Raw genomic sequence first — 114,107 nt, 5'->3', positions numbered from 1 at the left:
CATTCGGGAGCTCACGTACCGTTGCTCCAATTGTTGAGATGGGTTCTTCCCCTGGCGTTCACGCTCGCGTGGGAAACCGCCGCGCAGGCCCAGCCGGTCCCGGGGACACGCGTAGAGCGTCGGCGCTCAGTGACCATCGGCCAGCGCGCCCGCCGAACCGCTGGCGGGCCTCGCGCAGGGAATGGGCGAAGGGCCGCACGTCCCGGGCGAGCTCCACCAGGGCCTCCTCGCATTCATCGTCGTCCAGCTCCACGGGGGGCCTGGTGTCATCCTCCGTGAACGGCGTGTGGACCCTGGTAGGCCCATCCCCTGTGTCCAGACGTACGAACCGGGTTGTCGAGCAGCCCGTGACGGCAAGCGCCAGCGACAGCCAGATGACCGCATGCGCTCTCATCCTCGTCCTCCGGTTGAAGAGCCTGACGAGACGAGCTGAAGCGCTTCGAGGTGCGCGCCGAGCGGCCAAGCGGCCGGTGTGATCCACCGCCGCGTCCGTCCAGGGCGCACGCCTGTCCACCGCTGGACGCGGGCTCCGCGTGGGCGGGGACAGGCGGACAGACGGGGCTCGCCAGTCGCGTCCACGCTGCCCACTTTCCGTTGCGGGCAACGGGACGGCGAGGAGGTCGATGGTGAGCAACGCGCACGGGGAGTTGTCCCTGGCCCCGCCAGCTGGCGCTGTGGGAGCAGCGGCGCCGCAGCGGGTCCTGAAGCGGTGGATGGTGGTGGGGCTTCGGCCCGTCTTCGCGCTGGCGGGTGTGGGCACACTGGCGTTGCTGGTCCACAAGGCCGGGCCCCGCGAGCTGGGCGCCGTGTTGTCCAGCGCGGCGCCCTGGCTGCCGTGGGTGGTGCTGCTGGAGCTAGGGCGGCAGTGCATGGACGGGCTGGCCACGCGGCGTGCCTATGGCCCGGGAGCGGGGCGCGTGCCCTGGCGCGTCCTGGCCCGCGCGCAGCTCATCGGTACCGCGGTGTCCAGCATGGCCCCGGCGGGCCGCGCCGCGGCGGAGGCCACCAAGGCGGCCCTGCTGAGTCCCTACATGGGCGGCGGAACCGCCACCGCGGCGGCGGCGACCTCGCAGGCGGCGTCCCTGGCGGCGGGCGGCTTCATCTCGTTCCCCTGCGCCCTGGCGTCCTACCTGCTGACGGGCATGTCCCTCTTCACCATGCTCATGCTGGCGCATGGCGTGTTGCTGGTGCTGCTGTCGGTGGGCGTGCGCGCGTGCATGCGCGCGAAGCGGCCCGGTGCGTGGCTGGTGTGCCGCTTCAGCCGCTGGGCGCTCCATGCGGAGCAGTTCAAGGCCTCGGCGCGGTGTGGCTCGTTGCTGCCGTGGTCGCCCATGCTGGCGTTCCTGTGCAGCCGGCTGTTCCAGGTGGCGCAGTACGGCGTGCTGACCTACGCGGTGGGCATCGACACCTCCCTGGTGCAGGCGTTCTTCGCCCAGGGCCTCTACCTGTGCGCGCTGGCGGTGGGCTCGCTGGTGCCGGGGCAGGTGGGCGTGAGTGACGGCGCCTTCGCGCTGGCGGCGGGCGTGCTGGACACCACGGCCGCGCGCGCCATGTCGGTGGCGCTGCTGGGGCACCTGGTGCAGCTGCTGTTCGTGCTGGTGGGGGCGCTCATCCCACTGGTGTGGCGGATTCGGGCGCCGCTGCCCGTCGCACCCGCACCGGCGTGCCGCTGAAGGCGGCGTTGCCGCAGAGCGCGTCCACGGCCTGTGCGTCCGTGAGGTCGTTGTGGCTGGCGCCCGCGTGGGCGGTGGCCACGGCGAGCCGGGTGCCCTGGCGGCCATGGCCGTAACCGTGGGGCAGGCTCACCACGCCGGGCATCACCTCGTCCGTCACGTGGATGGGCACCGTCACCGTGCCCACGCGTGAAATGACGGTGGCCTCCATGCCGTCGGCGAGCGCCCGCCGGGCCGCGTCCTCCGGATGCATCATCAACGTGCAGCGCGGCTTGCCCTTCAGCAGGCCCGGCACGTTGTGCATCCAGGAGTTGTTGTCGCGCAGGTGACGCCGGCCGATGAGCAGCAGCTCGCCGCTGTGCTGCTCGGGGACGGTGTGCTGGGGGAAGGCTGCTTGTAGGCGTCGCATGTCCGCCACCAGCAGCTCCGGCGCCAGGTGGATGCGGCGGTTCTTCGTCTGGAGACGCCGGGGCAGGCAGGACTGGAGCGGCCCCAGGTCGATGCCGTGGGGCGACTGGCGCAGCTTCTCCAGGGTGAGGCCGTGCTTCGCCGGGTGGACGCGCGCGCCGTAGGGTCCCAGCCGCAGGCCCAGGTCCAGCACCCGCTCCGGACCCAGGCGGGACAGGGCCTGGTACTTGAGCGTGGCGCGCACGGAGGGGCGGCCCTTGCGCAGCGTCAGCAGCCGGTGCTGGAGGGCGAGCAGAATCTGCCAGTCCTGGCGGCTGCCCGGCCCGGGCTCGAAGAGAGCGGGCGAGTACTTCGCGGTGTTGCGCACCGCCAGCGCGTGGAAGGCGATGTCGTAGTGGCTGCGCTCCAGCGGTGACACCGGCGGGAGGATGAGGTGCGCGTGGCGCGTCGTCTCGTTGAGGTATGGGTCGATGCTCACCATGAAGTCCAATCCCGCGAGCGCCTGTTCCATCCGAGCGCCATCAGGCGTGGACAGCGCGGGGTTGCCCGCGACGGTGAGCAGCGCGCGGACGCGGCCTGGGCCCGGCGTGAGCATCTCCTCCGCCATCGCCGCCGTGGGCAACTCCCCCGCGAACTCCGGAAGCCCGCGCACGCGGCTCTTCCAGCGGCCGAAGCCGCCGCGGCCCATGGCCAGGGCCCGTGGACCTCCGACGACGTCGAACGCGGGCAGGGTGAACATGGTGCCGCCGCGCCGGTCCAGGTTGCCGCTCACCACGTTGAGCACGGTGATGAGCCATTGGCAGAGCGCGCCGAAGGCCTGGGTGGACACCCCCATGCGGCCGTAACACACGGCGGCTCGCGCGGAGAGGAACTCCCGGGCGATGCGGCGCAGGGTGTGCGCGGGCACGCCCGTGTGCGGGGCGACCTTCTCCGGAGGAAAGTCCCGGGCCAGCGCGCACACGGTCTCCAGGCCATCGGTGAAGGCATCCAGCGGTCCCAGGCGTGGCGCGTGCTCCACCACCGCCACGTGCAGCAGGGCGAGCAGCGCGAGCGCATCGGTGCCCGGCCGGATGAAGACGTGCGTGTCGGCGATGAGCGCCGTCTCCGTGCGGCGCGGGTCCATGACGACGATGCGGCCGCCGCGCTGCTGGATGGCTCGCAGGCGGGCGCGCACGTCGGGCGCCGTCATCAGGCTGCCATTGGACGCCAGGGGATTGGCGCCCAGCACGAGCATGTAGCCGGTGTGGTCGATGTCGGGAATCGGCACCATCAGCTGGTGGCCGAACATGAGGTAGGCGGTGAACTGGTGCGGCAGCTGGTCCACGGACGTCGCGGAGAAGCGGTTGCGCGAGCGCAGCGTGCGTATCAGCTCCGGGGCGAACAGCATGTTGCCCAGGTTGTGGACGTTCGGGTTGCCCAGGTACGAGCCCACCGCGTCACGGCCGTGCTCCCGCTGGATGGCATACAGGCGGCGCGCGGTCTCATCCAGCGCGTCGTCCCAGGAGACGGACTCCCAACCGCTGGCGGTGCGGCGCATGGGGCTTCGCAGCCGGTCCGGGTCCTGGTGCAGGTCCTCCAGCGCCAGGGCCTTGGGACAGACGTGGCCCCGGCTGAAGGGGTCCTCCGCGTCACCCCGGATGGAGGTGATGCGTCCGGCGTCCAGCTCGATGCGCAGGCCGCACATGGCCTCGCACAGGTTGCAGGTGCGGAAGTGGACCTGGGGACCCGGGGCGGCGCTCATTCGCGGAACTGTAGCGCGCGGCGGAGGGCCGTCCGCCCGGCGGCGCGGGTCGCGCTTCCATCCGTCTGGGTTCAGACGATGGGCTTCCTGGCGGACTGCACGATTTCAGCGGCACACGTGCGAGAGGCCCGTGAAAGGATGCCGTCCCAGGAGGGCAGCACATGCACCGCGTGTATCCGTTCGTCGTCTCCCTGGGGCTCTCGCTCGCGCCGCTGGCCGCCCATGCCACGGCGCCGGCTGCGCCCGCGCCCGAGGTGAAGGCGCCGACCATCCAGTTCAAGCAGGTGAACGCCCGCGTGGGGTACCAGGAGGAATTGGACAACGCCGTGGACATGCGGCTGGCGCTCGACCTGCGCGCTTCGGACATGGACAAGCCGATGTCGGTGGCGATGTCGGTGACCTCGTCCAGCCGCCACACGGTGACGGTGCTGGCCGCGAAGGGGAAGGTCATCTCCAAGGTGAAGATGGCGTTCGGCGACGTGGGCGAGGTGGCCGAGGAGCAGGGCAAGGTCCAGCGCAAGGCGAGCCCCATCAGCCGGAAGACGTACCTGGCGGAGTGGAAGAAGGACCGCGTGGTCATCACGAACGCGGCGGGCAAGCCGGTGCCCAAGGAGGAAGCAGACGAGGTGGCGAAGCACCTGCCGGAGCTCGGCAAGCCCGACCGGATGGAGGCCGCCTTTCCGAAGAATCCGCTGGCGGTGGGCGCTACCCTGGATGGCTTCTCCGATGCGTTCGCGAAGCAAATCGTGGACGAGCAGGGCGATAACACCCGTGTCACCCAGGCTCGCGCACGGTTGGTCGAAGTGCGTCAGGACCCGCGCGGCGCCGTAGGCATCTTCGACGTGGCGATGACGGTGTTACGCCAGGAAATCAATGCGCCGTTCCTGTTGACCATTCCGCTGCAAGGGCAGATGTCCGTCCTCGCGGAGGGCATCCAGTTGCTGGAGCTCACCTTGTCCGGGCCGGTGAAGGTGGAGCTGACCGACGACGCCGTCGAGCAGGGCTTCGAGGCGCGCGGCGAGGGCGCGATGCGGCTGCGGCTCACGGGCCGGAAGGCTGACGCCGCGCGTTAGGCGGATGGCCCGGCAGGTCGTCCGCTGTGCGCGAAGGCGCGGAGGCGTGACAGACGGCTGACAGAGTTTTGGGAGGCTGCGCGGTTAGAGGGTTCTGAATGTACCTGCACGCGCTCGGCCACTTCCATCCTCCCAACCTTCTGACCAACGCCTTCTTCGAGGAGCTGGGGCTGGAGACCAGCGATGCGTGGATTGTGGACCGCGTGGGCATCCGCACGCGGCACACGGTGTTGCCGCTGGACTACCTGCGGGAGACGCGCAACCGCGACGTGCGCGCGGCGCAGGAGGCGGCGCTCTTCAGCAACGCGGAGACGGGACGCCGCGCGGCGCTGATGGCGCTGGAGCGCGCGGGGCTGAAGCCGTCCGACATCGGGCTGGTGGTGGCGGGCGGATGCAGTCCCGACGAATGCATTCCCGCCGAGTCCAACCGGGTGGCGCAGCTGCTGAACATCCAAGCGCCGGCGGTGGACCTGCAGAGCGCTTGCTCGTCCTTCTGCATGCAGCTGCACTTCCTGGCGGGCATGCGGCCGGAGCGGCTGCCGGACTACGTGCTGGTGGTCAACATGGACAACTCCACGCGTGTGGTGGACTACACGGACCGCTCCAGCGCGGTGCTGTGGGGAGACGGCGCGTCCGCGGCCATCCTGTCGCCGCGCGTGCCGGGGCGCTGGCAGCTCACGGAGACGCTGCTGGCCGGAGACCCCTCGGGCGCGGACAAGGTGCGCGTGCCGCGCATGGGGCACTTCACCCAGAACGGCGGCGAGGTGCAGAAGTTCGCCATCCGCCGCGCGGGGGAGACGTTCCAGGCCCTGCGAACGCGCTTCATGGCGCGTCACCCGGACCAGGGCGCGGGGGCCGTCTCCTTCATCGGGCACCAGGCCAACCTGCGCATGCTGGAGGCCGTGCAGCGGCGGTGTGAGGTGCCGGACGCGCGGCACTTCTTCAACGTGCACACCCGGGGGAACACCGGCGCCGCCGGCGCGCCTGGCGTCCTGAGCGAGCATTGGGATGACCCCGCCGTGGGAGACGCGGTGGTGCTGAGCGTCGTGGGCAGCGGCCTGACGTGGGCCGGGGCCCTGCTGGAGCGCACCCCGGCGCGGTGAGCCGCTGAGCAGCATTCCCCCTCCGCGGACCGGGGCCGTCTGAGGTGTGTGTCATTGCCTCCTGGTATTCGTTGAAGACCAGGGGGGAGTCATGACCGGTCCGCGGTTCCGCCAGCTTGTCTGGCTTGGGGTGTTCGCTGCTTCTTTGTTGGGCTGTGGCACGGCGGTCAGGTCTTCCATGCAGCAGGCATGGGACCACGCGGAAGTGGAGTGCTTCGAGCCACGGGAGGACCAATGTGTCTCCCTGCTGTGCCTGGGCGAGGCCTGCGGCTTCTATCGTTGTGAGGACCTGCCCGGTGACGTGGCGCTGGCGCGCTTCCCGCCCGCACGTCCACCCGCGGCCGCGGCGACTCCCGGCAGAGGGCCTCGCAGGAACTGGGGCGGGGGGCAGCACCTGCCACGCGGCGCCGTCATGGTCTTCCCGAACTGGAGCGGCGCTCCAGCGCGAGTCGTACCGCCTTCACATCAGCTGACGCCTGGGCGCTGGGAGAAGCACCACATCTTCCCGCAGGCCCGGGACCTGGCGGAGTGGTTCGAGGGGAAGGGCATCAAGATCCACGACTACACCCTGCCGATTCCTCGCGACCTTCACCAACGGATTCACGGGGGTGGCGCTCGCGGTGGAGCGTGGAACCAGGCGTGGCGTGAGTTCCGCCTTCGCAACGAGGAGTCCACGCCCGAGGAGGTCTTCAGGCACGCCGGGGAACTCATCTACCGATTCCAGCTCCTGGGCGGACCACTGCGGCCCTACTATTCTCGTCCAGGAACGTGAGGACGCATGCCCCGTTACTTCTGGCTGCAAGAGGACCGGGTTGCGACTGCCCGTCATCACGGGGACTTCAACGCCGCGCACAGGTGGCGCTTGCCGGGTCTGGCGAAGTGCCCGGGTTGCGGCGCGACCTGGAGTTCCTCCGGGCACATGTACCCCTCCGTGGACTTGTCCGGGCTGCCTGAGCAGGACCTGTTCCTCAAGGCTCGGTCAGCGCCCTTCGCCGAGTTCGCGCGGCTTCGCGAGCAGGTGCGGCCATTGGCGCCACCGGCGGCGACGTTGCCTCCTGGGACGCGGTTCGGGCCACTGGTGGGCACGGCGCAGGGGGACCTGGGGCCTCTGAGCTGGCAGGGGAGCTACTTGCTGTTGCTGCGCCGGGACACGTTGGAGCAGCTCCAGGCGGAAGGCGTGCGCGGGCTCATGGGGGTTCGAGCGGAGCTGCGGTTCCGACAGAAGCACCCACCGGAGATGTTGGAACTCCAGCTCGAACCGGGCGGTCTGCTGCACCCGCAGTGTCTTCCTCCAGACCTCCCGCTGGCGTGCGCGACCTGTGGCCGGCGTGGGCTTCAGTTGCCAGACGAGCCCCTCCTCGAAGGCGCCACTCTCCCCAGGGACCGTGACGTGTTCCGCCTGGGCAACTACGCGACGGTGCTTGTGGGGACCGAGCGTTTCATGGAGGCGGTGCGCCGGCTGAGGCTGGAAGGCATCCACTTCCAGGAACTCTCCACCCGCTGAAGCGTCGCGGTTGATCGCCCGACGTTGAGCCTCCAGGACCTGTCGCCGTCCACTGCCGTACAGCGGTGCCCTTCCGGGCGTTGGCGGTGCCCGGGAGCGTGTGCAGCGTATGTCCTGTCGGATTCAGTGGGGTCTGGGGTCGGGGGTCGGGCGCATGCGTACTCAAGCGTGGGGTGGGAATCTGCGGTGCCTCGTGGCGGGCATGCTGCTCGTCGCGGGCTCCGCGCAGGCGGGACAGAAGCAGGTCGGCGGCGTGCACATGCCGGTGTCGTTGAACCTCAAGGGGCGCACCGTCGAACTCGCCCACATGGAGCTGCACAAGCAACTCTTCTTCAAGGTCTACGTCTGGAGCCTCTACATGGAGGACCGGCCACGCTCCACGCACGAGGCCATCAACTCCAACTCCGTGAAGCGGCTCCACTTCCACTTCCTGCGCAACATCTCCCGGGACCAGCTCGTGGGCAGCTTCCGGGACGGGTTGGAGCACAGCCCCGCCCTGCGTCGGGGGCCGCTGGCGAACCACCTGAGCATCATGCTCGCGTCGCTGAAGGACGTGCAGAAGGGCGAGGACCTCGTCATCACCTACACCCCAGGCGTCGGGCTCGAAGTCGGAGGAGATGCTTCCGGCGGCGTCTTCATCCCCGGCAAGCACTTCGCGGACGCACTCTTCTCCGTCTGGCTCGACTCTCATCCTATTTTTCCGCGCTGACTGACACACGGGGCTGTCCGTCAGCCGCTCATTCGTTTCAGCTCAAAATATGTGCGAGGTTCTTCCTGACCCGGAGCACCACCAGCGATAGGCTGGCGCTTCATTCAAAGGTGTCAGGAGGACACGTACATATGCGGAAACCGCTGGTTCTGGCTGCACTCGTCGCGCTCTCCACCACGGGCTGCGTTTCGCAGGGGAAGTTCGACGCCAAGGCGCTCGAGGCGGAGAACTTCGCCAAGGGCCTCAACGACGAGAAGGGTGCTCGCGAGGCCGCCGAAGCCAAGGTGAAGGCGCTGGAGGAGAAGATCGCCGAGCTGGAGCAGGAGCGGGAGGCGCTGAACACCCGCCTGGGCACCGCTGAGTCCCGCCTCACCGCGGGCGCCGCGGAGCGCCGCGCGCTGGAGGAGAAGAACTCCCAGCTGGCCGCCCTCAACGACGAGCTGGCGCGCAACACGAAGAAGCTGGCCCAGGCGAAGGAGGAGCTGGAGAAGCGCAGCTCCGAGTACGAGAACCTGGCCCAGAGCCTCAAGCAGGAGATTTCCGACGGCAAGATTCAGCTGTCCGAGCTCAAGGGCAAGATGACCGTCCAGCTCAAGGACAAGATTCTCTTCGCCTCCGGCTCCGCCCGGGTCGGCAAGGAAGGCGAGGAGGCGCTGAAGAAGATCGCCGACGCGCTCAAGACGGTGCAGGGGAAGATCATCCGCGTGGAAGGCCACACGGACGACGTCCCGACCGGCGGCGGTCAGTTCCCGTCCAACTGGGAGCTGAGCCTGGCGCGCGCCATGGCGGTGGTCCGTTCACTCCAGAACGCTGGCGTGGACCCGACGTTCCTCTCCGCTGCGGGCTATGGGCAGTACCAGCCCATCGCGGCCAACGATTCGGCGGAGAATCGCAGTCTGAACCGCCGCATCGAAATCGTGCTCGCGCCGAAGTAGGCGCCGCACTAGGAGGGGCGCGGGAGTCCCGCGCCCCTCATGAAAATCCTTCTCGCCGTCCTCTGCCTCCTCGCCGCCACTGGCGCCGCCGCTCAGCAGGACGCGGGCGTCACGGATGCCGACGCCGGCGCGCCCCAGGGCGTGCTGACGAAGCCCCCCGCGCTGATGCGCCAGGTGGAGGCAATCTATCCACCGGAAGCCGCTGCCCAGCAGCTCGAGGGCACGGTGGTGATGTGGGTCGACATCTCGGAGACGGGCGCCGTCTCCAACGTCGAGGTGTCCCAGCCCGCTGGCCACGGCTTCGACGAGGCCGCCGTGGAGGCGGTCCGCCAGTTCCAGTTCGAGCCCGCCGAGGTGGACGGTGTCCCCGCGCCGGTGCGCATCGAATACGCCTACCAGTTTGTCTTCCGTCCACCGCCACCGCCTGAGGGGGAGGACGCCGCCGCCGTGGAGCCCGAGGCTCCCGTGAACTTCAGCGGCCGGGCGCTGGAGCGGGGCACGCGGGACGCGCTCCTGGGCGCGGAGGTGGTGCTGCCCGCGCTGGAGCGCTCCACCGTCACCGACGAGGAGGGCCGCTTCTCCTTCCGCGGCATCCCGCTGGGCACGTATGAGGTGCTGGTGGTGCAGAGCGGCTACGAGCGCTTCCGCACCGAGGAGACCTTCACGGAAGGCCAGGAGACGCGCGCCACGTACTACGTGCGCAAGCGCATCTTCGGCGCGTTCGAGACGGTGGTGCGCAGCGAGCGCGAGCGCAAGGAGGTGACGCAGACGACGCTCCAACTGGCCGAGGTGCAGCGCGTCCCCGGCACCCAGGGCGACACGCTGAAGGTGGTGCAGAACCTGCCCGGCGTGGCGCGCCCCGCCTTCAATGGTGGCCAGCTCGTCATCCGCGGCACGGGCCCGCAGGAGTCCGGCGTCTTCCTCGACGGCCAGCGGATTCCGCTGCTCTACCACTTCGGCGGTCTCACCTCCGTCTACAACTCGGAGCTGCTGGAGGCGGTGGACTACCTGCCCGGCAACTTCTCCGCGTACTACGGAGACATCACCGGCGGCGTCATCAACGTGCGCAGCCGCGAGCCGCGCACGGACCGGCTCCACGCCACCGTGGGCGTCAGCCTCATCGAATCCAACGCGGTGGTGGAGGGGCCCATCACCGACACGCTGAGCTTCGCGGTGGCGGGACGCCGTTCGTACATCGACCTGGTGCTGGGCCTGGTGCCACAGGGCGACAACGGCCCCAGCCTCCAGGTGGCGCCGCGTTACTACGACGCGCAGCTCAAGCTGGTGTGGAAGCCGAAGTCGCGCCACACCTTCACGCTGCAGGGGCTCACCTCCAGAGACAGGCTGGGGCTCGTCTTCGACCGGCCGGCGGATGACGACCCCACCGTCACCGGTGGGCTGAACGTCACCACCGGCTTCAACCAGCTGCGCCTGCGGCACCAGTACCGCGCGGACGCGCTCACCCTGGACACGCACGGCCTGGTGGGCAACACGCTGGTCCAGTTCGGCATCGGCGACCGTGGCCTGCGCATCGCCTCCACGGACCTGAACCTGCGCTCCACCGTGGAGTACGCCTTCGGGGAGGCGCTCACGCTGGCGGGCGGCATCGACGTGGTGAGCAACTTCGCCCGTGTCACCGCGCGCATCCAGGGCCTCTCCCGCGAGGGGGAGCCGCCCACGCCCACCGTCACCGATGACGTGCTCACCGCGGACGGCGACTTCCTCCAGTACTTCCCCTCCACCTGGGTGGAGGTGCGCTGGCGCCCCGTGCCGCGCCTGCTGCTGGTGCCGGGCCTGCGCGCGGAGAGCTACGTCTTCACCGACCAGACCCAGGCCCGCCGCACCTTCAACCCGCGTCTGGCGGTCCGCTACGGCCTGACGGACACGCTGACGCTCAAGGGCGGCGCGGGCGTCTATCACGGGCCACCCGTGCAGGACGAGCCGAGCGTGGCCTTCGGCAACCCGGACCTGCGCGCGAAGCGGTCGCTCCAGTACAGCGTGGGCGCGGAGTGGCAGGCGCGGCCGGAGTGGTTCGTGGGCGGCGAGGTCTTCTACAACGACCTGGACGGACTCATCGTCCGCTCCAACGCCACGGTGGTGCGCAACGGCCAGCGGGTGCCCGAGCGGTTGAGCAACGGCGGCGTGGGGCGCATCTACGGCCTGGAGGTGCTGGTGCGCCGCGCGTTGACGGACCGGCTCTTCGGCTGGGTCTCCTACACGCTCAGCCGCAGCGAGCGCCAGGACGCGCCGGGCGTGGGCTGGCGCCTCTTCGACAATGACCAGACGCACGTGCTGACAGCGATTGCGTCCTACAAGCTGCCGGCGGGCTGGGAGGTGGGTGCGCGCATGCGCTTCGCTTCGGGCAATCCCACGACGCCGGTGGTGGGCTCGGTGCGCGACGACGGGTCGGACGTCTTCATCCCGCTCTACGCGGCGGTGAACTCGCGCCGGCTGCCGTCCTTCAACCAGTTGGACATCCGCGTGGACAAGAACTTCGCCTTCGAGAAGTGGGCGCTCAACGTCTACCTGGACCTCACGAACGCCTACAACAACCCGGCGGTGGAAGGCATCGCCTACAACTACAACTACACCCAAAGCGCTTACTTCGAAGGACTGCCCATCCTTCCCATCATCGGCGCCCGGGGGAGCTTCTGAGCATGCGTTCCATCCTCCCCGCGCTCGTGGTGTGGCTGCTCGCCGGCTGCGGGCCCGACTTCGAGCTTCAGAGCGAAATCCGGCGCGTGCGCGTGCTGGCCATCCAGGCGGAGCCCGCCGAACTGGTGGTGGACCCGGACGCCTCCACGCTGCCCGGCCCCATGACGTTCAACGCGCTGGCGGTGACGCCGGACGCGCGCCCCGTCACCGTGCGCTACGCGCTGTGCCGCTTCACTGGCAATCCCTATGACGGGCGGTGCCCGGGGGATGACAGCGTGCCGTTGCCGGACGGCGAGCTGTCGCTGTCGGACCCGAACGTGCAGGCGGTGTTGCTGGAGGCACTGGCCGCGGGCAATCCGGGGGGCGGTGGAACGCTGGACCCCGAGGACCCGGCGCTGCGCGAGGCGCTGGCTCGGGGCATCCCGCTCTTCATCGGTTACGAGGCCACGGACGGCAGCGGCACACCGGAAGGCACGGAGCGCGGCGTGCGCCGGGTGACGTTGCGGGCCACCACCACGCCCAACCAGAACCCGGTGGTGTCGGACGTCCTGTGGGACGGCGCGCCGCTCACCGGCCCGCTGCCCGTGTCGCGCGAGGTGACCTTCACGCCGGTGCTGGCCGAGGGCAGCGTCGAAATCGAAGAGACGGATGAAGGCCCGCGCACCGAGCAGGTCTTCTTCAGCTGGTTCGCCACCGGCGACGGCGAGGTGAAGGAGTTCCGCTCCCAGGAGCCCGTGGAAGGCCGGCCGGGTGACCCGACGTCGGCGTACGACACCCCCGCCACGCCCCAGCGCGTCACCTTCTGGGTGGTGGCGCGGGATGGGCGGGGCGGGGTGGGGTGGCTCAGCCGCACCGTGGACGTGGGCCCGTAGGCCCCGCCCTGGGCGTCCGGCTCAGACGGACAGGTGCGCCGCCGCGCGCCCGAGCCCTTCGGCCACGGAGGTGAAGGCATCCGCGGTGCGCACGCGCCCCTCGCCGAAGCGGCGCATGTAGAGCTGGCGCACCGCGGGAATCTGTGACGAGCCGCCGGTGAGGAACACCGCGTCGATGTCCTTCGCCTCCGCGTGCTTCTCCAGCAGGCCCGCGGTGCACGCGTCGAGTTCGTCCAGCAGCGGCTGGCTGAAGGTGTCGAACTCCTCGCGGGTGATGGGTTCGTGGAGGGTGATGCGGGCCTCCTCGAAGTCCACCGTGGCCGTGTCTTCCTGGGACAGGCGCACCTTGGCCGCTTCAATGGCGCGGAACAGGCGGTAGCCCAGGTTGTCCATGACGAGGTCGTACAGGGCCTGGATTTCGGCCTTGCGGTCGCTCGTGTTGAGCATGGTCTCCAGCAGCTCCTGGGTCGACTTCTCCCGGATGAAGGACATCTCGTGCCAGGTGAGCAGCTTGGCCATGATGTGCTGGGGAATGGGCAGCCGCTTGTCGCTGAAACCGCGCACCTGGTAGGTGGAGCCGGCGCCGAAGCGGGGCAGCAGCTTGTGGCGCATGATTTCCGCGTCGAAGCGGTCACCACCGATGCGCACGCCCGTGGAGCCCACCACGTCCTGGCGGCGGTCCGGGTTGTCGCGGCGGCTGGGGCCCAGGCGCATCAGCGTGAGGTCGGTGGTGCCGGCGCCGAAGTCCGCCACCAGCACGAGCTCGTCGCGCGTGAGCTGCGCCTCATAGGCGAGCGCCGCGGCGATGGGCTCGATGAGGAACTGGACGTGCTGGAAGCCCGCGAGCTCGGCGGCGCGCAGCAGGCGCTGCTGGGCCAGGGCATCCGCCTCCGGGTCCGGCGTGAAGACGGCGGGCCGGCCGAGCACGACGGCTTCGGGCGCGCCACCCATGGAGCTCGCGGCGGCGTCCCGCACGCGGCGCAGCAGCACGGCCACCAGCTCCTCGATGGTGTAGGTGCGCCCCTTCACCTGGGTGGCGCGGAAGGAGTTGGAGTGGAGGAAGGACTTCACGGACTGGATGAAGCGTCCGGTGTTGTCCTCCAGGTAGCGCTGGATGGCGTCGGCGCCGGCGTAGATGTCCTGCTCGTCGTCCGGGAAGAAGAGGACGGAGCGGAAGAGACGGGCCTCCGCAGTATGGGGTTGCAGGGACAGCACCGTGCCGTCAGGCAGGGCCGCGGCGGTGTTGCTGGTTCCGAAATCGAGTCCGCACGCACGCATGGGGGGCGCCCCTTACCGTTAAACCCCATCCATGGGTAGCGCTTCGTGCACCCGCCCGTGGGAGGAGGGCGGCCAGGAGGGCGGACGCCCGGATTGGATGCGGGTTGGCGCGAGGACGCCGCTCGCCATCTTTCTCCTCGAACGTGCATGACGACGGGAGGCTTCCAAATGAGATTTCGCGCGGGGTGGTTGTTGGCGGGCGCCGCGGCGCTGACGCTGGGGACGGCGTGTGAAGAACGCGACCGGGGGACCCAAGGGCAGGCAAGCGGGCAGTCCACGGTGAACGACCAGGTGGCGCAGGCCCAGCAGCGCTCGGAGAACGCTTTTGACTCGGCTCGCAAGGCCCAGGAGCAGGCGAGCAGCCAGCAGAAACAAGCCGCCGACGCCCAGCAAGAGCTTCAGAACAAGCAGCGGGAGTACCAGGAGGCCCAGGCCAAGGCGCAGTCGGCCTCGCAGCAGGCTCAGCAGACCCAGCAGCGCGCCCAGCAGCAGACGCAGCAGGCCCAGCAGGAGGCCCAGCAGGCTCAGCAGGAGGCGCAGCAGGCCCAGCGACAGCAGAGCGACGCGCTGGCGCAGCAGAACCAGCAGGCTCGTCAGCAGTCCGAGCAGCTTCGCCAGCAGACGCAGCAGCCAGTCGCCGCGGCGTCCTCTCCCCAGGCGCAGCAGCAGCAGGGCGCCCAGACCCAGCAGGGCTCGGAGCAGCAAATCGTCGGTGAGGTGCTGCGCGCCAATGATGACGAGCTGCTGCTCAGCTCACAGGGCGAGCCGCAGCTGCGCCTGCAGGTGTCACCGCAGACGCAGGTCATGGTGGACGGGCGCCAGGCCAGCGCTGGGGAAATCCAGGAGGGCAGTCAGGTCCGGGCCTCCTACCGGACCGACGAGCAGAGCGGAGAGCCCCAGGCGGTGCGCATCGAGGCGACCTCCCAGGTCCAGCCCACGGCGCCGGCTGCGCCGGAGAGTGGCCAGTCCACCCCGGGCTCCCAGCAGCCCACGCAGTAGGCGACAGGGTCCGTCCTTCCCCCACGGTGAAGGGCGGACGCTCGGGGTGTGTGAAGCGGCCGCGGCATCGTCGATCAGACCGCACTCACGCTTTGCCCAGTTGAGCAGGTGCGTGTGTCGTGCTCTAGGCATGCGCATCATGCGCACGGAGAATTGGCTTCCCCTCATCGGCCTGTTGCTCGTCATCCCCTTCCACACCGTGGAGGCCCGGCCCGTCCGCGCGGAAGCGCAGCTCTGGTACACGGTGTCGGCGCAGGGGGGCATCGGGGAACACCTCCTCTATTACCTGGAAGCCCAGCCGCGCTTCGGCAAGGACGACGCCCGCGGCATCCTCCGCTCGGCGGGAGGCGTACGGTTGGCCCAGGACATGTCGCTGTGGCTGGGGCAGGGCTGGTTTCCATCGTGGCGCTGGGAGGGCGACCCGGCCTTGCGTCAGGGCGAAAGCCGGCTCTTCCAGCAGTTCCTCTACACGCCGAGGTTCGGCCAGGTCCGGGGCACGCTCCGCGCCCGTCTGGAGCAGCGCTTCCTGCCCGGCACGACGGAGGTCTCCCACCGGGGCCGCGTCATGCTGCGCGGTGCGCACCCCGTGGCCGCGGAGGGGCGGCTGTCGTTGATTGTCTGGGATGAGGTCTTCTACCACCTCAGCTCGGTGGCGAATGGCCCCAGCGCCGGCTTCGACATGAACCGCGTGTTCGTTGGTGCGGGCTGGAAGTACGGGGACCACTCCTCCGTGGAGGTGGGCTACCTCAACGTCTTCACGCGCAGGCCCTATGCGGAGACCGAGCAGCTCATCCATACGCTCTCCGTCGCCATGCCCTTCAATTTCATGTAACGGAATGCGCGATAAATGATGAGACAGACTGTCCGGGCCCTGGGGGCCCGCAGGAGCCGCAGTGCAGTGAGGCTCGGCGGCTGACAGGGACTCAGGTCAACATGCGGCGCAAGCGCTTGGGAATCTCTTCCGTGCGCCACCGCTGGACCTCGCGGGCAATCTCCGCCGCGCGTTTCGTTCGCTCCTCCCGGACCAGGGGGAGCAGGGCCCGCGCGGACTTGCGCTCGCGCGGCGCCGACTCCGCGGCCAGCCGCTCGAACAGCTCCAGGCGCACGTCGGCGTCGTGCAGCTCGCCCAGGCCGTCCTGGAGCGGCACGAGCACCTCCAGCAGCGCGTCCAGGGTGCGGCGGAAGGCAGGCTGGAAGATCTCCAGCTCGTAGCGCAGCCGCTTCAGCTCCTTGCGCAGCTCGTGGGCGGACGCCGCGTCGGCCGCGTCCACGTACGTGTCGATTCGCTTCTGCACGCGCTTGAGGCGTTGGCGCAGCGCGTCCCGGACGCGGCGGCCGGCGAAGCGGTGCCCGTCATCGAGCCCGTCCAGCTTGCGCAAGAGTCGCGGCACCGTCCTGTCCACCCAGCGCTCCAGCTCCGTGTGCAGACGCGTCTCATGCGTCTCCAACTCGGACAGCCGCTTCTTGCGCAGGGTCAGGATGCCGGCGCGCACCTGGGGCTTCTTGCTCGCCTTCTGGGCCACGCTCTCCAGCCACGCGGCCTGGACGTGCACGTCCCGAACGCCCCCCAGCGCGTCCTGGATGCGCTTCACGTCGCGCTCCAGCTTCTTCATGCCGCCCAGGGAGCGGAACACCTTGAGGGCGGCGCGAAGCCGCCGGGTGGCCACGCGCATGTCATGGACGGACTCGTCATCCACGGCGTCCTGAAAGCCGGCCTCCGGTTTGCGGACGTCCGCGAGCCGGCCCGCGAGGATGCGGCGCGCGGCGTCTCCCAGGCGGCTGTCGGGCCCGAGCCCTCGGATGGGCGTGGGTTGGGCCATCTATTCCTCCGTGCGTGCGTGTTGGCGGAGCATCCGCTCGGCACCCTCTGGCCCCTCCCAGCCCAGGATGCGCGCGTCCTTGTTTTCGAAGCGCACGGCGGCGAGGAAGAAGTGCTCCAACTCCTCTCGCTCGCGCTGTGGCAGTTGCTGATAGTCCGTCAGGTGTCCGGCGCGGGACGGGGTGATGGGAACGGCGAGGATGCGGTCATTGCGCTCGCGTCCGCCGTCGCCCGTGTTCTGCTCCACCTGGAGCACGCCGAGCGCACGGCAGGGCAGCACCACGCCGGGAAAGCTCGCGTCGTCCCAGTACACCATCGCATCCAGCGGGTCCCCATCCGGCCCCTGGGTGGAGGGGATGAAGCCCCAGTCGAAGGGATAGCTCAGGCCCCTGGGAAGCGGCCGTGAGAGGCTGAAGGCCTTGAGCGCCGTGTCGTACTTGAGCTTCAGCGTGGAGCCTCGGGGAGACTCGACGATGACGTGAAAGGCGCCTTGTTTCCCTCGCAGGGGCAACCGGGTGAGGTCCGTCACCATAGACAGCAAAGGTTGCGCCTGCCGCGTGTTCCGGCAACCGTGGCCGGGCGGAATCTTCGCTTCTTCAACCTTGGCCCGTGGCGCGGCCTCAGGAGCTGCAGCTCACCGCCAGGTGCCGGCCCCAGGCGGGAGGCGCCGCCGCGTAGGGCTCCGCGTCGGGGTGTTCGGCGAACGGGTCCGACAGCACGCCGAGCAGCCGGTCCACGAGCGAGAAGTCCCCGGCCTCCGCGCGGGAGATGGCCTCCTGCGCCACCCAGTTGCGCAGCACGTACTTGGGGTTCACCCGCGTCATGCGCGCGTGGCGCTCTGCGTCCACGCTGCCCTCGGCGGCCAGCCGCGCCCGGTAGCGCCCGGCCCAGGCATCGAAGCCCTCGGGGGCGGAGAACATGTCACGGGCTGGACGTGTGTCCGCGCCGTCCACCGAGGCGAAGTGGCCCAGCGCGCGGAAGAAGCGCGTGTAGTCCACGTGGGCTTCGGCCATGCGGGCGAACAGGTCGCTCACCAGCTCGCGGTCCTCGTCGCGCGTCTCCCGCAGGCCCAGCTTCGCGCGCATCCGGTCCATGAAGTGCGCGTTGTAGGTGGGCTGGTAGGTGGCCAGCGCCGCGCGGGCCTCATCCTTCGAGATGAGGGTGAGCAGCGCTTCGCCCAGACACGCGAGGTTCCACAGGCCGATGCGCGGCTGCTGGTCGAAGGCGTACCGGCCCCGGTCGTCGGAGTGATTGCAGATGAAGCCCGGCTCGAAGTCGTCCAGGAAGCCGAAGGGCCCGTAGTCCAGCGTGAGGCCCAGGATGGACATGTTGTCCGTGTTCATCACCCCGTGCGCGAAGCCCACCGCCTGCCACTGCGCAATCAGCCGTGCCGTGCGCGCCACCACCTCCGTGTAGAAGCGCGGGTAGCGGCCTTCCTGGCCCGCGAGGTGGGGGAAGTGCTCGGTGATGACGTGGTCGGCCAGCGTGGCCACGTGCTCGGTCTGCTCGGTGTAGTGGAAGAACTCGAAGGTGCCGAAGCGCACGTGCGAGGGCGCCATGCGCACCAGCATGGCGCCTGTCTCCACCGCCTCGCGGTACACCGGGGCCTGGCTGCCGAGGATGCCCAGGCCCCGCGTGGTGGGGATGCCCAGGCCGTGCATGGCCTCGCCGCACAGGTATTCGCGGATGGTGGAGCGCAGCACCGCGCGTCCGTCACCCCCGCGCGAGAAGGGCGTGGGGCCGCCGCCCTTGAGGTGCAAGTCCCACTTCGCCCCGGCGGCGTCGCGGACCTCGCCCAGCAGCAGGGCGCGGCCGTCGCCCAGCCGGGGCACGTACACGCCGAACTGGTGCCCCGCGTACACCATGGCGAAGGGCTCCATCCCCGGCAGGGGCTTTGCGCCTCCCATCGCCGCGACGAACTCCGGCCGCTGCGCCTCCTCGGGCGTCAGGTCCAGGAGCTTCAAGGCGGCGGGGTTGACGCTCACCAGCTTCGCGTCTGGAAAGGGACTGGGGTGGACGCGCGCGCCGAACCCAGCGGGCAGGCGGGCATAGGTGTTGTCGAAGCGGAGCTGTTCGAGCGTGGCCATGACGGGGGAGAACACATGGAAGCGCGGCGGCCATCCAGCCACCGCGCTTCCGGGAAGCTGCGTGGGACTACTTGAGCTGGGGGACCTTCATGCCGCGCTCCACGGCGGGCCGGCTGCCCACGCGGTGGAGCCACTGCACGACGTTGCTGCTCCCCCGGAACAGCTCGGGGAAGTACGCGCGGGTGCCGGCCACCCAGGGATACAGCGCGATGTCCGCGATGGAGTAGCGGCCCGCGACGTAATCCCCGGAGCCCAGCTTCCCGTCGAGCACGCCGACGAGCCGCCGGGACTCGGCGTGATAGCGCTCGATGCCGTAGGGGACCTTCTTGGGGGCGAAGCGGGCGAAGTGGTTGAGCTGGCCGAACATGGGGCCCACGCCGCCCATCTGGAACATCAGCCACTCCATCACTTCCGCCCGGCCTCGCTGGTTGGAGGGCAGCAGCTGGCCCGTCTTCTCCGCCAGGTAGATGAGGATGGCGCCGGACTCGAAGACCTTGAGCGGACGGTGGTCCTGCGTCGCGTGGTCGACGATGGCCGGAATCTTGTTGTTGGGGTTGATGTCCAGGAACTCGGGCTTGAACTGCTCGCCCTTGGTGATGTCCACCACGTGCGTCTTGTACTGGAGGCCCAGCTCCTCCAGGGCGATGGATACCTTCTGCCCGTTGGGCGTCGCGAACGTGTAGAGGTCGATCATCCCTTGACTCCCGTGAGCTGCTCGCTCACCTGCCAGAGCCGCTCCGCGAGCGCGTCGTTCCGCGCGGCGGAGGACGGCTTCTTCGGACGGCATTTGTAGAAGTACTGCCCGGACACTGCCTCCACTTCGGGCGAGGACGCCAGATACACGGACGTCCGCGCTCCCTTCTCCGCCGAAATCATGAACGCCGCGCCCAACTTGACGAGGTGGCGGAAGAAGCCCTGGGTGTTGTGACCGAAGCCCGTGCGCACCACGCCGGGGTGCAGGGCGTTGGTCGTCACCTGCGTCCCCTCCAGCCGCTTCGCCAGCGCGCGGGTGAACAGGATGTTGGCCAGCTTCGACGTGCCGTACACGCGGAAGCCGATGAAGCCGCGCTCGCTCTGCAGGTCATCGAAGTCGAGCTTGCCCGCGGCGTGGGCATCGGACGAGACGTTGATGATGCGGGCCGGGCCGGTGGCCTTCATCACGTCCAGCAGCAGGTTCGTCAGGAGGAAGGGCGCGAAGTGGTTGGTGGCCATGGTGGCCTCCAGCCCGTCCTCCGTCACCTGCCGCCGGTCGATGATGAGCCCCGCGTTGTTGAGCAGCACGTCCAGGCGCGGGTAGCGGGAACGGAAGGTCTGCGCCAGCTCCCGCACGGACTTCAGGGAGGTGAGGTCGGCGCGGAGCCAGTCCACCTGGGCGCTGGGGGCGGCCTCCTTCACGGCGGCCACGGCCGCCTCGGTGCGGCCCGCGTCCCGGCCCACCAGCACCACCGTGGCGCCCATGCGCGCGAGCGCCTTGGCGGCCTCCAGGCCGATGCCGCCGGTGGCCCCGGTGATGAGGCACACCTTCCCATCCATGCGCGTCTGTGAAGTCAAAAAGGCGTCCTCCGTCGCGAAAGGACGCCTTCTATACGCTGGAGCCCGCCCGCGCGCTTGCTCTTGAGCAGGCGCGCGGGGGCCTTCCGGTGGTCAACGCTCCGTTCAGGCGTTGGAGGGGCTGGCGGTGGTGTCCTGGGGCCGGACGTCCCCCCCGCGGCGCGCCCCCGCGCGGGGCTCGCCGTGCAGGTGGCTCTCCAGGAACCACAGGTCCAGTTCGACCTCGCCCAGCGTCTGGGTGAGCAGGTCGGAGGTGACGGGGTCGTTCAGCTCGTCGGACCGGTGGATGCCGTTGCGGATGCTGGCCCCGTAGCGGGCGAAGCGGTCCACCAGGGCCTTGAGGTGGTCGTCACCGTCCACGGCCTTCAGGTCGTATTCGGGCAGCTCGCTGTTCTTGGCCGCCAGCCGGATGGTGCCCTCGGCGTAGCCGCCCAGTGTGCCCGCGCGCTCGGCGAACTCGTCGGCCTGCTTGCGGACGTGCTTGGCCAGGTCGTCGAACAGCTCATGGCGGCTGTAGAAGTGCCGGCCGCGGATGTTCCAGTGCGCTTGCTTGATTTGCCAATGCAGGTCGATGGCGTCGGCCAGCAGGGTGTTGAGGGAATCGATGAGCTCCTCACGTGCGTCGGTGGGGAGATTCACATGGCTTGGGAAGTTCATGGTGCGCGGTTCCTCCAGAAGGTCATTCCAAGGTGGGGATTCCTTCCGGGATTGCCAGCCCACGCGTGACGCCTGGGGGGCAGGCGGCCGGGCTCACGGTCGGTATGATGGGCGGACCATGCTTGCTCTCGACCTCGTGGAACGGCTGCGTCAGGTATCTCCCAGCGCGGCGAATGCGCTGCTGACGGTGGCGGTGAAGAACATCATCCCGCTGTCCTCGGTGATGGGCGTCCGGGTGGAGGACGCATCGGATGCCCGGGCCCAGGTGTCCGTGCCGCTGAAGCGGCGCACGCGCAACCACGTGGGCAGCGTGTACCTGGGCGTGCAGGTGACGGTGATGGAACTGACGATGGGCGTGTGGCTCTTCCGCCGCTTCCCGCCGGGCCGCTACCTGGCGCTGGTAAACGAGCTCCAGGTGTCCTTCCACGCGAAGGCCAAGGGCGGCGTGCGCGCCATCTGTGAGCCGTCTCCCGAAACGTTCAATAGCCTGGACGCCGCGCTCCAGAAGAAGGGAGACAAGGCCCGCGAGTGGATTCCCGTTCGCCTGGAGGACTTCGAGGGCACGCACATCGCGGATGCCCGCTTCCTGGCGGTGTTGAAGAAGGCGTGAGGGCATGGGGCGGCTGAGTTGTGATGAAAGGGGGCAAGGATGCTTACTGAGCAGGCCCCCTGCCTTTGGCGTGACGTGTCGCGCGGGACACGTTCAGAACGAAAGCCCATATTCATGCATTCAAACTGCGAGGGCGCCAAATACGTCGTCATTCGAATGAGAAGTGTTGATACTTGGAACACGACCTTGCTCTGAAAATGAGGCTTGAGCGGAGGTCGGCTGAGTTTGCCCGCTCGCCCGAGTTAGGGAGCGCGAAGCGCGGGAGTCCCACTGGACCAATCAAGATTGATTCCGCACAAAGATCTCGCACGGCGGAGGCACGGAAAAGAAGGTAGGGTGTTCTGTAGGGCTCTAGAGGGGTCGCCTGCAACCACCTCAGCCCAGCAAGGGGGCAAAGGGCGTAGGGCAGCCGCAGTCGCTCAAGCTTCTAAGTGGCCGAAATTAGGGCCCTTGCCTCGCAGGAACGGTCGAGACTTGATTTTGGACCGAGTCCAAATTAGAAATTGGGTGTGAACTCACGCCCAGTTCCACCGCGCTATCCACTCGGCCAAGTTCGGGAGCTCGTGCTGGCGGGGAACTTTCGACCCGACCGTAAGCGGTGCGAGGAGACGATCATTCCGATTGTCGGAGACTACTCGAAAGCCCGCGAGTTGATCCGACGCGGTTTGCTGGAACTTAGGGAGTCGGATTTCGCCCACACCGAAACGCTACGGGACGGTTTTGAGTATGACGCCTATGGACTTCTGGTATCCAGCGGATTGGCGAGGGCTACGGGACTCAGGCATCGCAAAACTTGGTATGTGAAGTTGATGATTCGCGTGGAGGATGGCGGCCAGCTTGTGTTTTGTGTTTCGTTTCATCGTCTCCAAAGTGACCTTGAGCGAAATGGCGGTGTGCTCAAGCCCTGCTGGTAGGAGATGGCAATGAAGAGCTTCAAGTGTGTTGAGTGCGGTCGTGGAATGGTGGTGCCACTGGCGAAGCCCGGACGCCGTATGGCCTTCAAGCATATTCCGGATCTTGAGGTTCCAGCGGATCTGGAGCTTCCAACGTGTACAGCGTGTGGGACTGAGTGGCTCGATGAGGACTCCACAAGGGCGCTCGATATGGCACTTGCGCGTGTGTATCGCATGGAACTCTCAAAAAAGGCGAACGCTGCGTTGCGGAGGCTCAAGACCGCGAAGTTCCGGCAGTGGGATTTGGAGCCCCTCTTGGGGCTTTCCCCGGGCTATCTGTCAAAAGTGAAGGCGGGAAAGGATATAAGCCCAACACTGACGGCAGCATTGGTGTTGCTGGCCGAGGAGCCGACGCGGGTCGACGAGCTACGAAACAACTGGCGGTGCGTTCCGGAGCAGACTTTTCGTATTCGCAGCGAAAGCTCCTTCCATCTTGAACTCCCGAAAGGCCCTAGCGAATGTAGCTATAGAGCATCGCTCTGGAGCCTTTTGAATGAACTCGACACAGACTGTCGACCATTTGAGAGCATGAGGCTGAGTTTCGAGCCAGAACCGGAGCCAGTTCGCGCTGCGACAAATGCTTTGACTCTTGAGGCGACCGCATGAATGGGACTCAGCGAGAAACCCTTGCAAGAATGGCTGCGGCGTTCTCCCTGAAAGAACTGCGGCAAACTCACCTTGAGGCGGGGGCTGGATGGCCTTCAGGTGATGGGGAGCCGGAGGCGGAGGTTGAGCAGGATTTGAACATTGTTGTTCAGACCGCTAGGCAGCCATCATCTCCAAAATCAGAGTTCGCTTCGATCTTTCGATTCGACTTCGCGGTGCGCTCGCGAGTCGATCCGCAGGCCGTCTTTGTGCGCGTGAAGTACCATGTAATCGCTGTTTATTCAATGGTGGACGGCGCAGACTTCACGGATGACGAGATTCAGCTCTATAGTCAGACAAATGGCATGGTTCATGTTTGGCCGTATTTGCGGGCGTTTATTCAAAGTTCCTGCGCTCAGCTTGGAATTCCGGTTGTGACGTTGCCGCCATTTCGGATTGGTCAGACTCTTGATAAACCGTGGCAGCGACAAGCTGCGTCCAAGGAAATGTAGTGCTTCTCATACAGGGCTATCCGTCGATAACGTCCGGGCGCTCGAGGCCGGAGGGTCGGTGTGCCATCCGCTTCGGTCTCTTGGTTCAGGTTGATGCCATATAGTAGCGACGCGGGGAGCGGGATGTGGACGCAGAGCGTGCGCTACTCTCCTCGTCATGGGGACGGAGGGACTCCATGCCTCCATACGCCAGGGTGACGGCGGGTAGAAGGGTGAACAGGGCGAGGAATCGGTGCCGCATGGGGCTCATGCTAGTCCAGGGTTTGCCTGCCTTTTGAGGAGTCCGGATTGGCGTGCAAGTTGTAGAGGGCGCCTGCGCGCACCGGGCAGGAGTCATCGCAGGACATCCCGCTTGCACATGGCTTCACTGTGGTGACGCGTCGAGGCAAGCTGGCTGCCGTGTCGCGGCGCGCCCAACTGATTCTCATGCTCCTGGTGTCGGGGCTCCTGCATGCAGCGCTCTTCGCGGCGCTGTCGGAGAGCCCGTCCGATGCCGACCGGAGCCGGCGCGTGCCTCCCCGCATCGTGGAGATGGACGTCGTCTACAAGGCCCCTACGCCTCCACCTGCGCCCCCGGAGCCGCGCGGCGCCCCTCCACCTGAGGAGCGCCCGCGGCCGCCCACGAAGAAGGAAGACCCACCGAGGCACGCTGAGCGTCCGCGCGCCACTGCGACGCAGGACTCGGACACTCCTTTGCAGCAGGAGTCCTCCGCGCGGGCCGAGCCACTTCCCTCCGATGTCGCCCCAGCGGGGCCCAGCGAGCCGCCAGCCCTGGCTCAGGACATTCCGCGCGACGTCTCGCAGCCACAGCCGCGTCCCAGCCTGGAGCCACAAGAACTGCTGGGAGGCGGCCTGCTGCGCAGCGGCCCGCCTTCGACGGGGCGGACGCTCCGCCCTGGTGAGGCTCCTGACCCGAAGGCGCTGGCGGCCCGGCAGGCCGAGGAGGCCCGCGAACGGGTGGATGGCTGGGCCCAGGACGCCGCCGCGACGGCGCGCGCGTCGGGCGGCGCCACGCATCCCTACTTCGCGAAGTTGCGGGAAGGCTTCGCGAAGCAGTTGGTGAACCCGCCACCTCCAGACCTGAAGGTGTTGGGCTCACGAATGAAGCGCGAACAGGTGGATGCCATCGCGCGCTTCGGAAAGACAGGCAGTTCCATCGCCGCCGAGCCCCGGGACCACCGGTTGGAGCAGCGCAATCGCATGCAAGCGGCCGTCGAGGCCGGGCGCGCGGCCAACATGTACATGGTGGATGTCACCACGCCGGTGCTCGCGCTCGCGGCCATCGTCGAGGTCTGGCAGGCGCGCGACGGGAAGCTGCTCGACCTCAAGGTGATTGAAGGCTCCGGCGACCCGAAGTTCGACTCCTGGGCCGTGTCCCAGCTCCGGGATGCGCTCGCCAGCGCGGAGGCGCCGAAGCCCGGAGGCGGCCTGGGCATTCGTGATGACGGCATGCGCAGCCGATGGCGGCTGGAGGAATACCTTGGGAATCCGCGCGTGCAGATTCACCTGATGGGCGTCTACTGACCCTGCCGGATGTGGAGGTCTTCGCGGTCGTCACGACCCCGTGAAGACAGGGCGCTCGTCCTCCAGCAGGAAGTCGACGATGCTCTTCCACGTCGACTCGAACTGGGGCCTGCGGAAGCCGGAGCCGGAGATGAGCCAATCCACGTGCGGCGGTTGGTGCGCGGGCTGGTCGAAGTGGCCAATCGCATCCAGGTGGTCCGCGCGCACCGCGGCCAGCACCCGGCCATACACCTGCGAGCGCGTGGGGACGATGCCGTCACACGCCGTGGGCCCAGGCATCGCGCCATAGGCCTGCACCAGCGCCGCCGTCTGCGCGGGCGTGTGCAGCGGCAGCGCCGTGAGTGGCATCCGCTGCGTCTGCCCGTACGTCAGCGCGTAGATGGTGTGCGTGAGCTGCGCGTAGGGGTCCAGCCCCGCCGCCATGCGCGTGCGCAGCGACGGCGGGCGCGCCTGCGTCACCACCGAGCCATACCGCACGCCGGGCCGGTCCAGCGTGCTGGCGTTGAACAGGTCGATGCCCTCCGGCGTGAGCTGCGGAATCAGCGAGGTGTCGTTGCCCACGTCGCTGAGGAATTTCGACACCGCGTCACGGCGCTCCGAGGAGAAGTCCCCCAGGAGCTGGTCATAGAGCTGGTCCAGCAGCGTGGGCTTCCATCCGAGCTGGTCATCCGCCCGCGCGAGCAGGTGTCCGAAGCGGAACACCACGCGCAGCGGCAGCCTGCCGAAGCGCAGCACGTAGACGGTGAAGAGCGACAGCAGCTTGAGGATGCGCTGCCCGAACAGGCCCATGAAGAACGTGGCCAGCGGCGTGCCCGCGTGCGGCGTGGACACGGACGTCACGGTGCGCACGCGCCTGGCGAAGGACTCCAGGTCCATGCCCTCCGCCACCTGCGCGCCGGGGCTGACGAACAGGCGCGAGTCCAACCCGCCCGTCGAGTGGCCGATGAGGTGGATGGGGCCATCGTCTCCGGACGCCGTCTCCTGCACGGCCTTGAGCAGGTCCGCGGTGCGCGTGCGGATGGAGGCCGTGGGGTGGGAGAGGACGATGATGACCTCCGCCTCCACCTGCCTGCGGGCCAGCTCGTCCTTCAGATAGTCCAGGGCGTGGCCGAAGTAGATGAGCTCGCCCAGGTTGATGAAGCCGAAGAAACCGGGGACGAGGTAGACGCGATGCTTGCCTGGCATTGCCTCCACCATATCTGACGCGGCGCATGATACCCGTGGGGAATGCATCCTCCGCTCGGGGGTTGACGCGCGCCGGCCGTCAAGTCGAGAACCGGCAACCCCCACTCCCAGTCATGACAGAAGGACGCCCGCACGTGGATCGCAGACTGCTCGCACTCGGCCTGCTCCTGTCCCTCCCCGCCTCGGCGGACGAGGGAATGTGGACCTACGACGCCTTTCCCTCCGACACGGTGAACAAGGCCTACGGCTTCACGCCCACGCAGGCGTGGCTGGACCACGTCCGGCTCGGCTCGGTGCGACTGGCCGGCGGCTGCTCCGCCAGCTTCGTGTCGCCAGAGGGCCTGGTGATGACCAATCACCACTGCATCCGCGGCTGCATCGAGGACCTGTCCTCGCCGAAGAAGGACCTGCTGGCCAAGGGCTTCTACGCCTCGAGCGCCGCGCAGGAGCTGCGCTGCCCGAAGGTGGAGGCCAACCAGCTGGTGGAGATGACGGACGTCACCGCGCGGATGAACGCGGCGACGAAGGGCCTCACTGGCGCGGCCTTCAACACCGCGTTGAAGAAGGAGACGGCCGCGGTGGAGGCCGCCTGCGCCACGTCCGGAGACGTGCGTTGTGACGTGGTGACGCTCTACAACGGCGGCAAGTATCACCTGTACAAGTACCGTCGCTTCCAGGACGTGCGGCTCGTCTTCGCGCCCGAGTTCTCCATGGCCGCCTTTGGCGGTGACCCGGACAACTTCAACTTCCCGCGCTTCGGCTTCGACGCGGCCTTCCTGCGCGTGTGGCAGGACAATGCGCCCGCGAAGAGCCCGCACTTCCTGCCGTGGGCGAAGCAGGGCGCGAAGGAGGGTGACCTCGTCTTCGTCTCCGGCCACCCGGGTGGCACCGAGCGCAAGGCGACCGTCGCCGAGCTGGAGTTCCAGCGCGACGTCAACCTGCCGTACACGCTGCTCCAGCTCGCCGAGCTGCGCGGCATGCTGCGCGAGTACGCTGGGGGTTCGGCGGAGCGCTACCGCACCACGCGCTCCATGCTACGCGGCGTGGAGAACGGGCTGAAGGCGCTGCGCGGGCGGCACCAGGCGCTGGCGGACCCGGCGCTGCTGGCCGGCAAGCGTCAGGACGAAGCGGCGCTGCGCCAGAAGGTGGACGCCAACGCGCAGGTGAAGGCCGCCACCGACGGCGCGTGGGACGAAATCACCCAGGCGCTGGACGCGTACCGCCGCATGCTGCCCGACTACCGCATGAAGGAGGCCGGGGACGCCTATCCCTCCGAGCTCTTCCGCATGGCCCGGCACCTGGTGCGCGTGGCCGAGGAGAAGGAGCGGCCCAACGCGGAGCGGCTGCGCGAGTACACCCAGTCCCAGCTCCCCACGCTGGAGCAGCAGCTCCTGCGCGACGCGCCGGTGACGCCCGAGCTGGACCAGGCGCTGCTGACCTTCGGCCTCACCCGCGTGCGCGAGACGCTGGGCGCGGATGACCCCTTCGTCCAGTCGGTGCTCGGACGCGAGGCGCCCGCCGACCTGGCGCGCGCCCTGGTGCGTGGCACGAAGCTGCGGGACGTGAAGGTGCGCGCCGCGCTGCTCAAGGGCGGCAAGGCGGCGGTGGAGGCCTCCAAGGACCCGATGATTCTCTTCGCGCGCAAGGTGGACGCGGAGGCCCGCGCGGCGCGCAAGCGCTACGAGGACACCGTGGAGGCGGTGCTCAAGCGCAATGGCGAGCGCATCGCCAAGGCGCACCTCGCGGTGTACGGCACCTCCGGTTATCCGGACGCCACCTTCACCCTCCGCCTCAACGCCGGGCAGGTGAAGGGCTGGGATGAGAATGGCCGCCCCGTGGCCGCGCTCACCACCTTTGGCGGCGCGTATGAGCGCCACACTGGCAAGGAGCCGTACAAGCTCCCGGACACCTGGCTGAAGGCGCGTGGCAAGGTGCCGCCCCAGACGCCATTCGACGTGGCCACCACCAACGACATCATCGGCGGCAACTCCGGCTCGCCCCTGGTGGACCGCGACGGGCGCGTGGTGGGGCTCATCTTCGATGGGAACCTGCACTCGCTGGGCGGCCGCTATGCCTACGTCCCTGAGACGAACCGCGCGGTCGCCGTGCACGGAGAGGGCATCCTGGCGGGGCTGGAGCACGTCTACGGGGCCAGGCGCGTGGTAGACGAGCTGCGCACCGCCAGCGACGCCGCCGTCGTGCCCGCGAAGTAGTCGCGGTTCTCAAGACCTGAGAGGTCTTGTGGATTGGATTTGGGCTTTCTGAACGCCTTGGCCGCAGTGGCCAAGGCATGTCAGAGGGAGCAGGATAGAATCCGGTTCAAAGCTGAAAACCGGTTACTCATGGCTCCCTCCCAACCCAATGACATTCCCCTCGGCACGGTCCTGAGGGAGACCTATGAGATTGCAGGCGTCCTCGGCCGAGGCGGCATGGGGACCGTCTTCCTGGCCAACCACCTGCGGCTGCGCGGGCGGCAGGTGGCCATCAAGGTGCTGCGCCACGATGCGGGCATGGGGGCCGAGGCCTTCGTGCGCTTCCGGCGCGAGGCGGAGATTGCCTCGAAGCTGGGGCACCCCAACATCGTCGAGGTGCTCGACTTCGACAGCCTCGAGGATGGCTCGCCCTACATGGTGATGGAGTGCCTGCGCGGCATGCCGCTGTCGCGCAGGCTGCGCAAGGGCCCGATGACGCTGGAGGAGGTGTTCTCCTGCGCGCGGCAGATGGGCTCGGCGCTCCAGGCCGCGCACCGCGCGGGCATCGTCCACCGCGACCTCAAGCCCGGCAACGTGTTCCTCGTGCCCACCGAGGTGGGCGGCGTGATGATGGAGCACGTGAAGTTGCTCGACTTCGGCATCTCCAAGGTCATCGACTCGCAGAGCGTGCACACGCAGGGCGGCATCCTCCTGGGCACGCCGCAGTACATGGCGCCCGAGCAGGCCACCGGGAAGAACGGCGAGGTGGACCCGCGCACGGACATCTTCGCCTTCGGGTGCCTCGTCTACGAGATGCTGGCGCGCCGGCTTCCGTTCCGGGACAACGGCAACCTTCCGGAGCTCATCTACCGCATCGTCTATGATCCGCCGGAGCCCCTGGAGGCGCTGGTGCCGGACCTGCCGGACCACGTCATCGCGGCGGTGGAGAAGTCGTTGGAGAAGCGCCCGGAGGACCGCTTCCCGGACGTGGCCAGCTTCATCTTCGCGCTGACGGGGCGCGCGCTGCAGACGATGGGCGAGGTGCCGATGCTCACACCGCTGAGCACGCCGCAGCTCGCGGTGGGGCTGGCTCCGGAGTCGAAGCCGGAGACGGTGCCCGGCAGGCGCTCGGGACGCGGGGTGGAGGACGAGGACGTCGACGTGAATCCTCCGGACGCGAACCCGCCCTTCCGGGAGTCGGAGACGGTCAGCCTGTCCGCGCCGGTGCCCGCGGTGGCCCCGTCCCACGACGCCGCGACCATCGCCGAGGCGATGCCCTTGCCGGAGATGGAGGCGCCTCCGCCTCGGCCTGTCGTGGCGCCCGCGGACGTCGTGCCCGCCCCCATCGCCCGTTCACCCGTGGGGAGGCCGCCCTCCGCGGCGCCTCCAGGGCCGAGCGCCCGGAAGCCGACGCCTCGGGACGGGGCTGTGGCTGGGTCCCAGGTGCCAGACGGAGGCGTGGCGGCGTCCCGGGGGCCCGAGCGGACGCATGGGGAACCCCCTCCAGAGAAACCCCTCGCGCCTGCTCCGTTGCCGCGCCGCGCTGACGCTCCACCCGTACGTCCGCCAGCAGGGGGCGCGCAGGCCGGTGCCGCGTCACCGAAGGTGGTCCCCGCGCCCATCGCGCGGGCGCCCGTGGCAGGGGGCCCCTCCGCGCCGGTCGCTGCCCGGAATGGGCCGCCCTCGCCAGACGCGGGCGCGGTGGGGTCGACCGTGTTGCTGCGCTCGAAGACGGGCGTGGCCCAGTCCGCCTCCCCAGGCGTGCTCGCCGCCCAGCCGAAGCGGAAGCTGACTCCGCTCACGGTGGCGATGATGGTGGCGCTCGTCGCCGCCGTGGCCTTCGCCGTGTGGCCACGGCCGGATCCACGCGTGGAGGCGTCCCGAAAGCACGCCGCGCCCGCTGCTGGCGCGGAGTAGCGTCCGCCTGACGTGGAGGCGTCAGGCGCGATGACCGAGAGGGCCTCGAGCTCGAGGCCGCGCTCGGGCTGAGTCCAGCACGTGCCGCGCCCGGGCGACCAGCCGAGCCTCCTGGCCAGCAGGATGGCCTCGCGAGCGTCACCTGGCAGGACCGCGGGGCCGTGCCCTGTCAGGACTCGGACCGAACCCGACCTGCTGAGTTCGAGGCCCGACACGCCCGGACAGGACGCAACAGGGCGTTGGTGCGGCGCGTCAGGGAATACGTATCCTGATGAGGACTGACACGTCGGTTCATGTCATGTCCAACACCGAGCGTATGCGGGCACAGGGAGGGCAAGGGGCCCTCGGGGGGAGCCTGTCATCGCCGGTGGACCCACCGTGTGCGGCCGCGTCCCCCCGGGGCGGACGGCCGTCCAGGGCCCGGTTCCAGCCGAGAGGGGGGCTCGGCTGGGACCGGGGGCCCTGTGTGATGTAGCATCGCTGACAGTGCCGGGGGGAAAGGGGAGATGCGCGATGGTGGTGGAGGCTCCAGAACCCGGGAAACTATCGGCGATTCTCTTCACGGGCATTGAAGGCCCTGATGGGCTCTCATGGCGTGACGAATCGCTCCAGAACGACATGCGGGATGAGCATGCGCTGCTCGTTCGTGAGTTGTTGCCGCGCCATGGAGGGCGCGAGGTGAAGCGGCTGGAGGACGGCTTCCTCCTGGAGTTCGAGGGCGGCCCCTCGGCGGTGGACTTCGGTCTGGAATTGCAGCGCGTCCTGGACGCCCGCAACGGAGACGCATCCGCCGAGCGCCGGGTCATCTTGCGCGTGGGGGTCCACCTGGGCATGGTGGTGCACCGCGACGGTGACGTGTTTGGAGAAGGCGTCAACCTGGCCGCGCGCATCGAGGCGCTGGCCCGTCCCGGCACGCTCTATGTCAGCGAGACGGTGGCGCGTCAGGTGGAAGGCCGCCTGGCTTCACCGCCGGTTCGCCTGGGCCGTGGCGAGATGAAGAACATCCGGTTGCCCGTGGCCGTCTACCGCATCGACCCGCCCGAGCACCGCCGCCGGATGCCGCTGCTGTCGCGCATGCGCTCCTTCTGGGGGCGCCGGAGCGCGGCGAACTGACGCGCACAAGCGCGGGCGGGCCTGGGCGAGCGGCGTTATAGAGGCCGCCCCATGCCCCAGCTCACACTCGTCGTCGGTTCGAAGAACTACTCATCCTGGTCCCTGCGGCCCTACCTCGCGCTGGCCCACACGGGACAGCCCTTCCAGGAGGTGGTGATTCCGCTGGCTGTTCCAGACACGGAGGACCGGATTGCCCGGTACTCCCCCAGCAAGCGCGTGCCGGTGCTCCAGCACGGCGACCTGACCATCTGGGACTCGCTGGCCATCTGTGAGTACCTGGCGGAGGCCTTCCCCCAGGCCCAGCTGTGGCCCCAGGACATGGCGGCTCGCGCGGTGGCCCGCGCGGTCACCGCGGAGATGCACTCCGGCTTCGGCGCGCTCCGGCAGCACATGAACATGAACCTGCGCGCGCGCAGCCCGGGCAAGGGCCGTGCGCCCGGTGTGGCGGAGGACATCGCCCGCGTCCAGGCCCTCTGGAATGACTGTCGCGGGCGCTTCGGCCAGGGCGGGCCCTTCCTCTTCGGCCGCTTCTCCATCGCGGACGCCTTCTACGCGCCCGTCGTCACCCGCTTCGTCACCTATGACGTGGCGCTGGACGCGGTGAGCGCGGCCTACCGCGACGCCGTGCTCGCGCTGCCCGCGCTCCAGAAGTGGACCGAGGAAGGGCGGAGCGAGCCCAGCATCCCGAAGTACGACTGAGCCTTCCTCCCAGCGCGCTACTTGCTCGCGGGGGCCGGCGTCACCTCTTCGACCCGGGTGGCGCCGTCCTTGTCCACCGCGAGCTTCAGGTGGGGCGTGCCCTTCGCATCATGCAGGACGATGCTCGCCACGCCCTCCTCCACGCCGATGACGATGCGCTCCTTCCAGTCGTGCCGGAAGGTGATGTTGGGCTTGCCCTGGATGAGCCCCATGCACATCGCCTCGTAGCCTTCCTCGCTGTCGAAGCAGAGGGCGTTGATGCCGATGCTGTCGAGCATCCCGAGCCCGCCGACCTCCTGCCCGGACGCATTCATGAACTGGATGCCGTAGGCCTTCACCGCGCGCTTGAGGCCCTTGGGGTCGGGCATGGGCGCCGCGATGCGGATGCGCGCCTGTCCGTGCTCGTCGACGATGTTCAGCTCACGCACGGACAGCGACGCGGCAGCGGGGGCGGTGTTCACGCTGGTGCACGCGCCGAACAGACCCAGGGCGCAGCAAGCCGCCCACATCGACCGCCGGGGGAGAAGGGAAGGGGACATCACGAGCAGACCTTTCGGAGAACGTCGAGGAGAGGACGCCACCGTAGGGAGCCCGCACACCGCCAGGGCCATGGCGGTGCGGTCATTTCGTCACGCTTGGGTCATGGCCGTCAGCTCAACGCGCCGTCGCGCACGCGCACGAACAACGCGTCATAGCGGCCTTCCGCGTAGAGTTGCACCAGCTCCGGGTAGCGGCCCTGGCGCAGCTCGCGCAGGTACGCGTACTTCGTGGCGTGGTAGCCCGCCACCGCCCATGCCAGGCGGGAGGCCTCCGCGCCGCCGCGCCACAGCGCGCCCTTCAGCAGACAGTCGCGCGTCCAGGACGCCAGGCGCTGCACGCCCACGGGCTTGAGGCCGCGCTGCTCGGCATGGGCGCGCAGGGCCCACAGCAAGGCATAGCGGTCCTCCTTCTGCGCGCGGTACTCCACCGACGTGGCGAAGCGGTGCTCGATGTAGGCGCGGACGCGTCCGCCCGCCAGCTTCGGCAGGGCCTCGTGGACAATCTGCTCCGGCCGCCACACGGCCTTGTCCCGGCGCACCAGCCGCGCCCGCCACTGCGTGCGGTAGCGGAAGCGGTGCGTCCCCAGCTCGGCCCAGTCGCGGCGGGGCAGCCGGTACACGGCCTCCGTGGGGGAAGAGGTCTTCCACGCGCGCAGTGTCTCCACCGCCTCGGGGCCCAGCAGCTCGTCCGAGTCGAGGAAGAAGACGTAGTCACAGGGCGCCAGGGCGTTCACCGCGGCCTCGCGCGCGGCGCCGTAGCCTCGCCACGCATGGGGCACGGAGCGCGCGCCCAGCGAACGCACCAGCTCCGCCGAGCCATCCGTGGCCCCGGAGTCCAGCGCCACCACGTCATCGCAGAGCGCCAGCAGCCCGCGCAGGCACGGCTCCAACGTGTCCCGGTTGTTCCGGTGGAGGACGTAGCCGCCCAGCTTCATAGACCCAGGGCCTTGAGCTGCGCGTCGAAGGCGTCGGCGGTGGTGAAGAGCCTGCCTTGAATCCCCACGGCCTCGGCGGCCTGGACGAACTCGGCCAGGTCGTCGAAGAAGACGGCCTCCTCCGGGGCGCAGCCCACGCCTGCCAGCGCGAGCCGGAAGATGTCCGGCTCCGGCTTCACGTGGCCCACCTCGCAGCTCATCACCACGCTGTCGAAGCGCTGGAGCACCGGCAGCAGCGGACGCAGGTAGGCGACGTGCAGCGCGTTGGTGTTGGACACCAGCCCCAGGCGCACCCGGCCGACCAGCGATTCGATGCGTGGCAGCACGGCGTCATGCAACGTGAAGTGGCTGCTCCACAGCGGGGCGAACTCCGCCATGGGCAGGTCCACGTCCAGCGCGCGACACACGTCCTGGCGGATGCCCTCCGCGCCCAGCACGCCCCGGTTGGCGTCCGTCCACCCCGCGCCCGTCAGCCGCCGGGCCACCTCCGCGGCCTCCAGGCCCGCGCGGGCGCCCAGCCGGGAGAAGAGCAGGGTGTTGTCGTGGAAGACGAGGACGTTGCCCAGGTCCAGCAGCACTGCCTTCACCTGCGCCATGCATGCTCCTTCAAATGCGATAAGCGCGGGCCACGTCCTGCATCTGCTCGGACACATCCTGGAGCAGCTTCGCCGCCCGGGTGGTGGCCGCCAGGCTCTCCTGGGTGTCGTTCATCATGGAGGACAGGTCCGTGACCGCGCTGAAAATCTGGGCGATGCCCGCGTTCTGCTGACTCACCGCGCCGGCAATCTGCCGCACCGCGGCGGCGTTGTCCTGGATGATGGCGGCCAGCTCCTTCATCCGCTCTCCGGTGCCGCGCACCTGCTCCAGGCCGCTCTCCATATGCGTGTAGCCCTGCTCCGTCATCTTCGCGGTGGAGAGGATGGCGCTGCTCAAATCGCCCAGGATTTCGCGCACCCGGTCCGTGGCCTGGATGGACTGGTCCGCCAGGCTGCGAATCTCGCGCGCCACCACGCCAAAGCCCTTGCCGTGCTCGCCGGAGCGGACGGACTCGATGGCGGCGTTGAGCGCCAGCATGTTGGACTGGTCCGCCAGGTCCTTCACGGTCTGGGTGATGCCGCCAATCTGCTGCGTGCGCTCGTTGAGCTGGGCGATGCGCTCCGTCATCTGCTCGGCCTGGGACAGGATTTCGGAGAAGCCGCCCAGGCTGTCCCGGATGGCCCCCTCGCCCGCGCGTCCCACCTCTTCGGCCACGGAGGCGCGCTTGAGCACGTCCTCCGCCTTCTCCGATGCCAGCATCGACGTCTGCTTGATTTCCTGCGCCGTCACCTGCGTCTGCTGGAGGGCCGCGGCCTGACGGGCCACGTTGCGCTCCTGCTGCGTCGACGCCGTCTGCAGCTCCGCCACCGTCTCACTGAGCACGCGCGTGCCGGTGTGCAGGCTCTGCGCCGTCTCCCGCAGCTGGAACACCAGCAGGCCGAAGGCGCCGGCCAGCTCGCCCACCTCGTCGTTGCCGGCCTTCACGTCCAGCGTCTGCGTGAGGTCGCCCTCGCTCACCAGCCGCGTCACCGCCGCGCGCAGGGCCAGCACGGGGCCGGAGATGCGGTGCGACAGCAGCCACGCGCCCACGACGGCCAGCACGATGAAGCCCACCGCCATCAGCAGCGCCACCCGGTTCACGCGCACCACCGGGGCGTAGGCCTCCGCCGGGTCCACGCGCGCCACGAAGTGCCAGCCGTCGGCCACGTCGCGCACGTCCGTGCCGTTGATGGCCGTGACGGCCAGCAGCGCGTCATTGCCCTGGGCGTTCGCGCCGCGCGAGTCGTACAGCGGCGTGCCGTCCGGCCGCTGGAGGGTCATCGCGAAGCTCTTCAGGGCACGCTGATGGGCACGGGCCAGCGCCGGCTGCACCAACTGGTCCACGTGGGCCCAGTCGAAGGCGGCCAGCAGCACGCCCATCCGGTGCTTGGAGACCGGGTCCAGCACCGGGAAGGCCAGCGACAGCACGTGGCCGGTGAAGATGGGGTGCTCCTCGGTGATGCCCTCGCTGCTGGTGCGCCCCTGCTGGGCCTCCGTGAACCAGGGGCTGCGCCGCACCTCGTCCTGCCGGCGCAGGTATTCGTCGCGCAGGGCAGGGGTGTTGGCGGAGATGGCGCGGCCGGTGTCGTCGAAGACGACGATGCCGTTGAGGGTGAGGTAGCGGCTCTGGAGCACGCCGAGCATGGCGTCGGCGGGCGACACGTCACCTCGCAGCGCGGCACGGACCGCGGGGTCCTCGGCCCAGCCGCGGGCGCTTGCCTCCCGTTCGGCCAGCGTCGACTCGAGCAGGTCCTTCACGCCTTCGGCCTCGCTCAGCAGCGACGCGTGAATCTGCTCTTCCATCACCTGCCGCGCGCTGCGGGCCTGGAGCCAGGTCAGCGTCAGCAGCGGGACGACCGACAGCAGCGTCGCGTAGAGCGTGAGGCGTCCACGAAGGGACTGGGTTCCAGGAAGAGAAAGGGCCATGTGGCGCGGCGGGCAGCGTGCGGGGGCCTCCCAGAAAGGTCGGCCCTCGTCCTATACCAGAGCCCCGCGTCTCCAGGGCACCCCCGCGCCTGCCTGCTCAGATGACAGGCACCCGGTTGGGCAGCTCCTTCGCCGGGACGTTGGAGTAGTCCGAGTCCACGTCCAGGAGGACGCGCTGCCGGACCCGGGCGCTCAGCAAGCGGCGAATCCTCCCCAGGAATCCCGGTGGCGCGGCGATGACCAGCCTGTCGAAGTCGTGCCGGTCATGTGCCTTGTCCAGGAACACGGACAGCTCGCGGGCGAAGCGGTCGTGCTCCAGCTCCCTTCGTCCATTGGGCTCGTTCTCCGCCGGCGGGCCGTGCAGGGTGCCGGCATTGGGGTTGTCCGCCTGCTCAATCAGCTCTGCCTGACGGGCCCGACTCTCGTCGTGGTGGAACTCCTCCACCAGCCGCCAGTCCTCTTCCGCCTTCGCGTCCGTCGCGAAGAGGCGGGCCCGGCTTGCGTTCCCCACCAGAATCCAGAGCGTCCCATTCGCCATATCGTGCGTCTCCTTGCGCTATAGAGTGGGAGATGCGGACCCCTGCGGGCCAAGGCAAGCTTCCCCAGACGAGCCGCACGCACGCCGAGCGCAGGGCAGGCAGCCAGGCCGCGCATCGTTGACGGGTTTTGCGGGGACTGGGGGCGCCACGGGCGCTGCATTCCGTTGCGCGGAGCGTCGCGGTACAAGAGGGGGCCATGCGCATTCCCGTTGCTCCCGTCACCGCCCTGCTGGCGCTCGCGCTGCTGGCTGCTCCCTCGTGGGCTCAGGAACAGGGTGGGCTGGGCCTGGACCTCACCTCGGACGCCCCCGCCGAGCAGCAGGGAATGGACATGGGGTTGGACCTGCGTCCCAGCAATCCCAACGCGGACCTCCTGCCTCGCTTCGCGTTGGTGGGGCTGTACGCGACGGAGCGCGCGGGTGCGCAGCAGGCGTCGAGCTGGTTGGAGGCCCTGGCACGCGGGGCGCTGTCCTCCGCCATGGTGGCGCAGGCGTCGGACCTGGTGGAGACGCGTGAGCGGCTGGCGGAGAGCTACGACGCGGCGGTGCACTGCGCGGAGGCCGCGTGCTTCGCCGAGCCCGCGGAGTTGCTGGACGCGGACCTGCTGACCACCGCGCGTCTGTCTTTGGAGGACACGGGCTGGACGCTGCGGACGTGGACCTACGACAGGGACCGCCGCGTGGTGCATGAGGACTTCGTGACGGGGCGCAACCCGCGCGACGAGGACTTCGTGAACGAAGCCGCCGCGATGCTGTCCAAGCGCCTGACGGCGTTGGCCCAGCCGCGCGCGATGCTGACGGTGAACGTCAACGTACCGCAGGCGGTGGTGAAGGTCGGCGAGCGCATCGTGGGCGTGGGCAGCGTGGAGGTGCGCCAGGCACCCGGCGCGGTGGCGGTGGAGGTGTCCGCGGACGAGTACGGCACCCAGACGCGCACCCTGGACCTCGCGCCCGGCGCGCGCGAGACAGTGGACGTCATGCTGGAGATTTCCGGTCCGGCGCCGGATGGACCTCCGGATGATTCCGTGGTCGGCGTGGCGTCTTCCCAGAAGGCGCCTCGCAAGTCCCTCTTCAAGCGGCCCGCGCTCTACACCGCGTTGGTGGGACTGGCCGCGGTGGGGGCGGGTGTGGTGATGGGCATGGCCGCCAAGGACGTGGAGAAGCGCGGGGGCGACGCGGATGGGGACGGCATGTTCGACGTCACTCGCAAGGAGCGGCTGGACGCGCAGTCCCAGGCCAATCTGGCCACGGCACTGCTGGTGGGCGGCGGCGCGGTGACGGCGGGCAGCGTGGCGTGGCTGGTGCTGGTGCCCGCGCGCAGCGCGCCCGCATCGACGTCCGTGGCGCCCGGAAGCGGCGGTGGCGCCTCCACGTCCCTGCACGTCATGGTCGGCGGGAGTTTCTAGAGCCTATGAAGACCTTCGAATCCCGGCTGCGCGCGTGGTGTGGCCTGTTGCTCGTCGCGGGCGCGGTGGGCTGTACGGTGAGTTTCCCGGACGACGTGCCCTACACGTGCACGGAGACCGCTGACTGCGGCGGTGACGGCTACGTCTGCACGTCCCTGCCGGACAACGGGCCGCGGTACTGCTGCCTGCCGGACCCCACGGAGGTCTGCAACGGCCTGGACGACGACTGCGACGGCCTGGTCGATAACCTGGAGACCGCCTGCTATACGGGGCCAGAAGGCACACTCGACGTGGGGCTCTGTCACGCCGGTGAGTCCATCTGCACCCGGGAGGCGAGCATCGCGTGCGTGGGGCAGGTGCTGCCCGGCACTGAAATCTGCAATGGCCTGGATGACGACTGCGACGGGACGGCGGACGAGGACTTCGACCTGAAGACGGCCCCGGGCCACTGCGGCGCCTGCAACAATGACTGTTCCTTCCTCCAGGACTGCGTGAATGGCGAGTGCGTGCGCCGTCAGGAGCTGGACTGCGCCAACGGCGAGGATGATGACGGGGACGGCTTCACGGACTGCCAGGACCGCGCGGACTGCGACGGCAAGTCGTGTGGTCCGGAGTGCGTGTGCGAGGGGGGCTCGAAGACGGAGGCGAGCTGCACCAACGGCGCGGATGATGACGGGGACGGGCTCGTGGACTGCGCGGACCGCGCGGACTGCCCCACGGAAACGCAGTGCGGGCCTCTCAGGTCGGATGACGAAAACGATTATCCGCGCTGCCAGGTAAACGGAGTCTGTCTGTGATGAAGTCGGCTCCCGTGCGTCAATGTCCGCCATCCCGCACTCACCGAGGGTGGGTGGCGTCCCTGGGAAGACAGAGTGCAGATCCAGGGTTGCTGTTTGCCTCGGACATGGAAATTTCTTCTCATCATGGGCTCCGATGACGCCTTCATGCAGACCCTGCAGTCCAGTGCCGAGGCCCCCGTGAGTAACGCGGAGCCCCGAGCCAGTGACGAGCTCCAGGAGGGCTCCACGCTGGGGAACTACCAGCTGGAGCAGCTCCTGGGCGAAGGGTCCATGGGCCGGGTGTTCCAGGCGCGGCACACGCGGCTGGGACGCCAGGTGGCGCTCAAAGTCCTGCGGCCGGAGCACGCGCGGGACGGCGGCTTCGTGCGGCGCTTCTTCCAGGAGGCCCGCACCGTCAATCAAATCAACCACGAGCACATCGTGGAGATTTTCGACTTCGTCGACGAGAGCGCGACGGGTGGGCACGTCTACTGCGTGATGGAGCTGCTGCGCGGGCAGAGCCTGAGCTCGTTGGCGCAGGCGGAGCCGCTGACGCTGGCGCGCATCCAGCGCTTCGTGGTGCAGGTGTGCGCGGCGCTCGGCGCGGCCCACCAGGTGGGTGTGGTGCACCGGGACGTGAAGCCGGACAACCTCTTCGTCATCCACCGCGCGGGCCAGCCGGACTTCGTGAAGGTGTTGGACTTCGGTGTGGCGAAGCTGCTCTCCGCCGAGGGGGGCACCACCGGGACGGTGGACGGCACCATCATCGGGACGCCCGCGTACATGGCGCCGGAGCAGGCCGCGGGCCTTCCGGTGGATGCGCGCTCCGACATCTACGCGGTGGGCAACATCCTCTACGAGCTCATCTCCGGCAAGCCGCCCTTCCAGGCGCCGGCCTTCGGCCATCTGGTGGTGCAGATCATCACCCAGCCGCCGCCGCCGTTGCCCTCGCACCTGCCGTCTGGCGAGCCTGTTCCGCCGCAACTGGCGGAGCTGGTGATGCGCTGCCTGTCGAAAGAGCCCGAGGCCCGGCCGCAGAGCCTGGCGGAGGTGACGACGGCGCTTCTCCTGTTGCCCGCGTCCGCCCCGGCGCTGGCGCCCGCGCCCGCCGAGCTGGCGCTGGAGGCCTCCGAGCGGCCCACGCACAAGGTGCGGGTGGCGGTGACGGGGCGCTGGCACCGCCGGGCGGTGGTGACGGTGGGGACCGCGGCGTTGGTGGTGGTGGCCGCGGTGGTCACCTGGTCTGGCATGCAGCCGGAGCCCGCCCCCGCCGAAACTCCCGTGGCCCAGGTGGCCGACGTCGTGAGTGGGCCCGCCGCCGCGCCCCAACTGCTTCCGCCCGTCACGCTCACGGTGCGCTCCTTCCCGGAGGGCGCGCAGGTGCTGCGCCTGGACACGGGCGAGCTGCTGGGCGTGACGCCGCTGGTGAAGCAGGTGTCCGGTGAGTCCGCGCCGCTGCGCCTGCGCGTGGAGCTGGCCGGCTATGCCCCGCTGGAGCGGATGGTGGAGCTGGACAAGCACGCCGAGCTGGAGGTGCCGCTGGTGAAGGCGCTGCCTTCGCCTCGGCAGAAGCCCGCGGCCGGGACGCAGCGCGACACAGGCAAGAAGAGCCGCGAGCGCCCTGTCGCGAAGTAGGTGTCGCGGTGGCCCCGCCCTGGGAGGCGGGGCCTGAGCCCGCTCAGCGGGGCGTCGCCGTCTGGGCGAGCACCTGGGCCGCGATGCGGCCAATGCGCTCGTCGAAGTCCTCCGCCTCGTGGAAGGTGAGGCGCACATCACCCACGTGAAGCTGCACGCCGGGCTGGAGCACGGCGGGCTGCTCCGGCTCCAGGGCCGAGCCGCCCAGCGTCACCGTCCGGGAAGCGGCCACGCGCGTCACCGTCCAGCGTCCTTCCAGGGTGGGGGACAGGTGGAGCTGCTCGCGCGACACGGTGGCGTCATTGACGACCAGCGCGTTGTTCGAGGCCCGGCCCAGCCGCAGCGGGCTGCCATCCGTCTGGCCCACCAGTTCGAAGCACAGGGCGTCTCCAGCGGGCAGGCAGTCCCGCAGGTCCGTCAGCGGCAGCCGCGTGGCGGCCACGTTGCCCTCCACCACTTCGGGGACATTCCAAGCGCCCGCCTCCCACACCAGCCACGGGTGTGGGTACTTGGCGCGAAACTTCTCCTTGAGAGCCATGTGCTGCCTCACGAGCAGCGAGAGCAGCAGTGCGCGAGCCATGCGGGTTGAATAACCTTCCTCCCCCGTCGCGGCCCGAGAAGGTGCGCGTGGGGGCCATGGGATGTCAACGAATGGCCAGATGCGGGTGGGATGCCCCACTCGCGCCCGGGCCGACCCCTGTAGTACACCCGCGACCGCCTCCTGTCCCCCGGACAAGGCATCCCCGCCTCCTGGAAGATTCGATGCGTCGCCTGCTCGCCGCCGTGTTCTGCGCTGCCGTCGTGCTGGTGGCTTGTGAAGACGAATCCCCATCGCCTCCCACGCCGCCGCCTCCCTCCACGGAGACGTACCCGGACGCCGGCACGCGCCCGGATGCGGGCACCCAGGAGCCCTGGGCCTGCCAGCGGAGCACGACGGTGCACAACGCGCCCGTGCGGCTGCTCGCCCGGCTGCAACTGGAGATGAGCCGCGCCACGTCCTCCGCGCAGCGCACGGAGGCCATCGACCGCTTCGTGGCGGAGGTGGAGGAGCAGGGCGGCCGGCCCCTGGTGAGTGACGTCAAGGCGGGTCGTCCTCGCGTGGCCTTCTTCGTGCGAGGCGAGGCCGGCCGGGACACCTTCGTCGCCGGCGACTTCAACGGCTGGTCCGCCACGGCCACGCCGCTGGTGCAGGTGCGGGACACCGACCTGTACGTGGCGGAGGTGGAGGTGCCGCGCACCGGCCCGCAGCCGTACAAGCTGGTGAAGGACGGCGACTTCATCGCGGACCCGGGCGCGCGCCACGTCGCGTGGGACGACTTCAACCGGTACGACGTGGGGCAGTTCAACTCGCTCATCTACCCGGAGCTCCAGGACGCCGCGAAGGGCCGGCTCACCGCGTGGTACGGCGTGCCCGCCACGGTGTTGGGGGATGCGCGCGACGTCTTCGTCTACACGCCGGCGGCGTATGACGGACCGGAGTGCCCGGCCCTGCCGGTGATGTACCTCCACGACGGCAACGAGAGCCTGACGCGCGAGTCCTTCGCCGAAGCGGCGGACACGCACTACGCGGCGCGCCCGGAGGACTCGGCGGTGCTCGTCTTCGTGGCGCTGCCGGACCAGTCCGTGCGCCTGGCGCAGTACACCTTCCCGCCCGCGCGTGCGCCGGGCTGGCCCACGCCGCGCGGGGATGACTACCTGGCCTTCATCCGCGACGACCTGATGCCGCGCGTGGAGGCGTCCTACCGCGTGAAGACGGGCCCTCAGGAGACGGGCATCGCCGGCGCGTCGCTGGGCGGCCTCATCTCCGTGTACGCGGGCTTCCAGATGCCGGAGAAGTTCGGCTTCGTGGGCTCCCAGTCCGGCACGCTGTTCTGGCCCCATGACGGCGTGGTGGACCGCGACGACGGCAACGCGATGATTGTCCGCGCGAGCCAGGAGCCGGTGGTGCCGGTGCGCTTCTACGTGGACCACGGCTCGCCCGTGGCGGGCTGCACGCGGGACGGCGAGGAGGGTGGGGACGACTGCCAGTCCAACCTGCAGTTCGTGGAGGCGCTGCGCGGCCGCGGCTACTGCGTGGCCCACTGGAACGAGCCCGGCGCCGAGCACGACTGGGCCTTCTGGAAGCGGCGCTTGCCGAAGCTGCTGTGCCACTTCCGCAACGCGGCCCCGGCGGTGTGCGGCCTGTAGTCCGGCCTCACAGCTTCGCGACGATGGCGCGGGCCAGCCGGTCCGCGGCCCCCGCGTCGAGCGACAGGAACAGGCGCGGCTCGGTGGCCTCCAGCTCTTGCAGCCGCGACTGGCCCGCGTTGTCGGTGGCCACGTCCACGCGGGCGTAGAGCAGGGGACGTCCCACCGCTTCCAGCACGGACTCCGCCAGCCGCAGCTCGGCTGCGTCCTCGGGCGTGAAGGCGGTGGGCTCGGAGAAGCCGCGCGGCGCGTCCAGCAGCGTGGGGGGCCGGCGCACCGCGTGGCTGAGGACGCCGTCGAAGAAGACGTAGCTGCGCTCGCCCTCCGTTTCGAAGGCGGTGAGGTAGGGCTGCACCATGACGTCGCCCTCGCGGGTCAGCTCGGCCAGCCGGGCGGTGGCGGCGTGGGCCTCCGCGCGCGGGAAGACGTGCGTCTTGAGCGCTCCCGCGGACACGGCGGGCTTGAGCACCACCGCGTCCCAGCCGTGCCTGAGTGCCAGCTCGCCCACATCGAGCGTGTCGCCCCTCCGCACCCAGGTGGTGGGCGTCACCAACACGCCCTTCTCCTCCAGTTCGCGCAGGTAGTGCTTGTGCGTGTTCCAGCGCAGCACGGGCGCGGGATTGTGGAGTTGCGTGAGGCGGCCCACCTTGTCCGCCCAGGCGACGAAGGCGTCGCGGCGCAGGTGGCTGTCCCACGTGTTGCGCACCAGGGCCAGCCGCACCGTCTTCCAGTCCATGGCCGGGTCATCCCAGACGACGGGCCGGGCCTCCACGCCCAGGGCCGCGAGCGCGGGCAGCAGCGATGCGTCAAAGGCATCGAGTTGAGGCAAGCCTTCGAAGGTGAGGACGGCGACGTCCATGACGTGGGCTCCCGGTGTTGAAACGTGCGGCGGCTTGTAGCGCGTGTGGCACCTGCGCGCAGGGCTCTCGCGGCGCGTCAAGAACAGGGTGCGGGCCAGTCCGACAGGTAGGCGTTGAACACCCCGTACTTGAGGTGAGGTGAGCGGCGTACTCCACGGCACATTCGCGTGCGCGGACGCTTGGGAACTGGACCTGTGCGGTCAGGTGTCGCTGAAATGTTTCAAGGGGTACGCTCTTCGCGTGCCAAGGACCTGCCACCTTCCCTCCGGCCGGCTCCGCCGGGAGACCCACGAGATGCGAATGTCCCCACGTTTATTACTCGCCGCGCTAGGCGCGGTCCTCCTCTTCCACGCCGGATGCGGCGACGAGCCTGGCTGTGAGGGTGCGAGCTGCAACCCGCAAGCGGTCTGCGGCAACAACACCGTGGAGCAGGGCGAGCAGTGCGACGACGGCAACAAGGTGGACGGCGACGGCTGTGAGTCCGACTGTACGCGGACGCCCGTGCCGGCCGCGGTATGTGGCAACGGCAAGCTGGAAGGCGAAGAGGTCTGTGACGACGGCAACACGGTGGACGGTGACGGCTGTCAGGCGGACTGCTCGCTGACGCTGACCCAATGCCCCGCGGCCAACGCGCCCGCGCTTCCCGACGGCGCCACCTGCGCGGTGACGCAGCAGGGCTCCGCCGCGCGCCTCTTCACCGGCGTGGTGCTGAAGGACGGCGAGACGCTGGTGGGCGGCCAGGTGCTGGTGGACGCGCAGGGCATCATCCAGTGCGCCGCCTGTGACTGCTCCGCCGCGGCGGGCGCCGCCGAGGCCACGCAGGTGTCCTGCCCCGGTGGTGTCATCTCCCCGGGCCTGGTGAATCCGCACGAGCACATCACGTATCCGATGGAGCCGTACGTCGGCACCGAGGAGCGCTACGAGCACCGCCACGAGTGGCGCACGGGCCGCAACGGCCACACGCGCATCAACAGCCCCGCGGCCAGCGCCGCGGACAACGTTCGCTGGGGCGAGCTGCGGCAGATGATGGCGGGCGCCACCTCCATGGCGGGCGCGGGTGGACAGGCCGGCCTGCTGCGCAACGTGGACGTGAACAACACTGCCCTCCAGGAGGGCCTGGGCGAGGGGGTGGTGAACTCCGACACCTTCCCGCTGGGCGACACCAATGGCAACATGATTGCCTCGGGCTGTACCTACAACTCGATGCCGACGACGAGCTCGCTTCCGAGCACGGCGGCGTACTTGCCGCACATCGCCGAGGGTATCTCCGCGGCGGCGCAGAACGAGTTCCTCTGCCTGTCCACGGGCACGAACAACGTGATGCAGCCGCGCACCGCCGTCATCCACGGCATCGGCCTGACGGCGAAGGAGATTCGCGTCATGGCGGAGAACGGCACCGGCCTCATCTGGTCGCCGCGCTCGAACATCTCGCTGTACGGCGACACGGCCATGGTGTCGGCCTACAAGAACCAGGGCGTCACCATCGCGCTGGGCACCGACTGGCTGCGCTCCGGCTCCATGAACCTGCTGCGCGAGCTCCAGTGCGCGGACTACCTCAACACCTCGCACTACGCGCGGACCTTCAGCGACCAGGACCTCTGGCGCATGGTGACGTCGAACGCGTCGGACCTGGTGGACACGTTCGAGAAGACGGGCCGCATCGCCGAGGGCAAGGTGGCCGACCTGGCCATCTTCCAGCTGCGGACCTTCACCCGCTCGCCGCACCGCGCGGTCATCACTGCGAACCCCGAGCACGTGGTGCTCACGATGCGGGGTGGCAAGGCGCTCTACGGTGACCAGGCGCTGATGGCCGGGCTCCGCGGCGCGGACACCTGCGACACGCTGGACGTGTGCGGCGCCTCGAAGGAAGTCTGCCTCCAGTCCGAGATTGGCAAGAACCTGGCGGCGCTGACGTCGGGCGCCACGGCGAAGTACCCGCTGTTCGCGTGCGGTACGCCGGAGAACGAGCCGACGTGCTCGCCCCGCCGTGCCTCGCTGGACTCGCGCTGGCCGGCCGTCGTGAACAACTCCACCAGCTACACCGGTGAGGTTCGCGCCGCGGACAAGGACGGGGACGGGCTGGTGGACTCCGTCGACAACTGCCCTGCCATCTTCAACCCCATCCGCCCCATGGACAATGGCAAGCAGGCGGACTCGGATGGCGACGGGATTGGCGACGCGTGCGACCCCTGCCCGCTGGAGGCGGGTGACGCCTGCACGTCGTTCACCGTGGGCGACGATGACCACGACGGCATCGTGACGTGGCAGGACAACTGCCCGTTCGTTGCCAACCCGGACCAGGCGGACGCGGACGGCGACGGCAAGGGTGATGCGTGTGACGCGTGCTCCAGCGTTCCGAACCCGGGCGACCTGGGTTGCCCCGCCACCATTCACGAGCTGAAGACGCCCGTGGGCGGCAGCCTGCCGCTGGTGGGCAAGCCGGTTTCCATCATGGATGTCGTCGTCACCGGTGTGGTGAAGGGCGGCGCGAGCTCCCAGGGCTACTGGGTGCAGACGTATCCGCTGCCTTCGGGCACGAGCGTGGATAACTCCGGTCTCTATGTGTACTCGCCCAAGGGCGACCTCGCCGCGGGTGATCGCATCGACATCACCACGGGCGTGCTGACCGTCTACTTCGGCCTGCCCGAGCTGACCGAGGTCAAGTACGTCAAGCGCAGCTCCGGCAACGAGGTTCCCGCGCCGGTGGTGGTGACGACGGCCGACATCCGCACCGGGGGCCCGCGTGCCGCCGCGCTGGAAGGCGTGCTCGTGGAGGTCCGCGACGTGGCGGTCAACACGGGGGTGGACGAGTTCGGCCAGTTCCTGGTGAACGAGGCGGGTGACGCCGGTCAGCCGGGTCTGATGATTGACGACCAGGCCTATGCCTTCCAGGTCCCGTCCATTGGCACGCGCTTCGGCGCGCTGCGCGGCGTGCTGACGTACAACTTCAATGACTCCAAGCTGGTGCCGCGCTTCCTGGCGGACATGCCGCTGCCGCCGCCGTCGCTGACGGGCTTCGGTCCGAGCGGTTACGCGCGCGTGGGGGGCACGGGCCCGGTGAACACCTTCCCGCAGGCGCTGACGCTGACGCTGTCGTCCGCCTACGCGGAGGCGCTCGACGTCGTCATCACCTCCTCCAACGAGAGTGCGCTGAGCGTGCAGGACGGCCGCATCACCATCCCCGCGGGTCAGACGTCCGCGACGGTGCAGGTGAACGCGGTGGCGCCCGCGCAGAGCGTGACGCTGACGGCCACGCTGGGCGGCTCCACGCAGACGGCCACCATCCGGGTGCTGGGTACCGACGAGCAGCCCGAGGTGGTAGGCGTCACCCCGGGTGACGTGACGATGGTGCCCGGCGGCGAGGTGGTCTTCACCGTGCAGCTGGACCGTCCGGCGCCCGCCAACGCCACCGTGGCGCTGAGCGTGAATCCGGCGACGGGCTTCGGCACCTTCGTTCCGGCGAACGGCACGCTCACCGTGACGGAGAACGCCACGGAGGCCGTGTTCTCCTTCATCACGGACGCGGCGGCCACGGCCACCGAGCCCGGCACGGTGACGGCGAGCATCGGGGCGACCAGCGCGAGCGCCACCGTGACGTTGGACCAGAATGCGCCGCGGCTGACGGCCCTGTCGCCGTCCTCGGCGGTGACGATTCCGGCGGGCGGGACGCAGACGTTCACCCTGACGGTGGACCGTCCGGCCGCGCAGGACACGGTTGTTGAGCTGGCGGTGGTGCCGGGGGCGGGCGTGCAGAACTACGGCACGGTGCCGGCCTCGGCCACGATTCCGGCGGGCGCCACGGAGGTGACCTTCACCTTCACGGCGGACGCGCAGGGCGAGGGCACGGGCACGGTGTCCGCCTCGCTGTACGGCATCACCCAGACCACCGAGCTCACGGTGCTTCCGCCTCCGCCCGCGCTCAGCGCGCTGTCTCCGTCCACCGCAGCGGTGCTGACGGGCCGGACGTTCACCTTCACGGTGACGCTGGACCGTCCGGCGCAGACGGACGAGACGGACGTTGCGCTGACGCTGGAGCCGGCGACGGGCGTCGGGTCCATTCCGGCCTCGGTCCGGGTGGCCCGGGATGCGACGACGGCGACCTTCACCTTCACGGCGGACGAGGTCTCGAGCCCCGCGCAGGCGCTGCTCACGGCGAGCTTCGGCGGGGTGGACCGGACCGCGCAGGTGTCCGTCATCCTGGCCGCGGAAGGCGGACTGGTCATCAACGAGGTGGACTACGACATGCCCGGCGCGGGTGACTCGCAGGAGTTCGTGGAGATCTACAACAACTCCTCGATGCCCGCGTCGCTGAGCAGCGTGTTCCTGGTGTTCGTCAATGGCAGCAACATGTCGAGCTACCAGAAGATTGCCCTGGCGGAAGTCAACGGCGGGGTCCTGGGGCCTCGGGAGTATCTGGTCGTGGGCGCTGCCACCGTCGTCGATCCGCTCGCGGGGCGTGCCGGTGTGCACACGCTGCAGCGGGGGACCACCGACTTCATCCAGAACGGTGAGCCGGACGCGGTGGCCCTGTACGACGAGGCCACGGATGCGTTGATTGACTCCCTCTCCTACGAGGGGCACGTGGTGAACGCCACCATCGCTGGAACGGACACGAAGTTCGACATGCGTGAGGGTGACGCGGACACGAAGACCCTGGCGGACAGCAACACCGCTCAGGGCTCGCTGTGCCGGGACGCGGACTCGACCGACACGGACGTGAACGCGGCGGACTTCTCCTTCACCACGACCGTCACGCCTGGCGCGGCGAACGTCATCACGAAGACGCCGTAGCCGCCAGGCATCAAGGGGACAGGGCTGAAGTGCCGGCCCTGTCTCCGTAAGGTTTCAAGCGGGCGGAACCCTGACATGGGGTTCCGCCCGTTTCATTCTGAGCTGGGCATCTATCCGGGCGCTGGCCGGCGTTGCCACGTCAGGGATGTCAGGACTGGCTGGCATTGACGCAGTCGAAGCCTGTGGCCTGCACGAGTCCCGCTTGGTGTATCAGCATGACGGCGCGGTACAGGGGGTCGTAATCCACGGAGGCGCGGAAGAGGTTCTGGTGCACGAGCATGCCCAGGAGCCCGCCCAGGAGGCTGTGCGCGGCGGCGAGTGCGTCCACGTCCTGCCGGAACTCCCCCATCTGCTGTCCGTGACGGATGAGGCGCTCCAGCGTCGTCACGTAGAGGGCCAGCTTGTCTCGGATGGCCTCCGCTACCTGGTCATTGGAATCCGCCGCTTCGGCCGCGAGCATCGCGAAGAAGATTCCGTATTCGCGGTGCTCGCGAAGGAGGAGGTGCGTCCGCTCGCAGATGGATTGGAATTGCTCCCGCGCCGGACGCTCGCGGTCGTCTCCAGGCAGTTGAAAGGCTCTCAGACAGCGCTGGTGCAACTCTTCAATCGCAGCCAGCAGCAGGTCTTCCTTGGTGGGGAAGTGCCAGTACAGCGCTCCGGGCGTCATCCGGATGGCGCGGGATAAGTCCGCCATCGTCGTCGCGAGGAAGCCTCGCCTCGCGAAGAGGTGGATGGCCGCTTCCAGAATGTCCATGCGCGTGCGCGCGGCACGCTCTTGTTTCAGCTCACGTTGGGCGGGTTCCCTGGCCATACCCGCCGAATCTATGCATCACGCCAGGAGTGTCACCCGGACGATCTCCGGCGGCGCTCCGACGCGGAGCGGCGGACCCCAGAAGCCTGTTCCCCGGCTGACATACAGGTGCCGGTCTCCTTCGTGAAACAAGCCCGCGTCGTGCTCCCAGATGGCGGAGACCGCCAGCGTGAAGGGGAAGAACTGTCCCCCATGCGTGTGTCCGGAGAGCTGCAAGCCCATTCCCTCCCGCGCCGCCACCTTCCAGTTCGATGGCTGATGCGCGAGCAGCACCGAGGCCCGCTCGGAATCCCGGCCCGCCGTCGCCGCCGCCAGGTCATAGCCTTGCGAGAACCCCATCTTGCCCGCCGACCAGTCGTCCACACCCACCAGGTCGAATGACGCGGCCTTGTCGCCAATGCGCACGTGACGGTTGCGCAGAACATGCACATCCATACGCTCCAGCGCCTCAGCCCAGGCCGCGTCGCTCCAGTAGTACTCGTGGTTTCCCGTGACGAAGTAGGTGCCGTGGCGTGACTTCAACTCGGACAGCGCCGAGACGGCTGGGGCCAGCGATGCGACGTGTCCGTCCACCAGGTCGCCAGTAATGCACACCAGGTCGGGGCGCAATGCGTTGCAGCGGCGCACCAGCTCGTCCATGAAGCGGCGCCGGATGACCGGGCCCACGTGGATGTCGCTCAGATGGACGATGCTGAAGCCATCCAGCGCCTTGGGCAGTCCCGGCAGCTTTACCGCCACCTCGTTCACCACGGGCGGATGGAAGGCGCTCCACATCCCGAAGCCCGTCACGCCACCCGCGGCCAGCACTGCTCCGCCGGCTGCCGCCCGAGCAAGGAAGCGTCGGCGTTCCACATCCACTGGTGCTGGAGCCTCGGACGTGGCGCCGCCGGGCCTCTCCGCCATCGCCACCGGAGCCGCTTCGGCGTGCGTCGCCGCCGCACCGTGTCCACTTGTCGCCAGGGCTTCCGGAGTCACTGACACGGACTCCGTGCCCGTCGCCGCCAGCGTGCCGCCAGCGTGTGTCGAGCGGTGGGACATCGAGGCCGTCTCGCCACCGCGCAACTCCACCACCGCCGGCTCGCCGCGTGTGCGCTGCATTCGCGCCGCCACCTTGCGCACCGCGCCCAACACTCCGAGCGCGAGCAACAGGTAGATGGCCATGCCCATCCACGTCCACACCGCCGTGGCCACGGCGAAGGTGGAGTCCATGGGAAGGAAGCGCGTCACCGACCACGACAGCACCAGCAGTGTGCCCAGCACCGTCATGACGCCCATGCCCACGCGCCGCCATGCGCGGTGCTCCGACGTGGCCGCGAAGAGGCGCCGGTACAGGTAGACGTGGACGGCGACCGTGGCGATGCCGGTGACGAGGGCGAAGAGGATGAAGCGCGCGGTGTCCATGCAGTGCGCCATCCTGACCCGTGCGCGACGCGCTGCAATGCAATCCGCGTGAAGAAATGTGAACACCTCGTACACGGACATCGCATCAATCCGCGCGGGGTGTTCGCAGCTGGGGCAATCGCGACCCGAACCCACGTCGCATGCGATTGCAGCATGCAGCCAAGAGAGCGCCTGAGCCGTTCTCGCGATACAAGTGACAGCGCGTTGGCCGTATACACCGGCCTGCCCGAAAGCCACTGAAGGGTTGCCGCGTGTGTAACGGCGAACCGCCTGGCTGACGCGCATGCACCACCTCCTCGAGGAGACCCCCATGCCCCCTGACATGATGGCGGGAACGCGCCGCCTGTTGACGTGCCTGTTGAGCGCCTTGCTGATGGTTGGCTGCGAGCCCTCGGGGGAGCTCGCCATGCCGGAGACTCCACACGCCACGCGCACCCAGCGAGTGGTCGTCACGGCCCCGCCGATGCGCATTGCCGCGGGTGCCCAGCACTCGCTCTATCTGTCACCCGGAGGCGACGTGTGGGCCTGGGGCGGCAATGGCTCCGGCCAGCTTGGCGGGGCGGAGACGTCCCTCCAGGGACTGGCGCCGGTGCGGCTGGCGGCGCTGGCGGACATCGTGTCGGTGGTGTCCGGAGACGCCCATTCGCTCGCGCTGGGCGCGGATGGCTCGGTGTGGACGTGGGGCGGCAACAGCTCCGGGCAGCTCGGTGATGGCACCACCACTGATCGCGCGACGCCGATGCGGGTGGCCGGCCTGGACGGCGTGGTGGCGGTGGCCGCCGGAGACTTCCACTCGTTGGCGCTGCGCGAGGACGGCACGGTGTGGGCGTGGGGGACGAACTTCCACGGACAGCTCGGCCGGGGACACACGCAGCCGGGGCTCACGCCCGAGCGGGTTCCCGGGTTGCAGGGCGTGGTCGCGCTCGCCGCGGGCTTCGACTTCACCCTAGCCGTGCTCGAGGACGGCACGGTGCGCGCGTGGGGCTCCAATGGCTCCGGCCAGTTGGGCGACGGTACCTTCACCCAGCGCCTGTCTCCCGTGAAGGTCTCCGAGCTCAGCGGCATCACCGAGGTGACGGCGGGCACCTACCACGCGCTGGCGCTGGGCAAGGACGGCGGCGTGTGGACGTGGGGCAGCAATGCCTCCGGACAGCTCGGTGATGGCACGTGGAATGACCGCGCCGTACCCATGCAGGTGCCGGGACTCGAGCGGGTGAAGGCCGTGGCCTCCATGGACTCGGATTCGCTGGCGCTGCTCGACATGGGCGCGGTGTTCGCCTGGGGTGCCAATGGCTCCGGCCAGCTGGGCGATGGAGACACCGCTGACCGCGCCACGCCGGGACCGGTGCCGGGGCTGAATGCGGTGGCCTCGGTGGTGGGCGGCGCGCAGCACGCGCTGGCCCTGCGAAAAGACGGCACGCTCTGGGCCTGGGGCGGAGGCATGTCGGGCCAGCTGGGCCACGGCGGCTCCGAGCGCCACGTAGTGCCTGCTCCGGTGATGCGCCTGGCGGGCGTGACGTCGATGGCGACGGGCAGCTTCCACTCCCTGGCCGCGCTGGGGGATGGCTCCGTCTGGGCCTGGGGCCGCAACACCTATGGGCAACTGGGTGATGGCAGCACCGCCGAGCGCCACGCCGCAGTGCGCGTGGAGGGGCTCGGCGGCGTTCGCAGCGTCGCCTCGGCCGCCCACCATTCGCTCGCCGTGGGCATGGATGGGACGGTCTGGGCATGGGGGCGCAACGCCGCCGGACAGCTGGGGGACGGCACCACCACGGACCGCGCCCGGCCCGTGGCGGTGTCGGGCCTGACGTCGGTGACGGCGGTGGCCGCGGGTGGCAGTCACGTCCTGGCGCTGCGCAGCGACGGCAGCGTGTGGGCCTGGGGCTACAACGCGCTGGGACAGCTGGGGGACGGCACGACGGTGGACCGGTTGACGCCGGTGCGCGTGTCGGGGCTCGGTGCGGTGGTGGCGGTGGCCGCCGGTTCGTACTTCTCCATGGCCCTGCAGTCCGACGGCACGGTGTGGACGTGGGGCGAGGGCTTCGAGGGACAGCTGGGGGACGGCGGTGGCGTGCAGCGACTGAGTCCGGTGCGCGTGGAGGGACTGGCGAACGTCACCCGCGTGGCGGCGGGCTCCGCGCATGCGCTGGCCGTTCGCGGCGACGGCACGGTGTGGGCGTGGGGCGACAATGGGGAAGGGCAGCTCGGGGACGGCTCCTGGGCGGACCGCTTCCGTCCGGTGCAGGTGCCGGGGCTGCAGGGCATCACCGCCGTCAGCGGTGGCCGCTCCCACTCCATGGCGTTGCAAGGCGATGGCACGGTGCGAGCGTGGGGCTACAACGGTTACGGCCAGCTCGGAGACGGGACGCTCACCTCGCGCGTGCGGCCCGCCCTCATCCCCGGTCTGACGGGCATCCAGGCGCTCCACCCCAGCCACCTGCACGTGCTCGCGCTGCACGCGGATGGGACGTTGCGCGGGTGGGGCTACAACCGCTTCGGTCAACTGGGGCTGGGCGCCGCGGGTTGGAGCGCCCTGCCAGTGCAGGTGCGTGGCATTGGCCGCGTGGACCGGTTGTCCGTCGGCCGCGCGCACACGCTGATGGTGCGCGCCGATGGCACGGTGATGGCCTGGGGTGAGAATGGTTCGGGCCAGCTGGGCGACGGCACCTCCACCCACCGCGCGAGTCCGGTGTCCGTGCGCGGCGTGCCCTGCGTCCGCTCTGTCGCCAGTGGTTTGCAGCACTCGCTGGCGCTGGCGTGTGACGGCACCGTCTGGGCCTGGGGCGCGAACGGGCGGGGGCAGCTGGGAGATGGCACCACCACCCCGCGCGTGACGCCGGGGCTGGTGGAGGGGCTTCTAGGCGTGGTGGCGCTGGCGGCGGGTGGAGACACGTCGGTGGCGCTGCGCGCGGATGGCTCCGTGTGGAGCTGGGGCGGCAACGCCAATGGCCAGCTGGGTGACGGCACCCTCACGGACCGCCCCCTGCCGACACACCTCAAGTACCTCTCCAACGTGGTGGCCGTGGCCCTGGGCGAAACGCACGCCCTGGCGGTGGGCGAGGACGGCGCGCTGTGGGCCTGGGGCGCGAATGGCTCGGGCCAGCTGGGAGATGGTGGCACCGAGCGGAGCCTGACGCCGGTGCGCGTGAAGGGGCTGGAGCGCGTGGCGTCCGTGGCGGCCGGACGTGCCTTCTCGGTGGCGGTGCGCGACGACGGCACCGCGTGGGCCTGGGGCACGAACCCGTCCGGCCAGCTGGGCGATGGCACCAACCAGGCGCGGAGCGTGCCAAATCAGGTGACCACCTTGAAGGGCATCCGCGCCATGTCCGCGGGGGCCCACCACGTGGTGGCGCTGAGCGCCGACGGCACGGTGTGGACGTGGGGCGACAACACGCTGGGGCAGCTGGGGGATGGCTCGTCCTCGCCGACGGGGATGTGGCCCCGGCAGGTGCCGGAGCTGCGAGGCGTGGAGGCGGTGGCCGCGGGAGAGCAGTTCACCGTGGCCGTGCTGCTGGACGGTACCGCCCGCGCCTGGGGCAGCAACGAGTACGGCCAGCTCGGTGATGGGAAGACGGGCCCGCAGCTGACGCCGATGGCGGTGAAAATCGATGGGCCGAAGATCCGCCCGCCCGTGCGCACCGTGCGCGCCTGGGGCCAGCACGCGGTGGTGCAGATGTCGGACGGCACCGTGCAGACGTGGGGCGACAACACGTTCGGCCAGCTGGGAGACGGCACCACCACGCGACGCGCGGTGCCCTTGGCGGTGCATGGATTGGCGAGCGTGGTGGCCGTGTCCTCGGGCGCCTGGCACTCGCTGGCGCTGCGCAGTGACGGCACCGTCTGGGCGTGGGGCGCCAATGGCTTCGGTCAGCTCGGGGATGGCACGTCCACTCCGCGCACCAGGCCGGTGCAGGTGGCCGGGCTGGGGGATGTGGTGGCCATCGGCTCGGGGGGCTACCACGCGCTGGCGGTGCGCTCGGACGGCACCGTGTGGACGTGGGGCTACAACGCGTTCGGCCAGCTGGGTGACGGCACCGCGGAGTCGCGCTCCCTGCCCATCCAGGTGGAGGGGCTGGAGGGCGTGGTGGCCGTGGCGGGCGGAGACCACTACTCGCTGGCGCTGCACTCGGACGGCACCCTGTCCGCGTGGGGCAACAACGCGTCGGGCCAGTTGGGAGACGGCACCGGCACCACCCGCTATTCGCGCGTGGTGGTGAAGGGCGTGGACGGCGTGGTGGACGTGCGCGCGGGCGCGACGCACACGGTGGCGCTGCGGGGCGACGGCACCGTGTGGACGTGGGGCGACAACGCGTTCGGTCAGCTGGGGGACGGCGCCAGCGGCACGCGGATGCGCCTGGTGCCCCGGCCGGTGCCGAGCCTGTCCTCGGTGTCCGCCGTGGGCGCGGGGGCTCGCCACACGTTCGCCGTGGCGCTCAAGGGCACGGTGTGGACGTGGGGACGCAACTCGCACGGCCAGCTGGGGCTGGGGGACAACACGAACCGGACGGAGCCCCAGCGCGTGCGGGAGCTGTCGGACATCACCGTGGTGTCGGGCGGGGCGGATTTCTCCCTGGCCATGAAGCGCGACGGCACGGTGCTGAGCTGGGGCTCCAGCCTCTACGGCTCGTTGGGCCTGGGCGCCACGGGGCACCGCTCGTCACCCGGGCAGGTGGCGCTGCCCTGAGCCGGGCATCAGGGCCTGTTCAGAGGGTGCGGCGGGCGGTCCGCAGCCGCACCCGGTACTTCTTGGGCGGGCGCGTCCTGAGCCGGGCCCGGTACGTGCCATGCGCGCGCCGGGCCGAGCGGGAGCGTCGGCTGATGGCTTTCCTGCGACCCGCGCCGGGGGTGCGTCGACGAAGAGCTTTCATGGGTGCATCCGGCGTGTGCGCTACGGCTTCTCCGTGAGCGGGCGGGGCGTCGTCAGCTCGGTGCCGATCTGCCGCCACTCCTGCGCGTAGGCGCCGCGAGCGAAGGCGCGCAGGTCGTCGGACGTCACCGTGCCCCGTGCCATGGCGGTCCCCAGCGCGCGCACGACGGCGTTGCGGTGCGGCTGCTCGACGTAGGGATTGCCCTCGCGGAACACCTCGCCGAAGAGCGACTCCAGGCGGCCGTCCTGCTTCAGGCGCTCGACGATGCGGGCCTGCGAGGCGGGCTCGTTCGCGTGCGCGTGAAGCATGGCGGAGGCGAGCCCGCCCTGGGCATCCGCCTGGTCGGGAAACTCGGAGAGCAGCTCCAGCTCCGCGTCAGCGCCCGCGATGGCGGTGGCGTCCGGAGGCGGCGCCGTCACGCCGCGCTGGGCGGGGCGCCGGTCGGGCTCGAAGTCGCTGCGGCCCTGGAACGTCTGCACCGTGCGGTGCGCCTGGACGCCCTTCGTCCCCTGGGTGGCGGTGCCGGAGGCCGGCCGCTGCTCCGGAGCGCTGGCGCGCTCATGCGCCGGGCCCTTGGGCGAGGACGGACGGTTACCACCATCGATGCGAGACATGGGGGCTCCAGGGATGGGGCCCGGTGCGGACAGAGCTCCGGGAATTCCCATGTAGGTTATCGGGCGCGGTGTGGCTCCAGTTGCGTCCCACCTCTAACGTGCGTCCGCCGGAGTGTCCCCGCACGGCGGGCGCGCCCGCGTCATCGCCCGGAAAAACGCAATGACTCCCGGCGTTTGGCGGGCAGGGGAGGGAAGTGGCGCTCCAGCCCGTGGACCAGGTCCTCACGCCACGCAGGGTAGTTGTGCCCACCGCTGTACTCCCGGAGTTCCACCTGATGCCCAGCTTCTGAGAGCACGGGAGCGATGCGGCGGTTGCCCTCCAGCAAGCCCTCGAAACGGCCGCAGTCCAGCCAGACGTCCAGCGGGCGGCGGGGTGGGGGGCGCGCCAGGTCGAAGACGACGAAGTCATGGCCCTCCACCGTGAAGGCCCCGGACTGGGACAGCACCCGGCCGAAGACGTCCGGCATGCGCAGGCCGGTGTAGAGCGCCATCAACCCGCCCAGCGAGGCCCCCAGCACCGCGTGGGCACCGGGGCTGCGCCGCTCGTCCACCAGCGACAGCTTCTGGCGCGCCAGCGGCAGCACCTTCCACTTCAACAGCCCCACCGTGTACTCGCTGCAGGCGTACTCCATGCTGCGTGTCTCGCCGCCATTGCACACCAGCGCCAGGGCCACCGGGCGCATGCGGCCTTCGGCCACCAGGGTGTCCACCAGCTCCGGCAGGCGGACGCGGCGCAGATAGTCCTCGCCGTCGTACACCACCACCAAGGGCACCGGCGCGTCCGTGGGCGGCGCGTACAGGTACACCCGGCGCTGGCCCGGCAGGTCCACGTCTCCTGTGTCCACCACGTGCCGGGTGACGCGGCCCCGAGGCGCGCCGCGCGGGTGCCGGGCGGGCAGGGACGAGCGGGCCTGGGGCATGTGGAACGAGTGGTTGATGCCGCCAAAGCCGTTGTCGGAAGGGTGGCGGTTGAGCGGGTCCTCCACGCGCTGGCCGCGCGGGTCCTCCAGCGCGTATTCGACGTAGGCATCCGCGGGCAGCGTCAGCGTGCGAGCCCACAGTCCGGGCGCCACGCGCTTGAAGGGCAGCGGCTTGCCGCGCCAGTCCTGGAAGTCACCTTGGAGGCAGATGGGGCCCCGGCCTCGCCACACGAAGGTGGCGGTGTCCGATTCGATGACGGGCGTTCCCTCGGCGCGGGCCCGCGCCTCCAGTGTCTTCGCGTCCATCCGCGCACCCTAGGCCAGCAGGTCGCGCAGCGCGCCCTCCAACTCCGGGTACCGGAACACGAAGCCCGCCTCATGGGCGCGCTGGGGCAGCACGCGCTGGCCCTCCAGCACCACCTTCGCCATCTCTCCCAGCGCCGCCTTGAGCATGAACGCGGGCATCCGCACCAGGGACGGCCGGCCCAGCACGTGGCCCAGCGTGTGCGCGAAGACGGCGTTCGTCACCGGCGTGGGCGCGGTGGCGTTCACCACGCCCTCCACCTGGGGATGGGCCAGCAGGAAGAGGAGCAAATCCCTGGCGTCGTCGCGGTGCACCCAGCTCACGAACTGCTCGCCGCTGCCCACCGGGCCGCCCGCGCCCACGCGGAAGGGGGGCAGCATCTTGTGGAGGGCGCCCCCCTCCGGGTGCAGCACCACGCCCATGCGCACCACCGCCGTGGGGATGCTGGACTCGCGCGCCTGCATCGCCTCCGCCTCCCAGTCCACGCACACGCGGGCCAGGAAGTCGTCACCCGGAGGGCTCTCCTCCGTCAGCGGCTCCGCGCCGCGCGTGCCGCCGTAGTAGCCAATGGCGGACGCCGATACGAAGCGCCGCACCGTCCCCGCGCCCCGCATCGCCGCCACCACCGCGCGCGTGCCCAGCACCCGGCTGTCGTGGATGCGGTGCTTGCCTTCGTGCGTCCAGCGCTGGGCCACCGGCTCGCCCGCCAGGTGCACGACGGCTTCCGCGTCCGCCAGGGCCTCGGGCGGCAGCGGCGAGCCGGCGGAAAAGGGCGCCCCCGTCACGCCGGCGGGCAGGCGGGCCAGGGCCTGTTCAACATTCCGGGCCAGGACGTGGACCTGGTGTCCACGCTCCAACAAACCCTGGACAAGCCCTGGACCCAGGAAGCCGCTCGCGCCGGTGACGGCCACCTTCACGGGGAGGGCTCCGAGGGCGCCGGGTTGTTCAGGTCCACGCCCACCAGGCGGCTCAGGACGGCGAAGAAGGTCGTCAGCTCATCCGGCTTCATTCGGCCGGAGTGCCGGTAGACCAGGGCCCCTTCGGCGTCCAGCAGCACAATGTTGGACGTTTTCAGCGGCAGCTTCCACGGCGCCTTTCCCAGTGCTCCATCCATGTCCACCAGGATAGGCACGCCCACCTTCTTCTCCTCGTCCCGGACGAAGGAGAGGGCAATCTGCCGGGCCGGAAAAAAGTCGAAATTCTGAAGGTTTGCGACGGCCAGCACCCAGGCCGCATCCAGGATTCCGCGCTCCTGCCCCCGGGCGAACAGCTCCTTCTTCAGGGTCGAGTTGAGCTTGGTCGAGTCCTTGTCCTCGTAGAACAGGATGACCGGTTTTCCGCGCCACTTGGAGAGCCGGACCTCCTTTCCCGCGGAGGTGCGTAACGTCGCGTCCACCGGCTCCGGGGCCGGCGTCGCGCCCAGGGCGCTTCCCGCTGCCAGGGAGATGGAGAGCGCACCTGCGATCCACGCCTTCATGAGGGGACCTCTGTGTACAAGGTTATCGCAAACCTTAGACATACCCTTGACAAGCTCTGGACGCAAACGCTACCTCTAGGAAGCAAAGGAACGGGTTCTTCGGAGGAAAGAAGCATGGCACTCACGCTTCCCGATGCGCAGTCGCCGACGGGCCTGCTTCCTCTGGAGCAGGCCTGGCTGCAACTGGTCCAGGCGGAGGTGGAGACCTCGCTGGCGGAGTTGTTCGAACTTCCCGACGAGGCCGGCCTGGACGTTCGTTGGACACAGGCGCTGACGCAGGCCCGGGCCTATACCTTGCGGCCCGCCAAGCGGCTCCGCCCCGCGTTGGTGATGGCGGGACACTGCCTGGCGCGTGGGAGCGCGGTGGTGCCCTCCGGGTTGTGGCGCTTCGCCGCAGGGCTGGAGCTGCTGCACACCTTCCTCCTCATCCACGACGACGTGGCGGACCAGGCGGAGCTGCGGCGGGGCGCCGCATCCCTGCACCGGATGCTGGCGCCCGGACGCGCGGGGGAGGACCTGGCCGTGGTGGTGGGAGACCACCTCTTCGCGCGCGCCCTGGAGGCCATGCTGGGCTCGGGGCTGACGTGCGTCGCGGGCGTAGTGCAGTACTACCTGGGCGTGTGCCGTCACACGGCGGCCGGGCAGTACCTGGACCTGGACCTGGGCCGCGCGCCGCTGGCGGAGGTGACGCTCTTCCAGACGCTGCGCGTGGCGCATCTCAAGACGGCGCGCTACGGCTTCTGCGCCCCGCTGGTGTGCGGGGCCATGCTCGGCGGTGCCAGCAGCGGCTTGGTGGAGGGGTTGGAGCGCGTGGGCCGTCACGTCGGTCTTGCCTACCAGCTTCGGGACGATTTGCTGGGCCTTTTTGGCGATTCGAACGTCGCTGGCAAGGCCGCTGACGGCGACTTCCTCCAAGGCAAGCGAACCTTTCCAGTGCTGGCCGCCTTCGCGCGCGCCACTGAGGCCGAGCGCACGGAGCTGGAGGCGCTGTGGGCGCTGCCGGTGGAGCAGAAGGACGCCGCCGCGCTGGCGCGGGCCCGCGCGCTGGTGGAGTCCTGCGGAGGCCGGGCCGCGTGTGAGCGCATGGTGGTGCGCGCCTCCCGGGCCGCCCGCCGCTCGTTGCAGTCGCTGCCCAATCCCAACGGCGTGAGAGAGCTGCTCGACGCGCTCATCGCCCGGCTGGCCCACCGCGCCGCCTGAGGACGCCATGAGTGCATCGATACAGGGCAGGCGCATCGTGGTGGTGGGCGCGGGCGTGGGCGGGTTGGCCGCCGCTGCCCGGCTGGCGCACCAGGGCTTCGACGTCCAGGTCTTCGAGAAGACGCAGGGACCGGGTGGGCGCTGCAACCGATTGCAGGTGGATGGCTTCACGTGGGACCTGGGCCCCACCATCGTGCTGATGCCGGAGGTGTTCGAGGAGACCTTCCGCGCGGTGGGCCGCCGCATCGAGGACTACCTGACGCTGCTCAAGTGCGACCCGAACTATCGGGTCCACTTCCGGGACGGTTCGGATGTCACCTTCACGTCAGAGCTGTGCGCGATGGGCCGCGAGCTGGAGCGCGTGGAGCCCGGCAGCTACGCGCGCTACCTCGCCTTCCTGGCCCAGGGCCGCGTCCAGTACCGAACGAGCCTGGACCACCTGGTGGGGCGCAACTACGCGGGCCTGCGCGACTACCTCTCGCCGCGCGTGCTCGCGCGCATCTTCCAGGTCCGCGCCCACCGCCGCATGTACGGGGACGTCAGCCGCTTCTTCCAGGACGAGCGGCTGCGCGCGGCGATGACCTTCCAGACGATGTACCTGGGCGTGTCGCCCTATGCGTCGCCCGCGGTGTACGGCCTGCTGCCCTTCACCGAGCTGGGGATGGGCATCTGGTTCCCCAAGGGGGGCCTGTATGCCATTCCCCAGGCCCTGGAGCGGCTGGCGCGCGAGGAGGGTGTGCGCTTCCACTACGGCGCGCCCGTGGAGCGCATCCTCACCGATGGCGGCCGGACTCGAGGCGTGCGGTTGGAGGGCGGCGAGGTGGTGGAGGCGGACGCGGTGCTGTGCAACGCGGACCTGCCCTACGCGTACGAGAAGCTGCTGGACCCGAAGGCGACGACGCTCAAGCGCAGGGAGAAGCTGCGCTACACGTCCAGCGGCTACATGCTCTACCTGGGCATGAAGCGGCGCTACCCGGAGCTCTTGCACCACAACGTGGTGTTCGGCCGGGACTACAAGGGCTCCTTCGACGACATCTTCGAGCGCTTCCGCGTGCCGGAGGACCCCAGCTTCTACGTCAACGCGCCCACGCGCACCGACGCGTCCCTGGCGCCCGAGGGCAAGGACGCGCTCTATGTGCTGGTGCCCGTGCCGCACCAGCACCCGGACCTGGACTGGAAGGTGGAGGGGCCTCAGGTGCGCGCGAAGTTCTTCGCGCGCATGGCGGAACTGGGCTTCCCGTCGCTGGAGTCGGACATCGAGGTGGAGCGCGTCTTCACCCCGGATGACTGGGCTGGCACCTTCAACCTGGCGCGTGGCAGCGCCTTCGGCCTGTCCCAGAACTTCACGCAGATTGGCCCCTTCCGTCCGTCCAACCAGGACGCGCGGGTGAAGAACCTCTTCTTCGTCGGTGCTTCCACGCAGCCGGGGACGGGGCTGCCCACGGTGCTCATCTCCGCGCGGCTGGTGACGGAGCGGCTGATGACGTGGGCCCATGCGCAGGGCGTTTCGCTGTCGCCTCGGACGGCCACCGCCACGTCGCGGGAAGGGGTGGCCGCGTGAGCCCGCCTGTCGACAAGGCGCTGGTGGAGCGCGGCTATGTGCTGGCGAAGCAGGTGACGCGCCATCACGCCAAGAGCTTCTTCTTCGCCTCGTACCTGCTCTTCGGCCTGCGCCGGAAGGCGGCGTTCGCGCTCTACGCCTTCTGCCGGCGCCTGGACGACATGGTGGACGGGGACGACGCGGCGAGCGCGGCCGATGCGTTGCCGGTGCGGCTGGCGCGGGCGCGGCAGCGCGTGGCGGAGCTGTACCTGCCCATGCCGGAGCTGGCCTCGCGCGAGCTGGGGCCGCCGGCGGACCGGGTGAAGGGCAGCGAGGCCGCGACGCCGTGGGATGCGCGGGAGTTCGCCGCGCTCGAGCACGCGGTGCGCCACTTCCGGATTCCGGAGCAGCCCTTCCAGGACCTCATCTCCGGCATGGAGATGGACCTGACGAAGCACCGCTACGCCACCTGGGCGGAGCTGGACCTCTACTGCTACCGCGTGGCGGGTGTGGTGGGGCTGATGTTGACGCCGGTGCTGGGGTGCTCGGACGCGGCGGCGGTGGAGCCCGCGGCCGACCTGGGCCGGGCCATGCAGCTCACCAACATCCTCCGCGACGTGCGCGAAGATTGGGAGCGCGGCCGGGTGTACCTGCCCGCCGAGGAGCTGGCCGCCTTCGGATTGTCGGAGGACGACTTGCGGCGCGGACAGGTGGACGCGCGCTGGCGGTCCTTCATGCGCTTCCAGGTGGAGCGCTCGCGGGCGTACTACGCGCGGGCGGCGGCCGGGGTGCGCTACCTGACGGGCTTCGGCAGTCAGCGGATGGTGCGGCTGATGGGCGCCATCTACGGCGACATCCTGCGCGACATCGAAGCGCGCGACTACGACGTGTTCAGCGCCCGGGCCCACGTGACGACGCGCCGCAAGCTCGCGCTGGCTTCCGCGGCCATGGTGCGGCCCGCCGCGGTGCTGCCCGCCCCCCAGGGCGAGGTGCGCATGCCGCTGCTCCCCACCGGGGCGGGAGGGTGAGGGCGTCATGCGTGGCGAGGGAATGAAGACGGAGCTTCGGCGGCGCATGGGAGGTGGAGCATGAAGCGCACCCGCGTCGCGGTGGTGGGCGGCGGCATCGGTGGACTGACGGCCGCCGGGCTGCTGGCGAAGGACGGGCATGAGGTGACGCTGTTCGAGCGGGGCGCCTCGCTGGGCGGCAAGGCCCAGGCCGTCACCGTGAATGGCATCACCCTGGACACGGGGCCCACGTTGCTGACGCTGCCGCACCTGGTGCGTGGCACCTTCCAGCAACTGGGCGCCGAGGACCTGCTGCCCCGCTTCACGGAGCTGGAGCCGCAGTGCGCCTACCGCTTCGAGGACGGGTGTGACTTCACGGCCTACAAGGACGTGGAGCGGATGGCGGAGAGCGCGGCGGGTGTCCGCCCGGGTGAGCGCGACGGCATCCGCGGCTTCTACACGGAGGCCGCGGCCATCTGGCGGGCCGCGGGCGAGCCATACCTGGAGGCGCCCTTCGAGGGCATGGCGGGCTTCATGACGCGCGTGGCGAAGCGCGGCGTGGGGGCCGTCATGGCGGGGATGAAGATGGGCACGCTGCACGAGCTGGCGGCCCGGCACTTCAAGACGGACCACCTGCGGCAGTACGTGGGCCGCTTCGCCACGTACACGGGCGCGTCACCCTACGAGGCCAGCGCGGCCTTCGCGCTGATTCCCCACATCGAGCATGCCTATGGCGTGCACCACGTCCGCGGCGGCATCGGCGCGCTGGTGGAGGCGCTGGGGCAGGCCGTGCGCCGGCTGGGCGTGCGCATCCACCTGGACACGCGGGCTCGCTTCGAGCGCACGCGCGAGGGCTACCAGGTGGGCCCGGAGGAGGGCACGGAGCGCTTCGACAGCGTGGTGGTGAACGCGGACCCGCTGGAGCGGCTCGCTCGCGCGGAGGAGCCGCTGGCGCTGTCTGGCTTCGTGTTGCTGTTGGAGGTGGAGGGCCGCATGGCTCTACCGCACCACACGGTGCTCTTCGGCGGTGACTACCGGCGCGAGTTCGACGAGCTGTTCGGCGGACAGCTCGCGTCCGACCCGACGGTGTACTTCTGCAACCCCTCCGCCACCGACGAGAGCATGGTGCCTCCGGGCCGCACCGGGTTGTTCGTCATGGTGAACGCGCCCGCGCTGCCCGTGGACGCACGCGGCGCGGAGCAGGCCACCCGCGACTGGGACGCAGGCGCCGAGCGCGTGAAGGCGCAGATGCTGGAGCGCCTGTGCCGACACTATCCGGCGCTCAAGGGGCGTGTGCGTGTCATCGGCCAGCGCTCGCCGGTGGACCTGGCCGCGCAGGGCGCTCCGGGCGGCTCCATCTACGGCTTCCTGCCGCACGGGAAGTTCGGCCCCTTCCGCCGACCGCGCATCCGCGGCAACACGCCGGGCCTGTTCTTCGCGGGCGGCGGCACGCATCCAGGCGGCGGCGTGCCGCTGGTGATGTTGTCCGGTCGCTTCGCCGCGGAGCTGGCCTCGCAGCACCTCCGGAGGGACGCATGATGTGCCTGGCGAAACTCCCCGCCCTGCCAGACGCGGCGGGCACCTACCGCTGGTTCTATGCGGACGTCACCGCGGGGCCCTACAGCGCGGTGTGCATCTTCATGCTGGGCTCGCTGTTCTCGCCCCGGTACTCGGTGGCGGCGCGGCGGGGCGGACGGCCGCTGGAGCACAGCGCGGTGAACTTCGCGCTGTACCACGCGGGTGTGCGGCGGCTGTGGGTCCTCAGCGAGTACGCGCGCGCGGAGTTGGATGCTCCGGGCCGGCTGCGCATCGGTCGCTCCACGCTGTCGTATGAGGGGGACGGCACGGTGCGGATGGCCGTGGACGACGGGACGGCGCCGTGGGGCCGGCCCGTGCGCGCGAGCCTGACGCTGGAGCCGATGACGCCCGTGGGCGAGGTGGTGCAGCTCATGCCGGGGCTGCCGCACTACTGGCAGGCGCTGGCGCCTCGTTCGCAGGCCCGGCTGGAGGTGTCCTCGCTGGGCATCGAGGCGCGCGGCCTGGGCTACCACGACACCAACCACGGCGGAGAGCTGCTGGGCGCGCGGTTGTCGGGGTGGCACTGGGCTCGCACGCACCGCGAGGACGAGACGGTGGTGGACTACCACCTGCCTGAAGGTGTCGCGCCGCTGCGAGTGGTGGCGGGCGCGCGCGGAGTGCGCTGCGAACGGGGCCCCGCGTTGGTGGAGGCGCGGCCCACCCACATCACCGGCTGGGGCCTGCGCGTGCCGTCACGCCTGCACGCGGGCAACGTGGTGGTGGGACAGCCGAAGCTGCTGGAGTCGTCGCCCTTCTACGCGCGGCTGGAGGCGCGCCAGGGGCCTCTGGACTCCCTGGGCGAGGTGGCGGACTTCCGTCGCTTCCACTCGCCCTTCATCCGCTGGATGGCGCACTTCCGCACGCGCATGGGACGGGCGGCATGAGCGCGCTCGTCCTCGCATCCCTGGCGTGGTGCGCCGTGGCCACGGGCTTCAGCGCGGTGGCGTGCGTGCGTCTGTCGCGCGCACGGGCGGGCGCCGCTCCCCGGCCCGGCGCGCTGCCGCCCGTGTTGCTGCTGCGCCCGGTGGACGCGCCCACGCCTCGAGAGCTGGAGAATCTGGCACAGTCCATCGACTACGCCGGGCCGTTGGAGCAGGTGGTGGTGTCGCCCTACCGTCCCCGGCTCGCCCCGGGCGTGCGGTGGCTTCCCAGCGATCCGCTGACGCCCAACCGGAAGGTGGGACACCTGCTCTATGCGCTGGACGTGTTGCCCGTGGGCGACCGGGTGGTGCTGTCGGTGGACGCGGACGTGGCGGTGACGGGCGCGCTGGTGGAAGGCCTGGCCGTGCCAGTGGCCGCGGGCGCCGCGCTGAGCACCGCGGCGCCGCTGCCAGTCGGGCCTCGGGACGGCGCGAGCCGGGCCATGGCGGGCCTCCTGCGTTACACCCACCACAGCTTCCGGGCCCTGGATGCGATGAGCGCGGGGGCCAAGGCCGTGTGTGGCAAGGCTTTGGGCTTGTCTCCCGTGGCCGTGGAGTCGCTGCGGCGGCTCGCGGACCACATCGGCGAGGACCTGGAGCTGGCCAGGCGTCTTCACGCCCAGGGACTGGACGTGGTGCTGAGTCGCGCCCCGGCGGTGGTTCCCCTGGACGCCGAGGTGCCCTGGGCGGCGCCCCTGTCGCGCTTCACGCGCTGGATGCAGGTGCTGGCCAGTCACCGGCCCGCGCTGTATCCCACGGTGCCGCTGCTCTTCACGCCGACGCTGCCGCTGACGGTGCTGGCCGCGGCGCTGGGGTCGCCCGTGTTGGCGGGCTCGGTGGTGGGATTGGTGGCCGTGCGGACCTTGCTGGCGCTGCGGTTGGCCGGGCTCCACGCGCCGGCGGCGGACGCGGGGAGGGCCTACGCGGTGACGGACTGGTTGTTGGGCGAAGCGCTCTTGCTGGCGGCCTTCCTGCGCTCGCTGTGGCGGCAGGGCACGGTGACGTGGCGAGGGCAGACCTATGCGGTGCGACCCGGAGGCCGAATGATACGGGTGGCTCCGGAGCTGAGTGGAGGACCCGGATGACGTACGCGCGATTCCTCGGGCTGTTCGTGGTGGTGCCCATTCTCTTCCTGGCGTGGCGCTACCGCCGCACCTTCACGGCCAGGAGCCTGGCGCCCATGGGGCTCCTGCTCATCGTCGTGTACGCGGCGACGTCGCCCTGGGACAACCTGGCGGTGAAGTGGGGCTTGTGGGGCTTCGACCCCGAGCGCATCTGGGGCATCAAGCTGGGGTACCTGCCTCTGGAGGAGTACCTCTTCTTCGGCCTGCAGACGCTGCTGGTGGGGCTGTGGGCCCAGGCCCGGCTGGCGCGTGCGCTGGCGCCGGATGCCCAGGCGACTCGGCCCGCGGCGGAGACGGGGGCGCGCGCTGACGGCGCGCTGACGGCTCGGGAGGTGGCGCCATGATGGAGACGAAGTGGGCATACCTCATCCACCTGTTGGGCTGGACGCTGCCGGTCATCGCCTTCCAGTTGGTGGTGCTGGTGCGCCACTACAAGGAGCGCTCTGGCGCGGTGCTCAAGGCGGTGCTGCCGCCGGCCTTCATCATGGGGCTGTACCTGTCCATCGCGGACCACCTGGCCATCTCCACCGGCATCTGGAACTTCGGTGAAGGCAAGCACCTGGGCGTGTACCTGGGCGTGGTGCCGCTGGAAGAGGTGGTCTTCTTCCTGATGACCAGCGTGTTGGTGTCGCTGGGCCTGGCGCTGTTCACCGGGTTGGTGGCGCTGCTGGGGGAGGCCCGGGCGTCGTGATTCACGCGGCGAAAGGCGGTCCGCTGGGCTGGGCGTGGGACCGGTACATCGGATGGAAGTTCCGCTCGGCGTTCCGGGGATTGTGGGTGCGTGGGGCGCTTCCGCCGGGAGGGCCGGGCCGGCTGGTGTACCTGAACCACTCCAACTGGTGGGACGGCTTCGTGCTCAACCAGCTCTGCCAGACGGCGGGTTGGGACGGCTACTGCCTCATGGATGAGGAGAACCTGCGCCGCTACCGCTTCCTCACGCGCATTGGCGCCTTCAGCATCCGGCGCAAGGACGCGACGTCGCCGGTGGCGTCGCTGCGCTACGCGAAGGAGTTGCTGCGCAAGCCCCGCGCGGTGGTGTTCGTCTTTCCGGAGGGCGAGCACCGCCCCTTCGGCGTGCTCCCACTGCGACTGGAGCGGGGCGTGGAGCTGCTGGCGCGGGTGTCGAAGGTGGAGTGCCTGCCCATCGCGGTGCGCTACGGCTTCTTTGAACACGAGCGTCCAGACGTGCTGCTGGAGGTGGGCACCCCGCATCCGCCCGGTGACATGTCCGTCTTCCAGGAGGGATTGGAGACGGTGGTGCGGCGGCTGGCGGCGGTGACGTCCATGGAGGGCTTCACGCGCAGGGTGTCCGGTGCGCGAGGCGTGGCGGAGCGCTGGGACGCGGCCCGGGGGCTGGCGTCATGACGTTGCGCATCCGCACCATCGCGCGCATGACGGGCATCCGCGAGGCGACGCTGCGCGCCTGGGAGCGGCGCTACGGTTTCCCGCGTCCGCTGCGAAGCGAAGGCAACAACTACCGCGTCTATTCGCGCGAGGAGGTGGAGGCCGTCCGCCGTGTGGCCCGGCTCATCCAGGAGGAAGGCCTGTCGGTGAGCGAGGCCATCGCCCAGGTGAAGATGGAGCCGCCGCGCGAGCAGCCCGAAGCCGAGCGCTTGAGCGAGCGCTTCTGGTCCTCCGTGGGGGCCCTGGAAGGGGACGAGGTGACGCGCGTGCTGGATGACGCGCAGACCGTCATGGACGTGGAGGCCTACTGTGACGGCTTCCTGCTGCCCCTGCTGCGGGAGATGGGCGTACGGCTGGACGTCGCGCGGGAGCACCTGGCCTCCGCCCTCATCCGCCAGCGTCTGCGGCAGGTGTATGACGCTCTGTCCCCCGCGCCTGCCGGCCCCCGTGCCCTGCTCGCCTGTCCGGCGGGGGACCACCACGAAGGCGGCCTGCTGGTGCTGGGCATCCACCTCAAGCGCAAGGGGTGGCGGGTGACGATGCTGGGCGCGGACACCCCGGCGGCGGCGCTGCAGGGGGCTTGCGTGCAGGTGCGGCCGGACGTGGTGGCGCTGTCCTTCGTGCGCGCCCGTGCGCCGGAGGAGTTCGCGTCCGTCCTGGAAGGCGCGCTCCGGGCCTGCGCGCCCTTTCCCGTGGTCGTCGGCGGGCGGGGGGCTCGCGAGCACCTGAAGGCCATTTTCTCGCTCGGCGCGCAGTACGCGGAGTCGTCGGAAGAGCTGGTGGCCATCTGGAACCAGGTGCGCAACGCTCAGAATCGCCCGTAGTCTTGCCGTAGCGACATGGCTGAGCGCACCTATCGAATCAACATCGCCGCGGAGTTGGCAGGAGTCCGGGTGGAGCTCATCCGGGCCTGGGAGCGCCGCTACGGCGTGCTCACGCCGCGCCGCACCCCCGCGGGCTACCGCGCCTATACGGACCGGGACGTGGCGGTGCTCAAGCAGCTCAAGCGGTTGACCGACGAAGGCGTGGCCATCAGCGAGGCGGCGAAGCTGCTGCCTCAGTTGATGGAGGGGCTGGAGGCGGCAGCCGCGGGGCGGGGTGCCAGCCCCGATGCGCGGCTTCATGCGGAGACGTGGCGGGAGTCCGTGCTCGCCGCCGCCCAGGCGTATGACCAGCCGCGCGTGTCGGACGTGCTCGACGAGGTGCTGGCCGCGCTGCCCCCGCTCAAGGCCTTCGATGAGGTGCTGGCGCCCCTGCTCTGCGACGTGGGCGAGCGCTGGGAGTCGGGCACGCTGACGGTGGCGCAGGAGCACCTGGTGTCGCAGATGGTGCGGGCGCGGCTGGTGAGCCTGCTGCACGCGGCGCCCCTGGGGCGGCACCGGCATGGCGTCCTGGCGTGCTTTCCGGAAGAGGAGCACGAGATGGGCCTGCTGGGAGCGGCGCTGCGGTTGCGGCACCTGGGCGTGCGGGTGACGCTGCTGGGGCAGCGCGTTCCCGTGGAGGACCTGGGCCGCGCGGTACTGGCGCTGCGGCCCGACTTCGTGGGGCTGTCCACGGTGGCCAGCCGGAGCGCCGAGGCCTTCGAGGACACCCTGACGCGTTTGAGGCAGGCGCTGCCCAGGGGGCTGCCCGTCTGGGTGGGCGGCGCCGCCGCGCGCTCGCACCAGGCCGTGTGCGAGCGGTTGGCGGTGCACGTCTTCCAGGGTGAGGAGGACTGGGACCGCCTCGCGGGGACGTGAGTCAGGGCGTGTTGATGGCGGATTGATTGAAGACGCGGCTGCCGTAGTACCGGGCCGCCTGGTCTGCGTCGTCGCAAATCTCCGCGCACTTGCCCGGGGCGTAGGGCGTGTTCGGGTCCCTGCAGTCGTTCACGATGTTGCCGTTCGCATCATAGATGGGGGGATTGAGCGGCACGCAGGGCGCGGTCAGGTGCTTCCAGCGCAGGTGGCTGAGGCACGCGGGGCCCGCGGTGTTCCAACCTGCCTCGAAGGTCAGGTCATTCGAGCTGGAGTCCGGCGAGGGCGCGGAGATGATGGCCGGCGTCAGGGCGTCCCAGGGACGGATGCGGGTGCCGTCCAGGGTGAAGGACGTTCCCTGGCCACAGTAGTCGGCGCGCGCCATGCGGGTGCAGGACCAGTGCGCCTCGGTGACGGGCCCGGGCGTCGCGCCGTCCAGCCACGGCTGGTAGCCCCAGCGGTAGCACTTGGCGATGACGCCCGCGTCGCAGCCCAGCGTGAAGCCCCGGGGGCTCTCGTACCGGGTGCCCTGCAGGTCGAAGAGTCCCTTCACGGGCACGGCCCAGTTCGCCCCAGTCGGGCACAGGGGCACGGACGCCGTCGTGTAGCGCACCTGGTAGAGGAAGGTGTGCCCGCTCGGCTCCCACATGCCGGAGCCTTCGGTGTTGGGGAGCGCGTTCCCGTTGATGACGTCCTCGACCACCAGGGCGGGGCCCGTGGACGGCTGACGGAGCCGCGCGCCAATCAGCTCCTCGCCTCGGAGGACCTTGCGTGTCGTGGGGTAGGTGCTCGACCGGCTCGTCAGCTGCATCACCCAGGTGGTGTTGGGCGTGCCCGGCCCCGCGAGCGCGGTGTACACGCCGCTGGAGGGACAGGTGAACGTGACGGCGGGGCAGTTGTTGAGGGAGAAGCTGCTGTTGGCGGAGGCGAGATAGCCCGGCCCCTGGTGCTCGCACGGGGCTTCGCCCGCGCAGACGCGGACCACAGGGGCTCCCGTACACCGGTTTCGAAGGGAGCCGCTGTCGCCTCCCATGAGCGCGACGGCCTTTCCTGGCGAACAGACGCCTTGCCCGTCCACGATGAAGCCACAGCCGCGCGTCTCGTTCGCGGGCGCCCCCCCGGCGCAAAACATCAGGCTCGGCGTGGTGCCATCCACGGAGAGGGGCATGTTGGCCACGATTTCCCCGCGCATCAGTTTCAGGGTGGCGACCCGGAGCGCACCGTCGTGCTGCACGAGCGCTTCGTCGTACATCACGGTGCGCACGGGCGTTGCGTGGAGCTGGGTGCCTTGGGAGTGGGAGTCGGGGTCGTCCTCGTCACCCGCGAAGGTTTGCTGGGTCAGCGCCGTGTCCGTTTCGTCCACGGGGGGCGCGCAGGCGGCGAGCAGGTAGAGGGCGAGACAGGGCGGGAGCATGCGGAGGCGGAGCGTCACGTGAGACACCTCGGTCATCGTGGAGTACGCGGTGACAGAGCATCCGCCATGCCACTCAGCGCGTGCCGCCCGGTGGCTGGTGTCCCTGGCAGGACTTGCAGGCAGCCGTGTCCTGGCATGCGTTGCGAGCAGGAATGGACGGCAAGGATTGCCAGGGGGCTGGCAGGGATTGCCGGCAGGGGACGCCCGTTCAGGGGCGCGGCGTGGCGCAGACGCGAAAGCCGATGAGGGCCTCTCGCTGCGTCCGCTCCACGCGGTCCCGGTTGGCGGTGTGGGCCGTCAGGTCGCTCTGGTACCAGCTGCCGCCCTGGGCGGACGGCTTCTCCGGGTCCACGTCGGAGCGCGTCCACTCCCACACGTTGCCCACCAGGTCGTCCACGCCGAAGGGGCTCCGCGAGCGCGGGTGGCTGCCCACTTCGTCGGGGCCGAAGCCCCAGGGCTCCCGGCCATAGGTGGCGTCATGGTTGGCGTCGTCCGGCGCCAGCCAGTCGCCCGCGGGGTAGCGGCGGCCGTCCGCGCCTCGCGCGGCCCGTTCCCACTCCCGCTCCGTGCACATGCGCGCGCCCGGTACCTGGCCGGTGCGGTCCAGCCACGCCACGTAGGCCAGGGCATCGTCGAAGGAGACGGCGGACACGGGGAAGCGCAGCCAGTCCTGCTCCTGCCGGCGGTCCCGCTTGCCGTAGCGCAGTCGTTCACCGTCCCTCACGCTGTAGCTGGCGGACGCGGGGCGCAGGGTGAGCCGCCAGCGGCCATCCGGCTCGTGGGCCAGGTCCACCACGGTGAGGCGGCGGCGCGAGCCCGGCATCCGCGCGGCGCGCTCCTCCGGGGGCAGCGTCTCCAGGAAGGCGATGTACTGCGCGAACGTCACCTCGTGCCGCGCGATGAGGTACGCGTCCGTGTCCACCCGATGCAGTGGCGGCGCGAAGAAGAAGGCACGCCGCAGGTATTCGCTCTCCGACGCGCCCTGGAGGAAGCGTCCGGCGGGGATGTGCACGAAGCCCTCGGGTACCGACTCCGCGGCTGGAAGGGGCACGTCCAGCGCCAGCCGCTCGCCGGATGCGAGGAGCACGGGGACGCGCACCGGAAACCGGCCCGGCGCTTCCAGCACCAGGAGGTGGGACCCCGCGGGCAGTGCCTCCTCGTGCAGGGGCGTCTGTCCCAGGTCGCGTCCCGGGACGGGCTCTCCCTCCGGCGTGGGCTCCAGCAGCCGCACGCGAGCGCCCGCGGGCTCGCTGGTGAGCGTCAGCCGTGCCGGTGCCGTCAGCCCCCGGCGCAGCTCGCCCATGGGGTCATGGGCCCCGAGCCGCGCGAGCCACTGCGCGCGCTGCTCGGGTTGGCGTTCCTGTTCGGCGAACTCCACGCGCGTTACCAACAAGTTGGCCATGAGCGGGCTCACCCGAGGGTTTCCGGGCGCCAGACCCCAGGCGGCCTCCAGCTCCGACATGGCGCGCAGCGCGGTCTCCTCCACCGCCTGCCGGGTCTGTTGGGCGCGGCTCCACACGGCTTCGGCCGCTTCGCGGTTCTGAGGGCCCGGCGTGTCGAACAGGGTGAAGGCTTCGGCGCTCAGTTGGTCCAGCTCGGCGCGGTGCATGTCCAACGCGACCTGCTGCGCCTGGGCCTCGTCCAGGTGGCGGTTGATGCGGGCATCCAGGTGCGCCCGGGCCTGCACGCGAGTGACGCCCACCACGCCTCCCAGCACCAGGGGCACCAGGGCCACGGCCAGCCAGCGCGTCGCCCGACGTCGACGCACGGCCCTTCGTGAGCGGGAGAGGAAGTCTCGCTCCCGGGGTTTCTCGACATGGGAAAGGCCCGCGGCGCGGCTCTCGGTGAGCTGCCGCTCGCCGTAGAGCAGCTCGGGCGGCTGGCCCAGCCGCTCCCACTCCGCGGCGGCGCGCTCCAGGCGCATGCGCACGGCGCGGCGTTGCTCGTCCTGCCCCAACCACCCGCGCAGGGTGTCCCAGCCGGTGACGAGGCTCTCGTGGGCCAGCGTGTACACGCCGTCTCCGTCCTCCGCCTCGCCCGCGGTGAGCAACCGGCCGCGCACCAGTCCGTCCAGCACCGCGCGTCCGGCGTCGTCGTCGGGGCCCCGCAGCAGCTCCTCCTGGGTGCGGCGCAGGCGCGTGCCCTCGGGCGTCACCAACTCCAGGAGCATTGCCCGGGCGCGAGGCCGTTGCTCGGGCCGGAGACGGGCGACCACGGCGTCCGCGTGACGGGCCAGCGCGCCTTCCACGCCGCCCAGGGCCTCCAGTGCGGCGGCGGGGATGAGCTGGCGCTGGGAATCGCGTGCCTCCCAGAGTGCCTCCAGCGCGAACTGGAGCAGCGGCAGTCCTCCCTCTGCCCGGGCCGCGGAGGCGACCAGGGCGTCCACCATGGCGGGGCTTTCGAAGCGCATGCCCAGCACGCGGAGGGGGCCCGCCACGGCTTCTCGCAGCCCGTGTTCGGAGAGGGCGCGCAGCAGGTGGAGCGCGCGCGGCAGTTCATCACCCAGACCCGGGAGGGCCACCAGCCGTGTGAGGCAGTCGCTGCGAGCGGTGGCGAGGAGGCGGAAGCGGGGCGAGCGGCGCAGCACCAGGGCCAGTTCCTCGGCGAGCCGGGCCGCCTGCGTGGGCTCCGAGAAGGTGACGAGCTCCTCGAGCTGGTCGATGAAGAGGAGCAGGGGAGGCGCGTTCGTGGGCCGGCGGCGCAGGGCTCGGGCCAGGACGCCGGGCTCCTCGGCGGCGAGGCGTGCGCGCAAGGCATCCGCGCTCTCTCCGACCACGGGGGCCAGCAGCTCCACCCATGTCTCCAGCGGACGGCGCCCGGGTGTCCCGGAGATGACTGCCCATGCGGGCCCGCCATCCTCCAGGCCGCTCTGGCTGACAGCAGGGAGAATGCCTGCCCGGCACAGCGAGGATTTGCCCACGCCGGAGTCGCCCGCCAGCAGGACGAAGGTGTCGCCGCGCAGCCGGTCCAGGACCTCTCGCAGCTCGGGTTCGCGGCCGAAGAAGACGCTCCGGTGCGCGGCACCGAAGGCCCGCAGGCCCAGGTAGGGATTGCCAGCGGGGATGGCACTGGCGCGCGTGGGCGTGCTCAGCGCTTCGAGTGCTTCCCGAAGTGCGTCACCCGACTCGTAGCGCCGGGCCGGGTCCGCGTCGACGCATCGGTCCACGATGGCGGCGAAGGCTGGCGACGCTCCGGGTGCACGCTCGGCGAGGGGGAGCGGGGGGCGCTCCTGTATCGCGGCCCCGAGCTGCTCCAACGGTACGCCCTCATGGGGCGCGTGGCCCGCGCACAGTTCGTAGAGGAGGACGCCCAGCGCATAGACGTCGCTGGCCCGGCTGGCGGGCTCACCGCGCCACAGCTCGGGCGCGAGATAGAGCGGCGTGCCTGGAACGAAATCCTGGCGGGCCTCATCGGCGTGCGGCGACGGGGCGTCGCTTGCTTCGGTGCCGAGACGTGGGCCGGTATCGCGCCCCTGCATGACGGAGAGCGGCCGGGTGTCCGTGGGACGAGGGCCCGGCGAGGACACAGCATCCGTGACATCCGGCACGGGGAGGGGCTGGGTATCCACGGGCCGTGGCCCAGGCATCGGCCGAGTGTCTTTGGGGCTCGGCCCCGGCGAAGTCGGAACGTCCGCGCCCGCCGCCGAGGCAGGAAGCGCCTCCTCCGCGAACGCGGACTCCGCGAGTCCGAAGTCGAGCAGCTTCACCTCGCCGTCCTCGGACAGGATGGCATTGGCGGGCTTGATGTCCCGGTGGAGGATGCCGCGCCGGTGCGCCGCGGCCAGCCCTCTGGCGAGCCCAAGGCCCAACGCGAGCGCCCGCTGTGCATCCACCGGCCGCTGCAACCGGTCCAGCGGCTCTCCTCGGATGAGCTCGGACACCAGGTAGGGCTGACCGCGCACCTCGCCGACGCGGTGGATGGCCACCACGTTGGGGTGCTGGAGCCGGGCGATGGCGCGCGCCTCCTGGAAGAAGCGCGCGCGCGCCGCCGCGTCCGGCAGCCGTCCCTGCGCCGTGGCGATGAACTTCACCGCCACCTGCCGGTCCAACAGCGTGTCCTGCGCCAGGAACACCTGTCCCATGGCGCCGTGCCCCAGGGGGCGCAGCAGCCGGTACTCCTCGAACTCCGCGGGGGGATCCAATCGCCCGGAGGAGGATTTCATCCGATGGGCGACCCCTTGCGAGAGGTGCGAGGTTGCAGTCCGAGCTGCTTCAGCTTGAACGAGAAGGTCCGGATGGGCATGCCAATCATCGCCGCCGCGCGAGTCTGGACGCCCTCTGCCTCTTCGAGCGCCTCCTGCATGCGGCGGCGCTCCAGGTCTCGAATCTCCTGGGCCAGGGGAACCCGCGTCTTCTGGGGCGACACCCGTTCGGCCACCGCGGGAGGCGGTCCCAGGTCCTGCGCGGGCGCGCTGGCGCCACGAGGCTGCATGCGCGAGGGAAGGTGGTGCGGCTCCACCACGTTCTCCGGCACGGCGGCCGCCGCGTAGTCCATCAGGTTGCGCAGCTCGCGCACGTTGCCGGGCCACGCATGGCGGGACAGGGCATACAGCGTGCCCGCGGACAGCTCCATCTCCTCACGGCCCAGCGACTGGCACGCCCGGGCCAGGAAGTCGCGCGCCAGGAGTGGCACCTCGCGCGGGCGCTCTCGCAGCGGTGGCAGCAGCACCGTCGCCGCGCCGAGCCGGAAGTACAAGTCCTCCCGGAACCGCCCCGCGGCCACCTCCGCTTCCAGGTCCCGGTGCGTGGCGGCCACCACGCGCAAGTCGATGGGGCGCTCTCGCACGTCGCCCACGCGGGTGATGCGGCGGACCTCCAACGCGCGGAGCAACTTGGCCTGCGCGGAGGGAGGCAGCTCGCCGACCTCGTCCAGGAAGACGGTGCCGCCCTGGGCGCTCTCCAACAGGCCCACGCGGGCGGTGTTGGCCCCCGTGAAGGCGCCGCGCTCATGGCCGAAGAGCTCGCTCTCCACCAACCCCTCCGGCAGGGCCGCGCAGTTGATGGCGATGAAGGGCTTGTCCGAGCGCGGAGACCAGTGGTGCACGGCGAAGGCGGCGTTCTCCTTGCCCACGCCCGTTTCGCCGCACACCAGCACGGGCAGCTCACTGGCCGCCAGCCTGCGCAGCAACGCGTAGAGCTGCGCCATGGCGGGGTCCGCGACCAGCACGGCGCGGTCCGCCAGGGTCAGGCGGGTGATGCCTTCCGCCGCGGGCGCCCACGCACCGGACACCGCGGTCCGGGCCGCTGCACGCGCCGCCGCCACCAGGGACTCCGCGTCGCAGCCATCCGAAGGGCAGGTCGCGATGCCCAGGCGCCCCTGGGGACATGCGGCCAGCAGCGCGCCGACGCGCTCGCCCAGGCCATCCTCGCCCGGCTCTCCGGAGACCTCGGGCATCATCCACAGCAGGTGAGAGCCGTCCAGCCAGCCCGCGGCTTCCGCGGGGCCCGCCTCCGCCGCCAGCAAGGCCTCCGCGGCTTCGTGTCCCACGCAGCCCTGCTCCGGCAGCGCGAGCACCAGCGCGGTGAGCGGCCGGCCATACCGCAAGGCGCGTTCCGCTTCCTCTCGCAGCCGCGCCATCAGCCGTTCCGCCTGGAGCGGGGCGTGCGCGGGAGCGGCGCGTGCACGCGTGCGCACCACCGCGACCACCGCGCCAAAGGACACCACGTCACCGGACAGCAGGGGCTGCGCGGTGTCCACGGGGCGGCCGTTGAGGGTGGTGCCGTTGTGGCTGCCCAGGTCCACCAGACGCGCGCCTTCCTCCGTCAACACCAGACGCGCATGGCGGCGTGACACGCTGTCGTCGCGCAGGCACAGGTCCGCCTGTTCGTCGCGGCCCACCAGCACCACGCCTTCGGCGGGAAGGGAGAACCGAGACGTCGAATCTCCCTCCAACACCAGGAGATACGAGGCGCCGGAGTCTGATGATTCCGGCGCGCTCCCAAGAGGGCGCGTGTCGCGGGCACTGGGCTGTGAATGGGCCATGTCGGGCCTGGGAATGCTGGCACGCCCACACTGGACCGGGCAACCGGGGGCCCGCCCGGGCATGCGCCGGCTCGGATTCCACACGGCTGGCTGGCTCATGGCCGCAGCGTCATGGGAAGAGACTCACCCGCACGCGACAGGTAGATGCGCGAGGCCAGCCGGCTTCCATCGTCCGCGAGCCGCATCACCGCCTGCCCCTGCAGGCCGTTCACCCTCATCAGGGATGACAGCAATTCCGCGCGTGCCTCGGCCGCGTCATGCTCCACCTCCAGCACACACATCCGGGTGCGGCAGTCCACGCGCGTCAGACGTGAGCCCGCGAAGTCCGGACCGCTGAACGCACGGGTGACGAGCGTCTCCGTCTGTCCCGCCCATTCCCTGTCACGCGGCTCGGTATGGGCGGCGGCCTGCAGCTCGGCTTCCAACTCCTGTCGCCGCTCCTCGCGAGCAACCTCCAGCGTGGCCAGGGTTTGCGCGGTGGGCGCTGCCGCCCGGGTTGCGGGCGCTGCCGCCTCCTCGGGCACGGGCAGCGGCGCGGGGCGCCCCACCGACTCCACGCGTTGCAGCAGGTGCCCGTGTCCCCGGCGCAGCGCCTCCAGCTCCGCGCGCAAGGCCCGCACCTCCGACGTCAGGTCCGCTGGGGACCCGGGCCGGGCCTCGGCGGCTTCCGCGCGCGCCGGTGGGGCTTCGGGCGTGGCCCCCCACATGCTCCACCCACTGGCGGCGGCAACGGCGGCCGTGGCCAGACCCAGGATTCCCCAACGAACCTGTCGCATGGTGGCTACTCCGTGACGACGAAGCTGGCGAGGACGGACGCGTACGTGCTGGAGCCGCTGGTGTACTGCCCCGGCAGCACGCAGCGCAGGCTCACGTAGCCGTTGACGCCCGCGAACACCGACGGGAGGTTGATGGAGAAGGAGTTGTGGTTGGCCGTGTCCGCACCCCAGCTGGAGCACGCGGAGGACGAAGCCAGGGAGGAGCCGTCCTTCTCGGCCACCGTCGCGGTGCAGCAGACGTTCTCCGTCAGGTGCGGGTCCAGCGCGGTGACGCTGACGGACAGCGATTCAGAGAAGGAGGGCGCGGCGATGTTGCGCTGAATCGGGCAGACGACCTCGAGCGTGTTCGCGTTGGAATTGAGGAGGCGGCCACTGCGAAAGACGGTCGGGTTGTGGAAGCCCGAGACCGACGTACAGAGCGCGCCCGAGTAGGTCGCGGTCCCCGCGAAGGCGGGCAGGGTGCTGAGCATCGCGAGCGCGGCAACGGACTTCGACACGAACGAAAGCGACTTCTTCATGGAGCTCTTCCTGGCTGCACGCCCTCGTCGCGGCACCGCGTCATGCGGGCCGGCGGAGCGTGGCGAGCAGGGGAAGAGCAACCCGGATGCCAGCCATTGCACGGCGTCCGTGCCTGGGAATCCATGGCAGGTGAAGCAGATATTGCCGCGCCCGCGCCATTCCGGTGCGGCAAGGCTTGCCAACCCCGGCAGGACTTGCCGTTGCTACGGCGAGGTGGCGGGCAGTGTCGGGGCGGCGGGGGTGGGGGCCAGCCGATGGAGCGCCGGAGGTGACGCGCTCAGCGCCCCCACGTAGAGGCGGCCATGAAAGCCCTCCGCGAGCGGCTGCGGGAAGAGCCGCACCCCGGAGGCGATGTCGGGCTTCTGCCGGACCTCTTTCGTGGGACTGATGGCGAACACGTTGCACTCCACCGAGTCCCAGACGTTGAAGCGGCAGGAGAACTGCGTGCCTCGCGTGAAGCCCACGTCGAGCGCGCGCACCGACGGGAGGACCTGGGCCAGCCGCGCTCCCAGCGGCGCATAGTCGCTGTCCCAGTTCACGCCCGCAGTCCGCACGTGCGTGCCACCCGCGAGCACCAGCGTCCAGGCCTGGGCGCGTGTCTGCTGGTGGGCCAGCAGGTGCTGGGCCATCTCCGCCTCACGCTCGTTGCCCTGGGCCTTCTCGGCGTCGAAGGCCACCACGGAGATGTCCTTGCCAGAGGCGCGCAGCCGGCGTGCCTGTTCGATGAGCCAGAGCATGGCGCTGCTGCTGCGGCCGTCCTGATAGGTGCGGCGCCAGAAGGGGCTCTCGCTCATCATCGTCTGGAGGTCCTGGTGCTGGCCCGGGCTCGCCAGGTAGGTCTCCAGCAGCGGCTGCTCGGAGGCGGGCAGCGACAGGGCCAGCGTCACCGGCAGGCCCTGGGCCGTGGCTTCACAGAGCATCCGCAGCGCCGCCGCGGGCAACTCCCGCGTGCCCAGGGGGTCCGCCAGCAGCAGCACGTGCCCTGGCGCCATCAGCGGGCCGGCGCCGTCCACCGGGGTGCCACACTCCGGCGCCTGCGGCGCCTGCTCCGTCTGTCCTCCTTCTGGCGTCACGGAGCGGATGGGCACGGGCGCGTTGCTGCCCACCAGCTCCAGCGCGGGCACCATCTCCAGCCGCTGCAGCAAGGTCCGCTCGATGTCCAGGTCGCGCACGCCGCGCACCATTCGCATGCGCTCCATGCCCGGCGCGTTCTTGAACGGGTCCTCCATGGGCACCGCCCGGGGACCACTGGGTCCGTTCGCGTAGGTGAAGGCGTCCCGCGTGGCGTCAAAGGGATGGGCATCCAGCGCGGCGAACATGGCCGCCTCCCGCTTGCCCGCCGCCTGTGGCGGAATCTCCAGTTGGGTATCCATCTCGTTGTAGCTGAGCCGGAAGACGCGCACGACGGTCTGCCGCGGCCCCAGCCGCTCGCCCTTGATGTAGTAGCGCTCGATGGTGCGCAGGCCCGGCATGTTCTTTCCGGGCTCATGGGCCGAGGAGAACATCTCCAGCCCGCCTTCCTTCTCCATGACGTCGTAGCGCTGCTCTTCCAGGATGCGGCGCGCCACCATCATCGCGTCCTCGGCGGGGACGATGTACACCAGCTCTTCTTCCGGCGTTTCGTACTCGCCCGTGTCCTCGTTGGCCGTGGCGCCGAAACCCCGGCTCAGCGTCGCGCAGCCAGCGCACATCAGAGTCAGTCCCATCAGCGCACCGTGAAGCCGCATCGAACCCTCCTCAGAGCCGTGCTTCAGGCAAACGGCCTGGATGTCGGGCCGAAACGCTCGGCGCCCAAAACCATATCGGGGGGCCACCCGGTGCATTGGTGTCCGGCGCTCAGGTGTAGTGAACTACCTCCGTGCCGGTTCCTTCCTCCGCATCCGCGTCGCGTCCGGTGGGGCCGTTCCAGCTCCTCTCGCTCGGCGTCAATGGCATCGTCGGCGTCGGCATCTTCTTCGCCCCGGCGGAGGTCGCCGCGCTGGCGCCGGGGGCCAGCGCCATTGCCGCCTTCGCGCTCACCGGGCTCGCGTTGATACCGGTGGCGCTGGCCTTCGCCGTGCTGGGCCGGCGTTTCGACGAGGACGGCGGGCCCGTCCTCTTCGCGCGCGCGGCCTTTGGAGAGCGGGCGTCCTTCCTGGTGGGGTGGGTGGCCTACGTCAGCGCGTTCCTGAGCACCGCCGCGGTGGTGGCGGGCCTCTCCCAGGCGGTGGCACCCTCCCTGGGCCTGGAGGGCGCCCTGGGGCAGTCGGTGCTCGCCTCCGTCCTCGTCACGGCGCTGGCGGGCGTGGTGGCGTCCGGCATCCGCGTGTCTGCAGGGGCCTGGACGGCGCTCACCGTCTTCAAGCTGCTGCCGCTGGCCGCGTTGCTGGTGGCCTTCCTGGCGCTGTCGGGGCCTCCTCCCTCCGCGGCGGTGGCCGCGGGCCCGGCCGTGGACGTGTCGTGGTTGCGGGCGGGGTTGACGGTGATGTTCGCCTACCAGGGCTTCGAAATCGTCCCGGTGATTGCGGGGCAGGTGCGCTCGTCGTCGCGCACCGTGCCGCTGGCCACGGTGGGCTCGCTGCTGGTGGCGGTGCTGCTGTACGTGGGCCTGGTGTGGGCGTGCGTGGCCGCGCTGCCGGAGCTGGCCTCTCAGGCCGCGCCGTTGGCCGCGGCGGCGGGCGTGTGGGGCGGGCCCGGGCTCGAAGGGTGGGTGAAGGCGGGCACCAGCGTGTCCGCGCTGGGCATCTGCCTGGGGATGATGGTGACGACGCCGCGCTACCTGTCCGCGCTGGCGTCAGGCGCGCACACGCTGCTGAGGCTGGACGGGATGTCCGCCGGAGGCGTGCCGGTGCGCGCGCTGGTTGTCACCTGGGCGCTGGTCCTGCTGTTCGTCAACCTGGGCGACCTGTCGGAGCTGTTCGCCCTCTCCAGCATCGCGGTGCTGATGCAGTACGGCGTCACGTCCGCCGCGCTGGCCGCGCTGGCCTGGCGGCGCGAGCGGGGGCTGCGTCCGCTTCACGCCTTGCTGGCGGTGCCCGCGCTGGGGCTGGGGCTGACGTTGGTGGCCTTCGGCGCCAACCCGCGCGAAGGCGTCACCATGGCCCTCACCCTCGTCGCTGGCGTGGTGCTGCTGCGGCTGTCGCGGCCCCGGGCTCCCGAGCCGTCAGCGGCGCTTCGCAGCGAGCCGCTGTAACGGACGAAGCCGCCGCCTCCCCATGTCGCGGGAGGGCGGCGGCTCCTGAAATCCGGCGGTGCGGACGTCCGTTCCTAGAACTGGTTCCAGAGGTACTGGTTGGTGACCTCGTGGTGGAACTTGACCTCTGAGTACTTCACACGGGTGCCCAGCTGCTTCGGGCTGCGCTCGGCCGTGGTCGTCTTGAGCTCGGCGAACTTGCTCTGCACGTTCTCACCCAGGATGGACGCCACGAACTGGCTGCCCTTGAAGATGCGGATGGCGTCGAAGATGTTGTCCGGCAGGAAGCGGGTGCGGCTGCGCTTGGTCTCCGCGTCCTCCTGCGGCTGCGGGCCCTCCAGGCCGGTGCGCAGCAGGGTGTAGAGCACCAGGTACGGGTTGGAGTCCGGCGCCACCGAGCGGCACTCGATGCGCGCGCTGCGCTCGTTGCCGAAGGGGATGCGCACCATGGCACCGCGGTTGTTGGCGCTGGCCTTGATCTGGTTGGGGGCCTCGAAGTGCGGGTCCAGGCGGCGGTACGCGTTCACGCTGGAGTTGAGCGTGAGGCAGATGTCATTCGCGCTGGTGAGGATGCGGTCGATGAAGTCCCAGCCCATGGGGCTGAGGCCGTCCGGGCCGTTCTGGTCGTGGAAGAGGTTCTTCCCGCCCTTGGACAGCGACAGGTTCATGTGCATGCCGTTGCCATTGACGCCCGTCACCGGCTTCGGGAGGAAGCTGGCGGTGCAGTCCAGCTGCGCGGCCACCTGGCGGCTGAGCAGCTTGTAGAGCTGAATCTGGTCGGCCGCGATGAGGGCCTCGCTGTACGAGAAGTTGATTTCGAACTGGCTGGGCGCCACCTCGGGGTGGTCCTTCTCGTTCTGGAAGCCCATGGCGCGCTGGGCCTCGGCCACCTTGTCGATGAACGTGCGCAGCACGTCACCGGGCAGCGAGTGGTAGTAGCCGCCGGTGGAGATGAAGTCGAAGTGGCCCTTCTCGTGGAAGTGGTGCTCGGCGTCGCGGCCCTTGAAGAGGAAGCCCTCGATTTCAGGCGCCGCGTGAACCACCGTGCCGTCTTTCTGGTACATCGACTCGGTGAGCTGCTTCAGCCTGCCACGCAGGTCGGACTGGTACTGCGTGCCGTCACGCTCGTGCACCTCGCTGAACACCAGCACCTTGCCCGGGCCGAAGATGTCCGAGGGCAGCCAATAGAAGGCGCTCCAGTCGATGTTCAGCCGCAGGTCGCTCTCCTGCTGCGCGGAGAAGCCCCGGATGGAGGAGCCGTCGAAGGTGAGGTTGTCGGCGCTCTTGATGAGGAACTTCTTGTCGTAGTCCAGCATGTGCAGCCGACCCTCGAGGTCGGTGAAGCACACGGTGACCGCCTTGATGGCGCGTTCCTTCGTCAGGTACTCGATGCGCTCGTCACGGAGCTTCTCCTGCGCGATGTGCTTGAGGCGCTGCTCCTTGACCTTGAGGTTGCGCTCCTCGAGCTCGTCGTAGGGAATCTCCAGGAACGTCCGTAGCCCCTTCGCGTCCATTGTTCGTGCCTCCCAGGCCGGATTCTTCGCCGTCGGTGCGGCGGGATGAATCCGTGGGCCCTGGTATTTACATTTGCAGAGTGGAAATCAAGCCCAAATCCGAAGATGTGGAGCATAAAATCTTGGCGATGAAACCTTCGGAGCCCGCTGGATGACACTCGCGCCTGCCATGGGGGCCCTCGGCTGGATGGCCGGTGGGCACTGGGGCGGGCCTCCCGGTCGGCCCCAGGCAGGCGGGCGGATGCCGCGGAGTAGGATGTCCGCATGAGCTCGATGTGGGTCCTGGAGACGCCCGCTCCCACCGCGGATGCGCGCATGGCGTATGGCGGGGAGCCCCACCAGTTCGGGGACCTGCGAATGCCCGAAGGGCCTGGGCCGCACCCGGTGGTGGTCGTCATCCATGGCGGCTTCTGGCGCGCGAAGTACGACCTGGAGCATGCCGGGCACCTGTGCGCGGACCTGACCCGGCGCGGCTTCGCGACGTGGAGCCTGGAGTACCGGCGCGTGGGGCACGACGGCGGTGGCTGGCCCGGCACGCTGGAGGACGTGGCGCGCGGCACGGACTTCTTGCGCACGCTCGCACAGGCCCATGCGCTGGACCTCTCACGCGTCGTGGCGCTGGGCCACTCGGCGGGAGGGCACCTGGCGGCGTGGCTGGGGGCCCGGCACCGGCTGCGGCCCGGCGATGCGCTTTACAGTGCGGCGCCGTTGCCCCTGCATGGCGTGGTGCCGCTGGCGGGCGTCGTGGACCTGCCGCGCGCGTTCGCGCACCGGCTGGGGGACGGCATCGTGGAGACGTTCCTGGGCGGCACGCCGTCCTCGGTGCCGGAGCGCTATCGCACCGCCTCGCCCGCGGCGCTCCAGCCGCTCGGGGTGCCCCAGGTGCTCGTCCACGGCGCGGAGGACGACACCGTGCCCGTGTTGATGAGCGAGGACTTCTGCGCGCGCGGCCGTGAGCTGGGAGACGACGTCCGCATCGTCACGTTGCCGGGCGCGGGGCACTTCGAGGTCATCGACCCCAAGGCTCCGGAGTGGGGCAAGGTGGTGGAGGCCGTGCGCTCCCTGGTGTGGGGGGGCGCACCCGCCTCCGAGTCCGTTGGCTCAGAAGCCCCGTTGCGCGCCGCCGTCCACCGCGATGGACTGACCGGTGATGTATGACGCCTGCTCGGAGGAGAGGAACGCCGTGAGCGCGGCCAGCTCCTCCGGGCGGCCCAGCCTCCGCGCGGGAATCTGCGGCGCCACCTTCTCATCCGTCAGCCCGAGCTGCTGCATGCGCTCGGTGGCGTGGTAGCCCGGTAGCACCGCGTTCAGCGTGACGCCGTGCTGCGCCACCTCGTTGCTCACCGTCTTCACGAGCCCGAGCAGGCCCGCGCGCAGGCCGTTGGAGATGGTCAGGTTGCTCATCGCCTCGCGCGCCGCCAGCGACGTCACCAGGACGATGCGGCCCCACTGGCGCTCCTTCATCCCCGGGAGCACCGCCTGGATGCCGTCCACCGCGGCCATCCACAGGCTCTGGAAGCCGAGCTGCCACTGCTCCGCCGTCAGCGACTCGAAGCCGCCCGCCGGGGGCCCGCCCGTGTTCACCACGAGGACGTCCACGCCGCCCAGCTTCGCGTTGACGGTTTCGACCAGCGCCTTCGCGGCCCCGGGCTGCGTCAAATCACACGGCACCGCGAGCGCCGCGCCCAGCTTCTTGGCGGCCTGCTCCAGCTTGTCGCCACCGCGCGAGCAGATGGCCACCGTGGCGCCTTCCTTCACCAGCGCCTCCGCGATGGCGTAGCCCAGCCCCGCGGACGCGCCCATCACCAGCGCGCGCCTACCCTTCAGTCCGAAATCCATCAGCGTGCTCCTTCATGAATGGTGTCAGCCGGCTCCGGATGAGCTCCGCCGCGCGCTTCAGGTCCACGTCCTCCGCCCGCGGCAGGCCCTCGCTCAGCTCGGAGACGATGCCGTCCGTCAGCGCACCCAGCTGATAGGCCAGCCGGTAAGGCACGTGGCTGAAGCTCACCAGGGAGTAGCGGCTGACGAACTCGCCCGGGAAGGCGTTGAGCAGCACCTTCTCCACGGCCTTCCGAAACAGGAAGCGCGGGTCGCCGGTGCTGTCGCGCATCTCGACGAAGTTCTCCACCGCCATGTCGGCGATGGCGTCCGCGTTCGTCTTGCGCAGGCGTTCGAAGTCCGTGAAGACCTGCTCCCAGCCGGCGCCCTGTCCCAGCAGTTGGTCCAGGACGACGCAGTCCTCGAAGCCGCAGTTCATCCCCTGGCCGAAGAACGGGACGATGGCGTGCGCCGCGTCGCCCAGCAGCAGCGTCTGCCCACCCGCGTGCCAGGGCGCGCCCTTCACCGTCACCATGCTGCCCGTGGGGCGCGAGAAGAACGTCTCCACCAGGTCCGGGATGAGCGCCTTCGCGTCTGGGAACTGCGCGCCGAAGAACGCCTCCAGCTTCGCGGGCGTGTCCAGGGACGCGAAGCTCACCGGCCCCTGCCAGGGCAGGAACAGCGTGCAGGTGAAGCTGCCTTCCTCGTCGGGCAGGGCAATCAACATGAACGTGCCGCGAGGCCAGATGTGGAGCGCGTGCTTCTCCATCTGGAACGCGCCGCCGGGGCCCGCCGGAATCGTCAACTCTTTGTACCCGTGGCCGAGCTGCTCCTGCGTCCCCTGGAAGTCCGGCCGCTTCTCCAGGGCCTGGCGGATGGCAGAGGCGGAGCCGTCCGTGCCGAACACCACGCGGCCGGGCTCCTGGCGCGCCGCTCCGGTGGCGTCGTCGTGCACCGTGAGCGCGCCCGAGCCGAAGTCCACGTCCGTCACCCGCTGCTTGAAGCGGATGCGCACCTTCCCGGTGGCCTCCGCCGCCGTCATGAGGAAGGCGTTCAGCCACCCGCGCGACATCGCGTTGATGTGCTGCGAGTCGTCCTTGCCGTAGGGCTGGTAGACGAGCTCGCCTTGCGGCGGGTGAATCATCCGCCCGCGCATGGGGATGGCGTGCTTCAGCGCCTCGTCTTCCAGGCCCACCTGCCGCAGCGCGTGCAGCCCGCGCGTGGAGATGGCCAGGTTGATGGAGCGGCCCGCGTCGACCAGCTCGCTCCGCATGTCCGGGCGCCGCTCCAGCAGTTCCACGGTGTGGCCCCGGCGCGCCAGGTAGATGGAGAGCAGCGAGCCCACCAGTCCCGCGCCCACCACGGTGACGGTGTCCTTGCGCGCCTCACTCACGGGCGTGGCCCTCCAGCGTCTTCACGAAGCGGTACACGTCCATGAAGGAGTTGTAGAGCGGCGCGGGTGCGGCGCGGATGATGTCCGGCTTGCGGAAGTCGCAGATGATGCCCGCGTCACCCAGCCGCTTCAGCAGGCCCTGGGGCTCGCCCCGGAAGCGCAGGGACAGCTGGGCGCCGCGCTGCTTCACGTCCCGGGGCGTGGTGATGCGCACGAAGCCCTCGGGCAGCCTGTCCAACAGGAACTCCAGGAAGCCGGTGAGGCGCTCGCTCTTGGCGCGCAGCGCCGCCATGCCGGCCTGGTCGAACAGCTCCAGGGACGCGCGCAGCGCCGCGAGCTGGAAGATGGGCGGGTTGGAGAGCTGCCACCCCTCCGCGCCCGGCAGCGCGCTGAAGGTGGGCCCCATCTGGAAGCGGGTCTGCTTGTCGTGACCCCACCAGCCTTCGAAGCGGGGCAGGTCCTTCGTGTTCGCGTGCCGTTCGTGGACGAACACGCCGCCCAGCGCGCCCGGGCCCGCGTTGAGGTACTTGTATGAGCACCACACCGCGAAGTCCGGTCCGTCTTCGTGCAGCGACAGCTTCAGGTTGCCCGCGCCGTGCGCCAGGTCGAAGCCGACGAAGCAGCCCTTGGCGTGCGCGGCCTTCGTAATCGCGGCCAGGTCGAAGGCCTGCCCGGTGAGGTAGTTCACGCTGCCCAGCATCACCAGCGCCACCTCGTGGCCGTGCTGCTCCAGCGTGGCGAGGATGTCCTCGGTGCGCAGCGTCTCCTCGCCCGCGCGGGGCGTGAGCTCCAGCACGGCTTCGCGCGCGTCGTAGCCGTGGAAGCGCACCTGGGAGGCGACGGCGTACTGGTCCGACGGGAAGGCGCCGGCCTCCACCAGGATTTTGAAGCGCTGCTTCGTGGGCCGGTAGAACGACACCATCATCAGGTGCAGGTTCACCGACAGGGTGTTCATCACCACCACTTCCAACGGCTTGGCGCCCACCAGCCGCGCGGCATGCTCGGTGACGAGCTCGTGGTAGTGCAGCCACGGGTGGCGGCCGTGGTGGTGTCCCTCCACGCCCAGCCGCGCCCAGTCCTCCAACTCCTCCTGGATGTAGCGCGCGGCGTTGCGCGGCTGGAGGCCCAGCGAGTTGCCCGCCAGGTACACCACCGGCTTGCCGTCCGGGCCGGGCGGGAAGTGGAACGCGTCGCGGTAGCCGCGCAGCGCGTCTTCCGCGTCCAGCTTCCGCGCGAAGGCCTCGGAGTCCTCGAAGGGGTACGGCGTCGTCATGGTGCGAAGTCCTCGGGGGCGCGTCCCAGCCAATCGAAGGCGTTGCGCCAGAGCAGCCGCTCCCGCGCGGCGGGCTCCAGCTCGGTCAGGGACTCGATGAGCGTGCCCGGGCGGTCCTCGCCCAGGGGGAAGGGGTAGTCACTGCCGAGCGCCACCTTGTCCTGCCCGAAGAGCCGGACGATGTAGCGCAGCGCCTCCGGGTCGTGGACCAGCGAGTCCACCCAGAAGCGGCCCAGGTAGTCCCGGGGCGGCACCTTGTTGTCCACGGCCACCAGGTCCGGCCGGGCCTCGAAGCCGTGCTGAATCCGGCCGAGCGTGTGGGGGAAGGCGCCGCCGCCGTGCGCGAAGGCGAAGCGCAGCTTGGGCAGCCGCTCCAGCACGCCGCCGAAGATGACGGAGCAGATGGCCAGCGACACCTCGGCCGGCATGCCCACCAGCCACGGCAGCCAGTACTTCTGCATCTTCGCCTCGCCCATCATGTCCCACGGGTGGACGAAGACGGACGCGCCCAGCGCGCTGGCGGCCTCGAAGAAGGGGAACAGCGCCGGGTCGGACAGGTTCCAGTCGTTGACGTGCGAGCCAATCTGCACACCGGCCAGCCCCAGCTCCTTCACGCAGCGCTCCAGCTCGCGCACCGCCAGCTCCGGGGACTGGAGCGGCACCGTGCCCAGGCCCACGAAGCGCTTGGGGTGCGCGTGCACCACGGAGGCGAGGTGGTCATTGAGGAAGCGCGCCAGGTCCGCGCCGTGCTCCGGCTTCGTCCAGTAGCCGAACATGACGGGAATCGTGGACAGCACCTGGACGTGGACGCCGGCCGCGTCGCACTCCTCGATGCGCTTCACCGGGTCCCAGCAGTTGCTTTCGATTTCGCGGAAGAACTTGCCGTCATCCCGGAGCATGCGCGCGCGGCAGGGCGCGTGGTGGTCCAGGGTGATGAAGCCGCCGTAGCCGTAGCGCTCGGCGAAGCGCGGCAGGTGGGCGGGGAGGAGGTGCGTGTGGATGTCGACCTTCAACGGGCAGGACCTCCCTTGACCACCTTCGTCCCACACTTCTTGCAGGTGCAGTTGTCGGGGTTGCCGTAGAAGTGTTCGAAGATGGGCGGCAGCTGCGTCACCAGGTTGGTGACATGCACGAACTCTTCGTAGAGCTTCTCGCCGCACTGCGGGCACAGCCACATGAAGCCGTCCAGCTCCTTCGGCTGGCGGCGGCGCTCCAGCACCAGGCCCACCGTGCCCGCAGGACGCTGGGGCGAGTGGGGCACGTTGGGCGGCAGCAGGAATATCTCCCCTTCGTGGATGGGGATGTCCTGCACCTGGCCCTCGTCGATGACCCGCAGGTTCATCGTGCCCTCGAGCTGGTAGAAGAACTCCTCGCCCTCGTTGATGTGGAAGTCCGTGCGCGCGTTGGGCCCGCCGACGACGGTGACCATGAACTCCCGGTCCTCCCACACCTGCTGGTTGCCCACGGGGGGCTTGAGCAGGTGGCGGTGCTCATCAATCCACTTCTTGAAGTTGATGGGGGTCAGGCGGCCCATTCATTCACCTCCGATGGTGGCGATGCACTTGAGCTCGATGGCAATCGGCGTGGGCAGCCGGTTGATTTCGAGCGTGGTGCGGCACGGCGGGTTGTCCTTGAAGTACTCCGCCCACAGCCGGTTGAAGGTGGGGAAGTCCTTCTTCATGTCGGTGAGGTACACCGTCACGTCCACCAGCTTGTCCCAGGACGCGCCCGCGTCCTCCAGGATGTAGCGGACGTTGCGGAACACCGAGTGGCACTGCGCCTCGATGTCGTAGGAGACGATGTTGCCCTCCGCGTCCAGCTCCACCCCGGGAATCTTCTTCGTGCCGCGCTCGCGCGGGCCCACGCCGGACAGGAACAGGAGGTTGCCCACGCGCCGGGCGTGGGGGTACAGGCCCACCGGTTCGGGGGCCTTCTGCGAATCGACTCGTGCGCTGTCACTGCTCACGGCGTGCTCTCCTCACGTGGGGGCTAGGGGGCTCACAGCTTGATGCAGACGTTCTTCGGCTCGGTGAAGAAGCGCAGCGCGTCCCAGCCGCCCTCGCGTCCCACACCGGAGTCCTTCACGCCGCCGAAGGGCGTGCGCAAATCGCGCAGCATCCACGTGTTCACCCAGACGATGCCGCTGTGCAGCCGCGAGGCGAAGCGGTGCGCGCGCTTCACGTCCTGGGTCCACACGCTGGCGGCCAGGCCGTACCGGGTGGAGTTGGCCCACGCGAGCACCTCGTCCTCCGAGTCGAAGGGCGTGATGCTGGCCACCGGGCCGAAGATTTCCTCCTGGTTGGTGCGGCACCCCGCGTCCAGGCCCTCGATGAGGGTGGGCTCCACGAACCAGCCGTTGCGGCAGCGTCCGGGCACGTTGGCGCGCTGTCCGCCGGTGAGGATGCGGCCACCCTCCTGCTTCGCCAGGCTCACGTAGCCCAGCACCTTGTCGAAGTGCGGCTGCGACACGAGCGCGCCCTGGTCCGTGCCCGCCTCCAGCGGGTCTCCCACCTTGAGCGCGCGCGTGCGGGTGACCAGCGCCTCCTTGAAGCGCTCGTAGAGGGGCCGCTGGACGAAGATGCGCGGGCCGCAGAGACAGATTTGCCCCTGGTTGGCGAAGGACGAGCGCAGCGTGGTGGCCAGCGCCTCATCGAAGTCGCAGTCCGCGAAGATGACGTTGGGATTCTTGCCGCCCATCTCCAGCGACAGCTTCTTGAAGGCGGGCGCCGCCACGCGGGCAATCTCCGCGCCGGTGCGGGTGCTGCCGGTGAAGGAGATGGCGCTGATGTCCGGGTGCTCGCTCATCGCGGCGCCCACCTTGGGGCCCAGGCCGTGCACCAGGTTGAGCACGCCCGGCGGCAGACCCACGTCGCGGCAGACCTGGGCCAGCAGGTACGCCGTCATCGGCGTCACCTCGGACGGCTTGGCCACCACGCAGTTCCCCATGGCGAGCGCCGGGGCAATCTTCCACGTCAGCAGGTACAGCGGCAGGTTCCACGGGGAGATGCAGCCCACCACGCCCAGCGGCGCGCGCAGGGTGTAGTTGAGGGCCACGTCGTCCGTCTGGTGCGCCTCGCTGGAGAACTGCGTCACCGCGTCCGCGAAGAACTCGAAGTTGAGGATGCTGCGCGGGATGTCCACCGTGGAGGCGACCGACAGCGGCTTGCCGGTGTCAATGGACTCCGCGCGGGCGAAGGCGTCCAGGCGGCTCCGGATGCCGTCCGCGATACGGCGCAGCATGCGCGAGCGCTCGGTGGCCGGGGTGGCGGCCCAGGCGGGGAAGGCCCGCGCGGCGGCCTCCACCGCGTGCTGGACGTCGGACGCATCGGAGTCCGGCACGTGGGCATACGTCTCGGCCGTCGCGGGCTCGGGCTTGTCCAGCCACCCGCCTCCGCGCGCGGGCAGCAGCTCACCACCGATGTAGTTGAGTACCTTCTCCATGGCCGAGCCCTCCGGTAGCGCCTGCCCATGGCCCGGCGACGGTGAACCCCGCCAGCCCTGTGGGAGGGCGCGCAATGTACGCCGCCCCTCCGTACCTCACCAGCGCCACGCGCGCCCGCAGTCCACTGTCATGGAATCGGGGTCGCCCGCCTGGAAGGCACGAGGAATGCCGCACTGCGCGAACGCGCGGGGCCGCCAGCTGCGTCGGGTGGTGAAGCCGCTGTCAGTGCGCGGGGTGGGGCACGCGCAGTCCGCCCCGGGGGACCCGGTCCTCACGGCCCGCGCGGCCCAACGCCCAGCCCACGGCGATGAGCAGTACGCCGAAGACGAGGAAGCCCACATCCCACGCGAGCTGGTTCGGCCCGGGCTTGACGTGGTGCAGGTCGAAGAGCTGGTGGTCGAGGACTCCCTCGACGACGTTGAAGAGGCCCCAGCCCGCCAGCATGGCGCCCACGAAGGTCCTGGTGGACCACGGCACGTCGGAGCGCTGTCCCACGCGCCACAGTGTCCACACGCCCGCCAGCGTCATCACCCAGGTGAGGGCATGGAAGAGGCCATCCCAGAACATGTTCACCTTGATGCGGACCACGTCATCGGGCGGCAGTGGCGTGGAGAGCATGTGGTGCCACTGGAGAATCTGGTGCAGGAGGATGCCGTCGACGAAGCCGCCCAGGCCCACGCCCAGCAGCAGTCCCGCGAGCACGAGCGGGCCGCGATTCCGGGCGCTCACCGGGAGCGCTCCCGCCCCTGTCTCCGCGCGCGCTGCTTCGCCGGCACGGGGGGAGGGATTTCTCGCGTGGCGAAGAACAGCGCGCCCAGGATGATGACGAGGATGAGGAAGGGCAGGGCGGTGAGGGACAGCCGGCCCCAGAAGTGCTCATCGAGGATGGCGGCCACCACGTCGGGGCGGCAGGTGGGGCATGCGGAGGCCGCGGTGGCCGTCAGCAGCCCGGTGGTGAAGCCCGTGAGAATGCCTTGCTTCATAGGTCGCCCCTCCCTGGGTGGACGGGAAGCTCGCCACCCCACCGGGACGCGGCAAGCGGTGGGCGTTCCCTGAAGCCACGAGGCCGCCCGTCAGCCCCGCCTGCCGGGGTGGATGAATGTTGGCGGGAGACCGCCACGCGCGAGCCGCTCGGCTATAACGCGGCACCTGGAGGAGACATCATGTCGCGGAAAGTGGCGCTCATCACCGGGGCTTCGGCGGGTTTGGGAGAGCAGTTCGCACACCTGTTCGCGAAGGACGGGCACGACGTCATCCTGGTCGCGCGCAGCGCGCCTCGGCTGGAGGAGCTGGCGGCGAAGCTGGAGCAGGCCCATGGTGTGAAGGCACACGTCTTCCCAGCGGACCTGGGCCGGCCGGAGACTCCCGAGCAGCTCTTCGAGGCCGTGCGCGCGAAGGGGCTGGCGGTGGAGTTCCTGGTGAACAACGCGGGCTTCGGCTCGTGCGGTCCCTTCCTGGAGCAGGACCTGGCGCGCGAGGCGGAGATGGTGGAGGTCAACTGCACCGCCCTCCTGAAGCTGTCGCACCTGTTCGCGCGGCCCATGCGGGAGCGGGGCAGCGGGCGCATCCTCAATGTCGCCTCCACCGCGGCCTTCCAGCCCGGCCCGTTCATGGCCACGTACTTCGCGACCAAGGCCTTCGTGGTGTCCCTGTCGGAGGCGCTGGCGCATGAACTGAAGGGCACGGGAGTGACGGTGACGTGCCACTGCCCGGGGGCCACGCACACGGAGTTCACCCAGCGCGCGGGCAACGGCCAGACGCGGCTGTTCCAGCGGCCGGGCGTTGCCAAGGCGGAGGACGTGGCCGCCCATGCCTACGCGATGATGATGCGCGGCCGGGTGCTCTCCATCCATGGACTGCTCAACTGGGTGGGGACCCTGGGCGTGCGCTTCAGCCCGCGCGTGGCGGTGCGCGCGCTCGCGGCCAGCCTCAACCAACAGGGCTGAGGCTGGCGTCCGCGGCGGCGCCGTTCAGTTGTACGTCGCGGAGAAGACGAGCGACACGTTGGTGACGTTCCAGCTATCGCTGTTCGACTCGTTCCGGATGCGGCCCAGGGCCAGCTCGGCGCCGATGCCGAGGCCCCAGTTCTTGCTCACCCACCACTCCTTGCCCACGCCCAGGTGCAGGCCGCCGCCGATGTCCGACTCGGCCACCTTCTCGCCGTCGTCGGTGACGCTGAGCTGCGTGTACGTGAGCGCGCCGGACAGATACACGTTCGCGGGCATGATGTAATAGGTGACGCCCAAGCCCACGGCGCCGAAGTTCTCGCTCAAGTCCGCGTTCTGCCCTTCGACGGTGAGGTCCCCCAGCTGGAGGCTCGGGTTGGGGGCGGACGCGCCGTAGAACTTCGCGTAGAGGATGAAGTTGTTGACGAGCGCGAAGCCGAGCTCCGCGTTGATGTTGGCGCCGCCGCCCTTCACCACGAGGTCGGGCGAGACGTCAGTCGCCTTGGCTCGGAGATAGCCACCGCCCACCTGCAGGCGCAGGTAGAAGCCGTCGTGGGCGTGCTCGTCGTATTCCTGGGCGCTCGCGGTGGTGGCGGTGAAAAGCAGGGCCGCGATGATGCTGGGGTATCGCATGAAAACAGCTCCTTCGGAGAATCCCACCCGGCCGGGGGCTCTGCGCTATGTAGCACGGCAAGCTGAAAGGCCAGCGTCCGCTTCAGGCCGGGCCGCGTTCGCGAGACTTGCGCGTCCGCGTTCGGGTGCCGGAAGCTCCGCGCCACCATCCGGGCGGTGCGCCATCCTGGCGTGGCCGGAACGACCAAGAGAGGGGCGGGGATGACCGCGACCGTGGACCACGAAGCACTGGCACATTTCCTGGACTCGGCCAGGCTGGAGCGTCGCGAGGTGGCGCCCCTCACCCGCGAGCAACCCGCGTTGAGCGTGCCGGATGCCTACGCCATCCAGGAGGCCGGAATCCGGCTGCGCCTGTCCCACGGCGAGCGCGTGGTGGGCTTGAAGATGGGCCTCACCTCCGAGGCCAAGCGCAAGCAGATGAACCTGGACTCGCCCGTGTATGGCGTACTCACGGACCGGATGCAGGTGCCCGCCGGCGGCGTGATTCAGTTGTCACGGGGCGTCCACCCCAAAATCGAACCGGAGATTGCCTTCCGCACCGCGCGTGAGCTTCGCGGCACGGTGACGCGCGACGAGGTGCTGGACGCCTGCGAGTCCGTGTTCGCGGCGATGGAAATCCTCGACTCGCGCTACCGCGACTTCAAGTACTTCTCCCTGCCGGACGTGGTGGCGGACAACGCGTCGTCCTCGCTGTTCGTGCTGGGCACCACCGAGCATCCTCCGCGCGCGATGGACCTCACGCGGCTGGAGATGACCCTGTCGGTGAATGGCGAGCCCGTTCAATCCGCCCGCTCGGATGCCATCTCGGGTGACCCGGTCATCTCCGTCATCCAGTTGTGTGAGTTGCTGGCCCAGCGCGGCCAGGTGTTGCCGGCGGGGAGCATCGTGCTCGCGGGCGCCGCCACCGCGGCGCACCTGCTGCGCCCGGGGGACCGGGTGCAGCTCACGGTGGAAGGGCTGGGCATCGTGGCGGTGTCCGCCGAGTAACGCCGGGCGCTACCCGTCGAGCGGAGCGCCCGCCGCTTCCATCACCGGCCAAGGCGCGCGCGTGGATGACAGGCGCTGGAGCAGGTGCCACGCCAGCTCCCGCGCCTGTCCTCGAATCTCGGGGACGGCCGTCGTCTCCCACAGCTCGCCCCGGCGCGGCGGGCCCAGGGTGTAGAGGCGTCCAGACGCGCGTCCGCCCGCGTCCAGCAGCGCGCCGTCAGCGTCCGTGGCCAGTCCCATGCCCAGGACGTCCGGGCGCACCCGCCCGGCCTCCACCAGCCCACCCAGCACTGGATGGCCGCGCGTCATGGCGCCCTCCGGACCCGTGCAGTTGATGACGTGCTGGACGTGCAGCGTCTCCTCCTCGCCCTGGCCCCGACGGCGCACGCGGACTCCCACGCCGGACGCCTCCAGCGCGAAGCCCCGGACACGCGCCGCATGGAGTGTCAGCCGGCCCTCGCGCCGCAGGCGCTCCACCATCTCGCCGATGCTGGGCGCCATCCGGTGCCGGTGCACGTCCCAGTACGAGCGCAGGTGCCGGAGGAAGCGCTGCCGCTCGCCCACCGGCAATCGCTGCCACAGCGGTATCGTCACGGGCCGCAGCGCGTCCACCACCGTCCGCCAGTCCGCGCCCGCCTCCGCCGCGCGCCGCACCTCCCGGCGCAAGAGGTGGAGGATGGGGCGGATGCGCACGGGAACGGAGTGCGTGCCCGTCGCGCTCATGTCGCCGCGCTCGCGCCGCACCTCCTGGCGAAGGGCCCGCAGCGCCTCCCGAAGGCCGGGCGAGGCATATGTCGCGGCGCCTGCCCGGGGTAGCTCCTGGTGCACGTGGGGCAACAGGCCGTGCCGGGACAGCGCATGGATGTGTCCCTGGTGTCCCTGCTCCATCAGCGACAACACGGTGTCCACCATGGTGAGCCCCGTGCCGATGAGCAGCACGTCATCGGCGGCGGACACGCCCCGGAGCGCGTCTCGAGCCCAGGGGGAGCGGTGATACCGGCGGCTGGCGTACAGCCCGCCGTCGGGCACGCGCAGGTTGGAGGGCAGCGCATTGCCCAGGGCCAGCACCACGGTCCGGGCCTCCAGCTGTTCCCCGCTCGCCAGCGCGACGCGCACCGCGCCGTCGTCCGTCTCCTCGACCGAGGCGACGTCGCTGGTCACCACTTCCAGATGCACGCCCTGCGCGGCCTGGGCGCGCGCGTCGCGCAGCACCGACTCCAGGTAGCGGCCATAGCGCTGGCGGGAGACGAACGCGCCGGGCGCCGTGTCCGGCAGCTCACGGCGCACCCAGCGCAGGAAGTGCTCCGGGTCGTCCGCGAGGGCCCCCATCCGCGCCGCTGGCACGTTCAGCAGGTGACACGGGCTCGTCGTCGAGTACGCCAGCCCCAGGCCCGCCCGCCCGCTCCGCTCCACCAAGGCCACATGGAGCGGCGCCCGCGCGCTCCTCAGGAGGTGCACGGCCAGCAGCGTGCCGCTGGCGCCTCCCCCCACGATGGCCACATCCCACCACCCCAGTGCTCGCACGCACCCATCGTAGGTCCTGACCTGCTCGCTGGCATCCTCTGGTGGCGGCCGGGTGTCCAAGCGCCGGGCCCGGATGCCCGGCCCTCCTCCCTGGGCAGGGGCCTGTTCCGTGCTCACACTCCGTCGCACACGCGGGGGAAACACCATGCGCGAGCCCATCATCGACCAGCGTGAGCACGGCGCGGTGGCCCAGGCGCTGCTCGGCTGGCCATTGCCGGAACAGACAGAAGACATCGTCTCCATGGCATGGCTGTTGGAGCGGCTGCGCTCCAGCAGGGTCGACTGGGGACTGCTGGACAAACTGGTGCGCTTCGAACCCTCGGGCTACGCGCGGCAGACGATTTCCCGGACGGCGGCGTGCGAGCTGCTGCTCGTCTCCTGGCTCCCCGGGCAGGCGTCCCGCGTCCATGACCATGGCGGCTCCGGGGGCGCCTCCTGGCTGGTGCGGGGCATGCTTCGAGAGACGCGCTTCGCGTGGGCGGGGGACCGGCTGGTGCCCGAGGTCATCGTGGGCGCGAGCGAGGGCGACCTGCTGGTGGAGTTTCCGGACACCATCCACCGCATCGACAATGCGTCCCGCCATGGCGCGGTGTCCCTGCACCTCTACGCGCCGCCGATGCAGGGGATGACGCCGTACGACGCGAGCCTGGCGCCAGAATCGCTCAAGCCACCGCGTCCGCTTGCTGCGAAGCGCGAGGCGCCTGGGCGAAGGCGCCGGCCACGGGCAACGTGACGCGGAAGATGCTGCCCCGCTCCGGGGCGCTCTCCACCGTCAGGGTGCCTCCCAGCGACGTCACGATGCCATGGCACACCGCCAGCCCCAGGCCCGTGCCCACGCCCAGGGGCTTGGTGGTGAAGAACGGGTCGAAGATGCGCTCGCGATGCTCCGGGGAGATGCCGCAGCCGGTGTCGCGCACCTCCACCGCCACCCGTCCGGCCTTCGACTCGCAGGCGACGATGTGGACCTCGTTCTTCTCCACCTCGCCGGGGACGATGGACTGCGCCGCGTTGAGCAGCAGGTTGAGGAACACCTGGCCCAGCCTCGCGCCGTTGCCCTGGACCGGCGGCAGGCCCTCACACTCCACCACCAGCCGCGCGCGGTGCCGCAGCTCGTGCATGGCCATCTTCGCCGCCGTGCGCACCACCGAGCCCAGGTCCGACGGGCCCGTGCCCACGTCCTCTGCGCGTGACAGCGTCTGCAGGTCCCGGACGATGAGGCGGATGCGCTCTGCGCCGTCGCGCGTCTCCGCCAGCGCCTCCAGCACCTCCTGCCGGTCCTGCTCGGACAGGTGCTCCTTCTGCTGCAGCTCCTGGTGGATGTACTCCAGGTTGCTGAGGATGAAGGCCAGCGGGTTGTTGATTTCGTGTCCCACGCCCGCGGCGATGCGGCCCAGCGCAATCAGCCGATCCGCGAACAGCAGCTGCGCCTGGGTGGCGCGCAGCTGCTCCAGGCTGCGGGACAGCTTGACGTTGGCCGCCTCCAGCGCCGCAGTCCGTTCGCGGACCGTCTCCTCCAGCAGCGCCGCCTCCCGTGTGGAGGACCGCGGCGCGCGAAGCCGCACGCCATTCACGGTGGGGCCCTGGAGCGTGTCGAAGGCGCGCCGCAGTGTTCCGCGCCGCTGTGCCACCGCCGACATCAGCATCACCCTCGCTCGCAGCGTCATCACGTCCGGCTCCAGCGGTGTGGTGTCTGTTCGTGGAAAATCCCCGAGTCGCGACAGACCCGCGTAGTCAACACTGTCATGGCGGTCAGGGGCAAGGGACGGAAGGATGGTGAGAGCGTGCGCCGCAGGACGGAGGCAGTGTGTTCCATCCGAGCACCCGCTGCATCAGTAGGGGCACGTGCCGCAGTCCGCCTGGCAGCTTCCCGCCACGACGCCGTCACCGCAACGTTCCGTGAGCTGACAGACGCCGTCTCCACAGCGGTGGATGTCGCGTGGCTGCAGACGCGTCGTGAGCGGCTGGAAGGTCCGTCCGTTATACGTGCAGGTTTCGTAATAGGGCGGCTCGCCGTAGGGGGGCGGGTTCTTCCTGTCCGACTCCCAGTCGAAGGGGAAGGCCGCCGTGGCGGCGCGTTGGCAGAGCGACTCGCAGGTGCCCGCGTGGATGATGGGCAGGCAGTCCGCGTGGGCGGGGCTCGAGGGCAGGCCGCAGGCGCGCACGGTGCTTTCGTCCTCGCGCAGGTAGCCGCGGTCCGTGGCGGCGAAGACGCCGGTGCCGTCGAAGAGGTTGCCGAAGAAGCACGCCTCCCGCTCGCTGAACGTGGACAGCTCCTGCTCCGTGTACGGCAGGGCACTGCCCCGCGCGTCGCGGCCCAGCACGGAGATGGCGACGGAAATCCCGAACTTGTTCGCATGGGCCGCCAGGCAGGCTGAGACGATTTCTTCTTCCTGGGCTGTCGCCGGTGCGCCCGTGGCCCAGTTGGGTGCGAGGCCCAGGCCTCCCTCCCAGGTGTACTTCACCCCCGTCACCGGGTTGGTGTACTTGCGCTGCTGATTCGCCTTCACCGCGCACCGGATGATGTAACGCATGAGTTCATCGGCGCGTGCGGGGTCCTGGTTGAACCAGTGGGAGAATCCAATCGTGGAGAGCCCATTGATTGATAAGCCATTGGTGGACAGTCCGTTGGTCGAAAGGCCATTGGTTGACAAGCCATTGGTCGACAAGCCGTTGCCTGATTCGGCCGACCCGTGGGCTTCGCGCAGCGTCCACGTATCACCGGCAAGCTCCGCTGGACCACATGCCCCGCCTCCGAATCCCAGCGCCAGCCCCAGCAGCCCTCCGGCGACGCGCGGCCGGTGCAGGTGTTTCAGGCAGTGATTGATTCGGAATCCAGACAGAAACGCTGGCATGAGACGCATGGCTTTCCCCCGTTTCGGGGAGCGAGAACTGCCTGCTCCCCGGATGCCATCAGTTCCAGCTCCTACGAACTCAAACACTGTCGCTGATGGGTGAAGCCAGTGTGACGGTGTTCAAGCCGTGAGAAAATATGGCCCGGCGGGAATATTCGGGTGGGGGTCTGCCCGGAGACACCTGGTGTGTGTCATGGGCGACGACGTCACGCTCACCTGCTCGCAAGCTGATAACAGATACGTGTTTTCCGTCAGCTAGTCGCTCTCGTCGAACTCCAGGGCGAGCGACGCCGCTGGTGTGAGCGCGAAGCCATCCGCGGTGCGCAGGCGCCAGGTGCCCACGTCGGTGACGGGGCCTCCCACGACTTCCGACTCCGAGGCGTCGCCGCGCGTCTCCGCCTGGCCCAGGTGGACACAGAGGTGGACGCGGGCGTTCACCGGGTCCGCCAGCTTCTGCGCCATGTCCTGGAGCACCCGCAGCGTGCGCTCCGCCTCGCGCAGGTACTCGGTGCGCTCGGCGCTGGGGGCGCCGTGGTCCAGCGGGTGCACGGCCAGCAGGGAGGTACCGGACTGGAGCGCCAGCAGGAAGCCGCCGCCGCGCAGGCCCTGCTCGAGCCCATCCAGCACGTCCGCGAGCACCGCGTACACGGCGTCATCATCCTGGGCGGAGGCGGCGAGGACGACCTCGGCGTGGACGGCCAGCGCCAGCCGCGTGCGGCGCGTGGGCTGGACGGGCTCCTCGGCCGCTTCGCTGAGCGCGGCGAGGAAGGCCGTCACGCTGCCGAAGCGGCGGCTGCCGTCCTTCTCCAGGCAGCGCAGCACCACCGCGTCCACCGCCGGGGACACCGCGGCGAGGGCGCTGGGCCGGGGCGCGGGCGCCTCCAGGTGCAGCCGCTCCAGCTCCATCCGGTCCTCACACTGGAAGGGATAGCGGCCGGTGATGAGCTGATGCAGCAGCACGCCCAGCGCGTAGATGTCCGTGTGCGGGCCAATGGGTCCGCCGCGGAACTGCTCGGGCGCCATGGCGTGCGCGGTGCCCAGCCGCTGGCCGGCGATGGTGAGCCCTTCCTGCGAAGGCTCGGCGTGCAGCAGCTTGGCGATGCCGAAGTCCAGCAGCTTCACCCGGGGGCGCTCACCTTCCTCCACGACGAGGATGTTGCTGGCCTTCAAGTCGCGGTGGACGACGCCCGCACGGTGCGCGGCCTCCAGCGCGCCGCAGACGGGCTCCAGGTACGCGAGCGCGCGCGTCGATGACAGCCGCCCGCGCTCCTGCACCACCTGGCTGAGCGTGCGGCCGGTGAGCAGCTCCATGACGTAGTAGGGGCTGCCGTCCGGCATCAGCCCGAAGTCATACACGTCCACGATGTTGGGGTGGCGAATCTGGTTCACCACGCGCGCCTCGCGCACGAAGCGCTTGAGCATCTCCCCCTGGTCCGCCAGGTGCGGGTGGAGGACCTTCACCGCGGCCCGCCGGCCCAGGATGCGGTGCTCCGCCTCATACACGCTGCCGTGGCCGCCCGAGGCGAGCAGCGCCTTGAGGACGTACTCCCCGGCCAGCGTGCCCGGGCCTCGCTGCGCACGGGAAGGGTCGCTCTGGGCCCGCTCGGATGCATGCAGGTCCGCTCGGGCCTGGATGCGAAAGGTGCTCTCGGAGTCCGCCGCCATGGGGTGCCTCATCCTTACACCTTTCCCCCAGGAGTCTGCGCTGACGCCGGGTTGAATTCCCGCCGCGCCGCGGCATCGGCGTGTGGGCGTTGGTCACCCATCGGGGAGGACGTGGGCGTGTCCCGCGGGGTGTTCGCTGGCGGAAGGTCTGCTGCCCTGGAGTCGGGGGGGATTGGACGGAGGGGCCCTGGCACTGATGGGATTCAGGGGGCGTGACACTTCGCACGGAGAGAGAGCGCGGGGATGGCGGGAGAGCGGGGGCTTCGGGCGAGCGTCGGGGGGCTGCGACATGACGACGTTGGATGAACTCACGACGTGCGCGGGCCTTGCCTTGGCGCCACCGTCCTCCACGGGAGCCTGCCTCATCCTCATCAGCACCACCACGCCGGCAGCCATCGGCAAGGCCTACCGCCTGGACCAGGGCGAGCACATCATCGGCCGCGGTTCCGACGTCACCGTGCGCATCGACGACCACGGGGTGTCGCGCAAGCACGCGCGCGTCGTTCGTGCGGGCGACGGTGCCTGCCACGTCACCGACCTGGACTCCACCAACGGCACGCTGCTCAACGGCGTGCCCGTCAGCACCGCCGAGTTGATGGAAGGGGACCGGCTGCAGATCGGCACCGTCACCGTGTTCCGCTTCTCCAAGCGCGAGGTCCTGGAGCAGCGGGAGGAGCAGCTTCGCCAGGCGCTGACCGCCGCGCGCGTGGGCATCTGGGACTGGAACGCGCAGAGCGGCCGGGTGACGTGGAGCGAGCAGGTGGACCGGCTGCTGGGGCTTCCCGTGGGGAAGCTGTCCGGCCGCGCCATGGAGCTGTCGGAGGTGGTGCACCCAGCGGACCTGCCGCGCGTGAGCGAGGTGCTGGGCGCCGCGCTGGAGAAGAAGACGCAGGTGGACGTGGAGTACCGCATCGAGCCGCAGGGGAGCGGCTGGCGGTGGATTTCCTGCAAGGGTGACGTGCTGTGTGACGCCTCGGGCGCGCCGGCGCGGGTGACGGGCACGGTGATGGACATCACCGCGCGCAAGCTGGCCGAGCAGGAGCTGCACCGCCAATCGCTCATCTTCGAGAGCATCTACGACGGCGTGGTGATTACCGACCTGGGCGGCGGCATCATCGACTGGAACTCCAGCGCCGAGCGCATGTTCGGACGGCAGAAGTCGGAAGCGCTGGGCCAGACGCTCTTCAGCGTGCTCCACCCGGATGAGCCCGACCGGCTCACCGGCCTGATTCTCACCGGGCTGGACAAGCAGGGGCGCTGGTCCGGAGAGCTGGAGTTCAAGCGCCGCGACGGCACCACCTGCTGGTGTGAGTCCGTCGTCGTGCCGTTGCGCGACAGCGAGGGGCGCGCCATCGCCAACATCATGGTCCACCGCGACACGACGGAGCGGAAGCAGCTCCAAGCGCACCTGGTGGTGGCGGACCGGCTGGCGTCGGTGGGCACGCTGGGCGCGGGCGTGGCGCACGAAATCAACAACCCGCTGGCCTACATGCTCGTCAACCTGCACCTCATCCGCGAAGGGCTGGAGCGGCTGGAGAGCCAGGCGCCCGCGGCGCCCGTGGCGTCGTTGCAGCAGCTGGTGCGTGAGACAGCGGAGGGCGCGGAGCGCATCGCCACCATCGTCCGCGACCTGAAGGTCTTCGCGCGCGGTGAGCAGGAGACGCGGCTGATGCCGGTGGACGTGCGCCGGGCGGTGGAGCTGGCGTGCAAGATGGCGGACAACGTCATCCGCCACCGGGCGCGGCTGGTGACGGAGTTCGAGCCGGTGGCGCCGGTGGAGGCCAGCGAGTCGCGGCTGTGCCAGGTGTTCCTCAACCTGCTGCTCAACGCGGCGCAGGCGATTCCGGAGGAGGGCACGCCGGGCGTGGAGCACGAGATTCGCGTGGTCATCCGCGCCGGAGAGAAGGACCGGGTGGTGGTGGAGGTCCGCGACACGGGCATGGGCATGGGCCAGGAGGTGCTGGGCCGCATCTTCGACCCGTTCTTCACCACCAAGCCGGTGGGCGTGGGCACGGGGCTGGGGCTGTCCATCTGCCACGGCATCATCGAATCCATGGGCGGCGCCATCCAGGCGGAGAGCGAGCCGGGCCGGGGCAGCACCTTCCGCGTGGTGCTGTGCGCCGCCACGCGTGAGCTGGAGGTGTTGCCGCGCCTGTCCGCCACCATGCAGGCCAACGCGCGCGCGCGCATCCTGGTGGTGGATGACGAGCCCAACGTGACGCTGGCGCTCCAGCGCTCGCTGGCCGCGGACCACGAGGTGTCCACCGCGAACAGCGCCCAGGCCGCGCTGCGGCTGGTGAGCGACGGCGGCCGTTTCGACCTCATCCTCTGTGATGTGATGATGCCCGGGATGACGGGCATGGACCTGTACCACGAGCTGGGCCGCTGCGCCCCGGAGCAGGCTGGACGCATGGTGTTCATGACGGGTGGCGCCTTCACGCCGCGCACGGTGTCCTTCCTGCGTGACGTGCCCAACGCCAAGATTGCCAAGCCGCTGGACCTGATGCAGTTGCGCGAGCTCGTGGGCCGCTCCGCCGAGGCGGGGCGATGAGCCACCCGGTGAGTGGCCTCTCTGGAACGGACCCTTCGGAGGACGCGCCCGCGCCCTCCCTGTCCCTGGTGACGGAGCGCCCCGCGGCGCTGGAGTTGACGACGCGCGCGCTGGGCATGGGCCTGCTCATTGGTGGGCTGCTGGCCATCACCAACGTGTACATGGGGCTGAAGACGGGCTGGTGGGAGAGCGGCTCCGTCACCGCCGCGGTGCTGGGCTTCAGCGCCCTGGCCTCGGTGTCCCGCCGGCGCGGCGTACCCTATACGCCGTTGGAGAACAACCTCACGCAGACGGCGGCGGCGGCCGTGGGGGCCATGCCGGCGGCGGCGGGCCTCCTGGGCGCGTTGCCAGCGCTGACGCTGCTGGGTACCACCGTCCCGGGCTGGGGTGTGGCGGTGTGGAGCGTGGCGCTGGGGGTGTTGGGCGTGCTCGCCGCGCATCTGCTCAGGCGCCGGCTGGTGGCTCAGGAGGCGTTGCCGTTTCCCACCGGTATCGCCACCGCGGAGCTGATTACCGCGATGCACGCGTCCACGGGCGACACGGTCCGCGCGGGCCGTGGGCGGCTGCTGGCGGGCGCGGGCGTGGCGGCGGTGGCGGTCACCGCCGCGCGGGATGCGCTCAAGTGGTTGCCAGGGATGACGGCGATGCCCGGGACGTTGGCGGGGCTCCCCGCCGCGTCGCTGACGTGGGGCGTGGGGTGGAGCCCCATGCTGCTGGCCATTGGAATGATGACGGGGCCGCGCCTGGGCCTGAGCATGCTGGCGGGCGCGGCGGTGGCGTGGGGCGTGCTGGCGCCGGGGCTCGCGGGCGCGGGTGTGCTGGCGGACACGCGCTACGAGACGCTCTCCGCCTGGCTCACGTGGCCGGGCGTGGGGTTGATGGTGGGCTCGGCCCTGGCGGCGCTGCTCGCGCAGGCGCGCGACTTCCTGAGCGCGGCGCGTGACGTGAGCAGCCTGGGGCGGGGCGCGGCGGTGCCGTCCTGGGCGTTGGGCGCGGGCCTGGCGGCGTGTGTGCTGGCGGTGGTGGTGGGCTCGGCGCTGTTCGGCCTCAGCGTGCCGTACATGCTGCTGGCGCTGGTGCTGGTGCTGCCCCTGTGCGCGGTGTGCGCGCGCGGCGCCGGACAGGTGGACGTGTCCCCGGTGACACAGATGGGGCAGGTGACGCAGGTCATCTTCGGCGCGCTGCTGCCGGGGGCCATGGCGCCCAACGTCGCCGCGGGCGCCGTGGTGTCAGGCGCGGCCGCGCAGACGGGCGTCAGCATGTGGTCGCTCAAGGCGGGGCACCTGCTGGGGGCCTCCGCGCGCCACCAGCTCGCCGCGCAGCTCGTGGGCGTGCTGGCGGGCTCGGTGGTGGGCGTGCCGGTGTACCTGCTGCTGTCCAGGACGCATGGCCTGGGCTCGGAGGCGCTGCCCGCGCCCTTCGCCCACCAGTTTCGCGCGGTGGCGGAGGTGGCCGTGCGAGGGTTGGATGGGCTTCCGCCTCACGCGGCGCTGGCGGCCTGCGTGGCCGTGGGCGTGGGCGCGCTGCTCACCTTCGCGTCCCGTGGCCGGGCGGCGCGGTGGCTGCCGCTTCCGGTGGCGCTGGGCATCGGCTTCATCCTGCCGGCCTACTACGCGGTGACGTTGTGCCTGGGCGCGTTGGGACTGGCGGCGGCGCGTTGGCGCTGGCCCCAGGCGGCGGACCGGGACACGTCCACGCTGGCGGCGGGCGCCATCGCGGGCGAGTCGCTGGCGGGCGTGCTCATCGCCGCGCTGATGGCCTTCGGCCTCACGTAGCCGGCGAAGACTCGAGCACCTTCTCCAGGGAGCGGCGGATGCGGCCCTCCATGAGGTTGGGCACGTGCCGCGCGCGCTCCAGGGCCTCGCGCAGCACGCGCGCGGCCTCTTCCCGGTCGCCCCGGCGCAGCGCCGCCAGCCCCATCATCTCCAGGACCTCCAGCGGCTCCTGCTCCACGGACACCTGCGCGGAGCGCTCGCGCAGGGACCACCACGCCTCGGGGGCGGCGTCGCGGGTGGCCAGCTCCACCATGGAGAAGAGGACCTCCTCCGACGGGCTCAGCTCCACGCCCGGCGGGCCTTCCGCCATCACGTGCCGCACCTGGGCCAGCACCTCGCGGGCACGGGTGTGCCGACCCATCCAGGCCAGGGCCCGCGCCTGGAGCAGCAGGGCCCACGGGCGTGACGCCACCTCCGGGTGCCGTCGCTCCAACGCGATGGCGCGAGCGATGTGGGGCGCCGCGGCGTCGGCGTCGCCGGCCTGGTAGTGCAGCTCACCGAGGTTGTGCTCGGCGAAGTACTCCCAGCCCACCATGCCCAGCTCGCGGCCCAGGTGCATGAAGCGCTCCTGGTCCTTCAGCGCCCGCGTCAGCTCCTTGCGCGCCACCCACAAGTTGCGCCGGTTGTTGATGGCGCTGCCCAGGTGGAAGTGGTCACCGCGCTCGGTGCAGGCGGTGATGACCTCGGTGAGCACGTGCTCCGTCTCGTCGATGTCGCCCAGGTTGGGAAGGATGACGGCCAGCAGCAGCTGCGCCACCACTTGCGTCTCATAGCCTGCGTCGCCCAGGCGGCGCGCGCGCTCGGCGGCGGCCTCCAGGGGCATGCGCGCCTCCTGCCACTCACCCTTGCGGAACTGGGCGCGTCCCAGCGCCAGCAGCAGCCGCGCCTGCACGTAGGGCGAGGCCACGGTGGCCGCCAGTTGCTGGGCCTCCAGCGCGCGGGCCTCGCTGCGCGTGTAGTCGTTCACCCAGTCCAGCGCCATGGCCTCGTCCAGCAGCAGCTCCACTTCCGTGCGCGTGTGGCCCAGCCGGCGGGCGCGCTCGCGGGCCGCGGCGAAGTCCGCCAGCGAGTCGTCATACCGGCCAATGCGGATGCGCATCAGGCCCCGGCCGCGCAGCGCGGTGAGGCAGCGCAGCTCGTCGGTGGGCTCCAGCAGCTCCAGCGCCCGCGTGTACATGGCCTCGGCGTCGAGGAACGCGTGGCGGCCCCGGGCGGACTCGGCCAGGTCGATGGAGAGCGCGGCGGCCTCGTCGCGGCGCCCGGCGGCGGCCGCGTGCAAGGCCAGGCGAGGCAGGCGCTGGCGCTCACCGGCGCCGGCCGCGCTGAGGAAGTAGCGGTAGGCGGCGTGGTGGACCTGCTCGCGCTCGGCGGCGGGCAGGGTGGAGGCCACCGCCTCGCGCAGCAGCTCGTTGCGGAAGCTCAACCCATCGTGGCGGTGGGACACCAGCAGGCCGGAGTCCAGGAGCCGCTTGGTGGCGTGGCCCGCGTCCAGGGGGAAGCCGCCCGCGGCGCCTTCGCGCTCCAGCTCGCGCACCACGCCTTCGGCCGTGGCCGCGGTGAAGTCCGTGCCCAGCATCGCGCACAGGCGCGCGTGCGCGGCCAGCGATGGTGGCAGCGCGCCCAGCTCGCGGTCCGCCAGCCACTCCACGAGCCGCAGCTCGGGCACCTTCTCCAGCCCGTCTGTGACGAGGTACCAGCTCCCGCCCGGCGCGCGCTGGCGCACCAGGCCCTGGCGCTTGAGGCCGCGCACCAGCTCCACCAGATAGAGGGGGACGTATTGCGCGCGCTCGACGATGCGCTCCACCGCTTGCGCGGGCACGTTCTCCACCGGCTTGAGCAGCAGGCGGCACAGCGTCTGTGCCTGGTCGGCCGCCAGCACCGGCAGGGCCAACGTGGCCTGCTTCGCGGCGCGAGTGCCCCACGTGGGACGGCTCTTCTCGAAGCCCGGGCGCGCCAGCACGCACACCCACAGCGGGACGCTGGCCTCGGCGAGGCAGGCGTACTCCAGCGCGTCCAGCGCCGTCTCCTCCGCGAAGTGCGCGTCGTCCAGGACGAGGCACAGCGGACGCTCGCGGGCATTGGCGGCCAGCAGCTCACCGGCGGCGCGCATGGCCAGCGAGCGAAGCGCACCGGGCGCGGCGGCCCAGCTCTGGAGCTCCGGACCCCCGGGCGTGTACCAACCCAGCGTGGCGGCCACGCCGGGCCACAGCTCGGTGCCCAGCGTGGGGCCCAGGCGCTGGAGGATGGCGGCGCGTGTCTGCTGCTCCGTGTCCGTGTCGTCGCGCTCGAAGGCGTTGAGGGCGCACCGCAGCAGCGTGCGCAGGGTGCCGTCGGGGTCGCCCTGCACCGGCTCCCGGGAGCGCGAGCTGTACACCCGCGCGTGGGGCAGCAGCAGTTGCAGACGGCGGGCGAGGGTCGCGGCCAGGTGGCTCTTGCCCAGGCCTCGCTCGCTCAAGACGGTGACGATGGTGGGCGTGGCGCCGCCCACCGCGGAGCGCGCACTCTCCAGCAGCTCGGCCAGCTCCGCCTCGCGGCCCACCAGCACCTCGCTGCCGAGTTGGAGGACGGTGATGTCCGGACGGGGCGCGGCGCCCGGCGGCGCGGGGCGCAACAGGCCCCGCAGCTCCGGCACCTCCATGCAGGGCACCTCGGGCACGGCCTCGGCGGCGGCGGGAGACAGCAGGAGGCCATGGGCCTCGGGCCCGCTGGGATAGCGGTCCTCGCGGGACAGGATGGCGCCCAGGTAGCGCGGCGCGCCGGTGGGGCGGCGCTGCACGGTGACGGCGGACACGTCCACGAGGCCGTTGGGCGACAGGCCCCGCTCCGCCAGTCCTTCCGCGGCGCGCATGGCGCGGCGCACCGGGTTCTCCCCCGCGTCCGGGTCGAAGACGGCGGCGACGCGCTGGGCGTCGGAGAAGGCCAGGTGACCGCCATAGGAGGCCAGGGCCTTCTGGAGCGACACGGGGTTGGCGCGCGAGGTGAGGAACAGGATGGCGACGGAGCGGCGCACCTGCGCGGGGCGCGGCTCGCCCGGCGCCGCGGGCCGGGGCGTCGCGGGCTCGGTGGCGCGGAGGGCGTGCTCGAAGGCCTCGCGCAGCGCGCTGCCCAGCGCGGCGGCGTTCTCCGGACGGCGGGCGGGCTCCTTCGCCAGACAGCGCAGCACCACCTCCTCCACCGCGGGCGGCACGGGCGCGAAGTCGGACGGGGGCGGCGGGCGCAGCGACAGGTGGGCCTGGAGCACGTCCGGGGTGGGACCGAAGAAGGGCGGCCGTCCGGTGAGCATCTCGTAGAGGAGGACGCCCAGCGCGTACACGTCCGTGCGAGTGGAGATGTCCGCGTTGCCCGCACATTGCTCGGGGGCCATGTACTCCGCGGTGCCGGCGAAGCCAGACGCGTCACTGGGCGTGGAGGCATCGCTGGGTTGCGAGGCGCTCTCCGTGGTGGCGCCTCGCACCAGGCCGAAGTCGAAGACGCGCACGCGGCCCGTCGCTTCATCGACGAAGAGGTGCTCCGGCTTGAGGTCGCAGTGGGCGAGCCCGTGGGCGTGGACCTGGGCCACCGTGTCCACCACGGCCAGCGCGCGAGGCGCCAGCTCGTCGGGGGGCAGCGGTCCCGCGGCGCGAGCCAGCCGGTCCGCCAGGGTGGGGAGCGGCACGTACTCCATGGCCAGGAAGCGCGCGCCACCCGTCAGGGCGCCCGCCTCGTAGAGCGCGGGCACCGTGGGCGGCCCGAGCACGCGCAGGGCCTCCGACTCACGGGCGAGCTGGGCGCGGCCCAGCCAGTTGCTTCCACGGGCCACCTTGATGGCCACGCGCAGGCCGTCCGCTTCGCGCTGGGCGCCCAGCAGCACGCCGAAGCCTCCTCGCGCGAAGACGCCGTCCACCTGGTAGCCCGGAACAGCGGGCACAGGGGACGGCGAGGGCGTGTCTCCCGGAGGAGGCGGTCCTGGCGGGCACGGCGCATGAGAGCCTTCCCAGCGCCGTCCGCATGTCTGGCATCGCGGCACGGAGGGGACTCTACGTCAGGTGTCCTCCGGTTTCAGAACCCCCGGGGTCGTCTACGTACCATCCCGGGGGTCCAGGGTTTCCCACCACCGTGTTCAGCGCTCCGGGACTTCCACCGCGCGCAGCAGCGTGGACTCCGAACCCGGCATGCGCACGCGCAGGAGCAGCGCGGCGCCGGGCTTCGCGGCCGTCAGTGCCTGGGCGGCGTCCGACGCGCTGGCGATTTTCTGGTCGCCCACCTGGACCAGCACCATGCCTGGCACCAGTCCCCCACGCTCGGCGGGGCTGCCCGGCTCCACGGCGACCACCTGCGCGCCGCCGTCCCGTGTGTCCGACAGCTGCACGCCCAGCCGCCGCGGCGCGGAGGCGGACGCGTTGCGCGGAAGCACCTCTTGCTCGCCATTCTGCGCGGGCCGCGTGCCCAGGGTGACATCCAGCGACTGCGCCTTGCCACCGCGCAGCACGTCTACCTTCACGCGGCTGTCGGGCTGGAGCAGGGCCACGGCGCGCGTCAGCCCGCCCGCGGAGTCCACCGGCTTGCCGTTCACGGAGGTGATGACGTCCTCCTCGCGCAGGCCGGCGCGCTCGCCAGGGCTGCCGCGGTTGACGCCCGCCACCACCGCGCCCTTCATCGCTTCCAGGCCCAGCGCCCGCGCCAGGTCCGGCGTGAGGTCCTGTACGGCCAGGCCCAGCCAGCCGCGACGCACCACGCCCGTCTCCTTGAGCTGCGGGAGCAGCGCCTGGATGAGCTTGCTGGGCACCGCGAAGCCGATGCCCGTGGCGCCGCCGACGATGGCGGTGTTCATGCCCACCACCTCGCCCTGCATGTTGAAGAGCGGCCCGCCGGAGTTGCCGGGGTTGATGGCGGCGTCCGTCTGGAGGAATTCGTCATAGGGGCCCGCCTGGATGTCGCGGGCCCGCGCGGAGAGGATGCCCGCGCTCACGCTGGACGCCAGGCCGAAGGGATTGCCAATGGCCATGACGGCGTCGCCCACGCGCAGCGCGTCCGAGTCCCCCAGCGGCACCGCCGGCAGGTTGCCCGGCGCCCCCTTCAGCTTCAGCAGGGCCACGTCGGTGAGCGGGTCGCGGCCCATCACCTCCGCGTCGAAGGCGCGTCCGTCATCCAGCTTCACGCGCACCTGGTCGGCGTCCTCCACCACGTGGTTGTTGGTGAGGACGATGCCCGAGGCGTCGATGATGAAGCCGGAGCCCGCGCCCTGTCGCGCCGGGCCGTTGCCTTCCCCGCCGAACCCGGGCGGCAGGCCGAAGCGCTCCGCGATGCCGGGTGGCAGGCGCTGCATGGCGGCTGACCTGCGGGGCCGCGCGCGCACCTCCACGTTGACCACCGCGCCCTTCACCGCGTCCACCAGCGGCGCCAGCGAGGTGATGCCGCCCTGGCTTCCGGCCACGGCCGGATTGAAGAGCGCCTTCTGGATGGGCGGCGCCGCCTGCGCCGGAACAGCGGCGGCGACCTGGGCGGTGGGAGCGGGCGACGCCGCGGACGCGGAGTTGATGGCTTGGCCACAGGCGCCAAGCGTGGCGGCGGGAAGAAGGACCAGCGCACTGAGGAAGCGGCGGGAGGGGAGCGAGCAGGCCATCGTTCGTTCTCCAATCGAGAGGGAAAATGCCGGTCCAGGCGAGGGGCCTGCGCGAGAAAGGTCCCACCTTGGAGGGGTGGAAGGTGATGCCCTGCGGCCGACTGTCCCCCGACGTCAGCAGCGGTCATCGCCATGGGGTTTCTTGCGTGAGCCCCGCGCCCGAACCGATGTTGGGAGGCATTGCAGTTGGCGGGCCAACGCTCCTCGCCCTCGGAATGCCTCGGAGCCACGGCCCGTGCGTGCCCCAGGTGCCCCCTCATCCCGGGGCAAACTGCCCCGGCTTGGGGCATTTCTCCCCGAGGCAACGTGCCCCGCCCCCGTTTCTGGGGCGCCAGCGGGCCATACAGCGGGTGTGGAGCCTGTCAGGAGCGTCCCGCGCCAGGCCAGCGCGCTGTCCGGGTGTGCCGCGCCTGTCCCAGAAGCGGAGCACCTCCTTATATGGGCGACAGAGATGGGGCTCCTGGCGGCCCAGGCATGGGAGGCGAGCGAGCCCTCGCGGGCCGGCTGGCGGGCGGGCAGGGGCCAACGCTCCGGGGCCACGGCGTGGCACGGCGGATGCTCATGCGTTGGGCGCCCGGCTCCGCCCCGTCCCGAAGCGAGGGAGGGGCCCAGGTGCCGGGCGTGCCCACCACACCACAAGGAGCAGCCATTGATGGGGCCAGACGAATTCACGGCGGTCAGCGACGAGGTGCGGGAGTGGCCGCTGTCGACGCGTGAGTGGGTGTCGCGCCGCAGCGCTCCGCGCATCCTCCTGGGGGAGGACCAACCCGAGATGCGCAGCCTGCTGCGGCGGGCGCTGTCCCGGCGCGGGTATGACGTCGTGGAGGCGCCGGACGGCCCGGGACTGGTCAAGGCGCTGGTGGACGGACTGCTCGCGCAGCAGACGCAGGTCCCCGACCTCATCGTCACCGATGTGCGCATGCCCGGCTTCTCGGGCATCGAGGTGCTGGCCCGCCTGCGCCGCGAGGGCTGGACGACGCCCGTCATCCTCATCACCGCCTTCGGCGATGCGCAGCTCCACCAGGAAGCGGAGCTGCTCGGCGCGGCGCGTGTGCTCAACAAGCCCTTCGCCATGGAGGATTTGTGCGAGGCGGTGGAGATGCTGATACCGCCGCCGCGCTGAGCCTTCACGGCGCGCGTGCCCCGACTGTTCGCTCAGTGTCGCGGGCCCGGCGTTGAATCCGATGGACGCGGTGGGGCGGGTGCTTGCACCCTGACGGGCCTGGGTCCAGGCTCGCGCGGGGCGGTGGGCGTCGCACGAACCGCTTCACTCGAGGCGTCTCATGCGGATTCCATCCTCGCTGCTGTCCTTGCTCGCGCTGGGCGCGGCGTGTCATTGCAGCCCCACGAACCGGCCGGTGCCGGATGCGGGAGGCGGCGTGCAGGAACCCGTGCGGCGCGTGGCGCACATCATCCGTGAGTACCCCCACGCGACGAATGCCTTCACTCAGGGGCTGGTGTTCCACCAGGGGCACCTCTTCGAGAGCACCGGGCACCAGGGGACGCTGCGGCAGCTGTCGCTGGAGAGCGCGCAGCCGGTGTGGATGGAGCGCCTGGGGAACATCTTCGCGGAGGGCCTGGCCAGCGACGGTGAGCGCCTGTACCAGCTCACCTGGACCGAAGGCCTGCTCTTCACCTGGAGCGGCATGCCGCCGCGGCGCGAGCGGACCACGCGCTATTCGGGGGAGGGCTGGGGCCTCTGCTACTGGAACGGGAAGCTGGTGCGCAGCGATGGCGGCACCATGCTCACCTTCCACGAGCCCGACGGCTTCGCCCTGGTGGGCGCGGTGCAGGTGAAGCTGCGCGGCCAGCCCGTGGAGCTCATCAACGAGCTGGAGTGCGCCAACGGCGTCATCTACGCCAACATCTGGCACAGCTCGGACGTGCTGGAGATCGACCCCGCCACGGGCACGGTGGTGGGCGTCATCGACGCGTCGGCGCTGACGCGCGCGGTGGCGGGGCAGGTGACCAACCCCGAGGCGGTGCTCAACGGCATCGCCGTGGAGCCGGGCTCGGGCCGCATCTTCATGACGGGCAAGCTGTGGCCCCGCCTCTTCGAGGTGCGTCTGGACGTGGTGGACTGACGTCAGGCCTTGCGCGTGTCGTCGTCGCGCTCCAGCTTGCGGTACAGCGTCTTGCGGTCCACCCCGAGGATGCGTGCCGCCAGCGTGCGGCTTCCGCCCACCGCCTCCAGCACGCGGTGGATGTAGCGCCGCTCCAACTGCTCCAGCGTCACCAGCTCCGAGGCGTCCTGCGTCTCCGGCACCACGCGCGGCTGGCTGTAGTTGCGGACGCGCTCGGGCAGGTCGTCCACGGTGATTTCCTCGAAGGAGGTGAGCGCCACCGCGCGCTCCAGGCAGTTCTGCAGCTCACGCACGTTGCCCGGCCAGCCATAGGCGAGCAGCCGCTGGGCCGCCCCGGGGGACAGGCCCAGCACCCGCTTCCCGGTGCGCGAGGCGAACTGCTCGATGAAGCGCTGGGACAGGGCCAGCACGTCGTTGCCGCGCGCGCGCAGCGGCGGCAGCTCCACGCCGATGACGTTGAGCCGGTAGTAGAGGTCCTCGCGGAAGCGGTCCTCCTCCACGGCCAGCTCCAAATCCCGGTTGGTGGCGGCGACGATGCGCGCGTCGAAGGGCACCTCCGTGTCGCCGCCCACCGGGCGCACCGTGCGCTCCTGCAGGGCGCGCAGCAGCTTGGGCTGGAGGGTGAGCGGCAGCTCGCCCACCTCGTCCAGGAAGAGGGTGCCCCCGTTGGCCTGGACGAACAGACCGGTGCGGGCGGCCTTGGCGTCGGTGAAGGCGCCCTTGGCGTGGCCGAACAGCTCGCTCTCCAGCAGGGCCTCCGGCATGGCCGCGCAGTTGATGGCGACGAAGGGCCCGTCCTTGCGGCGCCCGCGCGTGTGGACGGCCCGGGCCGCCACCTCCTTGCCGGTGCCGCTCTCGCCGGTAATCAGCACCGTGGAGTCCAGGTCCGCCACGCGGTCGATGAGCGCGTAGGCCTGCTTCATGGCGGGGCTCTCACCCACCACGGTGCCGCTGTCCTCGCGCCGGCCCAGCTCCTGGCGCAGCCTGCGCACCTCTTCACGCAGGGCGCGGTGCTGCACGGCGCGCTCCAGCACCAGGACCAGCGCGTCCACGTCGATGGGCTTGGTGACGAAGTCGTACGCGCCGGCGCGGATGGCGGCCACCGCCGTCTCCAGGCTGCCGAAGGCCGTCACCACCACCACGGGGATGTCCGGGCGGTTGAGGGCGATGCGCTCGCACAGCGCCAGCCCGTCCATGCCGGGCATGCGCAGGTCGGTGAGCACCACGTCGAAGTCCTCGGCGGCCAGCCGCACCAGGGCCTCGTCCGCTGACGGGAGCGCCACGGGCGTGAAGCCCCGGCGCGTGAGCCCCTTCTCCAACATCGCGCGCATCTCGCGCTCGTCCTCGACGACTAGGACGCGGCCTGGCATGTGTCTTCACCCCTTGGCAGGTAGATGGAGAAGCAGCTACCGCGTCCGGGCTCGCTGCGCACGGCAATCCAGCCGCCATGCTCCAGCATGAGCCCATAGGAGACAGACAGGCCCAGTCCGGTGCCCTCTCCCACGTCCTTGGTGGTGAAGAAGGGCTCGAAGAGATGGGCCAGCACGTCCTCGGGAATTCCCTGGCCCTCGTCCTCCACGTCCAGGCGCACGTAGTCCGCCTCGGGTCCGCCCACGTCCGGGGGCGGGGTGCTCCGGGTGTGGGCCGCGCGCACGCGCACCGTGCCCGGCTGCTTCATGGCCTGCACGCCGTTCATCACCAGGTTGGTGAGCACCTGCTGCACCTGGCCCGCGTCCACCTCCACCGTGAGTCCTT

At 70.4% G+C, this 114,107-nt stretch carries 92 protein-coding genes and 1 pseudogene (1 of these 93 cut by a window edge); 45 read left to right on the top strand and 48 right to left on the bottom strand.

The features are described from left to right. Window positions 1-151: 151 nt before the first annotated feature. Window positions 152-394, bottom strand: a pseudogene (locus BLU09_RS40190) (AHH domain-containing protein); the annotation flags it as partial. Window positions 395-623: 229 nt separating this feature from the next. Between BLU09_RS40190 and BLU09_RS03925 the strand changes: the two are divergent. Further along, window positions 624-1,673, top strand: coding sequence for a lysylphosphatidylglycerol synthase domain-containing protein (locus BLU09_RS03925; protein WP_228565496.1), 1,050 nt, complete (start codon window positions 624-626; stop codon window positions 1,671-1,673). Here BLU09_RS03925 and BLU09_RS03920 read toward each other — a convergent pair. After that, entirely contained in the window at window positions 1,609-3,822 is a 2,214-nt protein-coding gene (locus BLU09_RS03920; protein ID WP_090485590.1) for a molybdopterin oxidoreductase family protein, read from the bottom strand. The genes BLU09_RS03925 and BLU09_RS03920 overlap by 65 nt on opposite strands. A gap of 161 nt (window positions 3,823-3,983) precedes the next feature. Here BLU09_RS03920 and BLU09_RS03915 point away from each other — a divergent pair, with 161 nt between their 5' ends. The 8 genes from BLU09_RS03915 to BLU09_RS03880 all read left to right on the top strand — a co-directional run bounded on the left by BLU09_RS03915 (window position 3,984) and on the right by BLU09_RS03880 (window position 12,673). Continuing rightward, window positions 3,984-4,895 (top strand): hypothetical protein, encoded by a 912-nt coding sequence (locus BLU09_RS03915; protein WP_090485587.1) that lies wholly within the window; start codon window positions 3,984-3,986, stop codon window positions 4,893-4,895. A gap of 98 nt (window positions 4,896-4,993) precedes the next feature. After that, window positions 4,994-5,998: a 3-oxoacyl-ACP synthase III family protein gene (locus tag BLU09_RS03910; RefSeq protein ID WP_090485584.1), complete on the top strand. Its 1,005-nt coding sequence runs from the start codon at window positions 4,994-4,996 to the stop codon at window positions 5,996-5,998. A 91-nt stretch (window positions 5,999-6,089) separates the two neighbouring features. Next, window positions 6,090-6,770 (top strand): SitA6 family polymorphic toxin lipoprotein, encoded by a 681-nt coding sequence (gene sitA6 / locus BLU09_RS03905; RefSeq protein ID WP_090485581.1) that lies wholly within the window; start codon window positions 6,090-6,092, stop codon window positions 6,768-6,770. Between the two features lie 6 nt (window positions 6,771-6,776). Next, window positions 6,777-7,502, top strand: a complete 726-nt coding sequence (gene sitI6 / locus BLU09_RS03900; RefSeq protein ID WP_090485578.1) for a SitI6 family double-CXXCG motif immunity protein — start codon at window positions 6,777-6,779, stop codon at window positions 7,500-7,502. Window positions 7,503-7,656: 154 nt separating this feature from the next. Further along, a complete protein-coding gene (locus BLU09_RS03895; RefSeq protein ID WP_090485575.1) occupies window positions 7,657-8,211 on the top strand; it encodes a chalcone isomerase family protein in 555 nt (184 codons plus the stop codon). Window positions 8,212-8,342: 131 nt separating this feature from the next. Continuing rightward, a complete protein-coding gene (locus BLU09_RS03890; protein WP_090485573.1) occupies window positions 8,343-9,146 on the top strand; it encodes an OmpA/MotB family protein in 804 nt (267 codons plus the stop codon). Between the two features lie 39 nt (window positions 9,147-9,185). Next, window positions 9,186-11,801 carry a TonB-dependent receptor domain-containing protein gene (locus BLU09_RS03885; RefSeq protein WP_090485570.1) on the top strand — a complete coding sequence of 872 codons (2,616 nt, stop codon included), beginning with the start codon at window positions 9,186-9,188 and terminating at the stop codon, window positions 11,799-11,801. Window positions 11,802-11,803: 2 nt separating this feature from the next. After that, a complete protein-coding gene (locus tag BLU09_RS03880; protein ID WP_090485568.1) occupies window positions 11,804-12,673 on the top strand; it encodes a hypothetical protein in 870 nt (289 codons plus the stop codon). 21 nt (window positions 12,674-12,694) lie between these two features. On the opposite strand, the gene BLU09_RS03875 is transcribed toward BLU09_RS03880, so the two are convergent. After that, complete coding sequence (locus BLU09_RS03875; RefSeq protein ID WP_090485565.1) at window positions 12,695-13,951, bottom strand: Hsp70 family protein; 1,257 nt, start codon at window positions 13,949-13,951, stop codon at window positions 12,695-12,697. Between the two features lie 168 nt (window positions 13,952-14,119). Between BLU09_RS03875 and BLU09_RS03870 the strand changes: the two genes are divergently transcribed. Further along, window positions 14,120-14,950: a hypothetical protein gene (locus BLU09_RS03870; protein ID WP_090485562.1), complete on the top strand. Its 831-nt coding sequence runs from the start codon at window positions 14,120-14,122 to the stop codon at window positions 14,948-14,950. Between the two features lie 139 nt (window positions 14,951-15,089). After that, the gene (locus tag BLU09_RS03865; RefSeq protein ID WP_090486987.1) at window positions 15,090-15,782 is read left to right on the top strand and encodes a DUF2490 domain-containing protein; all 693 of its coding nucleotides are present in this window, start codon (window positions 15,090-15,092) and stop codon (window positions 15,780-15,782) included. Between the two features lie 91 nt (window positions 15,783-15,873). Here BLU09_RS03865 and BLU09_RS03860 read toward each other — a convergent pair whose 3' ends face one another. The 6 genes from BLU09_RS03860 to dps all read right to left on the bottom strand — a co-directional run bounded on the left by BLU09_RS03860 (window position 15,874) and on the right by dps (window position 21,064). Then, a complete protein-coding gene (locus tag BLU09_RS03860) occupies window positions 15,874-16,770 on the bottom strand; it encodes a CHAD domain-containing protein (RefSeq protein WP_090485557.1) in 897 nt (298 codons plus the stop codon). After that, window positions 16,771-17,301 carry an inorganic diphosphatase gene (locus BLU09_RS03855; protein ID WP_090485555.1) on the bottom strand — a complete coding sequence of 177 codons (531 nt, stop codon included), beginning with the start codon at window positions 17,299-17,301 and terminating at the stop codon, window positions 16,771-16,773. It lies immediately after the preceding gene. Window positions 17,302-17,389: 88 nt separating this feature from the next. Further along, entirely contained in the window at window positions 17,390-18,856 is a 1,467-nt protein-coding gene (locus BLU09_RS03850) for a protein adenylyltransferase SelO (RefSeq protein WP_090486985.1), read from the bottom strand. A 67-nt stretch (window positions 18,857-18,923) separates the two neighbouring features. Next, complete coding sequence (locus tag BLU09_RS03845; protein ID WP_090485552.1) at window positions 18,924-19,550, bottom strand: glutathione S-transferase N-terminal domain-containing protein; 627 nt, start codon at window positions 19,548-19,550, stop codon at window positions 18,924-18,926. Beyond that, window positions 19,547-20,389 carry an SDR family oxidoreductase gene (locus BLU09_RS03840; protein WP_090485549.1) on the bottom strand — a complete coding sequence of 281 codons (843 nt, stop codon included), beginning with the start codon at window positions 20,387-20,389 and terminating at the stop codon, window positions 19,547-19,549. Before BLU09_RS03840 ends, BLU09_RS03845 begins: the two co-directional genes overlap by 4 nt. 123 nt (window positions 20,390-20,512) lie before the next feature. Continuing rightward, window positions 20,513-21,064, bottom strand: a complete 552-nt coding sequence (gene dps, locus BLU09_RS03835) for a DNA starvation/stationary phase protection protein Dps (protein WP_090485546.1) — start codon at window positions 21,062-21,064, stop codon at window positions 20,513-20,515. Between the two features lie 118 nt (window positions 21,065-21,182). Here dps and BLU09_RS03830 point away from each other — a divergent pair, with 118 nt between their 5' ends. From BLU09_RS03830 to BLU09_RS03825, 4 genes are all read left to right on the top strand, one after another. Then, a complete protein-coding gene (locus tag BLU09_RS03830; protein ID WP_090485543.1) occupies window positions 21,183-21,674 on the top strand; it encodes a DUF4442 domain-containing protein in 492 nt (163 codons plus the stop codon). A 923-nt stretch (window positions 21,675-22,597) separates the two neighbouring features. After that, window positions 22,598-23,233, top strand: a complete 636-nt coding sequence (locus BLU09_RS38090) for a hypothetical protein (RefSeq protein WP_143043104.1) — start codon at window positions 22,598-22,600, stop codon at window positions 23,231-23,233. Beyond that, window positions 23,230-23,724 (top strand): hypothetical protein, encoded by a 495-nt coding sequence (locus BLU09_RS38085; protein ID WP_143043103.1) that lies wholly within the window; start codon window positions 23,230-23,232, stop codon window positions 23,722-23,724. Before BLU09_RS38090 ends, BLU09_RS38085 begins: the two co-directional genes overlap by 4 nt. A 372-nt stretch (window positions 23,725-24,096) precedes the next feature. Beyond that, a complete protein-coding gene (locus BLU09_RS03825) occupies window positions 24,097-25,248 on the top strand; it encodes a ferrichrome ABC transporter substrate-binding protein (protein WP_244171390.1) in 1,152 nt (383 codons plus the stop codon). Between the two features lie 30 nt (window positions 25,249-25,278). Here BLU09_RS03825 and BLU09_RS03820 read toward each other — a convergent pair whose 3' ends face one another. Beyond that, window positions 25,279-26,433 carry an esterase/lipase family protein gene (locus BLU09_RS03820; RefSeq protein ID WP_167371019.1) on the bottom strand — a complete coding sequence of 385 codons (1,155 nt, stop codon included), beginning with the start codon at window positions 26,431-26,433 and terminating at the stop codon, window positions 25,279-25,281. 134 nt (window positions 26,434-26,567) lie between these two features. Between BLU09_RS03820 and BLU09_RS03815 the strand changes: the two genes are divergently transcribed. The 4 genes from BLU09_RS03815 to BLU09_RS03800 all read left to right on the top strand — a co-directional run bounded on the left by BLU09_RS03815 (window position 26,568) and on the right by BLU09_RS03800 (window position 32,354). Further along, window positions 26,568-28,646, top strand: coding sequence for a S46 family peptidase (locus BLU09_RS03815; RefSeq protein WP_090486982.1), 2,079 nt, complete (start codon window positions 26,568-26,570; stop codon window positions 28,644-28,646). Window positions 28,647-28,862: 216 nt separating this feature from the next. After that, complete coding sequence (locus BLU09_RS03810; RefSeq protein WP_244171389.1) at window positions 28,863-30,542, top strand: serine/threonine-protein kinase; 1,680 nt, start codon at window positions 28,863-28,865, stop codon at window positions 30,540-30,542. Between the two features lie 513 nt (window positions 30,543-31,055). Next, window positions 31,056-31,655 (top strand): adenylate/guanylate cyclase domain-containing protein, encoded by a 600-nt coding sequence (locus tag BLU09_RS03805; protein ID WP_090485531.1) that lies wholly within the window; start codon window positions 31,056-31,058, stop codon window positions 31,653-31,655. A 51-nt stretch (window positions 31,656-31,706) separates the two neighbouring features. Continuing rightward, window positions 31,707-32,354, top strand: coding sequence for a glutathione S-transferase family protein (locus BLU09_RS03800; protein WP_011550995.1), 648 nt, complete (start codon window positions 31,707-31,709; stop codon window positions 32,352-32,354). Between the two features lie 17 nt (window positions 32,355-32,371). Here BLU09_RS03800 and BLU09_RS03795 read toward each other — a convergent pair whose 3' ends face one another. The 5 genes from BLU09_RS03795 to BLU09_RS03775 all read right to left on the bottom strand — a co-directional run bounded on the left by BLU09_RS03795 (window position 32,372) and on the right by BLU09_RS03775 (window position 36,868). Continuing rightward, entirely contained in the window at window positions 32,372-32,965 is a 594-nt protein-coding gene (locus BLU09_RS03795) for a hypothetical protein (protein ID WP_090485528.1), read from the bottom strand. A 38-nt stretch (window positions 32,966-33,003) separates the two neighbouring features. Next, window positions 33,004-33,828 carry a glycosyltransferase family 2 protein gene (locus BLU09_RS03790; RefSeq protein ID WP_090485525.1) on the bottom strand — a complete coding sequence of 275 codons (825 nt, stop codon included), beginning with the start codon at window positions 33,826-33,828 and terminating at the stop codon, window positions 33,004-33,006. Continuing rightward, a complete protein-coding gene (locus BLU09_RS03785; protein WP_090485523.1) occupies window positions 33,825-34,424 on the bottom strand; it encodes an HAD family hydrolase in 600 nt (199 codons plus the stop codon). Before BLU09_RS03785 ends, BLU09_RS03790 begins: the two co-directional genes overlap by 4 nt. A gap of 10 nt (window positions 34,425-34,434) precedes the next feature. Then, complete coding sequence (locus BLU09_RS03780) at window positions 34,435-36,330, bottom strand: methyl-accepting chemotaxis protein (protein WP_090485520.1); 1,896 nt, start codon at window positions 36,328-36,330, stop codon at window positions 34,435-34,437. A 97-nt stretch (window positions 36,331-36,427) separates the two neighbouring features. Next, a complete protein-coding gene (locus BLU09_RS03775; RefSeq protein WP_090485517.1) occupies window positions 36,428-36,868 on the bottom strand; it encodes a host attachment protein in 441 nt (146 codons plus the stop codon). Window positions 36,869-36,996: 128 nt separating this feature from the next. On the opposite strand from BLU09_RS03775, the gene BLU09_RS03770 reads away from it, so the two are divergent. The 3 genes from BLU09_RS03770 (at window position 36,997) to BLU09_RS03760 (ending at window position 40,688) form a co-directional block, all read left to right on the top strand. Then, entirely contained in the window at window positions 36,997-38,274 is a 1,278-nt protein-coding gene (locus tag BLU09_RS03770; RefSeq protein ID WP_090485514.1) for a hypothetical protein, read from the top strand. Between the two features lie 5 nt (window positions 38,275-38,279). After that, window positions 38,280-39,071, top strand: a complete 792-nt coding sequence (locus BLU09_RS03765) for a MopE-related protein (protein ID WP_090485511.1) — start codon at window positions 38,280-38,282, stop codon at window positions 39,069-39,071. 126 nt (window positions 39,072-39,197) lie between these two features. Continuing rightward, window positions 39,198-40,688, top strand: a complete 1,491-nt coding sequence (locus BLU09_RS03760; protein ID WP_090485508.1) for a serine/threonine-protein kinase — start codon at window positions 39,198-39,200, stop codon at window positions 40,686-40,688. A gap of 43 nt (window positions 40,689-40,731) precedes the next feature. Here the strand turns inward: BLU09_RS03760 and BLU09_RS03755 are convergent, their stop codons facing one another. After that, the gene (locus tag BLU09_RS03755) at window positions 40,732-41,268 is read right to left on the bottom strand and encodes an FHA domain-containing protein (RefSeq protein ID WP_090485505.1); all 537 of its coding nucleotides are present in this window, start codon (window positions 41,266-41,268) and stop codon (window positions 40,732-40,734) included. 182 nt (window positions 41,269-41,450) lie between these two features. Here BLU09_RS03755 and BLU09_RS03750 point away from each other — a divergent pair, with 182 nt between their 5' ends. After that, window positions 41,451-42,875 (top strand): alpha/beta hydrolase, encoded by a 1,425-nt coding sequence (locus tag BLU09_RS03750; protein WP_090485502.1) that lies wholly within the window; start codon window positions 41,451-41,453, stop codon window positions 42,873-42,875. A gap of 7 nt (window positions 42,876-42,882) precedes the next feature. Here BLU09_RS03750 and BLU09_RS03745 read toward each other — a convergent pair whose 3' ends face one another. Beyond that, window positions 42,883-43,734 carry an ATP-grasp domain-containing protein gene (locus tag BLU09_RS03745; RefSeq protein ID WP_186817960.1) on the bottom strand — a complete coding sequence of 284 codons (852 nt, stop codon included), beginning with the start codon at window positions 43,732-43,734 and terminating at the stop codon, window positions 42,883-42,885. Between the two features lie 295 nt (window positions 43,735-44,029). Between BLU09_RS03745 and BLU09_RS03740 the strand changes: the two genes are divergently transcribed. Further along, complete coding sequence (locus tag BLU09_RS03740) at window positions 44,030-48,526, top strand: lamin tail domain-containing protein (protein ID WP_244171387.1); 4,497 nt, start codon at window positions 44,030-44,032, stop codon at window positions 48,524-48,526. A gap of 148 nt (window positions 48,527-48,674) precedes the next feature. Here BLU09_RS03740 and BLU09_RS03735 read toward each other — a convergent pair whose 3' ends face one another. Next, window positions 48,675-49,337, bottom strand: a complete 663-nt coding sequence (locus tag BLU09_RS03735; protein ID WP_090485494.1) for a TetR/AcrR family transcriptional regulator — start codon at window positions 49,335-49,337, stop codon at window positions 48,675-48,677. Between the two features lie 18 nt (window positions 49,338-49,355). Continuing rightward, on the bottom strand, window positions 49,356-50,738 hold the full coding sequence (locus BLU09_RS03730; protein WP_090485491.1) for a metallophosphoesterase: 1,383 nt from the start codon (window positions 50,736-50,738) through the stop codon (window positions 49,356-49,358). Between the two features lie 310 nt (window positions 50,739-51,048). Here BLU09_RS03730 and BLU09_RS03725 point away from each other — a divergent pair, with 310 nt between their 5' ends. After that, window positions 51,049-55,422 (top strand): RCC1 domain-containing protein, encoded by a 4,374-nt coding sequence (locus BLU09_RS03725; protein WP_244171386.1) that lies wholly within the window; start codon window positions 51,049-51,051, stop codon window positions 55,420-55,422. A gap of 204 nt (window positions 55,423-55,626) precedes the next feature. On the opposite strand, the gene BLU09_RS03720 is transcribed toward BLU09_RS03725, so the two are convergent. The 4 genes from BLU09_RS03720 to BLU09_RS03705 form a co-directional block, all read right to left on the bottom strand. Next, on the bottom strand, window positions 55,627-56,220 hold the full coding sequence (locus BLU09_RS03720; protein ID WP_244171385.1) for a hypothetical protein: 594 nt from the start codon (window positions 56,218-56,220) through the stop codon (window positions 55,627-55,629). A gap of 140 nt (window positions 56,221-56,360) precedes the next feature. Next, window positions 56,361-57,446, bottom strand: a complete 1,086-nt coding sequence (locus BLU09_RS03715) for an alpha/beta hydrolase-fold protein (protein WP_090485483.1) — start codon at window positions 57,444-57,446, stop codon at window positions 56,361-56,363. 9 nt (window positions 57,447-57,455) lie between these two features. After that, on the bottom strand, window positions 57,456-58,361 hold the full coding sequence (locus tag BLU09_RS03710; protein ID WP_090485480.1) for a TIGR01777 family oxidoreductase: 906 nt from the start codon (window positions 58,359-58,361) through the stop codon (window positions 57,456-57,458). After that, window positions 58,358-58,921 (bottom strand): peroxiredoxin family protein, encoded by a 564-nt coding sequence (locus tag BLU09_RS03705; RefSeq protein ID WP_186817961.1) that lies wholly within the window; start codon window positions 58,919-58,921, stop codon window positions 58,358-58,360. The genes BLU09_RS03710 and BLU09_RS03705 overlap by 4 nt, the downstream gene beginning before the upstream one ends. Before the next feature lie 114 nt (window positions 58,922-59,035). Between BLU09_RS03705 and BLU09_RS03700 the strand changes: the two genes are divergently transcribed. Genes BLU09_RS03700 through BLU09_RS03650 form a run of 11 tightly spaced genes read left to right on the top strand, consistent with a single transcriptional unit; the run spans window position 59,036 to window position 69,433 of the window. Continuing rightward, entirely contained in the window at window positions 59,036-60,121 is a 1,086-nt protein-coding gene (locus BLU09_RS03700) for a polyprenyl synthetase family protein (RefSeq protein WP_090485474.1), read from the top strand. Between the two features lie 7 nt (window positions 60,122-60,128). Continuing rightward, the gene (locus BLU09_RS03695) at window positions 60,129-61,682 is read left to right on the top strand and encodes a phytoene desaturase family protein (RefSeq protein WP_090485471.1); all 1,554 of its coding nucleotides are present in this window, start codon (window positions 60,129-60,131) and stop codon (window positions 61,680-61,682) included. Next, window positions 61,679-62,689 carry a phytoene/squalene synthase family protein gene (locus BLU09_RS03690; RefSeq protein WP_090485468.1) on the top strand — a complete coding sequence of 337 codons (1,011 nt, stop codon included), beginning with the start codon at window positions 61,679-61,681 and terminating at the stop codon, window positions 62,687-62,689. The genes BLU09_RS03695 and BLU09_RS03690 overlap by 4 nt, the downstream gene beginning before the upstream one ends. Window positions 62,690-62,749: 60 nt before the next feature. Continuing rightward, a complete protein-coding gene (locus BLU09_RS03685; RefSeq protein ID WP_090485465.1) occupies window positions 62,750-64,207 on the top strand; it encodes a phytoene desaturase family protein in 1,458 nt (485 codons plus the stop codon). Beyond that, window positions 64,204-65,130, top strand: a complete 927-nt coding sequence (locus BLU09_RS03680; RefSeq protein WP_090485462.1) for a carotenoid 1,2-hydratase — start codon at window positions 64,204-64,206, stop codon at window positions 65,128-65,130. The genes BLU09_RS03685 and BLU09_RS03680 overlap by 4 nt, the downstream gene beginning before the upstream one ends. Beyond that, the gene (locus BLU09_RS03675) at window positions 65,127-66,251 is read left to right on the top strand and encodes a glycosyltransferase family 2 protein (RefSeq protein WP_090485459.1); all 1,125 of its coding nucleotides are present in this window, start codon (window positions 65,127-65,129) and stop codon (window positions 66,249-66,251) included. The genes BLU09_RS03680 and BLU09_RS03675 overlap by 4 nt, the downstream gene beginning before the upstream one ends. Further along, window positions 66,248-66,634 carry a lycopene cyclase domain-containing protein gene (locus BLU09_RS03670; protein ID WP_090485456.1) on the top strand — a complete coding sequence of 129 codons (387 nt, stop codon included), beginning with the start codon at window positions 66,248-66,250 and terminating at the stop codon, window positions 66,632-66,634. The genes BLU09_RS03675 and BLU09_RS03670 overlap by 4 nt, the downstream gene beginning before the upstream one ends. Next, window positions 66,631-66,981 carry a lycopene cyclase domain-containing protein gene (locus BLU09_RS03665; RefSeq protein WP_090485453.1) on the top strand — a complete coding sequence of 117 codons (351 nt, stop codon included), beginning with the start codon at window positions 66,631-66,633 and terminating at the stop codon, window positions 66,979-66,981. Before BLU09_RS03670 ends, BLU09_RS03665 begins: the two co-directional genes overlap by 4 nt. Further along, window positions 66,978-67,655 carry a lysophospholipid acyltransferase family protein gene (locus BLU09_RS03660; RefSeq protein WP_011551023.1) on the top strand — a complete coding sequence of 226 codons (678 nt, stop codon included), beginning with the start codon at window positions 66,978-66,980 and terminating at the stop codon, window positions 67,653-67,655. Before BLU09_RS03665 ends, BLU09_RS03660 begins: the two co-directional genes overlap by 4 nt. After that, window positions 67,652-68,518: a MerR family transcriptional regulator gene (locus BLU09_RS03655; RefSeq protein ID WP_090485450.1), complete on the top strand. Its 867-nt coding sequence runs from the start codon at window positions 67,652-67,654 to the stop codon at window positions 68,516-68,518. The genes BLU09_RS03660 and BLU09_RS03655 overlap by 4 nt, the downstream gene beginning before the upstream one ends. Before the next feature lie 15 nt (window positions 68,519-68,533). Continuing rightward, entirely contained in the window at window positions 68,534-69,433 is a 900-nt protein-coding gene (locus BLU09_RS03650; RefSeq protein WP_090485447.1) for a MerR family transcriptional regulator, read from the top strand. 1 nt (window position 69,434) lies between these two features. Here the strand turns inward: BLU09_RS03650 and BLU09_RS03645 are convergent, their stop codons facing one another. From BLU09_RS03645 to BLU09_RS03620, 6 genes are all read right to left on the bottom strand, one after another. Then, window positions 69,435-70,862 carry an ADYC domain-containing protein gene (locus BLU09_RS03645; RefSeq protein WP_244171384.1) on the bottom strand — a complete coding sequence of 476 codons (1,428 nt, stop codon included), beginning with the start codon at window positions 70,860-70,862 and terminating at the stop codon, window positions 69,435-69,437. Window positions 70,863-71,052: 190 nt separating this feature from the next. Next, on the bottom strand, window positions 71,053-75,006 hold the full coding sequence (locus BLU09_RS03640) for an nSTAND1 domain-containing NTPase (RefSeq protein ID WP_090485440.1): 3,954 nt from the start codon (window positions 75,004-75,006) through the stop codon (window positions 71,053-71,055). Beyond that, window positions 75,003-76,739 (bottom strand): sigma 54-interacting transcriptional regulator, encoded by a 1,737-nt coding sequence (locus BLU09_RS03635; RefSeq protein ID WP_090485437.1) that lies wholly within the window; start codon window positions 76,737-76,739, stop codon window positions 75,003-75,005. The genes BLU09_RS03640 and BLU09_RS03635 overlap by 4 nt, the downstream gene beginning before the upstream one ends. 182 nt (window positions 76,740-76,921) lie before the next feature. Then, complete coding sequence (locus BLU09_RS03630; RefSeq protein WP_090485434.1) at window positions 76,922-77,602, bottom strand: hypothetical protein; 681 nt, start codon at window positions 77,600-77,602, stop codon at window positions 76,922-76,924. Between the two features lie 5 nt (window positions 77,603-77,607). Then, window positions 77,608-78,120: a hypothetical protein gene (locus BLU09_RS03625; RefSeq protein ID WP_090485431.1), complete on the bottom strand. Its 513-nt coding sequence runs from the start codon at window positions 78,118-78,120 to the stop codon at window positions 77,608-77,610. A gap of 204 nt (window positions 78,121-78,324) precedes the next feature. Next, window positions 78,325-79,848 (bottom strand): hypothetical protein, encoded by a 1,524-nt coding sequence (locus BLU09_RS03620; RefSeq protein ID WP_090485428.1) that lies wholly within the window; start codon window positions 79,846-79,848, stop codon window positions 78,325-78,327. A 167-nt stretch (window positions 79,849-80,015) separates the two neighbouring features. Here BLU09_RS03620 and BLU09_RS03615 point away from each other — a divergent pair, with 167 nt between their 5' ends. After that, window positions 80,016-81,293, top strand: a complete 1,278-nt coding sequence (locus tag BLU09_RS03615; RefSeq protein ID WP_090486979.1) for an APC family permease — start codon at window positions 80,016-80,018, stop codon at window positions 81,291-81,293. Between the two features lie 74 nt (window positions 81,294-81,367). Here the strand turns inward: BLU09_RS03615 and BLU09_RS03610 are convergent, their stop codons facing one another. Continuing rightward, complete coding sequence (locus BLU09_RS03610; RefSeq protein ID WP_090485425.1) at window positions 81,368-82,807, bottom strand: glutamine synthetase family protein; 1,440 nt, start codon at window positions 82,805-82,807, stop codon at window positions 81,368-81,370. 264 nt (window positions 82,808-83,071) lie between these two features. Here BLU09_RS03610 and BLU09_RS03605 point away from each other — a divergent pair, with 264 nt between their 5' ends. Further along, window positions 83,072-83,965 (top strand): alpha/beta hydrolase family protein, encoded by an 894-nt coding sequence (locus BLU09_RS03605; protein WP_090485422.1) that lies wholly within the window; start codon window positions 83,072-83,074, stop codon window positions 83,963-83,965. Here BLU09_RS03605 and BLU09_RS03600 read toward each other — a convergent pair. The 9 genes from BLU09_RS03600 to BLU09_RS03560 all read right to left on the bottom strand — a co-directional run bounded on the left by BLU09_RS03600 (window position 83,909) and on the right by BLU09_RS03560 (window position 91,716). After that, the gene (locus BLU09_RS03600; protein WP_090485419.1) at window positions 83,909-84,646 is read right to left on the bottom strand and encodes an SDR family oxidoreductase; all 738 of its coding nucleotides are present in this window, start codon (window positions 84,644-84,646) and stop codon (window positions 83,909-83,911) included. The genes BLU09_RS03605 and BLU09_RS03600 overlap by 57 nt on opposite strands. After that, window positions 84,624-86,018: an FAD-dependent oxidoreductase gene (locus tag BLU09_RS03595; RefSeq protein ID WP_090485416.1), complete on the bottom strand. Its 1,395-nt coding sequence runs from the start codon at window positions 86,016-86,018 to the stop codon at window positions 84,624-84,626. The genes BLU09_RS03600 and BLU09_RS03595 overlap by 23 nt, the downstream gene beginning before the upstream one ends. Beyond that, window positions 86,011-87,291 (bottom strand): kynureninase, encoded by a 1,281-nt coding sequence (gene kynU / locus BLU09_RS03590; RefSeq protein WP_090485413.1) that lies wholly within the window; start codon window positions 87,289-87,291, stop codon window positions 86,011-86,013. The genes BLU09_RS03595 and kynU overlap by 8 nt, the downstream gene beginning before the upstream one ends. Next, window positions 87,288-88,304 carry an amidohydrolase family protein gene (locus BLU09_RS03585; RefSeq protein WP_090485410.1) on the bottom strand — a complete coding sequence of 339 codons (1,017 nt, stop codon included), beginning with the start codon at window positions 88,302-88,304 and terminating at the stop codon, window positions 87,288-87,290. Before BLU09_RS03585 ends, kynU begins: the two co-directional genes overlap by 4 nt. After that, window positions 88,301-88,825 carry a 3-hydroxyanthranilate 3,4-dioxygenase gene (gene nbaC, locus BLU09_RS03580; RefSeq protein WP_011551040.1) on the bottom strand — a complete coding sequence of 175 codons (525 nt, stop codon included), beginning with the start codon at window positions 88,823-88,825 and terminating at the stop codon, window positions 88,301-88,303. The genes BLU09_RS03585 and nbaC overlap by 4 nt, the downstream gene beginning before the upstream one ends. Then, on the bottom strand, window positions 88,826-89,257 hold the full coding sequence (locus BLU09_RS03575; RefSeq protein WP_011551041.1) for a RidA family protein: 432 nt from the start codon (window positions 89,255-89,257) through the stop codon (window positions 88,826-88,828). A gap of 32 nt (window positions 89,258-89,289) precedes the next feature. Next, window positions 89,290-90,732 carry an aldehyde dehydrogenase gene (locus BLU09_RS03570; protein WP_090485407.1) on the bottom strand — a complete coding sequence of 481 codons (1,443 nt, stop codon included), beginning with the start codon at window positions 90,730-90,732 and terminating at the stop codon, window positions 89,290-89,292. 223 nt (window positions 90,733-90,955) lie between these two features. Beyond that, the gene (locus BLU09_RS03565) at window positions 90,956-91,462 is read right to left on the bottom strand and encodes a DUF2243 domain-containing protein (RefSeq protein ID WP_090485405.1); all 507 of its coding nucleotides are present in this window, start codon (window positions 91,460-91,462) and stop codon (window positions 90,956-90,958) included. Beyond that, the gene (locus tag BLU09_RS03560; protein WP_090485402.1) at window positions 91,459-91,716 is read right to left on the bottom strand and encodes a hypothetical protein; all 258 of its coding nucleotides are present in this window, start codon (window positions 91,714-91,716) and stop codon (window positions 91,459-91,461) included. Before BLU09_RS03560 ends, BLU09_RS03565 begins: the two co-directional genes overlap by 4 nt. Before the next feature lie 180 nt (window positions 91,717-91,896). Here BLU09_RS03560 and BLU09_RS03555 point away from each other — a divergent pair, with 180 nt between their 5' ends. After that, the gene (locus BLU09_RS03555; RefSeq protein ID WP_090485399.1) at window positions 91,897-92,679 is read left to right on the top strand and encodes an SDR family NAD(P)-dependent oxidoreductase; all 783 of its coding nucleotides are present in this window, start codon (window positions 91,897-91,899) and stop codon (window positions 92,677-92,679) included. A gap of 24 nt (window positions 92,680-92,703) precedes the next feature. On the opposite strand, the gene BLU09_RS03550 is transcribed toward BLU09_RS03555, so the two are convergent. Next, the gene (locus BLU09_RS03550) at window positions 92,704-93,312 is read right to left on the bottom strand and encodes an outer membrane beta-barrel protein (protein WP_244171381.1); all 609 of its coding nucleotides are present in this window, start codon (window positions 93,310-93,312) and stop codon (window positions 92,704-92,706) included. A 201-nt stretch (window positions 93,313-93,513) separates the two neighbouring features. Between BLU09_RS03550 and BLU09_RS03545 the strand changes: the two genes are divergently transcribed. Then, entirely contained in the window at window positions 93,514-94,299 is a 786-nt protein-coding gene (locus BLU09_RS03545; RefSeq protein ID WP_090485392.1) for a 2-keto-4-pentenoate hydratase, read from the top strand. 9 nt (window positions 94,300-94,308) lie between these two features. On the opposite strand, the gene BLU09_RS03540 is transcribed toward BLU09_RS03545, so the two are convergent. Beyond that, entirely contained in the window at window positions 94,309-95,823 is a 1,515-nt protein-coding gene (locus BLU09_RS03540; protein WP_244171380.1) for an FAD/NAD(P)-binding protein, read from the bottom strand. A 145-nt stretch (window positions 95,824-95,968) separates the two neighbouring features. On the opposite strand from BLU09_RS03540, the gene BLU09_RS03535 reads away from it, so the two are divergent. After that, entirely contained in the window at window positions 95,969-96,556 is a 588-nt protein-coding gene (locus tag BLU09_RS03535) for a cysteine dioxygenase (RefSeq protein WP_090485386.1), read from the top strand. On the opposite strand, the gene BLU09_RS03530 is transcribed toward BLU09_RS03535, so the two are convergent. The 3 genes from BLU09_RS03530 to BLU09_RS03520 form a co-directional block, all read right to left on the bottom strand. Further along, window positions 96,486-97,487, bottom strand: coding sequence for a sensor histidine kinase (locus tag BLU09_RS03530; protein WP_090485383.1), 1,002 nt, complete (start codon window positions 97,485-97,487; stop codon window positions 96,486-96,488). The two genes, BLU09_RS03535 and BLU09_RS03530, sit on opposite strands and share 71 nt — an antisense overlap. Before the next feature lie 165 nt (window positions 97,488-97,652). Further along, the gene (locus tag BLU09_RS03525; protein WP_090485380.1) at window positions 97,653-98,684 is read right to left on the bottom strand and encodes a hypothetical protein; all 1,032 of its coding nucleotides are present in this window, start codon (window positions 98,682-98,684) and stop codon (window positions 97,653-97,655) included. Window positions 98,685-98,930: 246 nt separating this feature from the next. Beyond that, window positions 98,931-100,340 (bottom strand): serine/threonine-protein kinase, encoded by a 1,410-nt coding sequence (locus tag BLU09_RS03520; protein WP_090485375.1) that lies wholly within the window; start codon window positions 100,338-100,340, stop codon window positions 98,931-98,933. 289 nt (window positions 100,341-100,629) lie between these two features. Between BLU09_RS03520 and BLU09_RS03515 the strand changes: the two genes are divergently transcribed. After that, window positions 100,630-102,891 carry a serine histidine kinase EspA gene (locus tag BLU09_RS03515; protein WP_090485372.1) on the top strand — a complete coding sequence of 754 codons (2,262 nt, stop codon included), beginning with the start codon at window positions 100,630-100,632 and terminating at the stop codon, window positions 102,889-102,891. Further along, on the top strand, window positions 102,888-104,666 hold the full coding sequence (locus BLU09_RS03510) for an OPT/YSL family transporter (RefSeq protein ID WP_090485369.1): 1,779 nt from the start codon (window positions 102,888-102,890) through the stop codon (window positions 104,664-104,666). The genes BLU09_RS03515 and BLU09_RS03510 overlap by 4 nt, the downstream gene beginning before the upstream one ends. On the opposite strand, the gene BLU09_RS03505 is transcribed toward BLU09_RS03510, so the two are convergent. Both BLU09_RS03505 and BLU09_RS03500 read right to left on the bottom strand, forming a co-directional pair. Beyond that, window positions 104,659-108,672: a serine/threonine-protein kinase gene (locus tag BLU09_RS03505; protein WP_090485367.1), complete on the bottom strand. Its 4,014-nt coding sequence runs from the start codon at window positions 108,670-108,672 to the stop codon at window positions 104,659-104,661. The two genes, BLU09_RS03510 and BLU09_RS03505, sit on opposite strands and share 8 nt — an antisense overlap. Window positions 108,673-108,765: 93 nt before the next feature. Beyond that, a complete protein-coding gene (locus BLU09_RS03500) occupies window positions 108,766-110,268 on the bottom strand; it encodes a Do family serine endopeptidase (protein ID WP_090485363.1) in 1,503 nt (500 codons plus the stop codon). Between the two features lie 652 nt (window positions 110,269-110,920). Between BLU09_RS03500 and BLU09_RS03495 the strand changes: the two genes are divergently transcribed. Together BLU09_RS03495 and BLU09_RS03490 are read left to right on the top strand one after the other, a co-directional pair. Further along, the gene (locus BLU09_RS03495; RefSeq protein WP_090485361.1) at window positions 110,921-111,391 is read left to right on the top strand and encodes a response regulator; all 471 of its coding nucleotides are present in this window, start codon (window positions 110,921-110,923) and stop codon (window positions 111,389-111,391) included. A gap of 160 nt (window positions 111,392-111,551) precedes the next feature. Continuing rightward, window positions 111,552-112,352, top strand: a complete 801-nt coding sequence (locus BLU09_RS03490; protein WP_090485358.1) for a glutaminyl-peptide cyclotransferase — start codon at window positions 111,552-111,554, stop codon at window positions 112,350-112,352. Between the two features lie 2 nt (window positions 112,353-112,354). Here BLU09_RS03490 and BLU09_RS03485 read toward each other — a convergent pair whose 3' ends face one another. Further along, complete coding sequence (locus BLU09_RS03485; protein ID WP_090485355.1) at window positions 112,355-113,722, bottom strand: sigma-54-dependent transcriptional regulator; 1,368 nt, start codon at window positions 113,720-113,722, stop codon at window positions 112,355-112,357. Then, window positions 113,704-114,107, bottom strand: the end of a protein-coding gene (locus tag BLU09_RS03480) for a sensor histidine kinase (RefSeq protein ID WP_090485352.1). The gene runs 1,075 nt beyond the window's last position; the window shows 404 of its 1,479 coding nt (coding positions 1,076-1,479); its start codon lies off the right edge, out of view — the gene reads right to left on this strand; its stop codon occupies window positions 113,704-113,706. The genes BLU09_RS03485 and BLU09_RS03480 overlap by 19 nt, the downstream gene beginning before the upstream one ends.

It is taken from the genome of Myxococcus virescens, from assembly GCF_900101905.1.
Lineage (GTDB): Bacteria > Myxococcota > Myxococcia > Myxococcales > Myxococcaceae > Myxococcus > Myxococcus virescens.
The sequence above is the reverse complement of the archived record's forward strand: the minus strand, read 5'-3'. Positions and strand labels throughout refer to the sequence as shown.

Excerpts from the sequence above, each read along its gene's own strand:
- BLU09_RS03740 (WP_244171387.1), top strand. The coding sequence starts at position 44,030 with ATGCGAATGTCCCCACGTTTATTACTCGCCGCGCTAGGCGCGGTCCTC.
- BLU09_RS03745 (WP_186817960.1), bottom strand. The coding sequence starts at position 43,734 with ATGGACGTCGCCGTCCTCACCTTCGAAGGCTTGCCTCAACTCGATGCC.
- BLU09_RS03695 (WP_090485471.1), top strand. The coding sequence starts at position 60,129 with ATGAGTGCATCGATACAGGGCAGGCGCATCGTGGTGGTGGGCGCGGGC.
- BLU09_RS03735 (WP_090485494.1), bottom strand. The coding sequence starts at position 49,337 with ATGGCCAGGGAACCCGCCCAACGTGAGCTGAAACAAGAGCGTGCCGCG.
- BLU09_RS03675 (WP_090485459.1), top strand. The coding sequence starts at position 65,127 with ATGAGCGCGCTCGTCCTCGCATCCCTGGCGTGGTGCGCCGTGGCCACG.
- BLU09_RS03655 (WP_090485450.1), top strand. The coding sequence starts at position 67,652 with ATGACGTTGCGCATCCGCACCATCGCGCGCATGACGGGCATCCGCGAG.
- sitI6 (WP_090485578.1), top strand. The coding sequence starts at position 6,777 with ATGCCCCGTTACTTCTGGCTGCAAGAGGACCGGGTTGCGACTGCCCGT.
- BLU09_RS03620 (WP_090485428.1), bottom strand. The coding sequence starts at position 79,848 with ATGCGGCTTCACGGTGCGCTGATGGGACTGACTCTGATGTGCGCTGGC.
- BLU09_RS03640 (WP_090485440.1), bottom strand. The coding sequence starts at position 75,006 with ATGAAATCCTCCTCCGGGCGATTGGATCCCCCCGCGGAGTTCGAGGAG.
- BLU09_RS03730 (WP_090485491.1), bottom strand. The coding sequence starts at position 50,738 with ATGGACACCGCGCGCTTCATCCTCTTCGCCCTCGTCACCGGCATCGCC.
- BLU09_RS03920 (WP_090485590.1), bottom strand. The coding sequence starts at position 3,822 with ATGAGCGCCGCCCCGGGTCCCCAGGTCCACTTCCGCACCTGCAACCTG.
- BLU09_RS38085 (WP_143043103.1), top strand. The coding sequence starts at position 23,230 with ATGAATGGGACTCAGCGAGAAACCCTTGCAAGAATGGCTGCGGCGTTC.
- BLU09_RS03650 (WP_090485447.1), top strand. The coding sequence starts at position 68,534 with ATGGCTGAGCGCACCTATCGAATCAACATCGCCGCGGAGTTGGCAGGA.
- BLU09_RS03570 (WP_090485407.1), bottom strand. The coding sequence starts at position 90,732 with ATGGAGAAGGTACTCAACTACATCGGTGGTGAGCTGCTGCCCGCGCGC.
- BLU09_RS03750 (WP_090485502.1), top strand. The coding sequence starts at position 41,451 with ATGCGTCGCCTGCTCGCCGCCGTGTTCTGCGCTGCCGTCGTGCTGGTG.
- BLU09_RS03765 (WP_090485511.1), top strand. The coding sequence starts at position 38,280 with ATGAAGACCTTCGAATCCCGGCTGCGCGCGTGGTGTGGCCTGTTGCTC.
- BLU09_RS03680 (WP_090485462.1), top strand. The coding sequence starts at position 64,204 with ATGATGTGCCTGGCGAAACTCCCCGCCCTGCCAGACGCGGCGGGCACC.
- BLU09_RS03800 (WP_011550995.1), top strand. The coding sequence starts at position 31,707 with ATGCCCCAGCTCACACTCGTCGTCGGTTCGAAGAACTACTCATCCTGG.
- BLU09_RS03515 (WP_090485372.1), top strand. The coding sequence starts at position 100,630 with ATGACGACGTTGGATGAACTCACGACGTGCGCGGGCCTTGCCTTGGCG.
- BLU09_RS03530 (WP_090485383.1), bottom strand. The coding sequence starts at position 97,487 with ATGACGCTGCGAGCGAGGGTGATGCTGATGTCGGCGGTGGCACAGCGG.
- BLU09_RS03890 (WP_090485573.1), top strand. The coding sequence starts at position 8,343 with ATGCGGAAACCGCTGGTTCTGGCTGCACTCGTCGCGCTCTCCACCACG.
- BLU09_RS03895 (WP_090485575.1), top strand. The coding sequence starts at position 7,657 with ATGCGTACTCAAGCGTGGGGTGGGAATCTGCGGTGCCTCGTGGCGGGC.
- BLU09_RS03925 (WP_228565496.1), top strand. The coding sequence starts at position 624 with ATGGTGAGCAACGCGCACGGGGAGTTGTCCCTGGCCCCGCCAGCTGGC.
- BLU09_RS03625 (WP_090485431.1), bottom strand. The coding sequence starts at position 78,120 with ATGAAGAAGTCGCTTTCGTTCGTGTCGAAGTCCGTTGCCGCGCTCGCG.
- BLU09_RS03760 (WP_090485508.1), top strand. The coding sequence starts at position 39,198 with ATGGGCTCCGATGACGCCTTCATGCAGACCCTGCAGTCCAGTGCCGAG.
- BLU09_RS03850 (WP_090486985.1), bottom strand. The coding sequence starts at position 18,856 with ATGGCCACGCTCGAACAGCTCCGCTTCGACAACACCTATGCCCGCCTG.
- BLU09_RS03705 (WP_186817961.1), bottom strand. The coding sequence starts at position 58,921 with ATGAAGGCGTGGATCGCAGGTGCGCTCTCCATCTCCCTGGCAGCGGGA.
- BLU09_RS03810 (WP_244171389.1), top strand. The coding sequence starts at position 28,863 with ATGGGGACCGTCTTCCTGGCCAACCACCTGCGGCTGCGCGGGCGGCAG.
- BLU09_RS03795 (WP_090485528.1), bottom strand. The coding sequence starts at position 32,965 with ATGGCCCTGGCGGTGTGCGGGCTCCCTACGGTGGCGTCCTCTCCTCGA.
- BLU09_RS03865 (WP_090486987.1), top strand. The coding sequence starts at position 15,090 with ATGCGCACGGAGAATTGGCTTCCCCTCATCGGCCTGTTGCTCGTCATC.
- BLU09_RS03870 (WP_090485562.1), top strand. The coding sequence starts at position 14,120 with ATGAGATTTCGCGCGGGGTGGTTGTTGGCGGGCGCCGCGGCGCTGACG.
- BLU09_RS03845 (WP_090485552.1), bottom strand. The coding sequence starts at position 19,550 with ATGATCGACCTCTACACGTTCGCGACGCCCAACGGGCAGAAGGTATCC.
- BLU09_RS03500 (WP_090485363.1), bottom strand. The coding sequence starts at position 110,268 with ATGGCCTGCTCGCTCCCCTCCCGCCGCTTCCTCAGTGCGCTGGTCCTT.
- BLU09_RS03545 (WP_090485392.1), top strand. The coding sequence starts at position 93,514 with ATGACCGCGACCGTGGACCACGAAGCACTGGCACATTTCCTGGACTCG.
- BLU09_RS03610 (WP_090485425.1), bottom strand. The coding sequence starts at position 82,807 with ATGGACGCGAAGGGGCTACGGACGTTCCTGGAGATTCCCTACGACGAG.
- BLU09_RS03715 (WP_090485483.1), bottom strand. The coding sequence starts at position 57,446 with ATGGACGCGAAGACACTGGAGGCGCGGGCCCGCGCCGAGGGAACGCCC.
- nbaC (WP_011551040.1), bottom strand. The coding sequence starts at position 88,825 with ATGGGCCGCCTGACCCCCATCAACTTCAAGAAGTGGATTGATGAGCAC.
- BLU09_RS03700 (WP_090485474.1), top strand. The coding sequence starts at position 59,036 with ATGGCACTCACGCTTCCCGATGCGCAGTCGCCGACGGGCCTGCTTCCT.
- BLU09_RS03855 (WP_090485555.1), bottom strand. The coding sequence starts at position 17,301 with ATGGTGACGGACCTCACCCGGTTGCCCCTGCGAGGGAAACAAGGCGCC.
- dps (WP_090485546.1), bottom strand. The coding sequence starts at position 21,064 with ATGAACTTCCCAAGCCATGTGAATCTCCCCACCGACGCACGTGAGGAG.
- BLU09_RS03885 (WP_090485570.1), top strand. The coding sequence starts at position 9,186 with ATGAAAATCCTTCTCGCCGTCCTCTGCCTCCTCGCCGCCACTGGCGCC.
- BLU09_RS03780 (WP_090485520.1), bottom strand. The coding sequence starts at position 36,330 with ATGGCCCTTTCTCTTCCTGGAACCCAGTCCCTTCGTGGACGCCTCACG.
- sitA6 (WP_090485581.1), top strand. The coding sequence starts at position 6,090 with ATGACCGGTCCGCGGTTCCGCCAGCTTGTCTGGCTTGGGGTGTTCGCT.
- BLU09_RS03805 (WP_090485531.1), top strand. The coding sequence starts at position 31,056 with ATGGTGGTGGAGGCTCCAGAACCCGGGAAACTATCGGCGATTCTCTTC.
- BLU09_RS03600 (WP_090485419.1), bottom strand. The coding sequence starts at position 84,646 with ATGGATTTCGGACTGAAGGGTAGGCGCGCGCTGGTGATGGGCGCGTCC.
- BLU09_RS38090 (WP_143043104.1), top strand. The coding sequence starts at position 22,598 with ATGAAGAGCTTCAAGTGTGTTGAGTGCGGTCGTGGAATGGTGGTGCCA.
- BLU09_RS03790 (WP_090485525.1), bottom strand. The coding sequence starts at position 33,828 with ATGAAGCTGGGCGGCTACGTCCTCCACCGGAACAACCGGGACACGTTG.
- BLU09_RS03665 (WP_090485453.1), top strand. The coding sequence starts at position 66,631 with ATGATGGAGACGAAGTGGGCATACCTCATCCACCTGTTGGGCTGGACG.
- BLU09_RS03495 (WP_090485361.1), top strand. The coding sequence starts at position 110,921 with ATGGGGCCAGACGAATTCACGGCGGTCAGCGACGAGGTGCGGGAGTGG.
- BLU09_RS03880 (WP_090485568.1), top strand. The coding sequence starts at position 11,804 with ATGCGTTCCATCCTCCCCGCGCTCGTGGTGTGGCTGCTCGCCGGCTGC.
- BLU09_RS03910 (WP_090485584.1), top strand. The coding sequence starts at position 4,994 with ATGTACCTGCACGCGCTCGGCCACTTCCATCCTCCCAACCTTCTGACC.
- BLU09_RS03725 (WP_244171386.1), top strand. The coding sequence starts at position 51,049 with ATGCCCCCTGACATGATGGCGGGAACGCGCCGCCTGTTGACGTGCCTG.
- BLU09_RS03520 (WP_090485375.1), bottom strand. The coding sequence starts at position 100,340 with ATGGCGGCGGACTCCGAGAGCACCTTTCGCATCCAGGCCCGAGCGGAC.
- BLU09_RS03915 (WP_090485587.1), top strand. The coding sequence starts at position 3,984 with ATGCACCGCGTGTATCCGTTCGTCGTCTCCCTGGGGCTCTCGCTCGCG.
- BLU09_RS03820 (WP_167371019.1), bottom strand. The coding sequence starts at position 26,433 with ATGCCAGGCAAGCATCGCGTCTACCTCGTCCCCGGTTTCTTCGGCTTC.
- BLU09_RS03775 (WP_090485517.1), bottom strand. The coding sequence starts at position 36,868 with ATGGCGAATGGGACGCTCTGGATTCTGGTGGGGAACGCAAGCCGGGCC.
- BLU09_RS03755 (WP_090485505.1), bottom strand. The coding sequence starts at position 41,268 with ATGGCTCGCGCACTGCTGCTCTCGCTGCTCGTGAGGCAGCACATGGCT.
- BLU09_RS03490 (WP_090485358.1), top strand. The coding sequence starts at position 111,552 with ATGCGGATTCCATCCTCGCTGCTGTCCTTGCTCGCGCTGGGCGCGGCG.
- BLU09_RS03560 (WP_090485402.1), bottom strand. The coding sequence starts at position 91,716 with ATGAAGCAAGGCATTCTCACGGGCTTCACCACCGGGCTGCTGACGGCC.
- BLU09_RS03685 (WP_090485465.1), top strand. The coding sequence starts at position 62,750 with ATGAAGCGCACCCGCGTCGCGGTGGTGGGCGGCGGCATCGGTGGACTG.
- BLU09_RS03630 (WP_090485434.1), bottom strand. The coding sequence starts at position 77,602 with ATGCGACAGGTTCGTTGGGGAATCCTGGGTCTGGCCACGGCCGCCGTT.
- BLU09_RS03840 (WP_090485549.1), bottom strand. The coding sequence starts at position 20,389 with ATGGATGGGAAGGTGTGCCTCATCACCGGGGCCACCGGCGGCATCGGC.
- BLU09_RS03860 (WP_090485557.1), bottom strand. The coding sequence starts at position 16,770 with ATGGCCCAACCCACGCCCATCCGAGGGCTCGGGCCCGACAGCCGCCTG.
- BLU09_RS03510 (WP_090485369.1), top strand. The coding sequence starts at position 102,888 with ATGAGCCACCCGGTGAGTGGCCTCTCTGGAACGGACCCTTCGGAGGAC.
- BLU09_RS03550 (WP_244171381.1), bottom strand. The coding sequence starts at position 93,312 with ATGCGATACCCCAGCATCATCGCGGCCCTGCTTTTCACCGCCACCACC.
- BLU09_RS03525 (WP_090485380.1), bottom strand. The coding sequence starts at position 98,684 with ATGCGTCTCATGCCAGCGTTTCTGTCTGGATTCCGAATCAATCACTGC.
- BLU09_RS03670 (WP_090485456.1), top strand. The coding sequence starts at position 66,248 with ATGACGTACGCGCGATTCCTCGGGCTGTTCGTGGTGGTGCCCATTCTC.
- BLU09_RS03830 (WP_090485543.1), top strand. The coding sequence starts at position 21,183 with ATGCTTGCTCTCGACCTCGTGGAACGGCTGCGTCAGGTATCTCCCAGC.
- BLU09_RS03785 (WP_090485523.1), bottom strand. The coding sequence starts at position 34,424 with ATGGCGCAGGTGAAGGCAGTGCTGCTGGACCTGGGCAACGTCCTCGTC.
- BLU09_RS03555 (WP_090485399.1), top strand. The coding sequence starts at position 91,897 with ATGTCGCGGAAAGTGGCGCTCATCACCGGGGCTTCGGCGGGTTTGGGA.
- BLU09_RS03485 (WP_090485355.1), bottom strand. The coding sequence starts at position 113,722 with ATGCCAGGCCGCGTCCTAGTCGTCGAGGACGAGCGCGAGATGCGCGCG.
- BLU09_RS03720 (WP_244171385.1), bottom strand. The coding sequence starts at position 56,220 with ATGTCTCGCATCGATGGTGGTAACCGTCCGTCCTCGCCCAAGGGCCCG.
- BLU09_RS03605 (WP_090485422.1), top strand. The coding sequence starts at position 83,072 with ATGAGCTCGATGTGGGTCCTGGAGACGCCCGCTCCCACCGCGGATGCG.
- kynU (WP_090485413.1), bottom strand. The coding sequence starts at position 87,291 with ATGACGACGCCGTACCCCTTCGAGGACTCCGAGGCCTTCGCGCGGAAG.
- BLU09_RS03875 (WP_090485565.1), bottom strand. The coding sequence starts at position 13,951 with ATGCGTGCGTGCGGACTCGATTTCGGAACCAGCAACACCGCCGCGGCC.
- BLU09_RS03535 (WP_090485386.1), top strand. The coding sequence starts at position 95,969 with ATGCGCGAGCCCATCATCGACCAGCGTGAGCACGGCGCGGTGGCCCAG.